Consider the following 97130-nt stretch of genomic DNA (forward strand, 5'->3'; position numbering starts at 1 on the left):
ATAGCTTCGTTCCCATTTACATACCGTAAAACAATCTGTATTCTATCTTCTGCTGTAAATTTGGCCATAAAAAAACCCCCGTAAACGTCAGATTGGTGTCTAACATTTACGGGGCAGTTCACAACGAGTCAGGCTTTTGGTTTTTAAAGTTAGATGAGTATACTAACCTCCTGAAAAAAGAGTTGACCCCGCAGGATCAACCCATTTGCTTTCATTTACTTAATTGTAATCGTATCAGAGTTATAGTTTTCCCCATTGCCAAGCGGATTGTAATTTTTCTCAATGTTCCCTGCTGCATCAACAGCGAAATAATTGATTGTTGCTGTTTTATTAATTTTTATCGTTTCTGCAAATTCACGTGTTCCGCTTAAATTGATTTTCGCTGATTGGAAGGTAGGGCGGCTGCCATCGAGTGTGTAATAAACGGTCGCTGGCTCGCTTGTTTCAATCTTAACCTCAACTGGTCCTGTGTATTTACCGTTTCCAGGTGTAGCTTTTGAGGAAGGCTTCTGATGGTCCTTCGCATAGTTATAAGCTATTTTAATCAAGCCAATCAAACCGTTTGAAAATTCCATTGCCTCTTCATGACCCTCTGCAAACGATGGCTGGAATCCAACCGCTTGCCATCTCTTCGTATCCTTATTCCATAAATCTGCCCCTACTTCGAAATTCCAGGCGTAAATCCCTTTTTCATACCATAGGTAGTCTGCGGAGTTACCTGCAGCTGAGTACAATACATCAGGAATCGGACCTGTACGGCTTGGAAGAATGACCGTTCCACGGTGGTCCTGAATGTCATTTAACATGATATCAGATGCAGCCCAATAGAATGATTCTTCCCCTGCACTCGGACGAGGTAATGTTACACGGTTGGCATTGTAAGCACCAGGTGACCACATGAAGTAGCCGCCATAGCTATGAATATTCATAGCAAACTTAATGTTCGGATTTTTGTCAGCAAGCCAGACAAGGTTTCTAGCTTCAGGTTCGGAGTTTTCTGATGGTCCAGCATAAGTATCACTTCTACAGTTCGTTGTTGAGGCACCGATATAACCGTCAAAAGCTGAGCCGACTGTATGGTTACGGTTAAGGTCAACTCCCCAAGAATTGCGGTATGCGGGATCAGATTCGGTAGGACCACAGTGGTTGGTCATGTTTCTCCGTTGATTGTTGAAATCATAGAAGCTGTAATTGGCGCCGTCAGGGTTTACGGACGGAACAAGGAAGATATCAAGATTATCAACAAGTTTCTTCGTTTCACTATCATGATCGTAGTTTCGAAGCAGTCGCTCAGCTGTTTCTATTGTCACAAGCGGGGTCACCCACTCACGGGCGTGTTCCTGAGCATATCCCAATACCCCAGGCTTGGATCCGTCACGATTCTTACCAATTCGGATCGCTTTGACCGTGAAAGGATCACGGGAAACATCTGCCGGTGCTTTTAAATTGTCAGTTAATTTCGCAGTAACTGGTGAAACAACCCCTGCTCCACTGTTGCCGCGATATGTAGTCGCGGTTACAAGTTGACTTACATTTGCATTTATGACATCAACGACCTGTTTTGCAGTACTTGTAGGATTACCGGCTGCATTGGTAGCTAAATCTACTGAAATCTTTTTACCATCTACAGTTAATTTAAGTGGAGAGTTAGGAGTTCCAGGATTCATAAATTCTACCGATACATCATTACCGCCTTCATGACCCCAAGCTTTTGAGGAAACCACTACTGAAGTATTCGTTGTGCTGCCAATGGTTGCCTGAGCAAGACGTCTGTATCCATTTGATTTGTTAGGCATTTTAATGATTTCTACTAATTTTGGGAACTCTTTTGCTAGTTTTTCAGCACGGTCATATAATTCATTCGGAGCCATATAGTGGTCAACGAAATCGGTGACATAATTTGTTTTTGGCTTTTTAGGCTCTTTTCCTAGCCATTCGGTTACAGCACTCGAAGCTGCCCCACCAAGATTAGATTCAATTTTTACTGATTCAGGGATGGCAGTTACAGGCAGCATTAGATAGTGGTATAAATATTCTCCATAATCAACTAATCTAGAAAGCGTGGCAGACTTTTCTACCCCATTCTCTGTCCAGGTCGCTTTAAGAGCGGTGCTTGCTGTAGCGCCTGCACTCGATTTCACTTCGAGATAAAGGAAAGTATCCGATTGATTGGTAAAATGATTAGCCCTAAGGACTTTAAGAGTATCTTCGGTAGCGGCTAAACTAGCTTGAAGCTGAACAGCTGATTGCCGTTCTGCTACTCTAGCATTCCATTCATTTTCTGTAATTAATGTTTCTTTTACATTGATACCATAATTCTTTAGCATTTCAATTTCAGATGGTGTGACAACTGCATCTACTTCAAGTTGTCCATTGTTTTCCTCAATTCTATGAGTAAGGTCAATTCCAAGTTCAAGTAACTTATCCTTGGCTTTGTCATTCGGCACGACTAGTTGAACAATGGAGACAGATTCTTCCTTAGGTAGTGGTAAGTCTGTTTCATCTGCGTTAGTGGGCATACTGAGGCTGGGGGATAGTACCGAGAAACCGAGTCCGGTTATCGCGGTCATGATCATTAAATTTCTTTTCCACTTTTGTTTTTTCTTCACGTAATAATAGCACCTCCAAAAATATTCAAATTTTGATACAAGTCTATTATAATTTTAATTTTCATAATATTTTGTCATATAATCAAAGGATAATGTCTATTTCGTCCTACAAAAATTTCAGAACTCGAAGAAATAGTAATATAAAAATTAATAGGTTTTTTGTATCTATAAAAAACTATCATGAGCCTCAACTCCCAACCCTACCATTGAAGTAAATTTAGAGAACAAGCCGTAGTCACCTAATAAAGGCGGTGAGAGCAGAGCTAGACTTCACATCTTTCGTCTAGTGAAATGGGTATTTCACTTTAACTGGTTAAAGTGATTCATTTTTGCGGCGCTCCGCCCCTTTTCCACAGAAAAATACTATGATTCTTGAAAGTAAAAACTCAGGTTGGGATGGAGGTAAACAACAAACTTATCCTGTAATATCTTTTAAGAAAAATCTGTTAGTGACATTATTTTTGTTTCAGTAGAATTTTGTCGATTCTTGAGTAATTATGTGTAACAACTAGGGTGTCAGGCACCACTCGTGGACATTTGTGTGCTGTGGGTGGACATTATTTTTTGAGCTATGATGTGTCTGACACCATTTTTTGATAAAATATGCTTGAAGGATGTTTTTAGATATTTCAATCTTTTTTGGCTAGGGAATTTATTATTTATTGCATTGTTTATGAATAGATTAAATGAAGGGGGTGGAATTTTCATGCGTGTTGTCAAAGAGGATGAGTTAAAGTTTTTAAGGCAGGAGCTTCATTACTTGGTTGAAAAACAGGTTATTCCAACTGAAAAGTCCGAAGAGATTCAAGCATTGTATGAAGTAAGGGATAAGCCATCCTTTACGAAGACGCTCCTGTATGTGGGTTCGATATTAATTGGGGCCGGAATTCTTAGCTTCATCGCGAGTAACTGGGGTGAGATTGGAAAACCACTCAAACTTCTTCTTATTCTTGGCATCTTTCTTGGCTGTAATTTTACTGGATTGAAGCTTGAAAGAAATTATCCGAAGACGTCAAAGAGCTTCTATTATCTTGGTGTACTTGTTTTCGGTGCCGGTATTTTTCTAGTTGAACAGATGTTTCATATTGGAGGAAGTATTCAGGAGGCCTTTTTATGGTGGTCGCTTGGTATTCTACCGTTAGCCTTGGTGCTTCGTGATAAATGGATTTTATTGGCGGCAGCAGTTTTTTCACTTATTCACATCTTAGACAGCTCTTATCTTCAAGGAGAAGTCATCCCCTTCTGGATTCTTGTTTGGATCGCCGCGATATATTATTTAAATGAGAAAATCAGTTTTTCAAGAGTAACAGGCTTTGTCAATGGCCTAACATTGCTTGCTTTTATTGGCACTATCATTAGCTATTTTATCTATAGGTTCGAGTATTTCGATTATCCATATGTGCATGGCTTAATCTATTTGGCCATCGGCATTGGTCTTGTCTTTTTGAGAGGAAAAATAAGAGAGGTGTACGTATTTTTAGGATACCTCGTCCATGGAGTTGCCGCTCTTTTGCTATCTTTTGAGGACACATGGCCTGGTCAAGTAGGGTGGATGTATATTGCCTTTTCACTGCTCTATCTCCTCTTTCTTTTTTACTTAATAAAAAAAGGGAGCTTGCTCAGCATCATCATCCTATGTGTGATGATTTTCCGTTTTTACTTGGATATCTCCTTTGCCTTTTTACCAAAATCGTTCGTGTTTATCATTGGAGGAGTCCTCTTGCTCGGCTTTGGTTTTTATTTTGAAAAACAAAGAAGAAGAGGAGAGGAAATTCATGAATAAACGAACAAAACAGTTGATATTGGCCTGTTTAGTGCCAGTGCTCATTCTTTTGGGTATGTGTTTTAATCCTCTTCTTACACTGGTGAAAGGGGAAGAGATTACTCTACAAACAATACCGGTCGACCCATCGGACTTATTTCGGGGTGATTATGTGACTTTACGATATGATGCAGAAGAAGTCCCAAAACAATTGGTGGAACAAGAAGTGCTCGATGAAACAATGGGATGGGGGCGTAATAGAGTGGTATATGTTCTTTTGGAAAAAAAGAACGGAGTCCATACCCCTGTTAAGGTTACTCTTCATAAACCAGAAAAGGGAATATTTCTAAAAGGAAACCTAGACTTTATTGGTACAAATCGGAATGGAAATGAAGTTGCTTTCATCAAGTACAGTCTTGATAAATATTATATCGAGGACAATACCGGAACAGAATGGGAAAAGGCGTCTACCAAAGGTGAAATATGGGCAAAAGCCAAAGTCAACAACGGCTACGCCATCTTGACTGGCATTGAAATGAAAAAATAGCGTGTAATAGAGAAGGTGTCAGGCACCGATCGCGGACAATTGTCCGTGTGGGGCGGACATTGTGCGAAAAAACTTGTGGTGACTGACACCCATGTGCTGAAAAAGGATTGAGCCTTGATAATGCCCAATCCTTTTTTGTCGTTTTAGCCGAATTTATCGATATGGTAACTGCTAATCACTTTTATTCGAATGCTTGTGACATGCAAGGTGTTGAGTAGGCTAGGCATTGGAAGCCTTGTTTTTCGAGGATGGGCTGGCTCATAGAGCTGGCATCGACCATTAATAGACGGTATCCTCTTGAAGCGGCCTCACGAGCACGGATGACGAGCAGCGAACTGTAGAAACCTCGTTTCCTAAATTCAGGTAGTGTGGATCCTCCCCATAGGCTTGCAAATGGAGTGCCTTCGTGAAGGTACATCCAGGCTGCACTGACAACTCTATCCGCGACAAAGGCCCCATAAACATGCAATCCCGATAAATTGTCGTGTAATTCTTTTACCAGCCGTTCGCCTAACTCTTGGTGACTTACATTCCAAATCTCTTCTTCCAGCCGGACGATCTCATATATGCCTTGTTCATCGGTGATTCTTTTAATCTCTGGCTGCACAGGCATGTTCAGCAGTTGTTCACCTTCGGTTAAATCGAATACCATAAGGGCTTCCTGGTCTTCGATGGTAAATCCCCTTGCCTGCAGCTTTTCCTTTAAGCTTTTCGGCTGGTCATAATCGAATACCTTCCATTCGAATGGTTGATTTAAATTAGAAAAATAGCTGATTTGTTCATCGATGACCGCGTCTGCGTTAGATTCATCCATTTGAGAAAAAAGGACGAAACCCGGTTCGCTTGTCGAGGATATCTGTCGAATAACTGTGGCGTTCCTTTCAACGCGATACCCAGGATAGGTAATCTCAATCCGCATATGTTTATTAAAAAGGTCAAGCATCTGTTCTCTGTTCATAAAAGCCTCCTATTCGTTTGCCTTCTCTTAAAGATTCCTGTTATATCCATAATAATATATTTAATAAAAGTGAAGGGGAATTTATATAGTATTTTAAGGGCTATAGATTGGCCTTTGAGAAATTCCTAGTATTTATTGAACAAAAATAGAAAGTAAATCAAATGCCTTTTTGGAAACTCGATTGTATATCATCAAAAAACTTATTGTTAACCAAAATTATTTTATGGTTGACAATTAACCTCTAAACCATTTATTTTATATTTATGACATTTTAATTTACGATGGGAGAATGAAAAGAATGAAGTTAAGGGCACTTGATATAACACTTGTTGGAATGTTCGTAGCGCTTATGACGATTGGGGCAAACATAACAACGATTGCTCCATTTTTGCGTGTAGGCGGAGTTCCGATCACCTTGCAAACCTTTTTTGCTATCTTAGCAGGATTAATTTTGGGGAGTCGATTGGGCGCGATTGCGATGATTGTTTATATGTTATTAGGTATGGTGGGAGCACCAGTCTTTGCAGATTTTTACGGAGGACTCTCAATCATTTTTAGACCGACTTTTGGTTTTATCATTTCGTATATTTTTGCTGCTTTTATCATTGGGAAAGTGGTGGAAAGGAAAAAAACTTTGTCGGCTTTTATCATAGCCTCCTTAATCGGAATGGCCGTCAATTACCTCTTCGGAACAAACTGGATGTATTATGCTTATAAGCTTTGGGCTGATGCACCAGAAGGATTTACCTACAAAATGGCCTGGTTGTGGATGGTTGCTCCGCTGCCAAAGGATATTATCCTATCAGTCCTTGCAGGAATGATGGCCCACCGGCTTGAAAAAACCGTCCTATCAAAAGGACAGTTCAAAAATCTAAAAAGGGTATCCTAATGTGTCAGGCACCAATATTAATCAGTGTCCACCGGAGAAGGACAAATGTATTTTAGTGGTGCCTGACACTTAAGAAATAATTAGCAATAATCTATTAGAAAAGAGTTTTCTAGTTATACCAATTCTTTGGTTATTAGGCCGTTTACCATCGATACTTGGTTTTTTCCACGTTGTTTGGATTGGAGCATTAATTCGTCTGCTTGGATATAGGCTTTTTCAATTGAGGTGAGTTCGTTAATTTTATAGAAATAGAGCCCGAATGATGCTGTATAGAAAATGGAGGTTTTTTCCCCATTGTACTCTACTTCCACGGAATTTTTTTCAACTCCACGTAGGATACTATTAATCAAATCCGCTGTCTCACTAAAATCTCTTTTTCTAAGACAAAGAGTAAATTCCTCACCGCCGCTTCTGAAAAGATAATCATCTTCGCTCAGGTAGCCTTTTAGTGTCGCAGCAAAGTGTTGGATAACTTTATCCCCTACAGCATGATTGTAGCTGTCGTTAATTCTTTTAAATTTATCGATGTCGGCTACGACAATACCGATTTTCTCGCTAGTTTGGTTTAACTCCTCCATTTTTTTATCCATGAAGGTGCGATTAAAGACGCCAGTCAAAAAGTCTGTATAGGCCATTTGCTCGAACTGATCCCGTTCTAGCTTGTTTTGAATACTTTGAGATTTTGAATAAAACGAAAGATTAACAATGTAGTTTAAAATAAATAAGCTGATTATCATTTCCCATTTTCCCTCTTGGAGAAAAAGAAATAATAGACCGTTAGTTATCGCCACTTTCCCATAGTCAAGAAAACTTATATCTTTAAAAATAAAGTGGATTCCCTCTTTAAAGGTTATTGATTCTCCGATAGTACCAAATAATAACACCATAATTGCCCCTGAAATGTAAGAAGAAATACATACTAATATAAAAAGTAGAACCCAATAGCCAAAGGGGAAAGATTGAAAACTCGAATGAAAGTGTTGGAATAGAAAATAGACAAATGAATTAGTTATAACAAAGGTGCCAATATTATAAAAAGTATCGAAGAATTCATTAGGGTCAGCGATTTTCTTCCATTTTCGATAAAAATAAACAGTAAATCGATAAATGGTCTCCAAGATGAACAAGCCCAATGGTCCAGCAAATAAAACAAAGGATAAATCATAGCTAATTCCATATTCAATATTAGTATTGCCATTTTTATAGAATACCCGAAGACGAAAATATAGAGTGGAGAAAAACCAGAATACAATGATGGCCGTTATAAAGCTGGTGTTGTCTGCCAAAATTTCCGATGAAGAAAATGCTATGGCCACAGCAGTAAGAAATAACGATAGTTCGTATAACCTTGATTTCAACATAACATTCAATTCCCTTCCTATAATAGAAATTCTCTCTTGAAGTTAGTTCTATATCGTCTGAATATGATTGTAATAAAGGGTTCTATATAATCTATTGTACAAAATTTCCTGAAGATAACGAATTGTTTTTTTAATAACGGAAAAATTGGCAAAAATTCATAGCCCCCTGAAGGTTTTGGAAGTTCTGCTTCGCCCAAAGCTAAAATGAAACACATGGCTAGTATTGTGTAAATAGTGGTAATGGTGTCAGGCACCGCTCGTGGACAAATGTCTTTTTGTGGTGCCTGACACCTTTTAAACGATTCCCTGCATCTTTTAAATTCAGAATTTTGTGTAAATTAATATCATAAAGGATGTTTAATACTATATAATCGAAGAGAGCTCTTTTCATATTTATAAAGTGAGGTGTTGTTGTTGTTACGTTTTGAAACAATTGCATCGGAGATTCAACTTCCTGCTTTACTGCTCGATGTCCAGGCTTTTGATGATAACTGCAGGGAAATTGCTAGAAAGGCAAACGGGAAACAAATTCGAATCGCCAGCAAATCGATTCGATCAGTTCCCGTTTTGAAAAGAATATTCCAATCAAATCCCATTTTCCAAGGGCTAATGTGTTACAGCCCCAATGAAGCCATTTTTCTAGAAGAAAAGGGCTTTGATGATATTTTGCTAGGATATCCTTGTTGGGATAGGGAGGCGCTTCTTCAAATTGCCTCCCTCAATCACAAGGGGAAGAAAATTATTTGTATGGTCGATTCGCTAGAACATATTGACCACCTTGCTAGGATTGCCTTGGAAGCGGACGGTAAATTTTATCTGTGTATAGATGTTGATATGAGCACAAAGTTCGCAAGCCTGCATTTTGGAGTAAGGCGTTCGCCTCTAAAAAATGAAAAAGAGGTTCTTCAGCTTGCACGGAAAATCAAGGATTCTTCGAGACTACAGCTCCTTGGAATTATGGGGTATGAAGCCCAAATTGCTGGAGTTGGCGACACCGTACCAGCTCAAAAGATAAAAAATAGCCTGATCGCTTACCTGAAAAGGAAATCAATTGCTGAAATCGAACGCAGAAGAATGGAAATCGTTCAGGTGCTTCACAGTGAAGGTTTGGAACTTGAACTTGTGAATGGCGGCGGAACAGGAAGTCTGCATACCACCTCAAAGGAAAATGTCGTCACAGAGGTTACTGTTGGGTCGGGTTTCTATGCGCCGTTGTTGTTTGACTACTATCGAAGTTTCCGCTTCAAGCCGGCCTTATACTTTGCCTTACCTGTAGTAAGAAAGCCTGCCCCTAATATTTATACATGTCTTGGTGGCGGCTATATTGCTTCCGGACCTCCGGGCGAGGACAAAAATCCTCAGCCTGTTTATCCACCTGGTGGCAGGCTGTTACCATTTGAAGGAGCTGGCGAGGTACAAACGCCTGTCTTATTTGAAAAAGAAACGCTGGAAATGGGTGGGGTCATTATTTTCCGGCCTGCAAAGGCTGGCGAAATATGTGAGCGCTTTAAGGAGATCGTTTGTGTGGCTGACCAGCAAGTCATGGATCACTATTTGACCTATCGAGGGGAAGGAGCCTGTTTCCTATGATAAAAACTGTGCAAGGCCGAAGATGGAAAAACTGGGCTCATACTTTTGACAGTGTTCCTGAAAAGCTCCTTTATCCATCATCGATTGACGAAGTTTGCGAGATTGTCACTGAAGCAGCAAAGCTAGGGAAAAAGATTAGAGTGGTAGGAGCTGGGCATTCCTTTACTAGTCTGGTAAAAACAGATAATTGGCTTGTCTCACTTGACCAACTAAGTGGGGTTGAAAAAGTTGATGAACAAGCTGGGACAGCAACAGTTCTCGGTGGTACACGGTTATTTAAGCTAGGTGAAGCGCTTGGAAATATCGGATATGCTCAGGAAAACCTTGGTGATATTAATGTTCAAAGCATTGCTGGAGCTATTTCCACCGGCACCCATGGGACAGGACTGAAATTTGGAAATATCTCAACCCAGGTGCTGGAATTGTCATTGGTTACAGCTTCGGGTGAAGTCCTAGTAATCTCGGAAAAAAGCAATCCTGATTATTTTAAGGCGTGCCTCGTCTCACTTGGGAGTCTCGGGATTATCGTCAAAGTTACCTTGAAAATTACGAAAAGCCCAGTATACGAATATAAAAGTCAAAAGATAGACTACTCGCGCCTTGAAGTACAGCTAGAACAATACATTGAACAAAACCGCCACTTCGAATTCTATCTCTTTCCCTATTCAAATATTGTCCAAATAAAAACGATGAATAATACTGCCAAAAGACCCCAGTCATTGTCATTGCATAACTTTACAAATCTATTACTTGAAAACTATTTATTTTTTATCCTCTCTGAGATTTGCCGCCTTTTTCCGAGGAGTAGTCGCTTTATCAGCATGTTATCTGCAAAAGGTGTGGGAACCACGAAGATTGTAGCGCACAGCTACCAGCTTTTTGCGACGCCAAGACTCGTTCGGTTTAGGGAAATCGAATACAGTATTCCCATTCACCATATGAAAGCAGCGATTCAAGAAATTCGGCAGTGTATCGAATTGGAGAAGTATCGGGTACATTTTCCAATCGAATGCAGGACTGTCAAGGCAGATGACATCTGGCTAAGTCCATCCTATGAAAGGGATTCTGCCTATATTGCTTTCCATATGTACAAGGGGATGCCGTATGAGGAATATTTTTCTGATATGGAAAGGATTATGAGGAAATATGAAGGAAGACCACATTGGGGAAAAATGCACAAACTAACTAAAGAACAACTACTACTCCTTTATCCAAAGCTCCCCGACTTCCTTGCAGTAAGAGAAGAACTAGACCCACATGAACTATTCCTAAATGAATATATGAAAGAATTATTTGGAGAAGGTTGTTAATTAGGGTGTCAAATTAGGGTGTCAGGCACCACTCGTGGACATTTGTCCTCTGGTGGTGGACAAAAAAGGGCGCCATTCTCTATTCGCTAGTGAATGGTGCCTTTGTGCTGTTTTCTTGTTTAACGATATGTGTTTGCAGGTGTTTATGTCTTGTATAGAAGATAGTAGTCATGATGATTGATAGACTTCCGAAAAGGACGCACATGAGCTGCAGGCCAATTAAATCTAATAGAAAGCCGCTTATGAGTAGGACAATTTGAAAGGAAATCCTGTCTAGCATGTTGCGGAAAGAGAAAAACCGCCCATGGAAATCCTTTGGTACCTTCGTTTGAAAAATGGTTGCAGCTGTTGGGAAGAAGCAGCCGACAGAAAATCCAAATAACATAAAAGCTATGATAGTCGTTAACTGAATGCTTGCTAAATAGAGAAGGAGCTGTGAGGCACCAACCATAAAGGAGCATGCAAACAAAATGATGTAAGGAGAGGTTCGGTCGCTGATTCTTTTAATGAAAAAGGCACCAATCATAAACGAGATCCCCTCAGCCGTGTAAATCCAGCCCTTAATAGCTGAACTGTCCTGGAGTTCACTGATGTTGATGACCATAAGATTAAACCCGCCAAGAAATAGAACGGGAATAAGTGTCATAATCAGCGTCATGTAAACAATTGGAAGACCCCTGATAACTGAAAATACATCCTTGAAGCTAGCTTTTTCTTTACTTTTTTTCTTTGTTAGCTTTTCTCCATTTCCTTCATTGAAATTCAAGAACCAGGTTAGGATAAAAAGCCCAATATAGGCCACCAGGGAGCCAACATAGAGCAAGCTGATTGGCAGGATAACCAATAAGACCCCGGCTAGCGCCGTTCCAATAATTCGAGAAAGGGTTGAGACATTCATATGAACACCGTTCAACTGAAGCAAATCCTTATCAGAGACAATTAGTGGTAATGCAGCTTGAAGGGCTGGAAAATAGAAAGCAGCAGAAATCTGAAGCAAGACTAGAAATACGACCATCCACCAAATTGAGCCAGTCGCAATTGCGATGAGCATAAAAATGACACTGACAGCCCGAACAAATCCTGAAATCAGCATAACTGTTTTTTTACTAGTTTGATCTGTAAGCCTGCCCGCATAAGGTCCAACCGCTATTCCCGCTAGCAGTCCCCCAGCTAACAGTAGTGACTTAAAGAAATCTGAAGGTAATTTCTCCTGCATGAATTCCAAATTACCAATAATCCCAAGCCATAGGCCAAGGCCGGCGATAAATTCCCCCGTTAACAAAATCCATACATTTCGGTTTCTCCACATAAGCTGCGCCTCTCGATCTTCAAATTCCTTATCCTTCAAAGATACATTAATAGTCGGAATATTAAAAGAAAAAGGGTGTCAGGCACCATGTGAAAATATTTATTGGAAAAATGACGAAATGGCATTGTTTTTTATTTCCAATTATAATATACTACATTACAACACTAATGTACTATGTATGATGGAGAGGAGGGGAAGGGTTGATCATCAATTTGGACGGGACAAAGCCGATTTATGTACAGATTTCGGAATGGCTAGAGAACGAGATATTGAACGGAAATGTTGAAAGTGATCAAAAGATTTACTCCCAGTATCAGCTTGCAGAGATTTATAATATCAATCCCGCAACGGCGGCAAAGGGGCTGAACATATTGGTAGATGAACAAATTCTTTATAAAAAACGTGGACTAGGAATGTTTGTAACAAGCAATGCCAAAGAAATGATCCTTACCAAACGGAAAAATCAAACCCTAAAACGATTGGTGCAGGAAATTGTGATAGAAGCGGCGCGACTGCAGGTAAGTAAAGAAGAATTAATCGAAATGATCAATGCGGCAGACATAGGGGAGGTAGAGAAATGAGTGTAATCGAGTGTCAGGGACTGACGAAAGCATATGGTGGAGTGAAGGCGTTAAATAATTTTTCCTGCAACATAGAAGAAAATAAAATTACTGGGCTCATTGGCAGGAATGGGGCAGGGAAAACAACGCTGCTCAAAATTATCGCGGGTTTTATGAAAGAAACCTCTGGTGACCTAAAGGTATTTTCAGAAAGTCCTTTTAACAATCTGACAGTTTCAGCTAATGTTGTTTTTATTCACGATCAAATGGATCTCCCTACTGCCTTAAATCTTAAGGAACTGTTAGAGGTGGCAGCCAGCTTTTATCAAAATTGGGATCGCGAACTGGCCAATCGTCTTTTCGATTATTTCTCCTTAAGCCCATTGCAGCATTATGAAGGACTCTCTAAGGGAATGAAAAGTACATTTAATATGATTTTAGGATTGGCTGCCCGAGTTCCATTAACACTTTTTGATGAACCGACCTCGGGGATGGATGCTGCGGTCAGACAGGATTTTTACCGTGCCTTGCTTAAAGACTATCTCGCCCACCCAAGGACCATCATAATTTCAAGCCATCATTTAAATGAGATTGAGGATTTGCTTGAAGACATTCTCCTCATGAAAGATGGGAAAGAACTTCTTCACATGCCAATCGCAGATTTGAAGGAATGGGCAATTGGACTCCAGGGGAAGACTGCCATCGTTGATGAATGGACACAAAACAAGGAACTAATTTTTACAAAAAATATTGGTCCAGACCAGTCGTACGTTGTCGTAAGGAATAATTTCTCAGAAACAGAATGGCAAAGTGCCCGCATTGCCGGAATTGACCTCACTCCAGTTTCTTCAAGTGACCTATGTGTTTACCTAACTAGCAAAACGAAAGGGGGAATCGATGATGTCTTTAACAAAGGTTAGTCTTATAGATATTGTGAAAAAACAGTATGTTTATAAGCTGAAGGCTTACAGTCAGGTATTTATTTCACTTATTTTCATCCAATTACTTGCCGTTTTCTTCTCCTTGAACGGTGTTGGAGGAGGGGGGATTAGCAGTGGAAGTATCCAAATAAACGTGAGCTATTTTTCGGCTGATTTTGTTGTGGCCTTTACGATGCTTTGGGGGTTTATTACAGCAATTGTCATTACGACAAAGACGTATCGAATTGATGACTTCATATTTGTAACCAATCGAGCCAGTAGTAATCTATCCAATATGGTATTTTTATTAATCGCAAGCGTCATTGGTGGAATTACAGCGATGTTATCTACCAATTTAATCAAAGTGATTGTGTATTACTTTAAAAGTGATTTTGCTTTAAAAAGCACGACCGTAATGGATATGCCAATGGAATTCCTTATCGGCATATTCTCGACCATTCTTTATGTCTTTCTATTTTGCGCGTTAGGTTATTTGGTCGGAACGCTTGTGCAGATCAGTAAAGTGTTTGCTGTTTTGTTACCGGCAGCATTTTTAGGGGGATTAATATTTGATGGGCTTAGCGGAAAAACTGGTGTCATCGCAAAGGTATTGGGATTTTACTTTACGGAGTCATCACTAGCCTTATTTATTGTCAAAATAATCATGACGGCAGGATTGCTTTTTATCGGTGCATTTGCATTGTCCAATAGAAGGGAGGTTAGGACATGATGGGGATGATACCACTTCTTATAATTGTAATAATTGTTATTGGTATTTTGGTTTTCTCAACAAGAACTAGGAACAAAATGGTTCATAAGAAGGGGAAATTTTCATACAGTCAGCGCGTTTATTGGCTATTAAGCGGCTATGTGGTTATCTTATTAATCTGTTTAATTTTGAATGCTGTCCAACCCGTTAAAATAATGGACGGTTTGAAAAAGGTGAATACTGCAGATCTTGAACGAGAAAGTTTAAATTTATACGATGCAGCGGTAGAGGGAAGCATTAATCAAGAGGGCAGCAAATTTCTCCGGAAAAAGTGGAATTTCAATTATCAAGGTCAGCAGCTTAATTTAGCTGTCATCCAAGATGAAAATATAGACGCAATGGTCGTCGTGGAAAAGAAAAATAATAATGACGGTAAAATTGAAGCGGAATTTTATCAAACACGATCAAGTTATAATGGAATGGATATAACGGAGCTGGCAAATCTGCCTGGTATGGAACTAGCGGGGGATCAACTCACACTTTTAAATCCAAAGAGAAGTGAAATAAAGTTCTCACAATTTGGAAATACCTTTAACATCAAACAATTTACAGGAGAACCATCCCTCTTTAGCGAACACCATTCTGAATTTAGCGGAGGACAAAGAATCATCTACCTGCGCATCCCGAAAGACTTAGAACTAAACTATCCAGAGAACTTGAACCTTCAATTTGTCGAGTAGGTTGATACACCGTTGGTACTTCTGTTGATGCCTCTGTTGGTGCCTGACACCATTCGTGGACATTTGTCTTCCTGGGGTGGACGTTTTGTTTTGGAACTGTCGAGTAGAGAATTTCTTTTCTACTCGATAGTTGGCGCTGAGGTCTTGGCGGCTAAGGATTTCCGGTTTTGTCGCTAAGAATGGCTGTTAAGTCCAGTTTCTTTTTCTTACTATTAATCTATGAAATGCCAAGCATACTTTTAGGCGATAAAAAATGCAACAACGGAAAGAACGATAGATGTTATCAACATAGCGATAAGCGGCCGCAATGCTTTTGTCCGTAAATCACGTAAACTAACATTCAGGCCAAGGCCGACCATTGCGGAGGTTAGAATAAAGGTTGTCGCCGTTGAAATACCGTCCATTACCACTTTCGAAACCGGAATGGATTTACCTAAACAATAGCTGCCAAACAAGCTCATCAGAATAAATCCAATCAAAAACCAAGGAAATTCAATCTTCGTTTCCTCTTTTTCTCCTGCATTTTTTCGTTTCATCCAATACATAAGAATAAAGCATAATGGGATGAGCAGCAGAACACGTCCTAATTTTGCTAACAAAGCAATCGCTAAACCATCCGGTCCCGCAGGAGCTCCGGCTAAGGCAACATGGGCGATTTCGTGAAGGCTGATCCCGCTCCAAATTCCATAATCAATTGCTGATAACGGAAGAAAAGGACGCAGGATCGTATAGGTAATTGAAAAAATCGTTCCCACGAGGGCGATGATACCTACACCGATGGCAGTATCCTCATCCTTTGCTTTAATGATTGGTGAAACGGCTGCAATCGCTGCCGCACCGCATACCCCTGTTCCGACCCCAAGGAGTAATACTAAAGAGGACTCTGCTTTTAAAAGTTTCCCTAACCAAATGGTTGCTAAAATGGCAAAAGTAATAACACCGATATCACGTGCAAGTAGTCCAAGCCCTTGATGAAGAACAATATCAATGTTTAGCTTTAAGCCATATAAAATAATCGCAAAGCGTAAAAAACGTTTAGCGGAAAATTGAATCCCAGCGCGTATTTTTTCCGGATAACCAAAAAATTGCCGATAAATGACCGCAATCACGATGGCACAAGCTAGCGGTCCAACATGATCAAAGCCAGGGACTTTTGATAAGGCGTAACCGATTGCCGCTATGACAACAGTAAAAGCGATCCCTCCTAACCATAACCCTATGTCAAGCTTTGGTTCAGGCCTTTTTTGCTCCTGGCCTTTTTGTTCTTTCAAAGATAAAACTCTTGCACTTTGGCTCCCCATTTATAACACCTCAGTTTATTTTCTACCTTCAGAATACTCCAGGACCGTGCATAAGAAAAATAAAGATATATAATAGGGATGATAAGTAATTATGTATATATAAAACTAAAAAAAGGAGGGAACTATTATGGACCAACATTTAGAGGTGTTTGTTAAGGTCGTGGAAAAAGAAAATTTTTCTAAAGCAGCGGAGGAGCTGCATATGACACAGCCGGCGGTAAGTCAGTATATCAGAACCTTAGAAGAATCAATTGGTACCAGGCTATTGGAGAGGAGCAATAAGTATGTTCGCCTTAATAAGGCAGGGGAGATTGTCTACCATCATGCAAAAGAAATATTGGCACTATATACAAAAATGCAGTCATTAGTCGACGACCTGACAAATAAGGCGAGTGGGTCGATTGCGATTGGCGCGAGCTACACCTTTGGCGAATATATCCTGCCGCATATTATTGCCAGAATGCAGGAGCAGTACCCACTTATCAGTCCGTCTATCAAGATCCAAAATACAAAAGAAATCATTGAGCTTGTAAAAATGCATCAATTAGATATTGGTATCATTGAAGGATTTATTAACGAGGATATGCTAAATTCAGAAGTAGTTTCCGAAGATAGAATGGTCATCGTTGCTTCTCCCCGTCATCGTCTATTGACCATGAAAAGGGAAAATAGAATTTCTGATTTAGAGGAAGAAAGATGGATACTAAGGGAAGAGGGCTCCGGTACAAGGGAAGCGGCAGAAAATCTTTTTCGTAAGTATGACTTCACCCCGAAAAAAATAATGGAATTCGGGAGTACACAACTAATTAAGGAATCGGTTGAGGCTGGACTTGGGATAAGCTTATTGTCCCGTTGGGCAATAGAAAAGGAATTAACAAATGGCTATATTGGAATGATTCCGGTGGAGGGTCTGCCTTTTAAACGGAACTTTTCCATCCTAACCCATTCACCTTATCAGACGAAAGCCTTGAAAACGTTCATCGAAACACTGCGCTACTATTTAGCAGAGCAAGCTATTTAAGGTTTTATTAAACCAACTGAGATACCTAGTTTAAATGGCTGGGTGTCTCTTTTTCTGTGGAAAAGGGGCGGAGCGCCGCAAAAATGAATCACTTTAACCAGTTAAAGTGAAATACCCATTTCACTAGACGAAAGATGTGAAGTCTAGCTCTGCTCTCACCGCCTTTATTAGGTGACTACGGCTTGTTCTCTAAATTATTTTCAGTGGTAGGGTTGGGAGTTGAGGCTCATGATAGTTTTTTTAGTTCGTATTAATAGTAGAATTATACAAATGATAAAACAATTTGCCGGAAAGATTTTATGTTTTGTCTAGTGACAGCTTGAGAATGTATTATATAATTAAAATGACTGAATATTTTTACAAATAATAAAATAAGATAACCTTGGGAACGGAACTTCTTGTGTAATGAAGGTCGTTGCAGTTACTAGTAAACTGAATTTCCGCTTTTCTGCTCCATGAGATTTATTAACACACATAAAAACGTTCTTAATCTCATTTTTAAGAGGGAGTGTGTAACCATGCAAAAGCAAAAGTTATTGATTAATGGGGAAAGGCTTAAAAAGGAACTGGAACGATTTGCCGACTTTGGTCGGACTGAAAACAATGGGGTTACCCGGTTGTCGTTATCTGAGGAAGATATCAAGGTAAGAAATTACTTCCGTTCTTGCTGCGAGGAATTAGGAATGACAGTCACGGTTGATGATATGGGATGTATGTATGCTACCCTCGATGGACTCGAAAATAAACCTCCTATTCTGATTGGGTCACATTTGGATACGGTAAAAAAAGGTGGCCGCTTTGATGGTGTGCTAGGTGTAGTAACTGGCTTAGAAGTAGTCAGAACCTTGGTGGAAAATAACATTAAGCCGCAAATACCGATTACGATTGTCAATTTTACAAATGAAGAAGGGGCAAGGTTTGAGCCTTCGATGATGGCATCAGGTGTGCTCTCTGGTAAATTTGAAAAATCTATCATGTTAAAAAAGAAAGATTCAGAGGGAATTACCTTTGAGGAAGCCCTCCAAGCCAGCGGGTACGAAGGTGCAGTTGAGAATCGCCTAAAAGAAGCGACCGCCTTTTTAGAGCTACATATTGAACAAGGACCAATCTTAGAAAATGTGGCGCTCACAATTGGCGTTGTAGAATGTGTTGTGGGAATGGCCTGCTTCGAGATTGAAGTAACAGGGGAGTCGGATCATGCCGGTACAACCCCAATGAACATGAGAAAGGATGCTCTGTTTGCCACCAATAATTTAATCAACGAAATCCGCAAACGCTTAGGTGCGTTAGATGAAGAATTAGTCTTCACCATCGGCAGGGTGAATGTGTATCCGAGTATCCATACGGTGATTCCAAACAAGGTAGTCTTTTCACTGGAGGCACGGCATAAGGATCCTGAAATCGTTAGCACCTATAAGGATTTTGTTCAAGGCCTTCCGCATTTAGGAGTCAATGAGGGTTGTGAGGTTAAAGTGACAAAATTATGGGAGCGGGATACCGTTTGGTTTGAACCGGAAATCTGTAATCTCTTAGAACAATCTGCCCAATCGTTGGGGTATTCCAATAAACGAATGGTCAGCGGTGCCGGGCATGATGCTCAATTCATTGCCAGCTACGTCCCAACGGCGATGCTGTTTGTTCCAAGTATTAATGGAAAAAGCCATTGCGAAGAAGAGCTAACGACTTGGGAAGATTGCGAAAAAGGGGTAAATGTTGTGTTAGATACCGTCTTAACGTTGTTATCAAAATAAGGGTTCATTTTTGAAAAAAATAGAAACTGTAGACTTTTTCGCCTGGCGGAAGAGTCTTTTTTTGGTTTTTATACTTTTAAAAGAAAATAAAAGTTTAAAACTACACTTTCGAATTTTGGAAAAAACACATACATTTTACTGCAGAAAGGTGGATGAAAATGGGAAAAAAACTTTTAAGTTTAATAGAATGTCTCCACTTCACTTATGTTCACAAGATAGTAAAAATCAGACAGCTGAAATGTGATTTGCATCACAGAGCAACAAGCACCATAAGCGGTAATAATAAAGGAGAGGAACTTTCTAAATAGAGTGAAAATTAAATAGATTAACAACTTACTAACTTTTAAATTATATGTAGTCCCAGTGAGTAGAAATTAGGGTGAGGGGGAGTTTTATGCATTCAGGTATTAGGGTTCCTAACAGACCCTTGTATTTGTTTTTATTAAAAAATGGACTAATCAGCATCATTGTTTCACTGATCATCGTCCAATCTTTAGTATTCATGCTTCAGGTTGATATTCATTATTTAGACAAATTGCCATTATTTTTTTTCGTCCTCATCATTATCACAGTCTTTTTTATGATTATTTTTATTCAGGAAAGAAAATTACGTTCTAAACAAGAACAAATTCTTGCTGTCATTAAAAATAGTACCCAAAGTATCTTCATTCTCGATAAAAATAAAAATATTATCAGTCTAAATGGTGCCGGGAAAGATTTGCTTAATCTATCAGATAAAGAGATTGTTAATTTTTGTGATATTTGTTCCACTTATCCAGGTGCTGATAAAATTTGCGATGCGTCAAAGTGCTTTTTGATGAACGATCAGGAAAATCCGGTAGAATTTTATATTAAATCTCATAAAGCCCTTATTCCAGTGCAAGCGACCATTTCTTATTACACAACCCCTGAGAATGAAAAAGGGACGGTCATTGGCCTGCAAAAGGTTAGTGAAAAACGAAAAGAGGAACAAAAAAAAATCGAAAAAATGATTACCCATTCTATTTTTCAAGCTCAAGAGAAAGAAAGAAAGCTCATTTCAAGGGAACTACACGATGGAATTGGGCAGTCATTATTCGGAATACTCCTGCAAGCAGATATCATCAAATCTATTCCAGAAAATAAAAACGGAAAAGATTTACAGCTTGAAAAAATTCAGCGAATGATTACTCAAACGATCGAAGATGTCCGAAATTTATCTTCTGAATTACGTCCCTCGACTCTCGATGATCATGGACTTATTGCTACTTTAAAGAACTTTATCCGAGATTTTGGCAACCGGTTTGGGTTGCAAATAAATTTTACCTTTAAAGGGGATAAGGAGCGTCTACCTTCGTCAATTGAAACAGCTTTGTATCGCATTGTCCAAGAAGCTTTGATTAACGCAGCGAAGTATGCAAGTGCAGAGCGGATTGATATTGTCATTGATGTGGATAAACATCTAGACAAAGTCTCACTATCCATAGCGGATTTCGGCAAAGGATTTGAGCTCAATCCATCAAATCGAAACGGGGTGGGGATTTATAGTATGGAAGAGAGAGCCTCTATATTAGGAGGAGATTTTTCGATTGCCTCAGAAATTGGCAAGGGAACACAGATTCAAGTAATTATTCCGATTGGATAAGGTGATAAAGATGAATAAAATTCGGATCTTTTTAGTAGATGATCATGCCGTTGTCCGTGATGGACTTTACTTATTATTGAATACTCAATCAGACATGGTCGTCATTGGGGACGCCGCCGAAGGAAATGAAGCACTGTTAAAAATCCCCAAGGTCAACCCTGATGTGGTCATCATGGACTTAAGTATGCCGAATGGGAGAGATGGGCTGCCAACCACGAGTGAGCTGATTCAAAATTTTCCAGATATAAGGGTTCTTATTTTATCGATGCATGATGACCAAGATTCTTTGTTTAGAGCATTAAAAGCGGGAGCATCTGGTTTTTTGTTGAAATCATCTCTGGGGCAAGAGTTGGTAACGGCTATTCGGCAGGTGTATTCTGGACAGGCATATCTTTATCCAAATGCCCAGAAAAGAGTAATTGAGCATGTATTCCATGATACAGGAGAAGATTACAATGATTCCTTTGATCTTCTAACGGAACGTGAAAAAGAGATTTGTAGTCTGGTGGCAAAAGGTTATACCAATAAAGAAACTGGGGAACTTTTAAATATTAGTCCTAGAACTGTAGAAACACATAAATCTAAAATTATGGAAAAACTAAAACTAACGACACGAAGAGACTTAGTGCAGTTTGCATTAAAAAGAGGTCTTTTAGATAATTAGGTGAACACTATGACAAAGCAAAAAGTAGGATTAAAAGAAATACTGACGTTAAAGCTTCAATTACTTGTATCTGAACTAAATGCAGATTTTTCTGCGATCGCCTTTTATGATCCTCTTAATCTTGAATTCCGCTGGCGTTTAGCCATTGGATCATTAAATAACCGTTATACAAGCATTGTTGTTAGTAGTGGCAAGGGAATTTGCGGACGGACATTAAAAACAAAGCGAGAGTTTGTTATCACAAATTTCCCGGAAGAACTTCAGGATGAGGCTCTTGAGTTTCCAATCTTAATCATAGAAGAACTTAAATCCGCAGTATCAGTGCCGTTGCTTTTTCAATCGCAGCTAATTGGAGTTTTGCTTATCGGTCAAAGGACATGTAGAAACTATGAAGCTATTGAAATAGAATCTATGAAACTTGCCGCAGAAGAGATTCTAAGTGACTATATTCAAGAACGAGAGACAGAACAAACAAGCACTGAAGAAAAAAAGGATACAAAAAAATCTGCCCTTTCCCGCTATTTTGTTGAAGAAAAGTCAAAATGGGGAGGAAAATTGGAAATCATTTTGCTAGATCAACGCATAACCTTGCTATCAATAGAGGCACAACAGAGCCTTATCTCTATATTTACACTTCTTTTTGACCGTGCATTTAGAGCGGAAAACAATTCTAAGGTTAAAGTGATTATCGAACTAAAATCTGAACAGCAATTTGCTGTTCAAATTGAAACCTATCATTACTTGCATCTTTCTGAAGAAGTGTTCTCGTGCCTTGCGGATAAAGTGAGAAAAATCAATGGAAGTATTGAAACGGTTTTTGACAATGAACGAACGATTTTAACCATGAACTTTTTTCTTAGCTTACTTATAAATGACCAGCTTTGGAATACAGCCCCAGAATCACGGAACCGATAATGACTCATATTTTCTTCTTATGACCTATTCACAATGATGGATAGGTCCTTTTGTGTTGAATCAGAATTCCTATCATTCGACTTTGAGAATTGTCTAGCTCCACAAGGAAATCTTCGGCAGCATTAATATCGCACGAAGGAAAAGCGATAGCTTTTTCGAGTAGCGCCTTGTGTACTTAGCACTACTCCCTACGATAAGTCAATATCGGGTCGCTAACGCTCTCCGTGTTGTCTAGCTCCAGCGCCTAGGGGCTCGAGGTCATAAGCACATCCGGCAAGAAGGTTAAAAAGCAACATTCTCGCAGGCTCGTCTTATGCCTGGCTACTTTCGTACGCATATAGGAAGACTAATCTCTGGCTTCGCTACGCTTGCCAGTCGATAAGTCTTCCTATATCGCCCCTAGGTAAGGCGGTTGCGCTTTTCTTATAAGATAAGAAAGATAAAATTTTCGACTTTGAGAATTGTCCAGCTCCAGCGCCCAGCGGCTAGTGTACTTCGCCCTTTTCCCTACGATAAGTCAACATCGGATCGCTATCGCTCTCCGTGTTTCCTTTATCTCAGTCAAAGTGCTCCAGTCCATACGCCGCTTAACGGGCGCTTTCGCTTTTCTTATAAGTGAATAAATTGTGAACATTTGAGTAATCCACGATACCAAAATATGTAGTTTCCCTTACGAAACTGAGGTGTAACCCTGATATTCATCGTTTTTGAAAGCCTTTACAATGAAAGCAATAAAGCAAGAAAAAGAGAGGATGAAGGGAAATGGGGAGAATTAAGCATTGGGACCCGGAAAATAGTCAGAACTGGATATCGGAAGGAAAACATCATGCAAAACGAAATCTGTGGATTTCCATACCATCGCTGTTTTTAGCATTTGTCGTTTGGCAAATATGGTCAGTTGTAGCAGTTAAACTGAATGACGTTGGTTTTAATTTTACCTCAAGCGAACTTTTTACACTTGCCGCACTACCAGGGCTTGTTGGGGCAACACTGAGAATATTTTTTACCTTTATGCCGGGGATATTTGGAGGGAAAAACTGGACGGTAATTAGTACTGCTGCTCTTTTACTACCAGCCCTCGGAATAGGCTTTGCTGTTCAAAACACGGCGACATCTTTTACCACGATGGCCATTTTAGCGGCTCTATGTGGAATTGGCGGAGGAAATTTCTCGTCATCGATGGCAAATATTAGCTTCTTTTTTCCAAAAAAATTAAAAGGTGCTGCTAATGGCTTGAATGCCGGTATTGGTAATCTAGGGGTAAGTGCTGTTCAATTCTTAACTCCGATTGTGATTACAGCGGGAGCTTTTGCTGGAATCGTTGGTTCCTCGCAATTAATGAAGGATGGGAAAGAAGTTTGGATCCAAAATGCTGCCTTTATTTGGGTCATCCCCATTGTGATTGTCACAATCTGTGCCTTTTTCGGAATGGATAATCTCCCGAATACAAAGCAATCGTTTAAGGAACAATCAGTAATTTTTAAAAATAAGCATACTTGGATCATGTCATGGCTGTATACGATGTGTTTCGGTTCTTTTATTGGCTATGCGGCAGCTTTTCCGCTGCTCATTAAATCTGAATTTCCGGAAGTAAATGCCCTTCAGCTAGCATTTTTAGGACCGCTTGTTGGTGCATCGGTCAGGCCGATCGGCGGCTGGATTGCAGATAAGATAGGCGGAGCTAAAATAACGTTTTGGGATATTATCATCATGATTGCGGCAACAGTAGGAGTTATTTATTTCTTAAATGAGAAGAATTTTACCGGATTTTTAATCATGTTTATTATTCTCTTTTTCACAACAGGAATTGCCAATGGTTCTACGTTTAGGATGATTCCGATAATTTTTGAACCGAAGCAGGCTGCACCTGTTCTTGGTTTTACAGCAGCCATTGCTGCATATGGCGCCTTCTTAATTCCAAAGGTATTCAGCTGGTCGATATCGATTTCCAACTCTGCTAATTTAGCACTCTATCTCTTTATCGGGTATTACGTTATAAGTCTTGGAGTTTGCTGGTTCTTCTATTCACGCAAAAATGCAGAAGTGAAGTGCTAGTCCCTTTGTGATGGAGGAATAAGATGTAAAAAATGATTAGGAGTGAAACAGATGGGTAATTTAAAGGCCTTTTTTAAAAGTGGACATTTACCGACATTACTATCATCCTTTCTTTATTTTGATATTAGTTTCATGATCTGGGTAATGTTAGGGGCAACCTCTACATTTATTGTTCAGGATTTTGGATTGTCACCAGCAGAAAAAGGGCTAATGGTTGGGATCCCTATTTTAGGGGGATCCCTGCTCCGGATCCCGATGGGTCTGCTTGCCGATCGCTTTGGCGGAAAGCGAATGGGTATGATCGGAATGATGCTGACGATGCTTCCGCTTTTTTGGGGAATGTGGTTTGGGAATTCATTAACGGAAGTTCAGGCATTTGGATTTCTACTAGGGATAGCAGGTGCAAGCTTTGCTGTTGCTCTGCCTCTTGCAAGCCGTTGGTATCCTCTCGAACATCAAGGTCTGGCGATGGGGATAGCTGGAGCAGGAAATAGTGGCACCGTATTGGCGACTTTGTTTGCCCCTCGAATTGCCCAAGCCTTTGGCTGGCATGGTGTATTCGGTTTTGCACTTATTCCACTATTTGCAGCATTTATCATTTTTGCCATTTTTGCAAAGGACAGTCCCAATACACCTAAGCCTCAAAAGCTTTCACAGTACTTAGGCATTGTAAAAATCAAAGAAACATGGATTTTTAGCTTCTTTTACAGCTTATCGTTTGGCGGTTTTGTTGGTTTAACAAGTTACCTTGCTATCTTCTTTGTCGATCAATATGGAATTAGTAAAGTTACGGCGGGAGACTTTGTTACCATCACCGTCTTTGCCGGAAGTTTTGTTAGACCAATCGGCGGATATATAGCAGATCGGCTTGGAGGTATAAATCTCCTTATTAAATTGTTTACCTTAGCAGCAGCTGTACTTTGTATAATCGGTTTCCTTCCATCCATTTATGTAACTCTCCCTCTGTTTATCATCGCTATGCTTATTTTTGGTATTGCAAACGGAGCGATTTTTCAAGTGATTCCAACAAGATTTCCACGAGAGGTAGGGATTTTTACAGGATTCGTTGGTGCTGCGGGTGGATTGGGTGGTTTCTTTTTGCCAAATATTCTTGGAACCTTTAAGGAAATTACCGGCACATATGCCTTCGGTTTTTGGTGGATTGCCGCCACCTATATTGCTGCTCTCATCATCACTGTTTGGCTGCAACATTCTTGGGAAAAAAGTAACATCAAGGACTCCACTCCTGGTCTAAAAGCAATTTAATAACAACGGCTGGAATGAGGAACTATGCACTGAAAGAAGAAGGGAGATTGAAATGAAAACAAAATCTGGTAACTTCTTAAAAAAGCTTCGTTACTTTAAACCAATTGATACTTTATCAGATGGTTGGAGCCAGCTGACAGCTGGGAATCGAGAATGGGAAAATGTATATCGTCAGCGTTGGTCGCATGATAAGGTTGTCAGAACAACACATGGCGTAAACTGTACAGGATCGTGCAGCTGGAAGGTATTTGTAAAGGAAGGTATTATCACATGGGAAAACCAGCAGACAGATTATCCAAGCTGTGGACCCGATATGCCGGAATTTGAACCTAGGGGTTGTCCTCGTGGGGCAAGCTTTTCCTGGTACGTGTATAGCCCGCTTCGTGTGAAATATCCTTATGTTCGCGGGGTTCTCCTAAAATTATACCGTGAAGCATTGAAGCAGGAAAACGATCCGGTAAAAGCCTGGGCAAGTATAGTAGAAAATCCTGAAAAGGCAAAGGAATATAAATCCGCCCGCGGTAAAGGAGGTTTCATCCGTGCTACAAAGGAAGAGGTCAATGAAATGATTTCCGCTTCGCTTATTTATACCACGAAGAAATTCGGACCTGACCGGATTGCTGGATTTACCCCTATACCAGCGATGTCGATGGTTAGTTATGCAGCGGGTTCCCGCTTTTTATCGATGCTAGGCGCCCCGATGCTTAGCTTCTATGACTGGTATGCTGATCTGCCTCCAGCATCCCCACAAATCTGGGGTGAGCAAACGGATGTCCCGGAGAGCAGCGACTGGTATAACTCCGGGTATATCATGATGTGGGGCTCTAATGTGCCGATGACAAGAACACCTGACGCCCACTTTATGACAGAGGTACGCTATAAAGGAACAAAAGTGGTAACTGTCAGCCCGGACTATGCAGAAAATGTAAAATTTGCGGATGACTGGCTTCCCATCCAACCAGGGGAAGATGCCGCTCTGGCACAGGCGATGACCCATGTTATTTTAAAAGAGTTTTATGTTGACAAGAAGACGGATTACTTTTTTGAATACGCCCAAAAATATACCGATCTTCCTTATTTGATTACGTTAAAACAAAACGGCTCCGCTTATATTTCTGATCGTTTTTTAACCGCAAGTGACTTAGGTATGCCATTTACACATGCAGAATGGAAAACAGCTGTCATCGATCAACAGACAGGAAAAATTGTCATTCCTAACGGTAGTATTGGACATCGCTGGGGGAACAAAGGCCAGTGGAACCTACTGCAACAGGATGAACAGGGAAATCCTTTTGAACCGGAGTTAACCGTTCTTGGTCAGGAAGATCACATTGTTGATATCGACTTCCCGTTTTTTGATCGTGACGAAACACGAACATTTTCACGTCCTGTTCCCGTAAAGAAAGTTGTCAAAGCTTCCGGAGAAGAAATCTATGTGACGACGGTGTTTGATCTTATGCTTGCTCACTATGGGGTGAATCGTGAGGAACTGGGCAAAGGGAAATCATTTAGCTATGAAGACCCCCAGCCATACACACCTGCATGGCAGGAAAAATATACAGGAATAGACAAGAAGTTAGTCGTAAAAATTGCCAGAGAATTTGCCGAAAATGCCGTCGATACAAAGGGACGTTCTATGATTATCATGGGTGCCGGAATTAATCACTGGTTTAACGGTGACACCATTTACCGAAGCATTTTAAATCTTGTGTTATTGACAGGTTCACAAGGAGTTAATGGCGGCGGCTGGGCCCATTACGTCGGCCAAGAAAAATGCCGCGTTCCCGAAGGCTGGGGAACAATTGCCTTTGGCCGTGACTGGTCAATGCCGCCGCGCCTGCAAAATGCCACGTCTTTCTATTATTTTGCCACTGATCAATGGCGCTATGAGGAAACAAAGATGAATGAGCTTGCCTCACCACTTGTAAAAAAGGCAAGATACCGACATTCTGCCGATTACAACGTTCTTGCCGCAAGATTAGGCTGGCTGCCTTCTTATCCGCAATTTAATCGGAACTCTTTAGAGCTGTATGAAGAGGCACAAAAGGCCGGTGCCCAAACAACCGATGCTGCCCTAAAGTATGTGGTCAATGAGTTAAAGACAGGAAAGATGGAGTTTGCGATTGAAGACCCAGATCATCCTGTCAACTTCCCAAGAAACTTATTCGTTTGGCGTTCCAATCTCATTTCAAGCTCGGGAAAAGGACATGAATATTTCTTGAAGCACCTGCTCGGTACCTCTAATGGATTGCTTGGAGAAGAAAATCATTCGCTGAAGCCCGAGGAAATGAAGTGGAGAGCTGAGGGCGCAGAAGGGAAACTAGATCTCCTTGTCTCCATCGATTTCCGGATGGCGGGGAATGCCCTTTATTCCGATATTGTCTTACCTGCCGCAACTTGGTATGAAAAACATGATATTAGCAGTACAGATATGCATCCGTTCGTTCATCCATTCAACCCGGCAATTAACCCACCTTGGGAAGCACAATCGGATTGGGACACTTTTAAAGGAATTGCCAAAACTTTTTCAAAGATGGCTGAAGAGCACTTCCCGAAACCAATAAAGGATCTCGTAACAGTCCCGCTTCAGCATGATACACCTGATGAAATAGCCCAGCCTTTCGGCAAGGTCCTTGATTGGAAAAAAGGAGAAGCTGAAGCCGTGCCGGGTGTCACGATGCCTCGAATGATGTATGTAGACCGTGATTATAAGAAAATTTATGAAAAGTTTATTGCACTTGGGCCGCTTGTGGAGAAGAATCCTGTTGGTGCACACGGAATTTCATTTTCTGTCGCAGACCAATATCAGCAGCTGAAGGATATGAACGGGACAGTCGAAATCGAGGGGATATCTTATGGTATGCCAAGCATTGAGACAGGACGCCAGGCAGCAGAAGCAATGATGACATTATCAAGTGCCACAAACGGGCAAGTGGCGATGAAGGCTTGGGAAGCAGAAGAAGCAAAAACGGGTCTTTCCTTAAAGGATATTGCTGAAGACCAGGCTTCTGTTCACCATACCTTTCAGGACATTTCCATTCAGCCGCGTAAGGTGATTCCAACTCCAGTGTTTACTGGGTCAAATAAAGGGAATAAACGATATTCACCGTTTACGACTAATATTGAAAGATTTGTCCCTTTCAGAACATTAACGGGACGGCAGCATTTTTATCTTGATCATGAAATTATCAGCGAATACGGGGAAAATTTCCCGATTTATAAACCAACATTACCGGAAATGGTTTTTTCCAGCCGTGATAAAAAACCGAAGGAACAGGAGAATGAAATCACCCTTCGCTATTTAACACCACATGGCAAATGGAATATTCATAGTACCTACCAAGATAACTTGACGATGCTAACTCTTTTCCGGGGAGGGCCACATGTATGGATGAGTGAAAAAGATGCGGAACAGGCGGGGATCCAAGATAATGATTGGGTTGAAGTATACAACCGTAATGGTGTAGTAGCGGCAAGGGCTGTAACAAGTCATAAAATGCCAAAAGGAACGTTGTATATGTACCATGCTCAGGATAAACACATTAATACTCCAGGTACGACGATTACCGGTGAACGCGCGGGAACGCATAACAGTCCGACAAAAATCCATGTGAAGCCAACCCAAATTATTGGCGGCTATGCCCAGCTTAGCTATGGGTTTAACTACTATGGTCCAATCGGAAACCAACGTGATATTTACGTGTCCGTACGGAAGATGAAGGAGGTGCCTTGGCTTGAAGATTAAAGCACAAGTATCGATGGTGATGAACTTAGACAAATGTATTGGGTGTCATACCTGCAGTGTTACTTGTAAAAACACATGGACGAACCGCCCGGGAGCGGAGTATATCTGGTTTAATAATGTGGAAACAAAGCCGGGGGTTGGCTATCCGATTGAATGGGAAAATCAGGAGAAGCATAAAGGGGGCTGGGCTTTAAAAAACAATCAGCTCGAATTAAAATCCGGAAGTAAGTTGAGTAAACTTGCTCTTGGAAAAATCTTTCACAATCCTGATCTGCCAACGATTGATGAATATTATGAGCCATGGACCTATGATTATGAAAAATTGTTAAACAGCCCACAGAAGAGACATCAGCCTGTTGCCCGGCCCAAATCACTATTAACCGGGGAAACAATGGAGCTTGAATGGGGACCAAACTGGGAGGATAATCTAGCTGGTGCCCATGTAACAGGACAGAAGGATCCGAATATAAGGAAGCTTGGAGAGGCAATCAAGCTTGAATTTGAACAAGCCTTTATGATGTATATGCCCCGGATTTGTGAGCATTGCTTAAATCCTGGATGTGTCGCCTCCTGTCCTTCAGGTGCAATTTATAAAAGGGATGAAGACGGGATTGTGCTAGTTGACCAAGAGCAGTGCCGCGGCTGGAGATACTGTATGACAGGCTGTCCTTATAAAAAGGTTTATTTTAACTGGGAGACGCAAAAGGCAGAAAAATGTACCTTTTGTTTCCCGAGAATTGAAGCAGGACTACCAACTGTTTGTTCGGAAACATGTACAGGTCGTATCCGTTATATCGGAATCCTTCTTTATGATGCTGACAGGGTGAAAGAAGTGGCATCGACACCTAATGAAAAAGATTTATACAAGGAGCAGCTAAGCTTGTTCCTAGATCCAAATGACCCTGAAGTGATCGAGCAGGCTAAAAAAGACGGCATTTCTGAGGATTGGTTAGAAGCAGCCCGTAAATCGCCTATCTATAAACTGGCGATTAAATATAAAATTGCTCTTCCGCTTCATCCGGAATATCGTACATTACCGATGGTTTGGTATGTTCCCCCGCTTAGTCCATTTACAACCATGTTCGAGGGAAAGGATATAAACAGCACTTTAGAAGAGATGTTTCCTGCTATCAGCCAAATGAGAATCCCACTGGAATACCTGGCCAACATGCTGACAGCCGGAGACACAGACGTCATCAAGCAAGTACTAGAAAAGATGGTCATCATGCGTCATCATATGCGGGCAAAAACATTGGGGAAAAAACCAAATGAACAAATGCTTAAACAGATTGGAATGACAACGGAAGTAATCGAAGAAATGTATCGCTTGCTTGCAATCGCAAAATACGAAGATCGCTTTGTTATTCCTCCTGCTCATAAGGAACACTTCAACAATCTATACGGCGAGCAAGGGTCAATCGGATATAGCTTTGACTGTAATACTTGTAAAGTAGGTGGATATGATGGAGCAAAAGATGAATTCCATGTTCTCAAAAGATGAGGCCGAGGTTAGAGACACATTCAAAATGATTTCCTATCTACTCCAGTATCCAGATAAAAGGTGGATGCAATGGAGAGAACTGGTTGAGGAGGTTGAAGACTTTGAAAATCCTTCAATCAAAAACCCACTTGCCTCTTTTTTGGAAGCAATTGGGGATATTTCACTAGATGATTTGGAACAGGATTATGTAGACTTGTTTGACTTTAACCCAGCGTGCTCCCTTTCGTTAAGCTACTTAAAAACTGGTGAAAACCGGGAACGAGGACAAATTTTAGTAGAGTTAAAGACATTGTATAAAGAATATGGCTTTGAAATGACGGATGAGGAGCTTTCTGATTATTTGCCCGTTGTATTAGAATTTGCCTCGGTTGCCCCGCTTCGAATTTCTAGAAATCTGTTAGGAAGCTTGCGCGAACCGATTGAAAAATTGAAGAATGAGTTAGAAACGTTGAAAAGTCCGTATCTATTTTTGATAACCGGTTGTCTGTCCGGAATGGAATTACTTGAAAAAATCATTTTAGGTAGGAGGGAATAGAAGGTGCTTCAATTTCTTTGGGTTATTTTCCCCTATCTAATGATTACCAATTTTATTGTCGGGCATATTTACCGTTACAATGTGGATCAATTATCATGGACCGCTAAATCTAGTGAGTTTTTGGAGAAAAAGAATTTAAAATGGGGCAGTATGTTATTTCATATTGGGATCTTGTTTGTGTTTGTCGGGCATATCGCCGGTCTTCTTGTTCCTAAATCTCTCCTGGAAAGTCTCGGGGTTAGTGAATCGTTATATCATGTGGGAGCTGTATATGGAGGAGGGCTTGCCGGGATTATTACCTTGATTGGGATTCTCATTTTGTTGAATCGTCGTCTTACAAATAAACGGGTGCGGGTTACCAGTGATACTAGTGACGTGATTACAGTGATCCTCATCTTTCTGATTATCTTGATTGGAATCTATAATACATTAATTGGGAACAGGCTCCATCCCGATTTTGACTATCGAGAAACCATTAGTCCTTGGTTCAGGGGCTTGCTCACTTTTGTGCCGGACCCATCGTTAATGAAAAGCGCACCTATTGGCTTTCAGCTCCATATCTTGGTCTCGTTCTCCCTTATCGGAATATGGCCCTTTACTCGACTTGTGCATGTTTGGAGTGTCCCGCTTACCTATTTCAAACGGCGCTATATCATCTATCGGAAAAGAGCTGGCTAAGGATCCGCTCTTGCCCTAGAAGAATTTCAAGGATGTCTCATTGTCAGACCCCTTTATCACGATATACAGGAAAAGTCCAATTCAACTTTTACTATATATTGTGTTTAGAGCGAGGGGTCAGACTATTTTGAGACATCCTCTTTTTTATTGAAAGTCTGTATTTTACAAAAACTATATTGTAAAACGGGGGATAAAGGTGTAAAATTACACTTATAAATATTGGTAAATATACATACATTTTACTGTGAAAGGGAGGATTAACATGGGAAAAAAACTTTTGCTACTGTTAGTGAATTTCGGTGTAATGCCTTTTGTATTGTCTATCTTTTCTTTTATCATAATGATTACGGGGCTAGATGATATCATCATTGCTGCACTTCTGCCTCTTAGTATTGGCGGTATTCTCGTAGGCTTTTTACTAAATAAGAAGCGGGCTCAGTCCGGCAAATTGACAGGGCTTTTCACACTCTACCTTCTGCCGCTTGCCTATACTGCAGTATTATGGACTGTTTTTATGCTGATCAGCGGCGGGTTTTATGGGGCAAACTCCTGGTTTTACTATAGTATATTTCATCTGGCACTCGCACCCATCTATTTTATCGCCATGTTTAGTGGTGAAGGAAGATTGTTTCTATGGGCACCGTTAGCCTACGAGCTAGCATTTGTCATTGGGGTATTCATTGCAGTCTTAACAAGCAGGGTACGATCAGCTTTTAATAGGAGGCAATTGCTGTCTGTCTTGTCAGTGTTTGTCCTTGCGCTGGGTACGGGTGTTGCTGTTCAGTGGCAGCGCAGTCAAACGGTTTTGCCATCCTATGGTTTTAAATATGGTGGGGGCTACTCTAGTACGGACTTAACCCCGTATGAGGTGACGAATCCAGAAAACAAGCTGCCAAAGCTTACGGAAGCACCGACCTTTACAATCAAAAAACCTAGTGAAATGCCGATTTTAGACGGAGCAGAAGCGGCATTTCCGGTGTACTCAGCCTTTGCGAATGCAGCCTATGAGAATATTGAAAAAGAGAGCGGTGAAGCCGGGAAAATCGTTAGTTTTACCAATACGATTTATGCATATGAACACTTATTAGCGGGGGAAGTAGATATTTACTTTGGTGCCGTGCCATCAAAAGAGCAGCAGGAAATGGCGAAGGAAGCGGGAAAAGAACTGGTTATGACGCCTATTGGCAAGGAAGCCTTCGTCTTTTTTGTCAATCCAAGCAATCAAGTGGATAGCTTAAAAGTTTCTGAGATTAAAGACATCTACTCTGGAAAATTCAAAAATTGGAGCGATGTTGGCGGAAAGAATAAGAAAATTATTGCCTTTCAACGTCCGAAAAATTCTGGAAGCCAAACACTTTTGGAAAAGATTATGGGTGGAACGCCGATTATGAAGCCACTGAAGGAAGATGTACCTGAAGGAATGGGCGGGATTATCGAGCAGGTTGCTGATTATCGGAACTATGACAATTCGATTGGCTTTTCATTCCGCTTCTTTGCAACCGGGATGAAGGCCAATCCAAATATTAAACTACTGGCAATCAATGGAATTGAACCAAATCCGGAAAACATCGCGAGCAGTAAGTATCCATTCACCGCCACCCTATACGCAATAACGCTTAAGGACAACCCAAAACCAACCATTCAACCATTCCTAGAATGGATGCAAGGACCACAAGGGCAAGAAATTGTTGAAAGAATTGGATATATTAAAGCAGTTGAGTAGGGTGTCAGGCACCATCGGTGGACATTTGCCCGCGTGGAGTGGACATGATGTGTTTTTGCCGAAATGAAAAAGCGGGGAGCATCTCTAGTAGTTCTGTTTTGAAGTAGAAAACAAAGAAAAGATACCAAATTCTGTTCCAAAATAACATAGAAACATTATAATTTTATAAGAAATAGCATCAGATTTAAGGTCATTCTAGGAAAAAGTAAATACACTAAACTGTCGGAAAAGGATTCTAAAACATTATATGAAAGCATTACAGACAAAAAGCTCGGTGACTGAACTGAGCTTTTTGTTTGTTATAAATAATAACAACTTTAGCATGGAATTTACTATATAAATTAACGTAAGACCAATGGCTATTGTATACCTACCAATTCCTCGCTGTTTATTTTATTACGTCTTTATTCTATTTTTTAACGATATATGTTTCTCCAAGAATTTCGCTGAGTTCGTAATCGGCGGATGAAAGACCTTTATGGATAAAAGAACTAACTTGATTTTGTTCAAGGTCATACAGTACTTCGATTTCTTTTGAGAACAATAATCCTTCTTTTTCAAGGAGGTTTTTAAGTGAAGGACGTGTTTGTGCTTGTAAAGGTTCAGTTGTTCCTAGTACCTGTTCTAGTCCCTTTAGATAGGATTCCAGTGGACGGGCTCCGACGATTTTGACGCCTTTTTTCTCCTCGTTCACCATGATGATGGTTGGAAAACCGCGCACACCAAGGCTTCTGGCAAGTTCAAAATCTTGATCTAAAAGCTCGTGTCCATCTGAAAGTCCAGATTCTCTGATAACTTGCTCCCCGTCCAGGCCTAATTGATTGACGAGGTTAATCAATACCTGTTCATCCCCAATGTTGTGGTTAAAGGCAAAAACCGCCTCACGAGCACGGCGCAAAAAGGTCATTGCCAGCTGCTCATCCTTTTGCTGAATTATTTTAAACACTCGGGAGGGGGGATAGGATGACTGAACAGGATTATCATGCCATAATGAGCCATCAATTGGCATGCGGGAATGTTCCCCAACTTCTCTCCAATGACCAGCCACATCTGAAGGTCTGCCTATGCCATTCGCTACGTCAGCAAAACCTTCCCAGCTTTGCAGCAATCCACCCATCACCGTATGCAAGTCAAAATAATGTCCATACTGTTCTTCAAATTTGCGCAATACGGGTTCAAGCGCCCAGCAGTGGGAGCAGATTGGGTCTGTTACATAATAAAGAGTAATCTTTTTTTGAAGTAGATTTAAATCAATTGTCTCCATTACATCTTCTCCCGCTTCACCGCACACACCGGTTTCTAAGTCGCAAACCATTTTGTTGTTTGTCATGAAGTTTCCTCTTTTCTTTAAAATTCTTTATAGTCTTGAGCCCATTTCTGAATCGGTTCAAGTGCAGCAGTTAATGTTTTTCCCTTTTCCGTTAATTCATAAGAAATCGTTACAGGAGATCCGGTTATTACATTTTTTTTAATTAATCCAAACTCAACTAGCTCAGATAGTTTGATTGAAAGGGCTCTAGGAGTAATATCTGGAAGGTCACGTTTTATTTCAGAAAAGTGGGCGCTGCCATTTGGACTGATGGATAAATAATGAATGATTAATCCATTCCATTTTTTACCTAGAATTTCGAATGAATATTGAAGATATGGACAAATTTCCAATATATCAACCTCCTTTATATTCTTAAGTATAACAAGTATAAAAAATATATCAAATATAAAAAGTATACTATTGATTTTAAGTAAACCTATCCCTTTTTATTTATTGGCACAAATATTGCATAAAAAATAAGTGTGAGGACCAATAACTAATATTTTCAGGAGGTGCTTTTAAGTGAATAAAATGATTTCAATGGAGGAAGTCTCATCGCTGTTTACAGATGGAATGACCATTATGGCAGGGGGATTTATGGGGGTAGGTACACCACAAGCGCTTGTATCTGCTCTGCTTGAAGCAGACGTAAAGGAAATTACCTTGATTGCAAATGACGCCGCTTTCATAGAAAAAGGCGTAGGGCCTTTGATTGTAAACAAACGGGTGAAGAAAGTAATTGCTTCCCACATCGGAACAAATCCAGAAACAGGCAGGCTATGAGAAATGTAAATTGTATGATATTAAATAGTGGAAATTGAACCACTTACTTAAGCCAAGAGAAACCTTTGATCGAGAATAAATTACTTCGGTGAGTGGAGAGAGAAATTGGTTAATGGCAAAAGTGAAATAGCCTTTAAAGTGAAATCGACACCGGTAACCCACACTGAGTGTCTTTTTTATGAGTTTTAATTTCTATTTTGAAGAGGTGGTTAAAGCATGGTAATATATTTAAAACGCTTTCAAAAGGGATATAATAATATAAAATATAATGAGAGATTTTAATATTTACATGTCACCATTTGGAGGGATTGCTTTGACAGTTGGGGAACTATGCAGAACACTTATCGTTGACGATGAAATGTTAATCAGACAAGGGATAAAGCACTATCTCGATTGGGAGCAGGAAGGATTTTTAATTGTTGGTGAAGCGGCGAATGGTCAAGAAGCTCTTGAATTAATCGAGGCGGTCAATCCACATATTATCATTACTGATATCGTTATGCCTATCATGGATGGGGAAGAATTAACGAGAATTGTGAAGGAAAGATATCCTCAAATTGAGATGATTATCCTTAGTAGTTTTGGTGAATTCGATTATGTACGATCCACCTTTCAAAGTGGTGTCGTTGATTATATATTAAAGCCAAAACTCGATGCAAAAAGCCTATTAAAAGTGTTAAAGAAAGCTGCTAGCAGAATTTCATCGTTTCAAACGATTGACAAGAATTTAGAGGCTTCTCTCTCTACTGGGCAATTGATTAATAAGTTGATTTCAGGGTATGAGGTCAATTATGAAAGGGAGTCAATATCCAAAGATTTTCCTTATAGCCATTATTGTTTATTAGGGATAGATATAAGGAATCATCCATCTAAAGATAGGACTGAATTTTCATTTGCGATTAACGAGAAAGTAGAAGAGACAATATATCTTCACCTAAGCAGGGCTGCTTATTTTTCCTTTACTACTGACAAGAATATCATCGCATACCTTTTTAATGTAGATAGGGATAAAATGACAGAGCTAATAACTCTAACCAAACAATTAGCTGAATCCGTTCCTGGTATTGGATTCGCTTTGACAGAGGAATATGAAGACTTCTGTCAAATAGAAAACATCTACAAAACAAGTTTATTAAAACTACTAGACTATCGATTTTATTTTCCTGACCGACAGTTAATAATGAAGCAGGAACTGCCTAAGCTGCCACCCAAGACCGTCCCCTTTCATTTGGATTGGTTTACAGGTGAATTAAAGCGTAAACACTTTGATTCTGCCTTCAGCTATTTACAGGACCATGTGCTTGCAATATCTAAATGTTATACGATGGATGTCTTTGAATATAAAGCTTTTTTTGGCAACATTATTTTTAATACCACCATTCTCTTAGGTAATATGGAGTGCGATGTCAAAGAATTAGAAAATGCCAAATACACTTATTTTAAGGCGATGGATGAAGCATGTTCAGCCAAAGATGCTGTCGTTCTACTGGAACAATTTATAGAAGAAGCAAATAAATGCATATTCTCTTTGCAAAATCAGCCAGATAATCTAAATATGAAGAAGCTAATGGAATACATTATGGACCATTATGCAGATCCACTTACCCTTACAGAGGTGGCGAAGCATTTTCATTTTAATCCATCCTACTTTTCTACCTATTTTTCAGCTCATAATAAGGAAGGGTTTATTGAATATTTGAATAGAATTCGAATCGAAGAGGCAATTAAACTACTCATAAAGGGGACAGTGTCCATCTCCGAAATCAGCGCAATGGTCGGTTACTCGGATCATAGTTATTTTTGTAAAGTATTTAAAAAAATAAATGGATTGTCTCCTAGCCAATATAGAAGAAAACATAATTTGAGATAAGAGATGGTAGAGAATATGAGATTCATTCCCGATCGTTTTAAACATAATGGCTTGTTTATCGTGATGTTCTTCATTACGGTTATGATGATTATCACGGTTTCCGTCACTATCACGTGGACGACGATTCGCATGTCTGAGCAATTCTTCATTAAAAAATTTAGCATAACGAACTCAAAAGTGATGAATCAAGTAAAAGAAAGTTTTGAGTCACTTAATTACTCAGTTGTCATTGCTTCAAACAATCTCCTTTCAAGCGGAAATATCAGAAGAGTTCTTACAGAGGAGGAATCCAATGCCGAGAAAATGAACTCTTTTTTTTATATGAGTCAACAAATGAAGCACATCAAATCCAATTTGGATGCCTATGAGATTGAAATTGTTGTGGCGGGAAGGAACGGGGTCAACTACGCAACAGAGCGTAATTACTGGCCAATCTCAGATGAAGAGTTGAGGAAAAGTGTCATTACCCGCAATACCCTTGAAGAACCTAAAAGGCTCATGTATCAATATGATCATCGTAACAATCAAATCACTGGTTTGGGGGATGGCAATGTCATTGTTGCGTCAAGGGCGTTAATGGACCGTATTTCAGGAAAGGTATACGGATCTTTGTATTTCGCTATCCAAGAAAGTGAAATTAGAAAATTTTATTCAAGTTATACAAGCCCTGGTAATAATGTTTACGTTTTAGACAAGACTGGAGTTATTGTTTCTAGTAATCAAGGAAAGCTCATCGGAAAAAAAGCAGACAATTTTCTTAGCTATGCTTCTGGAATGAAAAACAATTCACATAAATATATCATTAAAAATTTTATGGGCAAAGAGCAGATTATTTTAATGGAATATCTTCCATCTTTTGATATGTATCTGTTCAACGTCATTGACAAACAGACAGCCATTGGCGATTTAATCAACAAAAAGGAGATTGTTCTCATCTCTATAGGTATTGTTTTGGTTGCACTAGTTATTGTGTTCCTAGCTTCAAGAAGATTGACGAATTCCTTATCGAGGCTGGTAAAGCAAATAGCTAATGCCTCAAAGTATGATTTTCACCAGTATGTTTGTGAAACGGATACTTATGAAACGAGACAAATCGGAAATGCCATTAACTCCATGCTCGATGAGCTGCATGAGTATGTAGATAAACTCGTTTTAGCCCAAAAGCAACAGCGAAATGCAGAACTCGCAGCATTGCAACAGCAAATTAATCCTCACTTCCTTTATAATACCTTGACCTCGATTAAATTCATGGTGCTACAAGGGGGAAAGGAAGATACGGAGGCCACCATAAATGCGTTGATTTCCTTGCTTCAAAATACAATTGGTAATGTCAGTGAAACGGTTTCGGTTAAGCAGGAACTAGATAATTTAAAAAATTACGTCTTCATTAATCAAAAACGATATGGTAACCGAATTAAAGTAAACTATTTTGTTGCTCAGGATTGTGAAGAACATCAAATCCCAAAACTGCTCCTGCAACCATTTATGGAAAATTCATTCTTTCATGGCTTCAATCATAAGCCTGAAGGGTATATTAATGTCCTCGTTTGGCAGGAGGGTGACAATTTGATTTGTGAAGTGGTGGATAACGGGGATGGGATGGAAGGTTCATTAGAAAGTAATCTCCCTCATACAAAGCGAAAACAACAGCTTTTCTCTGGTATTGGTGTAAAGAATGTACATGAGCGCATTCAGCTTATTTATGGTGAACCGTATGGTGTGACGATTTCAAGTAAGCTGGGAGAAGGGACAAAGGTTCGAATCTATCTTCCTATTAAGGAAATATAAAAATTATCATAAAATCTAAAAATAATCCAAATCATCAAAATGGAATCGTGTTCATTTTATAAAAATAGTACAATCCTTTAAAAATATCGTCCTAACAGATAAGTTCAAGCAGGTGCTAACATAATACTTGTAGGCTAGATAGCGCTTACAATATCACATAAAATGTGCTTGGGGGGAATCTCAATGAAAAAAGTATTGGCACTATTTTTAGTAAGTATACTGCTGTTATCTGCTTGTTCTTCCGGATCAAAAGAGAAAGCAAATTCGGGCAATGCAAAAGATACGAAGGAAATAACAGTATGGGCTTGGGACCCGAATTTTAACATTAAAGCAATGAATTTAGCAAAAGAAGCCTATAAGTCTGAAAATCCAGACCTTAAAATTAAAATTGTTGAAAATGCTCAAGCTGATATTGTCCAAAAACTAAACACCAGCTTAAGCTCTGGTACCACTAAAGGGTTACCTAATATTGTTTTAATTGAAGATTATCGTGCACAAAGTTTCTTAAAAGCATATCCGGATATGTTCCAGGAATTAACGGGTTCTTTTAAAGCAGCTGATTTTGCTCCATATAAATTAGCTCCTACGAGCCTTGATGGTAAAAACTATGGACTGCCATTCGATACTGGAGTTACGGGCCTGTATGTTAGAACGGATTATTTGGAAAAGGCAGGCTACAAAGTAGCGGATTTAAAAGATATTGACTGGAAGAAGTATATTGAAATTGGTAAAAAAGTAAAAGAAGCAACAGGTAAACAAATGCTGACTCTAGATCCAAAAGACCTAGGTCTTATTCGGATGATGATTCAGACTAGTGGTTCATGGTATTTGAAGAAAGATGGAGTTACACCTGACATAGCAGGCAATGCGGCTTTAAAGGAAGCATTCAAAACATACAAGGAGATTTTAGATGCAGATTTAGTAAAACCTGTATCTGACTGGAGCCAGTTTGTGGCCGGCTTTAACAGTGGAGATGTTGCCACGGTCCCTACAGGTAACTGGATTACTCCGTCAATAAAGTCTGAAGCATCACAAGCAGGTAAGTGGGCAGTTGTAGCGATGCCAAAACAAACTGGAATTAATGGATCGGTTAACGCCTCTAACCTAGGCGGAAGCTCTTGGTATGTTCTAAACATCCCAGGAAAAGAAAAAGCGATGGATTTCCTTGCGAAAACTTTTGGTTCCAATGTTGATTTTTATCAGACCTTGAATAAGGAAATGGGGGCTATCGGTACTTACAAACCAGCAGCAGAAGGTGAAGCATATAAGGCTGCCGACGAATTCTTTGGAGGCCAGAAAATCATTTCTGATTTCGCAAGCTGGACAGAGCAAATTCCTCAAGTTAACTATGGAATGCATACCTATGCGATTGAGGACATTATAGCTGTAGGAATGCAAGATTACCTTAAAGGTAAAGACATTGATAAGGTGTTAGCAGACGCTCAGAAACAAGCCGAAGAACAAATTAAATAGCCTATTAAGAAAACAACGATGACATCTAATATAAAAACATAAGAAAGTAAGCCTTGGGAATTCGCCGGCTTCTCCTATTCGATTTAACGGAGCTATCTGATGTGTCAGGCGAGTACTTCCAAGGCTCTTTTCTTTTATTAGCAAGATAAGGAGTTGAATGGTGTGATCCCAGCAAAAGCAAACCAGAACCTGCAAACAACAAAATCAGGGCGAAAAATTCGCGTGAAAAACGCTGCCATAGGATGGTCCTTTGTCATAATCGCCACCGTTATGATCTGCTTGTTTTATTTCTATCCTATGGTTCAGGCCCTTATATTATCTTTTCAATCAGGAACTGGCACTAATCTAACCTTTACAGGTATCGATAATTATGCACGTTTATTTAAAGATCCAACGTTCATAACTACAGTAAAAAATACCGTGATTTATCTTGTCATTCAAGTACCAGTGATGATTTTACTGGCCTTGTTTCTTTCTGTTTTATTGAATAATAAAACATTGAAGCTAAAGGGAGTATTTCGAACAGCGATCTTTTTACCATGTGTAACATCTCTGGTTGCCTATTCGGTTATTTTCAAATATTTGTTTGGTCAGGATGGCATTATTAACATTATGTTAATGAAAGTTTCCTTTATTTCGGAACCAATTCAATGGTTAACAGATCCATTTTGGGCGAAAATAGCGATTATTATTGCCATTACATGGCGCTGGACTGGCTATAATATGATCTTCTATTTATCAGCGCTGCAAAACGTGGATGAATCTATTTATGAAGCAGCAAAAATAGATGGTGCTTCGTCTTTTCAGCAATTTTTCAAGATTACAATCCCGATGCTGAAACCAATTATCTTATTTACATCCATTACCTCTACCATCGGTACGCTTCAGTTGTTTGATGAAGTTATGAATATTACGAAGGGTGGACCGGGCAATTCGACAATGACGATTTCCCAGTACATTTACAATCTATCGTTTAAATATACCCCTGACTTTGGCTATGCAGCGACTGTTTCTTATGCCATTGTAATTATGATCATCATCTTCTCTATTATACAGTTCAAAGTAGCAGGTGATAAAAATGAGTAAATTCAAACAAATATTCAGCTATTCCGTCCTTATCCTGGCATCCGTTATCTCTATTTTTCCATTCCTTTGGATGATTGTAAGTTCAACGAATAAGTCAGTCGATGTGACGAAGGGAAGGCTATTGCCTGGAAGTCATTTTATGCAAAACTTAACCAATTTGTTGGATACCGTGGATGTTGTATCTGCTTTAATAAATTCAGCAAAAATTTCGATTATCACAACAGTGGTTGCCATGCTTATCGCCTCTTTGGCTGGTTATGGATTTGAGATTTTCAAAAGCAAGTCCAAGGATATCCTGTTTAACTTCCTGCTGCTTTCGATGATGATTCCATTTGCAGCCTTAATGGTTCCTTTGTTCCGGATGTTTGGATCCATTTCTCAAACGGTTTCGATGATTGGGATCGACACGCTGGCAGCAGTTATTTTACCGACTGTTACTACCGCATTTCTTATTTTTTTCTTTCGACAAAGCACAAAGATGTTTCCGAAGGAAATACTTGAAGCGGGTCGGATTGACGGATTAACTGAGTTAGGTGTTTTCTTCAGAATTTATGTTCCTACGATGAAGACAACCTATGCTGCAGCGGCAATTATAACGTTCATGTCCAGCTGGAACAGCTACTTGTGGCCACTTGTAGTGTTACAGTCTCCGGAGAAACAGACCATTCCACTGCTTATTTCCAATCTCGGTTCCAGTTATTCACCGGACTTTGGAGTTATTATGACAGCGATTGTGATTGCGACACTTCCGGCCGCGCTCCTATTTTTCATAATGCAAAAGCATTTTGTTGCCGGTATGATGGGGTCTGTGAAATAGTGGATCTTTGAAAAACGTAGATAGGAAGTGTAATAGTGATGACAACAATTCCAACAATAAACTGGCTTTCTGATCTTAAAGTGTTTGCAGTTAATCGGTTGCCTGCGCACTCAGACCACCATTATTACGAAACGATGGAGGAGGCAAGGAGTGCTGCTTCAATGAAAATGAGGCACGATTTGAATGGGAATTGGAAATTCAACTATAGTGTGAATCCAGATAGCCGCCCAGATCAATTTTACCAGCTTAATTACAATTGCTCAGGCTGGGAGAATATCTCAGTACCCGGACATATTCAGCTTCAAGGTTTTGGAAAGCCTCAATATGTGAATACGATGTATCCATGGGATGGACACAACGATATCCGTCCACCAGAAATTCCGATGGATTATAATCCGGTTGGAAGCTATGTGAGGATGTTTAACGTGCCTGATCCTATGCAAAATAAGCCCTTGTATATTTCCTTTCAAGGTGTGGAGTCAGCCTTTTATGTCTGGCTAAATGGGGAGTTCATCGGCTATAGCGAGGATTCTTTTACTCCAGCAGAGTTTGAGCTTACGCCTTTTTTAACTGAAGGGGAGAATAAGCTTGCGATTGAGGTCTTTCAGCGTAGTACTGGCAGCTGGCTTGAAGACCAGGATTTCTGGCGCTTCTCTGGTATTTTTCGGGATGTATATCTATTCACAGTACCTGAGATACATGTCTATGATGCCAATGTACGGGCAGAGTTGGATTCCACCTTATCGAAAGGGTCGCTTCAAGTAGACCTAAAGCTTTTGACAGCTGTTTCAGCTCCTACAAAAATAGTAGCTGAGCTTTACGATGCCCACGGTGGCTTGGTCGCGGCAACGGATGCAAGGCATGATGACGAAGGTTGGACACTTTCCATAGATGTGGATGGACCAGAGCTATGGAGTGCGGAAATTCCTTATTTGTATAAACTTTATCTTAAAATTTTCAACCAGTTTGGTAATCTCGTAGAGGTAATCCCGCAAAAGGTTGGCTTCAGACGTTTTGAAATAATAGATAAGATTATGAGATTAAACGGTGAACGCATTGTCTTTAGAGGTGTGAACCGCCACGAATTCAACTGCCGAAGAGGTCGCGCGATTACTAAGGAAGACATGCTGTGGGATATTAAAACGCTGAAGCGTAATAACATTAATGCCGTCCGTACTTCGCACTATCCGAATCAGAGCTATTGGTACGAATTGTGTGACGAATACGGTGTCTATGTTATCGATGAAATGAACCTGGAAACGCATGGGTCTTGGCAAAAGATGGGCGCAGTCGAGCCTTCCTGGAATATTCCCGGGAATAAACCGGAATGGCAAAATATTGTCACGGACAGGGCCATATCAATGTTTGAACGGGATAAAAATCACCCATCCATCCTGATTTGGTCGTGCGGAAATGAATCATATGCAGGTGAAGTGATTCGTAACGTTTCTCGTTATTTTAAGTCGGTCGACCCGAGCCGTCTTGTGCATTATGAGGGCGTATTCCATGCACGTGCTTATAACGACACAAGTGATATGGAAAGCCGAATGTATGCAAAACCTGCAGATATTGAAAAATATTTGAGTGAAAATCCTGACAAGCCATACATTAGCTGCGAGTATATGCACGCGATGGGAAATTCACTTGGTGGGATGTATAAGTACACGGATTTAGAGCAGAAATACCCAATGTATCAAGGCGGCTTCATTTGGGATTATATCGATCAATCGATTATTAAACAGGACCGGTACGGAAAAGAATTCTTAGCCTATGGGGGTGATTTTGACGACCGCCCTACAGATTACGGTTTCTGTACGAATGGCATTGTATATGCAAATCGAGAACTGTCGCCAAAGATGCAGGAAGTAAAGTACTTATATCAAAACCTTAAGCTGGTACCGGATCAGACCGGAGTTACGATTATTAACGATAACCTTTTCACTGATACAACTGATTATGATTTGGAGTACACTCTTTTTCTTGAGGGTGAGGAAATTTATCGGAATTTGGTTCATGTGGTTGTGGCACCGCAGAGTTCTGGACATGTTGAATTTGTGGTGCCAGCGGATATCATGAACGTACCCGGTGAGTATTGTATCCATACCGCTTTTAAACTAAAGGAAAACAAGCTTTGGGCCGATGTAGGGTATGAGATCGCGTTTGGTCAGTTTGTGTTTAAAGTCAACGGGATCCAGGAAGAAGCGGCGGCTACCATTGGAGATTTAAGAGTCGTAGAGGGTGACGTCAATATCGGTGTTCACGGCCGTGATTTCACTATCCTATTCTCGAAGCAGGTGGGAAGTCTAGTTTCGCTGAACTATGCGGGAAGAGAGATGATTGCCCTTCCTCCAGCTCCGTTGTTTTGGAGAGCAACGACCGATAATGATCGAGGCTATTCTCAAGGCTTCCGCTCAGGGATTTGGTATGCAGCCAGCCTTGCACGTCAATGTGTAGGGATTGACCTTGAAGAAGGAGTCGGTCAGGTATGTGTCAGCTTTACTTATAGCTTACCGATGAATACTGATGTCAAGGTGAAGATTAGTTATACCGTTTTTGCTGATGGCAGTGTGCGGGTGAAGTCAGTATATCATGGTGCAACGAATCTCCCGCAAATGCCTATTTTTGCAGTAACCTTTAAGGTTCCAGCTGATTATGATCAATTGGAATGGTATGCGTTAGGTCCGGAGGAGAATTACTCGGACCGCTCCAAGGGAGCAAGGCTTGGGATTTTTAGGAATCAAGTGTCTGACAATGTGTCCGGTTATGTGATGCCGCAAGAATCAGGCAGCCGTACCGGGGTCCGTCGGGTAAATCTGACGAACCGTGAGGGACAGGGGATGAAAATATCATCTGTTACTGAACCAGTAGAGTGCAATCTTTCGCCGTATACGGCTTTTGAATTAGAGAATGCTAATCATCATTACGAGCTTCCAAATGTACATTATACGGTTGTGACCGTTGCCGGCAAGCAGATGGGTGTAGGCGGAGACGATAGCTGGGGCGCACCGGTTCATGATGAACATCTCATTCATGCAGACCAAGAAATGGAATTTGAATTTATGATTCATAGAGTTTAATTATTTTTCAAGTTAAGAGTCTGACATATAGGCTCTTAACTTTGCTTATTTGCAATCAATCATATTTTGGTTAAGGAGTCGATTATGCTTATACATGTTAATCGAGAGAACCAGCAGTTCCATTTAACAAATGGACAAGTGAGTTATATTTTTCACGTGATGAAAAATGGACAATTAGGTCACCTTTACTATGGAAAGGCTTTACGTCATCGGTCTGATTTTTCTCATTTACAAACATATGATGTACCGACAGCTGCAAGCTGTCATGTGTATGTGGACGATCCTGCCTTTTGTTTGGAAACCATACGTCAGGAATACCCGGCGTACGGGAATTCTGATTTCCGTGAGCCTGCGATTAGTGTGAGAAAACCCTTGGATCATCATATCCCCGATTTTAAATATGAAACTTTTAGACTCTTAGAAGGAAAGCCGCATCTTGTTGGAATGCCTGCAACATACACAGAAGAAAATGAAGAAGCTGAAACACTTCAGCTAGTGTTAAAAGATACGTTTCTTCAAGCGGAGTTGATACTAAACTATACGATTTTTCGCGACAAACCAGTCATAACGAGAAGTGCTTCCTTAAAAAACAACGGTACAGATAAGTTGGTCATTGAGAGATTAATGGGGGCATCGCTTGACCTGCCAGATAAGGATTTTATTTTTACCCATTTAGCAGGGGCATGGTCGCGGGAACGGCATGTGAAAGAGAGGAGACTAGAAACGGGTATTCAGTCTATCTCCAGTCTGCGTGGTGCTAGTTCTCATCATCATAATCCGTTTTTAGCTTTAAAGAGACCATATACTACGGAGCATACAGGAGAAGTTTATGGTTTTAATTTCGTTTATAGCAGCAATTTCATTATGCAAGTAGAAGTTGATCATTATGATACGGCAAGACTGATAGTAGGAATTCATCCGTTTGGCTTCAACTGGAATTTAAAGCCGAATGAGGTATTTCAAACACCAGAAGTGGTCATGGTGTATTCAGATCAAGGATTAAATGGAATGAGCCAGGCTTTTCATGATTTATACCGAGATCATTTGATCCCTAGTTATTGGAAGCAGGAAGAGCGCCCGATTTTAATTAATAATTGGGAGGCCACCTATTTTGATTTTAATGAGGAAAAGCTAGTAAACATTGCGAAAACAGCCAGTGAATTAGGGATAGAGCTATTTGTCCTTGATGATGGCTGGTTTGGAAAAAGGAATGATGATACCTCCTCGCTAGGGGATTGGCATGTCGATTTAAATAAGCTTCCGAAGGGTTTAGAAAGCCTAGCCAAGAAAATTTCCGATGTCGGTATGAAATTTGGTCTTTGGTTTGAGCCTGAGATGATAAGTCCTAACAGTGACTTATATCGGGAGCATCCTGATTGGTCAGTTGGTACACTGCATCAGCAAACCCTGGGGAGAAACCAGCTTGTGCTCGATTTCTCAAGACGTGAAATTGTCGACTATCTTTATGAAAAAATGTCAGGCATCATCAAACGAACAGGCCTTTCTTATATTAAGTGGGATATGAATCGGAATATTACCGAGGCTTTTTCACATAAGCTGGATGTCGGTCAGAGAGGTGAGTTTTTCCATCGTTATATTTTAGGAGTTTACAGTTTATATGAACGCTTAACGAGTGAGTTCCCTCATGTTTTGTTTGAATCTTGTGCAGGTGGGGGCGGACGCTTTGACCCAGGAATGATGTACTACGCTCCGCAAGCTTGGACAAGTGATGACACCGATGCGATTGAGCGGCTGAAGATTCAATATGGAACATCCTTCGCCTATCCGGTATATAGCATGGGCTCCCATGTATCAGAGGTTCCAAACCATCAAACATTGCGAACGACGCCATTATCGACAAGGGCAAATACTGCTTATTTTGGAAACTTTGGATATGAGCTGGATCCTCTTAAGCTATCAGAAGTTGAGCGTTTGGAAATTAAAGAGCAGGTTGCTTTTTATAAAAAGCACCGAGGCTTAATACGAGATGGTCAGTTTTATCGTCTGTTAAGTCCTTTTACTGAAAATGAAACGGCTTGGATGGTCGTTAGTTCAGATAAATCGGAAGCATTGGTAGGATGGTATAAGGTTTTGGGGACACCAAACTCTCCGAAACAGCAATCAGTTCGTCTCAGTGGTCTAGATGAAGCGAAAGTGTATAAAGTAGCAGGTCACAAGCTAACGTATTATGGAGATGAACTAATGCAAGTTGGCCTTCAGCTTCCCACCGAATTTAATGGTGTTAATAGCAAAGGTGCTGAGCGTGGAGGCGACTTTCAATCATATGTAGTTTTCTTAGAAAGTAAAGAGAAAGAGTGATTCTAAGAAAAGCGCAAGCGCCCTGGTCAGCGACGTAAGGGCTGGACTGAACCGACTGAGATAAAGGAAACACGGTGAGCGTTAGCGAACCGATGTTGACTTATCATAGGGAGGTGAGGGAAGCACTCTAGTCGCTAGGGCGCTGGAGCTGGACAATTCTCGAAGTCGAAAATTTTATACTTTTCTTATCTTTGAACAAAAGGACGGTTTATCCACCGTCTTTTTGTGTTTTTAGTAAAAACTTTAGTAAAATTATTGAATAGTTTTACTAAAGAGAGTAAAATGTGCTTGAAGATCGTTATTTACTTACAAGATTGATGGTTTGATAAAAGATGAATGGAGGCAATAAATCATGAATTTCACAACGTTAAATAAAACATTTCTGGACTTGTTTCATGTTTTACCTAGACAAGCGTTTTTTGCTCCCGGACGGATTAATTTAATTGGCGAACATACAGATTATAATGGCGGACATGTATTTCCTTGTGCGATAACCTATGGGACCTATGCTGTTGCGAGAAAGCGCGAGGATGGTCTTATCCGTTTGTTCTCAAGTAATTTTCCTGACAAAGGAATTATCGAATTTAACTTAAGACAACTAAATTATGATAAAGAACACAATTGGGCCAATTATCCGAAAGGGATGATTCGGTATATTATCGAGGCAGGATACGAGATTCCAACTGGCTTTGAGTGTGCCATCCATGGAAATATTCCAAATGGCGCCGGTCTTTCCTCCTCAGCTTCGATTGAATTGTTAACTGGCGTCCTTGTTTCTGGTTTGTTTGGATTAGATATTCCACGTCTTGAGTTAATCAAGCTTGGAAAGAAGGTAGAGAATGAATTTATTGGGGTAAACAGTGGCATCATGGACCAATTTGCGATTGGGATGGGAATGAAGGATGCCGGGATATTGTTGGATTGTCAGACACTTACGTTTGAGTACGCACCTATCCACCTTAAAAATCACAAAATTATCATTATGAATACGAACAAACGCCGGGAGTTGGCGGATTCCAAATACAACGAGCGCCGAAGCGAATGTGAGACTGCATTGGCCAAGCTTCAGCAAAGACTCCCAATTGAAGCACTCGGACAGCTCTCAGTAGAAGAATTTGATGAAAATCAATCCTTAATTCCCAATGAAATAGTCCGCAAACGGGCGAAGCATGCAGTTTATGAAAATGTGAGAACACTTAAGGCTTTAGAGGAGCTTAGGGCTGGGAATATAGAGGAGTTTGGACAGTTGATGAACCAATCGCACATTTCTTTAAGAGATGATTATGAAGTGACGGGCCTAGAACTTGATAGTTTGGTAGAAGCTGCTTGGAATCAACCAGGAGTCCTAGGGGCACGCATGACGGGTGCGGGCTTTGGCGGTTGTGCCATCGCAATTGTTGAAAACGAAGCGGTTAACCGCTTTATTGCCAATGTGGGGGCGACCTATCGTGACAAGATTGGCTACGAGGCAGATTTTTACGTTGCCAGCATTGGCGACGGGGCAAAGGAAATTGAAATGGAGGCGTCGGTTTAAATGAGCATTCTTGTTTTAGGCGGTGCGGGTTATATCGGTTCTCACGCAGTATACCAGTTAATTGATCAGGGGTTCGATACAGTGGTGATTGATAATTTACAGACAGGTCACGAGGATGCGATTCACCCACGAGCACGCTTTTATGAAGGCGATATCCGCAGTCGAGCGTTTATGCGCTCTGTTTTTGAACAGGAAAATATTGAAGCAATTTTGCATTTTGCTGCCAACTCACTGGTTAGTGAATCAATGGTCGAGCCGTTAAAGTACTTTGATAACAATGTGTACGGAACGCAAATCGTCCTTGAAATGATGAAGGAATTCGGTGTTAAGCCGATCGTATTCTCTTCCACCGCCGCTGTTTATGGTGAACAGAAGGTCGTGCAGATTACCGAAGAGGCGAACGCACTACCAACGAATACGTATGGTGAAACGAAATTAGCGATGGAAAAAATGATGGCTTGGTGTGATAAGGCATTTGGGATTAAGTACATCTCCCTCCGTTATTTTAACGTGGCATCGGCAAGAAGTGATGGGCAAATTGGTGAAGACCACAATCCGGAAACGCACCTGATTCCGGTGGTTTTGGAAGCGGCCTTAGGAAAAAGACCAGCGGTGACCATCTTTGGGGATGATTATGATACCGCGGACGGTACTTGCATCAGAGATTATGTCCATGTTGAGGACTTGATTGCTGCCCACATCCTTGCCCTCAAGTTTTTGCAAAAGGGCGGAGAAAGTAATATTTTCAATCTTGGCAGCAGTCAAGGGTTCTCGGTAAAAGAAATTGTCGAGACTGCTAGAGCAGTAACAGGAATCGATATTCCAGTGCAAATGGATGAACGGCGTGCCGGGGACCCGAGTACGTTAATTGCTTCCTCGGAAAAAGCAAAGCAGGTGCTGGGCTGGAATCCGATAAGAACGTCGATACATGAAATTATTCAGGATGCCTGGAACTGGCATAAGAATCATCCAAACGGTTATCAGGGGTGAAGCAAATGATTTATCAACTAGTCAAACAATTAGTTAATCAAGCACTTGCCGCTCAATTAATCGAGCGGGAAGATGAAATATACGTACGTAATCAGGTCTTGTCACTGCTGCATCTAGTTGATTTTAAGGAAATGGTAGTTAGTGAGGAAAGCGAAATTCCTGATTTATTAGACCAGATTGTTGAGTATGCCTGCGAGCAGGGCATTATTGAAAATCTTTTTGATGCAAAAGAAATTTTTTCGAGCAAAATCATGAACTGCTTTATCGCGCGACCATCCAACGTAAATCAGCTTTTTTATGAAAAATATCAACAGAATCCTAAAGTAGCAACAGAGTATTTTTATCAATTAAGTAAAAATAGTAACTACATTCAGATGAAGCGGATTCGTAATAATATTGAATATAAGGCCGCGACTGAGTATGGTGAAATTGACATTACGATTAATTTATCAAAACCGGAAAAGGATCCGAGGAGTATCGCGCGTGAACAGGCAGCGGAAAAAACGAATTATCCAAAATGTCTACTGTGTGTTGAGAATGAAGGATATGCCGGGAGAATCGACCACCCGGCCCGTTCGAATCACCGGATGATTCGGTTAAACCTTGTGGAAGAGGCTTGGTATTTGCAATTTTCGCCTTATGTGTATTACAACGAGCATTGTATTGTTTTATTTGAAAAGCATACCGATATGAAGATTAGTCCCACTACTTTTTCGAGGTTAATAGCGTTTGTCGAGCAATTTCCACATTATTTTCTAGGTTCCAATGCAGATATACCGATTGTTGGTGGTTCGATTCTTTCACATGAACATTATCAAGGCGGAAACTATGAATTTGCCATGGCAAAGGCCGATTCTGACTGGACGTTTGCGATGGGTAATTTCCCGCATGTGGAATGTTCGATTGTCAAATGGCCGATGTCAGTTATTCGTCTACGGTCAGAACAAAAAGGTGAGCTTGTGGAAGCAGGGGCTCATATTTTAGCAAAATGGAAAAACTACAGTGATGAAGCTGTCGGGATAATTGCTTGGAATGATGAAACTCCACACAATACGATTACACCGATTGCCCGCAAGCGGGGTGACTTTTTTGAACTCGACCTTGTCCTTCGCAATAACCGGACGAGTGAGGAGCATCCACTAGGAATTTTCCACCCTCACGCGGATGTGCATCATATCAAGAAGGAAAACATTGGCCTGATTGAAGTGATGGGACTGGCCGTATTACCAGCACGTTTAAAGGAAGAACTGGAAGATGTGGAGAATTACATAATTGGCAAAACTGCTGATGTTGCCAATTATCATTTAAGCTGGGCTGAAGAATTAAAAGCACACTATCACTCTGTTGCCGACGAATCAAACGTTGAATCCCTGGTGAGAGAAGAGGTAGGGAAGAAGTTTTTGAAGGCATTAGAGGATGCTGGTGTGTTTAAGCGGGATGAAGCGGGCACTGCCGGGTTCCAGCGGTTTATCCAATCATTATAATCTTGGGGAATGTAGTTAAGGGCTTAGAATTTGTAGAATAGGTCTGAACCAAGTAAGGGTTCTGAAATGATGGAGTGATATATTGATGAAAATACAAGATAGAATATTCGGCATGTATGCGGGTGAGTCCATTACCGAGTATACCCTTGTCAATGATTCAGGCATGACGGTCTCATGCCTGAATTACGGTTGTGTGATTACCAAAATCATCGTCCCCGATCGTGCTGGTACCTTTGAAAATGTTGTCCTTGGTTTTGAGGGCTTTGATGAGTATCTGCAATGGTCGCCGTATTTTGGAGCCGTTGTCGGCCGAGTGGCCGGTAGAATTAAAGGGGCTAGTTTCGAACTAGATGGAAAAGAATACAGACTTGCAGCCAATGAGGCACCCACTCACTTGCATGGCGGTGAGAAGGGTTTTAGCTCAGTGATTTGGAGGACCGAAAAACTAGAGGAAGACAACGCTGTGGGTGTGAAGTTTTTTTACCATAGTTTGGACGGAGAAGAGGGCTACCCAGGTCATTTGGATACGATCGTAACCTACCTACTAACTAATGAAAATGAACTAAGTATGATCTTTGAAGGCAAAACTGATCAAAAAACGTTGGTAAACTTAACTAATCACTCGTATTTTAATTTAAGCGGAAATTTAAAAAGGGATTGTTCAGAGCACAAGCTTCAACTGGATAGCGATCGCTTTTTAGAGCTAGGGCCTGATTTTATTCCCACCGGTAAAATGAGTGATCCAACGAATACCCCATTTGATTTTCAGCGGGCCAGAAGATTAAAGGATGGAATAAATTCCTCGCATTCACAAAATGAGCTCGTCGGACATGGATACGATCACCCACTTATTTTTACAAAAAAGGGTGAAAATACTATCGTTTTAAGTGACGAAGAAAGCGGCCGGATGCTAGAGGTTACCACGAATCAGCCATGTGTGGTCCTTTATACATCTAATCAACTAGAGGGCCCCTTTTCCATATCAGGTGTTCCAGCAAGAAATTATTTAGGTGTGTGTCTGGAAACGCAAGGGCTTCCTGATGCTATTCATCACTCGGCATTTCCAACTGTCATTTTAAACCCAGAGGAAGTATACTATTCCACGACGAAGTATCGTTTTTTTGCCAATAATTGAGGAGAATTGATATGGCTACAATTAAGGATATTGCAAAAATGGCTGGCGTTTCGATTGCTACTGTATCCCGGGTACTGAATTATGACACAACCCTGTCTGTTAGCGATGATACTAAAAAGAGAATTTTTGAATCTGCGGAGAAACTATCCTATAAAAAGAAACCGATACGAAAGCAGGAGGTAGGGAAAATTGCCGTCCTCCAATGGTATACCGAAAAGGAAGAACTGGAAGATTTGTATTACATGTCGATACGGCTAGGGGTAGAAAACCGTTGCCGGCAGCTAGGAATGGACACGGTCAAGTATTTTCAAGACAACTATGAGGATTTGAAGGAAGATGATATTCAGGGGCTTATTGCGATTGGGAAGTTTAGCAGCAAGCAAGTGGAAGATTTAGTGAAGATTACTGAAAATATTGTCTTTGTTGACACTTCTCCGGATGAAGATCGGTTTGATTCGATTGTGATTGACTTTGAAAAATCAACAAGAAAAGTACTCGATTATTTCATTGAAAAAGGCCATAAACAAATCGGCTATATCGGCGGAAGAGAAGGGTTTAAAGACAAAACCTCTATCATAGAAGACCCAAGGGAATTGACATTCAAGGGTTATTTGGCGGAAAAAGGGATATTGACTGAAGCGTTTATGTACCAAGGTGCATTTTCCGTTGATGATGGACATTCCTTGATGAAAAAGGCAATTCAGGAGCATGGTGATAACCTACCAACCGCCATTTTCGCTGGGAATGATTCGATTGCTATAGGTGCACTCAGGGCTTTACAGGAGGAAGGAATTTCTGTTCCAGACCAGGTGAATATCATCGGTGTCAACGATATCAGTGTTTCTAAATACGTCTTTCCTGCTTTAAGCACTGTAAAGGTGTATACCGAACTCATGGGTGAAACTGGCGTAGACACTCTCGTGGAGCGAATCGAAGGCAGAAAAACCGCCAAGAAAATATTCATCGCAACCAAACTCATCATAAGAAATAGCAGCTTTTAATCTAAGATCACCACTTCATTAAAATGTATCCTATGGGTAGGCACTTTAAAAAAGTCTACCTATAGGGTACATTTTCTTGTGTCTGAGTCTTTTTAGTAGAAATCTTTGATAACAGCTATTGTAACGGTAGTATCCAATTTATACTATTGATGAAAAATGTTCATTTATCGATAAAAGATAGCTATTTTGAGCCATTGGAAATAACCTTAAAATTGATTAATTTTTTAGTAGATATTGAGTATAATTTCCATTTATTGAGGAACTTAATTATTGATTCTTGGGTGAAAAATTTTACGGAGGGTGTTATGTGATGCGCATTTTAGGATTCATAGCTTGTCTAGTCTTTTTTTTCGGAGCAATAAATGTTTCAGCTGAAGAACAAAAAGGGAAAGCAAGTTTTGATTACACTAACCCAGAGTTTAGAGCTACTGTTGATATGCTTTCCATGGATGGACATGGTAACGATGACTTGGCTAGCTGTAATGTAAAACAGGGGTACTATGAAGATGTAGCTGAAATGTTTATGAAAGGTATGAAAAAACAGGAAATTCTTGATTACTATGAAAGGGAACTGGGGGTTCATGCCCTACAGGCTCCTCCGGTAAAGGGCTTCAATCTTAGCCTGTGGATTACCCCTTTTGTTTTATTATTTATGGTAGCCATGTTGATTTATTTCTTAATTAAAAGGTGGAAAAAGAATAATGAAATATTTGTAATGGATGAGGTTCTCCCATCTTCGAATGTGGAACATGATATTTACACATCGATTATAGAAGAAGAACGGAAAAAATTCTTATAATCTAAGCCAGAAGAGAGAAATAAAAATAAGTAAAATTTATTCGATATTCATTAATTAAACGAGGACCGGGCGGATGCCTGGTTTTTTTTATATTTGCGTGTATGTATAGAGTAGTGTCCTTCTGTGGTGGACGAATGTCTTTTTGTGGTGCCTGACACCGTTCCCACACCGTTCCCGTTTGCCACCATTTTCACTAAAATGACGTTGTTGAATTTTTGGATGTTACGTATAATGTTTTTATCTGGAATGGTAACGGTTACATATGATGAGGGGTTGGAGAGATTTTATGAGCAGGTTGTCGATCACGGCATATACATTTGGTATTATATTTTTTCTTGTGAGTTGCTCTTTTGCAGGTTTTTATGGATATAAGGTAGTTACCCATCATCTGCCTAAAGAAGAGAAAAAGATAGAAAAGTATAATTATCATTTTATGCTGGTTCCTGAGGAGCTCGATAATGAGTATTGGAGATTGGTTGAGAAAGGGGCAAGGGCAGCCGCTAAAGATTATCATATCATGCTGGAGTATGTTGGGCCGAAGCAAGCCAATATTGAAGATCACTTAAAGACCATTGAAATGTCGGCGGCATCAAAAGTGGACGGAATTATGACACAGGGATTGAGTGATGAACAATTTACGCCGTTAATCAATCGGGTTGTAGAGAAGGGAATCCCTGTTATCACTGTTGATACGGATGCAGCAAACAGCAAGCGTATCGCCTACATTGGTACCGATAATTATTATTCTGGATTCTTAGCCGGAAAGGCTTTGATTGCTGATACAAAAGGACAAGCCAATGTTGCGATTATAACGGGGAGTTTCATTAAGAACCATCAAATACAGAGGGTGAAGGGATTTCGGGATGCCGTAATGGCAGAAAAGGGAATTCAGATCGTCGATGTGGAAGAATCCGAAATTAGTAGGGTGAAAGCCGCCGAAAAAGCATACAAAATCCTGCAAGACCATCCCGAGGTCAACGCCTTTTTTGGGACGAGTGCCCTAGATGGAATTGGGATTGCCCAGGTGGTCGAGAAATATAAAAAACAAGATCAAGTGTACATTGTTGGATTCGACACACTTCCGGAAACGATCAATTACATGCGGAAGGGGACCATCAAGGCAACTGTTGTTCAGGAGCCATTTGAAATGGGATACAAAGCCGTGAAAATGATGATTGATTTAATTGAAGGCCAAAAAGTACCTCCTATCGTCCACACAGATACGCGAATTTTAAGAGTAGGGGATTTACCCGTAAGTAATCAGGACAGATTGGGGGTTAATCGTTGATGTTATTTCGAATCAGATCGAAATTACTTCTTTATTTCATCGTTCTCGTGGTGTTATTAACCTCCGTCGGGCTGGTTTTTTATAACAGCAGTGAAAAACTTGTCATTGAATATGATGATAGCTTTGAACGCTTTTTGTTATTAAATGATATCTCGCAACGAACCAATTTAATTACGGAAAAGCTGCATGCCTATATTTTAGATAAGGACGAATCCTACCTGAAAGACTATCGAAAAGAAAAGGTCAAGATAATCAAGGACCAAAAGCGACTGAATAAAGTCATTAGTACGAATGATATTACTCTTACAAATTATAAAAATATGATTGATAGCTTTCTGGATGCAAGTGATGCGACACTAGGGGCTTTTCAAAAGGATGATATTAATCAATACTCTAATCAATTTAATGAGGTGTTGAAAATCGCGGCTTTTCTTCAAGAAAGCACACTTGCCTTGTTAAATAATAAACTGACAGACTATCAAAAGTTTTATAATCAAATGGAAATGCAAAATCATTATTACAAACTTATGTCGATTTCCCTATTTGCGGCAGCGTTTTTTCTTAGTACCTTATTAGCCTTATGGATTTCTGGCGGGATTACTAAACCAATCAGCCTGTTATCAAGGGCGGCTAAGGAGATTTCCAAAGGGAACTTAGCGGGAGAAGATATTAAAATAACAACAAAAGACGAATTAAAACCATTAACAGAAACCTTCAACCAAATGCGCACGAACCTGAGGCAGCTCGTAACGGAAATTAAGCAGAAATCGGAGTTAGATAAGCTTTTAAAAGAATTGGAGTTAAGGAGCTTACAGAACCAAATCAATCCTCATTTCCTATTTAACACATTGAATACGGTTTCGAAAATGGCCTATTTGGAAGAAGCAGAACAGACATCAAGGTTAATAGAAGCAGTGGCAGCCATCCTCCGCTACAACCTCAGTGATTTTAATAAGGCCTCGACCCTTAGGGAAGAAGTGCGGATTGTGAAAGAGTATTTCTTTATCCAACAAACACGATTTGGAGAGAGGATTCAATTCGCAACAGACATACAGGAGGATTGTTTAGATAGTGAGATTCCCAGTTTAATCCTTCAGCCAATAATTGAAAACGCCTTCATTCATGGGGTGGAATCGTATGAAGAAAATGCGCTGATTCGTTTGCGAATATACCGGCAAAATGACCGGATTCATGTAGAAGTCATTGACAACGGGGCCGGAATGGATGAGACCACTAAGAAAAAATTACTTAATTATGTAGACGGAACGGAACCAACAGAGGGGTACGAAACTGAACAAGGAATAGGTCAATCGATAGGTATAGGAGTGAAGAATGTAATTAGAAGGCTACAGCTTTTTTATCATAGAAACGACATTGTTGAAATCGAATCAGAATTAAATAAGGGAACAAATTTCAGGTTGACGATTCCTGAGACAGTAAAAGGGGGCAATGAGCTTGTTGAAAATTTTAATTGTTGATGATGAGGTCCTTGAACGAAAAGCATTAACCCGAATTATTAACGGCTCTGTGCAAGACGTTTTGGTGATTGGCGAAGCCCCTAACGGAAGAAAAGCAATTGAAATGGCCCAAGAACATCAGCCTGACATTATTTTTATGGATATAAAAATGCCAGGAATTGATGGTGTTCAAGCTGTTAAAGCTATCAAAAAAGTCGGCCTCGGCATTCGCTTTATCATGGTTTCTGCCTTTAACACATTCGAATATGCCAAAGAAGTGATGCAACAGGGAGTCAAGGAATATATCTTAAAACCGAGTAGAAAACAAGATATTCTTGCGGCACTAGAGCGTGTTACAGGTGAAATCTATGAGGAACGTAAACAGAGAGATGAGCAGCGAAGCTTGAAAGAAAACCTCGACCGAGCTGTTTCGATTGCCCAAAAAGAATGGGTTTCATCGTTATTAGTGAACCAAGTTCAGGATATTACCTTTGATGAATGGGGCCAGCTATTAGGGGTAGAAATTACATCCGGCTATATTATGCTGTTTTCCCTTCTACAGGAAGGTAATGCTGAGCCTTCCATAAGTGAAAAACAAAACTGGTACATGTGGCTGAAGGAAGTCCTAAAATCTGTTGTTAAAAAGCACGAAGTCATGATTGGGCCTTTAACAGAATCACAAGCTCCGGTGTTATTCCTTTGCAAAAAGACAACAGAAAAGGTCAATTTTAGAGCAAGTGCACAGGCTATCATTGATAGCATGGTCAGCCTTTTTTATAAGGAATCATTCAACGGGGAATTAAGAATTGGCATTGGTCTCCCCTATAATCATGCCCATGAGCTAAATAAATCCTATCATGAAGCGCTTTTGACCTTAAACGAGCTCATAAAAATGCCAAATCGAAAGTATTTATTTGGCGTCAAGCAGGGAGCTGCAGAAACGCCTTCTCCATCTGGAGTTCTTGAGATGGAAAAAAAATTGTTAGATGCGGTTCGTCAGGGAGATGTTAACCAGGTCTTGTATTATTTTGATTCGTTTGTATCGAATCATGCCGTTAATAAAAATGTACAATCACCTATGGTAAAAAAGTCATTTGATGAATTGTTTATTCTCATTTCCCGGATGCTTCATGAACTGGGTATCAGCTATGAGCGAACACCTGCTATCGAGGAATTGGACGATAGTATGATGATTTTTGAGAAGGGGAGGTCCCATTTGTTGGCGGTCGTTCAGCATGTTCAGGTGTGGCGGAACCAGCACGCAAAGGGTATGCTTCATAAGGCAAAGGAGTATATCGAGGATCATTATGCTGATTCGATTACACTGGAATTGGTGGCGGAATATGTAGAACTTAGTCCGTTTTATTTTAGCAAATTATTTAAAGATCGATTTGGGATGACCTTTATTGATTATTTGACGGAAATAAGAATTAAACATGCTAAAGCGGAAATGGTCGACCAGGGAAAAAGCTTAAAGGAAATATGCTATTCTGTTGGCTACAAAGATCCAAACTATTTTAGTCGTGTGTTTAAAAAGCATACAGGCTTATCACCAACTGAATTTCGCCGGGCAACTGTAAGCTAGTAGGTTGATAACTTAATATACTCCAATAAGACCAAATCGCTTCGCGTTTTGGTCTTATTTTATTCCATTAGCACAATGTATTGTTACATAACAGTTGCAATATAATCTAGAAATTCACAATAATATGCTATTCTTTTGAACTATTGCATGAAATCTTAGCGTGCTAACATAGTTGTAAGGGCTTTCATGATGGCTGAGCGAAGCATGATAGAAGCCGATTATCAAGATCTTTACTAAAAAGTAAAAGGAGAATGATTACATGCTTAAGAAGAAAAAAGGGCTAATTCTATCTTTAACCGTTGCAACTAGTATTTTATTAGCTACAGGCTGCAGCAGTTCCACTGGCGGTACAGATTCTGGAAAAGGTAAAGACGGTGACCTTCCACGCGTTGGTGCAACGATTTACAAATTTGATGATAACTTTATGTCTTACGTTCGTCGTGCCATGCAAACTTCAGCAAAAGATAAAGTTGATCTTATGCTGAATGATTCACAAAATGACCAAGCAAAACAAATTGAGCAAGTCGACACATTAATTGCCAAAGGTGCAAAATCCTTAGCTATCAATCTTGTTGATCCAAAATCGGCTCAAACGATTATCGACAAGGCCAAACCAAAAGGTATTCCCGTTATCTTCTTTAACAAAGAGCCGGATGCAAGTGTTTTAGCAGGCTATGACAAAGCTTACTATGTCGGAACAACTTCATCAGAATCTGGTGTGATCCAAGGTGAGTTAATCGCAAAAGCTTGGGAAGCTAACAAAGATAAATGGGACAAAAACAAAGATGGCAAACTTCAATACGTATTATTAAAAGGTGAGCCGGGACACCCAGATGCTGAAGCTCGTACGAAATTTGCTATCGACACAATCAAAGCAAAAGGTATCCAGGTGGATGAATTAGCATTGGATACTGCAATGTGGGATGCAACAAAAGCAACTGAAAAAATGGATGCTTGGTTAGCGAAATACAGTGACAAAATTGAATTCGTTATTGCCAACAACGATGGAATGGCTTTAGGAGCAATTTCTTCGCTTGAAAAAGCAGGATACTTCTCTGGTGACAAATTCATGCCAGTTGTCGGTGTTGACGCGATTCCAGAAGCTCTTGAAATGATTGAAAAAGGAAAAATGGTTGGTACTGTCTTGAATGACGCGAAAAACCAAGGTAAAGCAACGGTTGAACTTGCGGCAAATGCAGCAAAAGGTAAAGACGTATTAGACGGAACATCGTGGAAGCTTGATGATAAAAAAGCGGTTCGTGTTCCTTACGTGGAAGTAACAAAGGACAACATCCAAGTCGGTAGGGATGCTTATAAATAAGAAAAGTGGAAGCGCCCGTCCGGGGGCTGGAAATTTCCGGCCTCTAGGCGCTCCTCGAACAAAGGAAAAGCTCCTGCTTTTCCTTCGTTCGGGGCATGGCTTCAAGGTTGTACCCCCTTTGGAGCCGGACACCGTTCCAAATGGAAAGAAATTTTCCCATCAATATGAGGCGGTTTATCCATGTCTCATATTTTTTTAAATGGTAAAGCGAGGAGGTTCGCTCATGTCTGAAGCTAGTACAACCAATTTACTTGAAATGCAAAATATAACCAAACGATTTCCTGGTGTTATCGCTCTTAATAATGTTTCACTCAAAGTGAAGGCTGGTTCGGTACACGCCTTAATGGGTGAAAATGGCGCAGGGAAATCGACGTTAATGAAATGCTTGTTTGGTATTTATTCGATGGATGAAGGCAAAATTCTTTTTGAAGGAAAAGAAGTGGCCTTTACTAATTCGAAACAGGCGCTTGAAAACGGTGTTTCCATGGTGCATCAGGAACTGAACCAGGTTAGGCAGCAAAATGTTATGGATAATATTTGGCTGGGCCGTTATCCGAAAAAGAGTATTTTTATCGATGAAAAGAAAATGTATCAGGATACTGTCGCGATTTTTAAAAGTCTTGATATCAACGTGGATCCGCGAAGTAAGGTTAGTACGCTATCCGTTTCAGAAATGCAGATGGTGGAAATTGCTAAGGCAGTCTCTTATGGATCGAAAATTATCGTTATGGATGAACCAACTTCTTCCCTAACTGAGAATGAAGTAGACCATTTGTTCAAAATCATCAGAAGGCTCCAGAGTGAGAATGTAGCGATTATTTACATCTCCCACAAAATGGAGGAAATCCTGAAGATTTCTGACGAAGTGACGATCATGCGTGACGGTCAGTATATTGCGACGAAAAGTTCAAACGAGCTAACGACCGATGAAATCATCAAGCTAATGGTTGGACGTGACTTATCACAGCGATTTCCTGCTAAAGTCAACAAGCCGGAAGATATCATATTAAAAGTATCTGACTTGACGGCCGAGACACAGCCTTCTTTTTCAAATGTGAACTTTGAGCTTAGAAAAGGCGAAATCCTGGGCATTGCTGGCTTGGTTGGTTCAAAACGTACGGAAGTAGTAGAAGCATTATTTGGGATTAGAGCGTTAAAATCAGGAACGATTGAACTGAATGGCAAGGTGATAAAAAATCATTCGCCGCAGCAGGCCATCAAAAACGGCTTTGCGCTTGTTACCGAAGAAAGAAGATCAACGGGTATATTCCCAGATTTAAGTGTTAGTTTTAACTCTATTATTTCTAATATGAAGCAATATAAAACAAAAAGTGGGTTCTTATCTAATCGCAAAGTGGCCGACGATACCCAATGGGTGATTGAATCAATGCAGGTAAAAACACCTTCACAAAAAACGCTGATTGGAAGTCTGTCAGGTGGTAACCAACAGAAGGTTATTATTGGACGCTGGCTGCTGACAACACCGGATATTTTATTGCTTGACGAACCAACAAGGGGAATTGATGTTGGGGCGAAGTTCGAGATATATCAATTAATTAACCAATTAGCAGCGGACGGTAAAGGAATTATTATGATTTCTTCCGAAATGCCTGAACTGTTGGGTGTAACAGACCGAATCTTAGTAATGAGTAACGGAAGAGCAGCTGGAATCGTTGAAACTCGGGAAACATCTCAAGAAGAAATCATGCGATTAGCAGCTTTGTATTAGGAGGAGAGGCAAATGAATACACAGGCATCCAAAAAATCCAATGTTTCAAAATGGCTTGTTGATAATGTTATTTATGTAGTATTAATCCTGCTTGTTGTTGGGATTGTCATTGCTTCCCCAGACTTTTTATCGATGACGAATTTAATAAATATCCTAAGTCAATCATCGTCACGGATTATTATTGCCCTTGGGGTGGCGGGTATCTTAATTACGGCGGGTACTGACCTTTCAGCTGGACGGATGGTTGGACTTGCGGCGGTTATTTCTGCATCACTTTTACAAGCAACCGATTATGCTTATAAAATGTATCCCAATTTGCCAGACTTACCGCTATTTGTTCCGATATTAGTTGCGATGGCGGCAACAGGATTAATTGCTACATTAAATGGTATAGTTGTATCAAAATTACATGTGCCGCCTTTCATTGCCACATTAGGAATGATGATCGGTGTTTATGGTTTAACTTCTATTTACTTTGATCGGCCGCCATATGGTGCACAGCCAATCGGTGGATTAAGCGAAAAATTTACAAATTTTGCCCAACGTGGCATTCCAGTTGGCTCGTATGAAATTCCTTATCTCGTTATATATGCCATTATAACAACTGTTATTATTTGGGTGATTTGGAACAAAACACAGCTTGGTAAGAATATGTATGCGATTGGCGGTAACCCAGAAGCAGCAAAGGTTTCCGGTGTTAACGTTGCAAGAAACATTATTATTATTTACATGATTGCTGGGCTATTATATGGTTTCTCAGGTACCCTTGAAGCTGGTCGTGTCGGCAGTGCGACAAACAATACAGGAAACATGTACGAACTTGATGCCATTGCCGCCTGCGTTGTCGGTGGTGTTTCGTTGTCAGGTGGGATTGGAACTGTACCGGGAGTTGTAACCGGGGTTCTCATTTTTCAAATCATCAACTACGGGCTTGCCTTCCTTGGCGTAAGCCCATATATTCAATATATCGTCAAAGGCCTAATAATCGTCGTCGCAGTAGCCTTCGACATGCGTAAACACGCGAAGAAAAAATAAGATGTTAAAATAGGGTGTCAGGCACCACTCGTGGACATTTGTCCGCGTGGAGAGGACAAGGCGAATATGAGAAACCCCTTTTGGTAGTGGATTATTCATTATCAAAGGGGGTTTTTCTTGATTTGGAAAAATTCGAAAAAATCCATTGATTACCAAAAAATATATGTTATGATTATCGTAACTATAGCGAAATGGAGGTTTTCCCTGTGTATTTTTGCAGATTGCGATTCCAAACTTTGAACCGTTAATTGAATAACGTTCAAGTCTCTGCCTATTGTGCAGAGTAAATGGGATTGGTCTGCCGATTTTTAGGGAAACCTTTATTTTTACGGTATGTAAAAAAGAGGGACCGAGTCTATCCTCTTTTTTGCTGTCTTTAAAAATAAATGATTGATTTGTGAAATGCCTTTTTCACTTCTTTCGTTCTATAGAAAGGGTGTTAGGTATTTTCAACCGGAGCCCACAACCAAGCCAGATAAGGTTTATCCATTATCGGGTATTTTTAGCTATTTTCCATTTACTTTAGCACAGGCAGAAAAGTCTGTGTTTTTTTGTTCTTTTTTAAAGAAAGCTCGCTGAGTGGCGAGCCTTAAGGCGAAGCTTTCCTTTGTGCACTTATGCTTGATAGGAAAGTAATACATTCCTATCGCTAAAAAAGAATGGGGGATATTAACCATGAGAGAAAAACAAAAAGCGCTTTTAGTGGGTGTCAACATCAAGCATCAAGCTGACTTTTCCTATTCAATGAAGGAATTGGAAAATTTGGCTGCGGCTTGTCATATCGAGGCTGTTGCTGAGGTCACGCAAAATTTAAGCCGCATTAATAAAACTCATTATATCGGGACAGGAAAAATCGAAGAAACGCTCCAGCTTCTTGAGCAGACAAATGCTGATTTAGTCATTTTTAATGATGAGTTATCGGCCACGCAAATCCGGAATCTTGAGGAAGAGCTCGGAAGTAAAGTTATGGACCGGACGATGTTGATTTTAGATATATTCGCATCTCGGGCGAAAACGAGAGAGTCACAGCTCCAGGTGGAAGTGGCTCACCTCAAGTATATGCTCCCAAGGATTGTTGGTCAGCGGGAATCGTTAGGACGTCAAGGCGGGGGTGTTGGTTTAAAAAATAGAGGAGCCGGTGAAACCAAATTAGAACTCGATCGTAGAAAAATTGAAGAAAAAATCACTGCTTTGAATAAGGAATTAGAGGTGCTCGTCTCGCAGCGGGAAACACAGCGCAATCAACGCAAGAATAGCGGGGTCCCTCTTGTTTCCTTAGTCGGGTATACGAATGCAGGCAAATCAACAATTATGAATGTGATGCTACGAAGGTCTCATCAATCATTCAACAAACAAGTATTTGAGAAAGACATGTTATTCGCCACCCTTGATACATCCGTTAGAAAAATAAAACTGTCTAATCACCAGCCATTTTTGCTATCTGATACAGTTGGCTTTGTCGATAAACTCCCGCACCATCTCGTTAAAGCCTTCCGGTCGACGCTTGAGGAAGCAGCAACGGCCGATTTACTGATTCACGTCGTAGATTTTTCAAGTCCACATTATCAAAAACTAATCAACGTAACCAATCAAACGTTAAAAGAGATTGGAATTGATAATGTCCCTGTCATTTACGCTTATAATAAAGCGGATTTAGTCGATATGGAAATCCCAACACTGAAGGATGGAAGTCTGTATCTTTCGGCAAAACAAGAGGTCGGAATGAATGAGTTAGCCGCGATGATTAGCGAGCGGATTTTTAAAGATCAAATTCATTGTGATATGCTGATTCCTTTTGAACTGGGCCGGTTAGTTTCCTACCTTAACGAGAATGCTAATGTATTATCGACAAGCTACGATGATCATGGCACAAAGTTAACCGTGGAATGTAATTTGAATGATTTTGAGAAATATCAGCAGTATGTGATTGGCAGCTAAACCATACCGTTGATTTAAAACTTAGCAAGTGTTTGATTTATTGAGTTAAAAACGGAACAAATTTTTAAAGTGATATATACTATAGGTGAGAAAGGAGCGTGGTTATGTTGAAAAAAGGTTTAATTGGAATCGTAATTGTGATTGCTGTAGTTGTTGTTTTTGGCCTGATGCTTATGTCCAGCTATAACAACTTTGTCAGTTCCGAAGAAAATGTGAAACAGTCTTATGCACAGATTGAAAATCAGCTGCAAAGAAGGCTGGATTTAATTCCAAACTTAGTAAATACGGTGAAGGGCTATGCCTCCCATGAAAAAGAAGTAATTACCTCGATTTCTGATGCTCGTGCAAGACTTGCCGGGGCAAAAACGCCAGGAGAAGAGGCAACTGCGAACGCAGATCTATCGAATGCGTTAAGCCGTTTGCTCGTAGTGGTTGAAAATTATCCTAACTTAAAAGCAGATCGCCAGTTTGCTCAATTAATGGATGAGCTTGCCGGTACGGAAAACAGAATCGCTGTAGCTCGAAAAGACTACAATGATCAGGTTGCGCTTTATAACAAAAAAGTAAAGCAATTTCCAGGGGCGATAATAGCAAGAATGGCTGGGTTTAATGAAAAGGAATATTTTAAGGCTGATCCTAAAGCACAGCAAGTTCCACAGGTTGACTTTGGAGGCAATGGGTGATGAACGTGAGACGGGTCTTCAGCTTTCTTCTGGTGTTTTTCACCTTTTTTCTGTGTGCAGCAAATGCACTTGCTGAGGATGTTCAAATTCCTGCTCCGGTGGGAGACATTTATGTTCAAGATTTTGCCCAAGTGTTAAACGAAACTGAGAAAGCGGAGTTAATTAATTTAGGCAGAAACATCGAAGATCAAACAACAGCGCAGGTTGCCGTATTAATAGTCCCAACAATCGGAGACAAAACGATTGAGGAATTTTCAATTGATGCGTTTCGGAAATACGGTATCGGGAGTAAAAAGGAAAACAATGGAGTCTTGCTCGTATTATCGATGAAAGAACGTAAAGCAAGAATTGAAGTAGGATATGGGCTTGAGGGCAGAATTCCCGATGCTAAGGCTGGTCGGATCCTTGATGAATATGCCATTCCTTATCTGAAGAATCAACAACCGGATAAAGCGGTGGTTGAAACCTATAAGGTGCTGGCGAAAGAGGTCCTCGCTGAATATGGTGTAAAGAGTGCCGAGCAGACGCCACCAAAGGAAAAAGGGATTGGGATTCCTTCATGGTTGCTCATCATTATCGTTCTTGTCGTCGTGTTTCTTGACTTTAAGTTCTTCGGCGGAACGCTTACGTATCTTCTCCTATCCATTCTGTCCCGGGGTGGCGGCAGAGGAGGAGGCGGTGGTTCCCGCGGTGGTGGTGGCGGCTCATCAGGTGGCGGTGGTGCAAGCCGGGGCTGGTAAAGCAGGGATTTATCGTGTTAGGCATCGTTAAATAGGTAAATAAGTAGGTAGGATTACAAAGGGTGTCAGGCACCAAAGAAGTGTCCACTGGATATGGACAAATGTATTTCTGTGGTGCCTGACACCTATTTTATTAGCCCCTTGCGTAGACGCAGGGGGCTGGTGCCTTTTCACGAAGAAAATGCTACAGATGCTTCGTACGTCATTGCCCGAATGGTTCCCTTTAGCTTCTCTTCAGAAGGGATAACGTTATATGAATTGCCTGCTTGCACTCATGAATTGTCTCCGGTAAGCGGAGGGTGTGGCGGATAAATTAACTCGATTTGTCCACGGACAGTGCCTGACACCCGATGGTAATAAAATTATACTTTTCTTAATTATATGAATCGAGTATTGTTTTCATAAAGGGGATAAGCCAACTTGGGTGGGGGAACATAGGATGTTTATGCTTAATCTTAGTACACAAAAAAGACTGTTTATTATGTTTTTGGTAGTGGCGTTGATTCCGATGTTAACATTAGGGATTATTGCATATGAACAATCGGCGAAAGTGGTGAATGGAAAGCTATCAAACTATAATCATTTTGCTGGCGAAAAGATTAAAACACAGCTCGATCAAATATTGGAGGATATGTATTATAGCGCTGCTGAAATTCAACAATATTTAGCAGATAGCACATCCGTTAATTTACAGCATCAGGAGCCGCAAACGTATTCCGACTTCAAAGAAGCGAATAATTTAGAGCGGCTTTTGCAGGCTCATAAAAAGTCGAACATCCGCGGGATTTATGTCATTACATCGTCGGACTTTTACTACGGAGATTATGATTTTAATGTGAAACAATTTAAAAAACAGGATATCTGGAAGCGGACCTTTTGGAGTGGAGACTCGGAAATTGGTATTTACCAACCGTCCTATTATAAAAACAATACTTCCCATCATGTTCTTGGTTTAATCGTTCCATTGAAGTTCTCTTACGGTGTATTAAACAATAGTTATCTTTTAATCGAAACGGATATAGACGATTTATTCGATTTAATGAAGGTATTGGAGCAGGATCTCCATTCAAGAATCACGATTCGAAATGAAATAGGTCAACTGCTCTATCATACGAAAAGTGTCGAGGAAAATCGGAAGGACGACATTATTTGGATGGAACACACAAGAATCAATAATTGGGAATTTGAAATTCGCGTACCCCGAGAGGAGTTTTATCAATCTTCTCGAGTGATATTTAAAATGGTTTCGATCGGGATTTTGATTGCCTTTATACTTGCCCTGATGCTTTCCTATGTTTTTTCCAATCAGTTTACAAAAGGAATTTTGAAGTTGAAATTTGCCATTGATGAAGTGAGCCAGGGGATATTTGATGGAAAGTTGTCCGTCCATACAAAGGATGAAATTGGGAAACTTGGCTTGCACTTTAATCGGATGGTGGAAAAAATAAAACAATTAATGGAAGAAGTAAGGGAGAAAGAATCAACAAAGCGAGAAGCGGAAATGAAAGCGATTCATTACCAAATTAACCCGCACTTGCTTTTTAACACGCTGAATACCATTCAGTGGAAAGCTCGATTGGATGGGAATGAAGAGATTGGAAAAATGCTTTTACATTTAACGAAAGTTCTAGAAGGGAACTTAAATTTCAATATAGATTTGATTTCTTTAAAAGAAGAGTTACAGTCGATTCAGCATTTCTTTGCTATTCAAGAATTAAGGTATGGGCCCAACTTTCACGTGTCCTTGAAAATGAACGAGAAGCTTGAACGAGGGTTGATTCCAAGGATGACGTTACAGCCAATGCTCGAAAATATTTTTTTCCATGCTTTTGAGGATGGGACAGGAAATATTGACTTAGAGTTTACTGAGAACAATAGATATTTTCAGCTCGTCATAAAGGATAATGGGAAAGGAATACCCCAGGAAAAGCTAAAAACATTATTTACGAGGCCAAATGAGAAAGTACGGGGTGGAATCGGATTATACAATGTATATCAGAAGTTTTATATCCATTATGGGAAGGACTTTTTGATTAACACTGATTCAGTGGTTGGTAAAGGAACAACCATTTTAATAACTTGGCCAATAAGGTGGGTAGATCAATATGATGAAAATGGCAACCATTAAAGTATTAATTGTCGATGATGATACGATTGTTCGCCGAGGGTTAAGAGCAACAGTCGATTGGGAAAAGTTCGGGATGACCGTGGTCGCGGATGCCCCGAATGGAAAACGGGGTTGGGAGGAATTTTTGAACCATCAACCTGACATTGTCATTACCGATATCGTCATGCCAGAGGAGGGTGGACTAGAGTTTTCACGGAAAGTAAAAGCCCACGCACCCAAAACGAAAATTCTCTTGCTCAGTTGTCATAAGGATTTTGAGTATGCACAAGCAGGATTAAAGCTAGGAGCCTCTGGATATTTATTAAAAACGGTATTTGATGATCAAGAACTAAATCATTTTTTAACTACTTTTCAAAAAGAAATTCTGGAAACGCCGAAAAAAGTGGATACGGTTTTTCCTGGATTCCAGGAATGTTTTCTATTATGGCTTAGCGGGTATAAAAATGACTTCGAACAACGGTTAGAAGAGCTCTTCAGCGATAAATGGAAATGGATGAATGATCCGTATTTTGCCTATTTCGTTCAGAACATGCCTCCATCTGGTCAGGAGATTTTTCATCAGTCAACTAAATTTGTCGCTTTAACATTTGGAACAAATTTGACCTACTTCTTTATTGACGAGTCTTTTCATCAGGAATTTTTAGCCCATTTAACAGAAACAAGCGTGGCACATCCAGACTTAAATTGGATTCATGCAGGTCCGTTATCTGGAAAGGAAGAATGGATGAAATCAGTGAGGGGTTTCCATCATGCCCAACGAAAGGAAGGGCTCTTGCATCATTATCCAATGGTAATTCTCCAAGCAGTGGAGTATATCGTAAGAAATTTATCAAACCCTATGACAGTATCAGACATTGCTGAAGAAGTGGGAATGAGTAGGAGTCACTTAAGTACCTTATTTAAGAAAAAAATGGGTGATAGTGTCCATTCGTTTATCGAAAAGAAACGACTCCAGCTTTCCAAACAGTTATTAAATGGATCCAGCGTGAACATTCAAGAGATTGGTGAGCAGATTGGAATTCAAGATGCCAAATATTTTAGTAAGTGGTTTAAACGGTGTACTGGTTTTCCGCCATCCTATTATCGAATCCAACAAAAAGACGACGATCAGCTAACAAAATGACGATAAAAAATAAAAGTAAGGTAAAAATACACGAAATCTAAAACAAATAGAAGTGTTTAACCGCTTTCATACAAGCTAAAATGAAAGCGGTTAAATTTTTAATAATAAGAAAATTGACGAAAAGAGGGGTCCTATGAAGAAAAAGAAAATGTGGTTTTCGCTGCTTTTAGCAGTAGTTGTCATCATAATGAGTGCATGTAGCTCAAATAATACATCCGGAGATGGGAAAAAGGATGGAAAAACCGTATTACGCTTTGCCACTTGGGATACAGGGGACACATTGAAAATCCAGCAGGATATTGCTAAAGCCTTTGAAAAAGAAAATAAAGATGTAAAAGTGCAGGTTGAGGCTTACGGAGATGGATTTGATCAAAAGATCGCCGCCTCATTCGGAGCAAAAAATCCCCCTGATGTTATGTATATGTGGGACTTTACTACTTATAATCAATCACTTGAACCATTGGACGGATATGTAAAGAAAGATCCTGATATTAAAATGGACGATTTTTATGATGGTTTGTTTAACTATTCAAAAGTGGACGGAAAACTATATGGAATGCCTGCAGGTTTTTCGACCATGGTCGTGTATTACAATAAAAAGCTTTTTGATCAATACCAGATTCCTTATCCAAAAGAAGGTTGGACATGGGATGAATTTAAAGAGACTGCAAAGAAGTTAACGGATAAAAGCAAAAAACAATATGGGTTTGCTGTAACGTCTGAGCCTGATACGTATGATTTACAAGGTTTGGTTTGGAGTAATGGTGGAAGCTTTATCAGTGATGACGGAAAGAAAATTGATGGGGCAATGAATAGTCCTGAAACGGTTGAAGCGATTCAAATGTATGGCGATATGGTGAAAGACGGAATCGCTGTTTCAACGGGTGGCAAAAATCAACAAAGTGCTAGTGCTATTTTCAAAGCCAACAAACTTGGAATGCTAATAAATGGGATTTGGCCAATTCAAGGCTATAAAGATGCAAAAGTTGATTTCGGAACAGCCATGATTCCTTCATTTGGTTCCAAGCCTGTTAAAGGATTAATCTCATCATCGTCAATTTCCATTGCTAAGGATTCAAAGCAAAAGGACTTAGCATGGAAGTTTGTGAAATTTTACTCTTCTGAACAAGCAATCAAGATGAGAACAGCAGATTTGCCTGTCCGTAAGAGTATTGTCGAAGAAACGAAAGTTAACGAAGATCCATTATATAAGCCATTTTATACAATGTTAGAAAATGCCACAAACACACCTGCGTTTTTAATGAATAGAAATTGGAATGAAATAAATCGTAACCTGTCTGCTGCCATTAATGCTGTCATGATTGGACAAGATGGGAAGCCATTGTTTGATAAAGCAGTGAAAGATTCCGAGAAATATTTAGCTAAATAGAAAGGTGTTAGGGCTCTACATTCAATAGTGGTGTAGGGCCTTTAGAAAAATGGCAGGAGGAGGTATTTATGAAATCGGGCTTAAGCGTTAATCTAGCACCTTCATCACTCCAAATTAAGAGGAAAAAACAATGGAGTAAACTTATTCCTTATTTATTTGTCTCACCGTGGATCATTGGTTTTGTCGTATTCACACTTGGACCGTTACTGTTTTCATTTGTTATTAGTTTTTTTGATTGGCCGATTGTGGGAGAGAAGAAATTTATTGGATTTTCCAACTATATCACCATGTTTACTGATGACCCACTGTTTTGGCATTCCTTATGGGTCACTGTGAAGTTTGCTCTTTTTTTTGTTCCATTAAACATTATTCTTGCTTTATTGCTTGCAATTTTATTACACCAAAAGGTAAAGGGAAGCTCCCTGTTCCGAACGTTTTTCTATGTTCCCTCTGTCATTTCCGGTGTTGCTTTAGCGATGATCTGGGGAAGTGTTTTCGATGGAGAATACGGAATATTGAACTACTTACTTTCCTTAATTGGAATTGACGGGCCAGATTGGTTAAATAGTATGAACTGGGCGCTTGTTGCGATGGTCATTGCCAGTTTATGGGGTCAAGGAACCATGATGCTGATCTTTTTAGCAGGATTGAAAAATATTCCCCTAGATTTATACGAGGCAGCGGAAATTGATGGGGCGGGGAAAATTTATCAGTTCTTCAAAATTACTGTGCCATTATTATCACCCACCATTCTTTTTAATTTGATTATGACGATTATCGGTGCGTTTCAAACGCTGACTTTAGCGCTCGTATTAACGGGCGGAGGACCACTTCAGTCGACGTATTTTTATGCGATGTATGTATACGAAAATGCTTTTAAGTATTTCAAAATGGGTTATTCATCTGCAAATGCATGGATTATGTTCCTTATTGTATTAGCCCTAACCATGCTTGTATTCAAATCGTCCAGTATGTGGGTATATTACGAAAATGAAGTGAAAAGTGAAAAATAAAAGAGAAATGGAGGTGCCCATCGAATGAAAGGTAAAAAGAGGTTACAAAAAAGTTTTGTGTATGGCTTGCTAATTGCCCTATCGCTTTTATTTCTCTTGCCATTTTTTTGGATGGTTATGACATCACTAAAAGGGCCAGAAGAGCTTAGTCAATTTCCGCCAAAACTTTTTCCTTCTAAATGGCATTTCGAAAACTTTTCAAAGGCATGGAACAGTCAGCCATTTAATCTTTTCTTAGTTAATAGTTTGATCGTAACGGCGCTTACGACAATTGGACAAATCATTTCCTCTACTCTCGTTGCTTATGGGTTTGCCCGGTTTAAATTTAAAGGGCGTGATTTCCTATTTATTATTTTGCTCGCGACAATGATGATCCCGTGGGATGTAACAATGATTCCACAATATATGGAATTTAATTTATTTGGCTGGATTAATACGTTGAAGGCATTAATCGTTCCTTCGTGGTTCGGTTCCGCCTTTTATATCTTCTTATTGCGTCAATTCATCATGTCGATTCCGAAAGAATTGGATGAAGCGGCAAGAATAGACGGAGCAAATGTGTTCCAAATTTATTATAAAATTTATTTACCATTAGTATGGCCAGTGATTGTTTTAATTGCCGTATTCAATATATTAGGAAGCTGGAATGACTATTTAGGACCATTGATTTTCTTAAATGACCAAAGTAAATATACGTTGACCCTCGGTTTGGCACAATTCAAAGGTGTTCATGATGTAGATACGAATGGGATTATGGCCGTAACTTTCTTAATTAGTATTGTTCCTCTTATATTGTTCTTCTTGGCACAAAAGAAAATTGTCGAAGGTGTGCAAACAACAGGTTTGAAATAATCATAGCGAATGGGTGAATTTAGGTTCATCCATTTAGTTTTATGTTGAGGATTAAAACCCGCATCTTTTTGAAAGGTTGAAACATCTATGATACAGTCATTACCATTTCTATCTTTGCCGTCAGGTGTGAAGCGTTTTTTGGCCACTGAAGCACTGTACGGGCTGAGCATAGGAATGTTTACCTTGATCTTGAATCTTCATTTTATTGAAATGGGTATTTCCGAAAAGCAAATTGGCTTTATCACATCAATGGGGATTTTAGTAATGGGGATTTTTGCGATACCTGTGAGTATCTTGGCTAAAAAAACCGGTCGAAAAAAGCTGCTGGTTTCAGGGATTGCGAGCATTGCCATTGGATGCAGCGTTTTTGCGTTTGCGGAAAGCTTTGTGTTCTTTTTTTTGGCTCAATTTATCGTATCTATTGGTCTGACCCTCGTGGAAACGACGGAAATACAGCTGTTGTTCCATTATAGCCGTTCAAAGAGGGAAGAAACTCAGGCGTACAGCTTTTTATTCGCTGTCTTTACCGCCTTTAACGGTGCGGGAACATTGCTTGGGGGTTTTTTGCCAAATTGGATTGAGCTTTCTGGGAGGGGCTACCACAACACATTAATAGCCACCTCGATTTTATTTCTATTATTAGCATGTGTAAGGGGAGGCCTGCTGCCGTCTGAGAAGCGGAGGGAAACTTTACGTCTGACGGATAGGGAACAGAAAGAGGGAACTAGACCTGAACGGAAGGAGCTTTCTCAAACAAAAGGCAAGCTATCCCGTAAACTGTCGCAAAAATTACTGTTTTTTGCGGTATTCGCCCTAATTACAGGCGGAGCGGTATCCTGCTTGCAGCCTTATTTAAATTTATTTATCAAGTTTCGCTTTGATTTCTCGAATGAGGCTGTGTCAATCCTGCTTGCTTTAAATGGCCTGGCATTGTTTATTGGTTCCGTCTTTTCGCCGGCACTGATAGACCGTTTCGGCACGAAAAAGACGTTTTTCTACATTTATTTTGTAAATATGATTCTCTGTTTTATTTTATTTCTGAACCTTCCAGCCTTTTTCTTTTCGGGCCTTTTACTCATAAGAGGCGGGGTTTTTACGATGCTGACAAACCTGGTTGACAGCTTGTCGATGTCCTCGTTCAAGGATGAAGAACGCGATTTGTATGCCGGGACGAGAGCGGTGTTCCGCAGCATTGGTTCCGCATTCGCAGCCTTCATGATTGGTGCGATCTTAGCTGGTAAAAACTATACGCTTCCATTTTTGCTGGCTAGCTTGCTCCTCCTCCTCGGATATGTTTATTTTGCCTATGTAATCAGACCGAAATTTTTCGAAACGGATCAGGAATTTCGAACAAGTAGTCAAGGTGAGATGACAAATGAATGTTGAAAGAGAAGTGATCTTATGTTTGATATAAAAAAAATCCCCTTCAGTCGTTACGGTTCTTTTATTACGATTTCACCCAATCATCAAAAGGACGGCGATGGTGCGCTTTACATTCGTAACATCCGGAACGGGGATAACGATTTTGGTGCGGTGTTTCGGATTGATCTCATTAGTGAGGGGAAATCTCTGCCCTATAATTCGGTATTAAGTCCGAGCATTCTCCGGCTTGAAGCTGAAGAAGGGTTTGTAGAATTTTGTATAGGAGAAGCTCGTGTTTTACAAATAAGAAGCCAGGGAGTAGGGGTGAGGCTGACGGGTATTACCGGTGCTTATGATTACGCTGTTCCTGTAGAAGAGAAGCGCTGGGAGGTCAATCATTCGCTTCAGGAAATGCGCTATATGCTTACGGCTGTAAAAGGGCGGATTGAAATGGATGCCCCTTTCAACGAACAGCGCTGTGAGAAAATCATTGCTGATTTTCTACCAGAGTCACAGCTTTCGGAAATGGAATGTGTATTGGAAGAGTTTACTACCGTTTATCAAACCCGTTCCTATGCTACTTTTTCAGAAGGACATGAAATCGTTAAAAAAGAATACGAGTCGTGGTATGAGCACACACTTGAGACTCCTAAAGAGTTTACTAGAGGGAAAGAACTGGCTTCCTATATTACGTGGTCCTGCGTCGTTTCTCCTGAAGGAAAACTATCAAGGCCAGCCATGTACATGTCGAAAAACTGGATGACAAACATTTGGAGTTGGGACCACTGCTTCAATGCTATCGCGTTAGCAAAAAATTCTCCAGAACTAGCGTGGGATCAGTTTATGATCTTTTTTGATGCGCAGGATGAGTCGGGAATGCTGCCAGACTTCATCAATAACAGGTTCGCATTATGGAACTTCACGAAACCGCCCATCCATGGCTGGACGCTTAGACGTTTGTGGGAGCAAAACGAATTTGTTACCGTGGATAAATTGCAAGAGGTTTATCAGCCGCTGGTGAAATGGACGAAATGGTGGCTGACATTCCAGGACAGCGACGATGATGGGATTCCGCAATACAATCACGGAAATGACAGCGGCTGGGATAATAGCACGATTTTTCACAAAGGAACTCCTGTTGAAAGTCCGGATCTATCCTCGTTCTTAGTGCTGCAAATGGAAGTATTGTCGGAAATAGCCTGTAAGCTTGGGAAAAAAGATGAGGCAACAAAATGGATGCAGGAATCTCAAGCATTGTTAACGAGAATGATTGACCATTTTTGGAATGGCGAGCGATTTGTCGCTAAACGTTCCGGCACCCATGAGGTCATTGAATCAGATAGTTTAGTAGTATATGTTCCTCTGATTCTCGGAAACAGGCTGCCTGCTGAAATATTGGAGAAATTAGTTGAGGGTATTACGCATAAGGGCTTTTTAACAGAATATGGCCTGGCAACGGAACTCCCGGACAGCCCATATTACCGGGAGGATGGCTATTGGCGGGGGCCGATATGGGCACCAACCACCATGCTGCTCACTGATGGTTTGCTCGAGTCAGGCGAAAAGGAATTAGCCCTTGAGGTTGCCCGTAAATTCTGTTCGATGGCTTCGAAATCAGGCATGGCCGAAAACTATAATGCTCTGACTGGAGAGGGACTACGTGACCCGGCATTTACCTGGACATCCAGTGTATTCCTCATTCTTGGTCAGCTTCTTGTTGCTGAGAACGAGGTAATGATTGAAGAACAAGACAGTCGGCAAGGTCTCTAAGTTACCGAATGAATAAAAACATAACCGATTGCGAGGGTGAATGATGAAAAAATTGAAAAGATGGGAAGACATTCATACAGATGGAATTAACCGCTTGAGTGCCCGTGCTCATTATATCAGCTATCCATCTCGGGTGGCGGCAGAAAAGGAAGAAGCGAGCAATGCTCACTTCTTCAAAAACCTTAATGGAACGTGGAAATTTACTTTCCTCGAAGCACCAGAATATTGGCCAAATGGGTTTTATCAAGATGATTTAGATACAAAGGATTGGGATGATATTACGGTTCCTGGGAACTGGCAGCTGCAGGGTTATGGGAAGATGCATTATTCCGATTTGTGGTATAACTTCCCGATTATCCCGCCTCGTGTACCAACGGAAAACCCAACAGGCATTTATCGTCGTGAGTTTGAGTTAGAGAGAAACCTTGATGGCGAACAATTAATAATTAGTTTTAATGGTGTTGATTCAGCCTATGAAGTGTATGTAAACGGAGAGTTTGCAGGCTATAGTAAAGGCGCCCGTATTCAAGCTGAATTTGATATTACAAGCCTATGTCGCCAAGGTTCAAACACCTTAACTGTCCGTGTGTTCCAGTGGTCGGACGGCACCTATTTAGAAGATCAGGATATGTGGTGGCTAAGTGGGATTTTTCGAGATGTTGAACTCTATACGAGACCGACAGCTGGCCTCTATGATTATACCGTAAACACGGAGCTGGATAGTGACTATCAGAATGCAATACTATCGGTTTCAGTTAAGCTCACAGAGCAGCGCGGACAAACGATTGTTTATGAATTAGTCGCTCCGGACGGCGAGAGAGTTTTTAGCGAGGAAAAACAGGCAGACGAAACTTTTAGCAAATATGTAGCCGCACCATTGAAATGGAGTGCGGAAGAGCCAAATTTATATCATCTTTATATGACAGTTATGGAAGCTGGAAAAATTGTAGAGGTCATTCAACAGTATGTCGGCTTCCGCTCAATCGTTATGGCTGGTGACACCTTTCTTGTAAATGGAGTCGCGATTAAATTGAAGGGTGTAAACCGTCATGACTACAACCCTAAGACGGGGCGTGTGGTGACGAAAGCGGAAATTGAGCGCGATATTAAGACGATGAAGCAAAACAATATTAACGCTATCCGTACAGCTCATTATCCAAACTCTCATTTTCTTTATGATCTTTGTGATCAATACGGGATGTATGTGATAGATGAAACGGATTTAGAATGTCATGGCTTTGAGCTGACAGAAAAATATAATTGGATCAGCGATGATCCTGCCTGGGAAACGGCTTATGTCTCACGTCTTGAACGGATGATTGAGCGAGATAAAAACCATCCATGTATTCTCATGTGGTCGCTTGGAAATGAATCGGCCTTTGGTCATAACCTCCGCGCGATGGCCAAACGAGCGAAGGAAATGGATCCGACCCGTCTTGTTCATTATGAAGGAGATCGCGCGGCAGAGGTAACAGATGTGTACAGCACAATGTATACGTGGCTCGAGCGTCACGACGACCGGCTAACGATGGATAAAATAATTGAAAAAGCAAAAAAGCCACATATTCTTTGTGAGTATGCCCATGCGATGGGAAATGGACCTGGCAATCTAAAAGAATATCAAGATTTATTTTACAAGTATGATAAGCTTCAAGGCGGTTTCATTTGGGAATGGTTTGATCATGGGATCGAAACGGTTTCGGAGGATGGAACTGTGTACTACCGGTATGGCGGAGATTTTGGCGACGATCCTACGAATGGAAACTTCTGTATCGATGGGTTAATGATGCCTGATGGTACACCGTCACCAAGTTTATTTGAATACAAGAAGGTTATTGAGCCGGTTCAAACGGAATGTATTGATTTGGAAAAGGGGATTTTCCGACTTATAAATCGCTATGATTTCCTCTCATTAGATCATTTAGCGTTAACATGTTCATTGTTTGAGGATGACAAACTACTGGAGTCCTTTACGGTTGAACTTCCGAAGCTTGTGGGACGTGAAACAGCAGAGCTTCAGCTGCCAATAGGACAAGATATCGAGAAAGTTAGTGGTGCTAATTATTATTTCGTGTTCTCTTATACACTAAAACAAAATACACCATGGGCTGCAAAAGGTCATGAGTTAGCGAATGCTTCCTTTGTACTCCCGGGTAAAGAGAAATTGCCAAAAGTACATGTTGATGGCGATCTGCAAGTAACAAAAGAAGGTGCCTTGTTAAGTGTTAGTGGCAAGGATTTTACCGTAACCTTTGATTGTGTCAAAGGGGCTATAAAAGAAGTAACCCGTAACGGTAAGATTCAAATTGAGAAGGGGCCGCAGTTCAATTTCTGGCGTGCGCCGATTGATAATGATATGTACTATGTGACTGATTATCGAACAAAATATTTCATGCATTTAGGACATGAGATTGTAGAAGATGTTCGCTACGAGTTGAAAGAGGGAGTGTTTGAATGGCATACAGATGCATTGTACGGCACAACAAACAGCTCTTGGTATTTTCAGCTTCAGTATCATTACAGCATCTATCCTGACGGTGACATTGTCTGTAAGATTGACGGAGTGGCATCAGGCATGAAGGAAAACGCGCCTATAATGGTTCCGCGTCTTGGTCTACACCTGCAATTAAACAAAGATTTTGACCAAACACAGTGGCGCGGCAGAGGCCCCGGAGAAAGCTATGTTGATTCTAAACAAGCGAATCACTTAGGTGTGTACAGAAAAACGGTTGATGAATTGTTCACGAACTATGTGAAACCGCAAGAAAACGGCAACCGTTCCGATTGTGATTGGGTCAGCTTTACGGATCACGATAAGAATGGCCTTATTTTTATCGCCAATGATACGTTTGATTTTAGTGCATCACACTATGAAGTCAGCGATCTTGAACTGGCGAAGCATACTGTTGATTTGAAACCGCGTGACTACGTTGTTTTAAATCTGGATTACAAACAAAATGGTCTCGGCAGCAACTCCTGCGGACAAGACCAACTAGAAAAATACCGTTGTAAATTCGAAGACTTCACCCTATCATTCAGGATTTCGCCATTCAACAGCGAAAAAACAACAGCAGTAGAGCTGGGCCGCGAAAAATAAGGTGTAAAAAAAAGTGTCAGGCACCACTCGTAGACATTTGTGCGCGTGGGGGTGGACAGTTGATTTTGTTAGATGGTGGATGATGTTATTTTCATCGATAGAAAAAAGCGAGGGGCACATTTAAATGCTCTTCGCTTTTTTATGGTTTAGAAACTTAAGACCTAATTTGGAGTTTTTCTATTTTTCGATATAATGTGCGGATGCTAATACCTAGGTCTTTTGCTGCCATTTGTTTTCCATTATGGCTATTACCGTAGTGCTGCAACTTTCGGAGAATTACCTCTCTTTCGGCTTCGACTAGTGCCGGCTCCTCTTCATGCGCTGCTTGTTGAATGTTAAGTCGTTTATTCAAAAGATATGGGGGGAGCGAGTTTATTGTTAAGACGGTTTCAGTTTCTAAATTCATACTATATTCAATTACATTTTCAAGCTCACGTAAATTTCCTGGCCAGTGGTAGGAAGTTAATATATCCATGTACTCTTCAGTAAAGGAATGGATATACTTACCTGTTCGTTCCTGTAATTTTTCCATAAAATTCACTACTAATAATTCTACGTCCTCCATCCGTTCTCTTAATGGTGGAATCGTAATTGGAATGACATTCAATCGATAAAATAAATCGGAGCGAAATAACTTTTCATTCATTAATTCTTCAAACGACTGATTCGTTGCTGCAATCAGACGGACATTGATCTTCTTTGAAGATGTTCCTCCAAGACGCTGAATGATTCCATCCTGCAATACTTTCAATAGTTTTGGCTGTAAATTAATAGGCAAATCAGCGATTTCATCTAAAAATAATGTTCCATTATCCGCTAGTTCGAAATAGCCTTGTTTTCCTTTTCTTCTCGCATTCGTAAAAGCACCTTCTTCATATCCAAATAATTCACTTTCAAATAAATTCTCTGGAATGGTAGCGCAGTTTAATTCGACAAATGCTCCCTTACTGACAAGACTGTGCTGATGGATATACTGAGCTAACAAACTTTTTCCAGTACCAGTTTCCCCTGTAATTAAAACGGAAGAAGTACTATTTCTAATGCTCTTGATTAGGTTTTGGATTTGAATAAATGACTGGCTATTCCCAAAAATGTAGTTTGTGCTTACTTGAGTATTATTTTCATTTACCTTGAAATCGTCAATATCTCGTAAAATTGAAATAATGATTTCTTTCAAACGAGAGAGCCATTCCACATAGTACTCTTTGTTTTCTATAAGTATTTTCTCGTTTTCCTGAGAGAAGCTAACAAATGATAAATAGCCATATTTTTTTCCGTTAATAATCATATCTTGAACAAGCTCCGCTTTAGAAGGGCAGTTATTTATAAAATGACAGCCCTCACACGTATTCATCTTTCCAGGGTGATGTAGAAACGTAATGTGATGCCCATACAATGAATTAAAAAAAGGAACATATACCTTCTTTCCTTTCCGGCGTACATATTCCTCGGTTGCGGCTATTAGTTTTCCTTCGGGATTAAAACAAGCAATATCAACGTGAAGTAGCCTTGAAAAAGCTTGGATAACTTTTGAAATCGAATTGAGTAGCAGCAAATTATAATCCCCCCACTTAATTTGATCGTATCTTATTTCAAAACTGTTACTTAAATTTTATTTTTTCAATTTCGAATAGTCAATTAAATTATTCGAAGTTGTGTAATAATTGACAATTAATGTGTCATTTTTGACACGTTTTCAAGGAAAGATATCAACTATTAGATAAATAATCGTCATCTTTCCTTTATATTTAAATAAGTCATAAAATTGGCACAATAATTGCAAGTGATAGATTGTAAGTTAACAAAAGAGAAAAATAGTAATTTTTTAAAAAAATAAAGAGATATGAAAGGTTGGTGTTTACATTGAATTATGAAGAATTAATAGGAATAAACAATAAAGTTGTTGCGATTACAGGTGCTGCTTCTGGTATTGGTTTAGCAACAGCCGAATTGTTTGCGGAAGCAGGTGCCAATGTAGCGCTGATAGACATTAATGAAGAGCGAGGAAACAGTCTCGCGAACGAGATGAATGACAAGGGCTGGAAAGCAGTATTTTTTAGCTGTGATGTCACTTCATCCATGGATTGTGAAAGAACAGCAAATGAAATAGAAATGGAATTTGGAAGAATCGACGTTTTATTTAATAATGCAGGGGTTATTCGCAGAAAAACAGTCGTTGACCACACGGAAGAGGATTGGGATTTAGTTCTCAATGTTTCGTTAAAAGGTGCCTTTTTATTATCAAAATATATCATCCCCATAATGGCTAAAAACGGCGGAGGGAGTATTGTCAATACAGGCTCCGGTTGGGGGTTAAAAGGTGGAGATGTAGCAGCCTCCTATTGTGCAGCAAAAGCGGGTGTAGTCAATTTAACGAAAGCGATGGCAATCGATCATGGCAAACAGAATATTCGTGTCAATTGCATATGTCCAGGTGACACAGATACACCTTTATTACGAGATGAAGCAAAGCAATTGCAATTTGACGAAGAATCGTTTCTTGCTTCTTCAGCAGTAGGTCGGCCACTTGAAAGGATTGGAACGCCTCGAGATATTGCAAAAGGTGTGTTGTTCCTAGCAAGTGATATGGCGTCTTGGGTCACGGGCACGGTGTTAACAGTAGACGGTGGAGGTTTAGCCTAAAACTAGTTTGGAGGAGAAAAAGTGATGAACAATCAAAAGAAAGCAGCCCATCCATATATTCCGAATACAGTTCCAGAAGTACAGGAGGAAATGTTAAGAGAGATTGGTGCAAAAACGATTGATGAGCTTTTCGATGGAATACCGGAAGAATTGCATTATAAGAAGGATATGAATATTCCAAAGGCATTATCAGAATATGAGCTTAGTAGATATATAGAAGGAATTTTAAATAAAAACATCAATACGAAAGAATACTTAAATTTTTTAGGGGCAGGTTGTTGGAACCATTATGTTCCGGCTGTTTGCGACGAAGTGAATCAGCGGGCAGAATTTTTAACGGCATATGCTGGAGATCCATATGAAGATCATGGCAGATATCAAGCATTATTTGAGTACCAAAGTTTGATGGCGGAATTAGTAGATATGGATGTTGTCAACGTACCTACATTTGATTGGGCACAAGCAGCAGCAACCTCAATACGAATGGCAAGTCGGATTACGGGCCGAAAAGAAGTGCTACTTCCGAAAACTATTTCACCTGACCGTTTGAAAATAATTAAAAATTACTGTTCACCGCAAATTGAATGCGTTTTCATTGACTATGAAGAGGATTCTGGGCAAATCAATTTGAACGATCTTGAAGATAAGTTGTCATCCAATACAGCGGCCGTTTATTTTGAAAACCCTTCCTATTTGGGCTTTATTGAAACAAAGGGTCAAAAGATTAGTAAACTAGCAAAAAGTTTTGAGGCGATAACAATCGTAGGAGTTGATCCGAGTTCCTTAGGTGTACTCGCTCCTCCAAGCCATTATGGAGCTGATATAGTTTGTGGAGATTTACAGCCTCTTGGCATGCATATGAATTATGGCGGAGGTCAGTCCGGATTTATCGCTACACACGATGATCTAACCTTTATCCAAGAATATCCTTCACGGCTTTTTGGGATTGCCCCTACAGTTGTCAAAGGAGAGTACGGTTTCGGAGATGTACTCTACGACCGAACATCTTTCGCGTTAAGAGAGAAAGGGAAAGAATCGGTAGGAACACAAACAGCATTATGGGGAATTACAGCAGGCGTATATCTTTCATTGCTAGGCCCAACGGGAATGTATGAGCTTGGTAAATCAATCATGCAAAAATCACAATATGCAATGGGGCAGCTAGGAAACATTCCGAACGTAGTGGCATCGCGATTCGAATCAACGAATTTCAAAGAGTTCGTAGTGGACTTTTCCCATACAGGGAAATCGGTCAAGGAAGTTAATCAATATCTATTAGACAATGGAATTTTTGGGGGCAAAGACTTATCAGAAGAGTTTCCGGAATTAGGCCAGTGCTCATTATTCTGTATAACAGAAATTCATTCAAAAGAAGATATCGATCGGTTAGTTCGTACCATTCAGGAATGTATCGATTCAATTAGTAGTAAGGAAGAAAGGGATGGTGTACATGCAAAAAATTAATAGGGATCATAAAGTGAGAAATTATCACCAGGCAAAATGGGATGAGCCTATTATTTTTGAACTCCATAAAATCGGTGAACGAGGTGTCACACTTCCCGCTACGGAAGAAGAGATTACCAATAATGTAGGGGATGGAGTTTCTGCCATTCCATTGGAAATGCTTAGAAAAACGAAACCGAATTTACCGGAAATCTCCCAAAATAGAGTGTTACGTCATTATTTACGACTGTCACAAGAAACATTAGGAGCGGCCTTTAACGTAGAAATTGGCCAAGGAACATGTACCATGAAATACTCTCCTAAAATTAATGAAGCATTTGCCTCATCACCGAAAATGTCTGAGCTTCATCCTTTACAAGATGAAAGTACAGTCCAAGGAATGCTAGAAGTCATGTACAAATTGGATTTATGCATGAGAGAGATTTCGGGGATGGACTACTTTACTTTTCAACCAGGAAGCGGAACACAATCATTATTTACGATGGCTTCTATTGTTCGTGCTTATCACGAGGCGAATGGTGAAGGTGAACAGCGGGATGAGATCATAACGACAATTTTTTCCCATCCGTCTCAAGCGGCAACTGCTGCAGTAAAGGGGTATAAAATTATTACGTTATACCCAGATAAAGATGGCTTTCCAGATATTGAGAAGCTAAAAGCTGCCGTTTCCGAAAGAACTGCCGGATTTGTCGTGGCCAATCCAGAAGATACAGGAATCTATAACCCAAGAATTAAGGAGTTTACAAAAATCGTCCATGATGCTGGAGGGATTTGCAATTATGACCAAGCGAATGCCAACGGTTTACTAGGCATCACAAGAGCAAAAGAGGCAGGCTTCGATATGTGCTTCTTTAACCTTCATAAAACATTCTCAACACCGCATGCATGTGGCGGACCTGCAACTGGAGCATTGGGCGTCGTCGACAAGTTAATGGAATTTATGCCAGGACCACTTGTTGAAAAACAAGGTGAGAAATATATTCTGAATGATCGCTTGAAACATAGCATTGGAAAAGTACGTTCCTTTCAAGGTGTTCCCCAAACCGTGCTACGTGCCTATGCTTGGATCAGAGCCCTCGGTGCAGAAGGTCTTAAGGATGTAGCGAGAGTTGCCGTGTTAAATAACAATTATTTATACCATAAAATACTAAATATTCACGGTGCCGATGCTCCTTATATTAAAGGGAAAAGACTTGAGCAGGTTCGGTATAGCTGGGAGAAATTAACAAAGGATACGGGTGTAACTACAGAGGATATTTCCCACCGAATGGCTGATTTTGCCCATCATTATTGGTCCAGTCATCATCCATTTGTAGTACCTGAGCCATTTACGTTGGAGCCGACGGAATCACTTTCAAAAGCTGATTTAGATGAATACATTGCTTCACTAACACATATTGCAAATGAAGCGTACACAAATCCTGAGATCGTCCAAAATGCGCCACATAATAGCACGATTCATCGAGTGGATGAGCAAGATTATTTTGAAAATCCGGAAAAATGGTGCATTACATGGCGGTCATATTTGAAAAAAACGAATAAAACGGAAACCATAAATTCTTAGTTTGGGTCCTGCGGTGTTGCCCATTTATCGCTTTAGAGTGTAATGAACAACTCTCCCGTCAACAGCAGGCATGAACAATCAATATAGCCTACAAAATCTCTAAACCATATGATAGCGCCTATACGAAAAAATTGATCAAAATAGGGGGATTAAGCATGAAAAAGTACATGTCAATAATGATAGCGATACTTCTTTTATTACTAGCTGCCTGCTCAAATAATACAGCCGGAGACCAAGGAAAAACTGGGGATGCAAAACATCCATCTGGAACAATAACCGTTTGGGGCTGGGATGTCGCTGCTTCAACGATGAAAGCAGCAGTAGAGAAGTTTCAGAAACAGTATCCAGATGTAAAAGTGAAAGTGGAGGATTTTAATAGCGGAGACCTTTATGAAAAGTTAACTGTGGGCTTAGCAGCAAGAGGATCAGGTTTACCCGATGTCGTTTTAATGGAGGATGAACGAATTCCGGGATACGTTCACCAATTTCCTACTGGATTTTTACCATTAAACAAGCTTGGATACGATAAGTATAAAGATTCCTTTAACCCAGCTAAGGTCGCAACAGTGCAGAATAAAGACGGAGATTTCATTGCTGCACCATGGGATATTGGTCCAGCAGGAGTGTTCTACCGTGTAGATTACTTTAAAAAAGCAAATGTGGATCCAAATTCTATCAAAACATGGGATGACTACATTGCTGCAGGAAAAAAAATTAAAGAAGCAACTGGTGCTAAGCTGCTGCCAATTGATATCCCGAACTATGATGGTGTTTTCCAGATGATGATGCAGCAGCAAGGCCTTTCTTATTTTGATAAAGACGGGAAACTTGCCTTACAATCCAAAGAAGCTATCCGTGCGATGGAAGTAATTAAAAAGCTGCATGATGCAGATTTAGTCCTAAACAATAAAGGCTGGGATGGAATTGTAACCGCTACTGTAAATGGAAGTGTAGCCACCGTTCCTTATGGTGTCTGGTATGCAGGTTCCATCATGGATCAAGCACCAGATTTAAAGGGAAAATGGGATGTATTTTTTTTACCAAGCTTTGAAGAGGGTGGCTCAAGATTTGCAAACGTAGGGGGTTCATCGTTGTTGATTCCTTCAACAAGCAAAAACCAATCTGCTGCATATGCCTTTGTTGAATTTTTCACAACAGATAAAGACTCCCAATTGTTAGGTTTTGAAAAATATGGACTTTTCCCATCATTGAAGGAAACATATAGCGCACCACAATTTACAGCTAATAGCGAGTACTTTAACAATAGTCCGATTTTCAAAAAATTTGCCGATATTGTCGATCAAGTGCCACAAATTAACGTAAACGAAAACCTTGCAAAGGCCAGTAGCATTATGAGTAATGCCCAAGCAGCCATTTTACTTGAAAATAAATCAGTTGAATCAGCATTAAGAGATGCGCAAAAACAATTAGAAAATGAACTAAAAAAATAGTTTTAAGGTGAGCTGAGAGGTCGAGTTTCAACTCCTCTCAGCTCTATTATCTTTAATCTAGAAAGAGGTGTCCCGGGTGGATCAAACAGAAAAGGTAGTTAGGACCACAACAGACTTTCGAGTCAAAAATAGAAAAAATCTACTAACACCCAAAAATGCTCCTTATTTTTTTATGGGCCCAGCATTTTTATTAATTCTGATTTTTACCGTCTATCCAGTTATCTCTTCGTTTATCCTAAGCTTTCAAGAGGTACGAGGCATAGAGAAATCATTTGTAGGTTTTTCAAATTATTCTCGATTATTTCATGATCCAGTTTTCTATAAATCCCTGTTAAATACCTTTCAAATATTGATTGTCCAAGTGCCAATCATGCTTACTCTTTCGTTATTGATTGCTGCGGGGCTTCATTCTTCAATGTTAAAAGGGAAGGCATTTTTTCGCATCTCTTACTTTATGCCTGCGATCACAGCCCTTGTTGCGGCATCGATTGTTTTTATGATCCTATTAGATGAGCATTTCGGAATTGTCAACTATTTCTTGTCATTCGTCGGTGTTGATTCTATCCCTTGGTTAACTACGCCATTTTGGGCAAAGGTTTCCGTGATAATTGTGATGACATGGAGATGGACAGGATATAATATGGTCATTTTTCTAGCGGGATTACAGAATATCCCATCTGAATTATATGAAGCGGCGAGTATTGATGGAGCGGGTAAAGTAAAACAGTTTTTTTTGATTACGATTCCTCAATTAAAGCCTGTGTTTATTTTTACTGTTGTCATGTCAACCATCGGAACACTTCAGCTATTTGATGAGCCCTTCATTTTGACAAATGGTGGACCAAATAGTGCCACAATGACGATTACGTTATATCTATATGAAACAGGGTTTAAATTTTTTGAATTTGGATATGCATCGGCCATTGCATATGTGCTTGTCCTTATTACGGCAATCATTTCTTGGATTCAAATGAAACTAGTAGGTGATGAAGAATGATAACTTCTAAGAAAATATCGTCCAAAATAGGGATTTATAGTTTGTTGATTGCAGGTGTGATTCTCTCAATTGGACCGTTCTATTGGATGCTCGTTGGTTCTACGCTACCTTCTGGTGAGATTTTTCATATTCCACCTAAGCTCCTTCCCGGAGATCACTTAGCGAAGAACTTTCAATCACTTAATGAGTCTTTAGGGATTGCCAAAATATTTTGGAATTCCCTATTTATTGCCCTAGTGTATACATTTACTTGCACCCTTATTAGTGCTATGGCTGGGTACGCTTTTGCAAAATTCCATTTTAAAGGAAAGAACTTGTTTTTTTTCATTATTCTATGTACGTTAATGATTCCTTCTCAAGTGACACTGATTCCTTTGTTTGAAATGATGGTTTCCTTTAATTGGTTAAATACGTATCAAGCCATCATTTTACCAAGCCTGGCTTCCCCTTTTGCGATTTATTTAATGAGGCAGAATATGAAGGCGGTTCCAGACTCTATTATTGAGGCTTCCAGGGTCGATGGCGCTGGGGAACTAAGAATATTTTTTACGATCATATTGCCGGTTGTAAGACCAGCACTAGCTGCGGTTTCTATTTTTCTATTTATGTCACAGTGGAATAGCTTAATTTGGCCGCTGATTACATTAAATTCAAAAGAAATGTTTACACTGCCTGTGGCATTATCAAGTTTAATTGGAATGGCGAGAATTGACTATGGACAGGTAATGCTAGGAACCACGTTATCTACCATCCCGATAATGCTCTTCTTCCTGCTGCTCCAAAAGCATTTTATTTCAGGGATATTAGGTGGATCTGTAAAGGAATAGAGGTGTGAAAAGATGAAAAACATGAAAAGATGGGAAGACATCCATACAGATGGGATTAACCGCTTGAGTGCCCGCACTCACTATATCAGCTATCCTTCCCGTGAAGTAGCAGACACGGGTGAGGTGAGCAATAGCCACTTTCATCAAAATTTGAACGGCACGTGGAAATTTACGTTTCTAGAAGCCCCTGAATATTGGCCAGATGGGTTTTATCAAGATGATTTAGATACAAAGGATTGGGATGATATTACGGTTCCTGGGAACTGGCAGCTGCAGGGTTATGGGAAGATGCATTATTCCGACCTGTGGTATAACTTCCCGATTATCCCGCCTCGTGTACCAACGGATAACCCAACAGGCATTTATCGCCGTGAGTTTGAGCTCGATCGCAGCCTTGAGGGCGAACAATTAATTATTCGTTTTAATGGAGTTGATTCTGCCTACGAACTGTATGTAAACGGAGAGTTTGCAGGCTATAGTAAAGGCGCGAGGATTCAAGCAGAATTTGATATAACCGGCCTATGCCGTCAAGGTACAAACACCTTGACAGTCCGTGTGTTCCAGTGGTCGGACGGCACCTATTTAGAAGATCAGGATATGTGGTGGCTAAGCGGGATTTTTCGTGATGTTGAACTCTATACGAGACCAACTGCTGGTCTTTATGACTACACCGTGAACACGGAGCTTGATAGTGACTATCAGAATGCAACACTATCGGTTTCGGTTAAGCTGACAGAGCAGCGTAGCCAAACGATTGTTTATGAATTAAACGATCCAGACGGAAAACAAGTTTTTATCGAGGAAAAGCAGGCGGATGAACCTTTTAGCAAAAATGTTGTAGCACCATTGAAATGGAGTGCCGAAGAGCCTTCTTTATATCATTTTTATATGACAGTCAAAGAGGATGATAGAATAATTGAGGTGCTTCACCAGCATGTCGGCTTCCGTTCGATTGTTATCGCAGGTGATACATTCCTTGTCAATGGTGTCGCCATTAAGTTCAAGGGTGTAAACCGTCATGACTACAACCCTAAGACAGGCCGAGTGGTGACGAAAGCGGAAATTGAGCGCGACATCAAAACCATGAAGCAAAACAATATTAACGCGATCCGTACGGCTCATTATCCGAATGCTCACTATCTCTATGACCTATGTGACCAATACGGGATGTACGTCATTGATGAAACGGATCTAGAATGTCATGGCTTTGAATTGACAGGAAAATATGATTGGATTAGTGATGATCCTGCCTGGGAAACGGCTTATGTCTCACGCCTGGAACGGATGATTGAGCGAGATAAAAACCATCCATGTATTCTCATGTGGTCGCTTGGAAATGAATCGGCCTTTGGTCATAACTTCCGCGCGATGGCCAAACGAGCGAAGGAAATGGATCCAACACGTCTTGTTCATTATGAAGGAGATCGTGCGGCAGAGGTAACCGATGTGTACAGTACAATGTATACATGGCTGGAACAACATGGGGACAGGCTGACAATGGATAAAGTGATTGAGAAATCAAAAAAACCGCATATTCTCTGTGAGTATGCACATGCCATGGGAAATGGGCCTGGCAATCTAAAAGAATATCAAGATTTATTTTACAAGTATGATAAGCTTCAAGGCGGATTTATTTGGGAATGGTTTGATCACGGAATCGAAACTGTGGCAGACGACGGCACTGTTTACTATCGTTACGGCGGAGATTTTGGCGATGATCCAACAAACGGAAACTTTTGTATTGATGGGTTAATCATGCCTGATGGTATGCCGTCACCAAGTTTAGCTGAATATAAGAAGGTTATTGAGCCAGTTCAAACAGAATGTATTGATTTGGAGAAGGGGATTTTCCGACTCCATAATCGGTATGATTTCCTTTCATTAGATCATTTAGAGTTAACATGTTCATTGTTTGAGGATGACAAACTACTGGAGTCCTTTACGGTTGAACTTCCTAAGCTTGTGGGTCGTGAAACAGCAGAGCTTCAGCTGCCATTAGGACAAGATATCGAGAAAGTTAGTGGTGCCAACTATTATTTCGGGTTTGCCTATACACTAAAACAAGACACACCATGGGCAGCAAAAGGTCATGAGTTAGCGAATGCTTCCTTTGTACTCCCTGGTAAAGAGAAATTGCCTAAAGTGCATGTAGATGGAGACCTCCAGGTTATTAAAGAGGGCGCACTATTAACAGTTTATGGGACTGATTTCTCCATAACCTTCGATTGTGTCAGAGGAACATTAAAACAAGTAACCCGAAATGGGAAAGTTCAGATTGAGAAGGGGCCGCAGTTCCATTTCTGGCGTGCGCCGATTGATAATGATATGTACTATGTGACGGATTATCGAACCAAATATTTCATGCATTTAGGACATGAAATTGTCGAAGATGTTCAATACGAGTTGAAAGACGGAGTGTTTGAATGGCATACAGATGCATTGTACGGGACGACAAACAGTTCTTGGTATTATCAACTTCAATATCATTACAGCATCTATCCTGACGGTGACATTGTCTGTAAGATTGACGGAGTGGCATCAGGCATGAAGGAAAATGCACCGGTCATGATACCGCGGTTAGGTTTGCAACTTCAGCTAAATAATGATTTTGTCCAAACTGAATGGCGTGGCAGAGGCCCCGGAGAAAGCTATGGTGATTCTAAACAAGCGAATCACTTAGGTGTATACAGAAAAACGGTTGATGATTTGTTCACGAACTATGTGAAACCGCAAGAAAATGGCAACCGTTCCGATTGTGACTGGGTCAGCTTCACCGACAATGATACAAATGGCCTTATTTTTATCACCAATGATACGTTTGATTTTAGTGCATCACACTATGAAGTCAGTGATCTAGAACAAGCGAAGCATACTGTTGATTTGAAACCGCGGGACTACATTGTCTTAAATATTGATTACAAGCAAAATGGTCTCGGCAGCAACTCCTGTGGACAGGACCAACTAGAAAAATACCGATGTAAATTTGAAGACTTCGCCCTTTCATTCCGGATTTCGCCATTCAACAGCAAAAAAACAACTGCAGTAGAGCTTGGCCGCGAAAAATAAGGTGTCAGGCACCACTCGTGGACATTTGTCTGCTTGTGGAGGACGGTGTGCGAATGGTGTCAGGCACCAAGAAAAGTTGGCAGGTAACTAGGTTCTGCCAACTTTTTTCTTTTCTTGTTCCGTGGTGTACAAAGGTTCACCGCAATTTGTCGATTTCAAATAAGTGAGAAGTTAATGGATAGATCCGGCAGAATTAATGCTATAATTTTTAAAAAAAGGTGTGAATTGTCAATGTGTTTAATATTGTTTGCCTATCAAGTACATCCAGTATATAAACTCATCGTGGCTGCAAACAGAGATGAATTTTATCAAAGGCCGACTGCACCGGTACATTATTGGGAAGACAATCCTGAAATCCTTGCCGGACGGGATTTGGAAAAAATGGGCACTTGGATGGGAGTTACCACCGTAGGACGTTTCGCAGCGCTGACTAATTATCGAGATCCCAAAGAGTTAACAGATGGGAAACGGTCTCGCGGAGAGTTGGTAGCAGAAGCCCTGAAATACAAGGGTAATGTAAAAGACTATATGCACAGTCTTGCCGAAAACAATGAGGTTTATCTTGGTTATAACTTACTTGCGGGCGATGCAAATGAGCTATTTTATTATTCGAATATTGGCCAAGTGCTGCAAAAGATTGAGCCAGGTATCTATGGTATCAGCAACCATTTGTTAAATACCGAATGGCCAAAAGTGAAAATAGGCAGGGGAGAAATGTCGCAAATCATCACCGAAAAACAGGGGGATTTGGCAGGAAAACTTTTGGGGCTGCTCCAGAATTCTGATTCTGCCCCGGACGGACTTCTCCCAAGTACAGGCGTTTCACTAGAATGGGAGAGAATGCTCTCACCCCTGTTCATCAAAAGTGAGCATTACGGTACTAGAAGCTCGACCGTTTTATTAATGTCGGAAAGAGAGATCCAATACGAGGAACACGTCTTTTCGAAGGATGGTGTACATAATCAGAAATACACGATAAAACTATGAGCATCATCCCATAGAAAAATGAATCAAACGTTTGAAAAAATGTAGTCAAAAGAAAAACTCCTCGAATATCAAGGAGTTTCGTCGTCTGATTTTTATTCTTCTAACATCCCCAGCAGCCTTTTTTTCCTCCAATGTGTATAAAAAATAAGGCAGCCGATCAGGAAGATGAAAATAAAATACATACTATATTTAGAAAGATACGTCCCAACAATCATCCAGTTCCCACCAAGCACTCTTCCTAGAGTAATAAAAGTAAAACACCAGGTTACTGCCCCTGAATAGGCAAATAGGGCAAACCTACGAAAGGAGTAGCCATTAATACCAGCAAGATAGGCGGTGATGTGCCGAACTCCGGGAATAAAAAAGCCGATAAATAAGAGAAAAGGTCCAAATTTCATAAACAGTTTTCTAGTTCTATTCACTCTTTCTTCCGTAATATGTAATTTTGGACCAAGCTTTATCAAAAATGGTAGTCCTAATTTTACCCCTAAGATATAACTTAAGGAAATACCCCCACAAGCCCCAACCATTGCACATAACAACGAAGGCAGGTAAGACATTTTACTATCAAAAACATTATATCCTACATAAGTTAGCAGAACCTCATCTGGGATCGGGAGACCAATAATACCTCCAACCAATGAAATGATAATTCCAAAATAGCCATAGTGTTCAATTAAATGATTCAAATGCTGCATAATATCAACACATCCTAGGATTAACATTAACACCAGAGCCAGCTTACCGCCTTTATTTTCTACCAAAAAATAAAAATAATGTAATATTTTCTTGGTTTCTTACACCGTTTTTAATCCTACCGAATTGTTTAACCTTGGATTGAATATAGTAGGATAAATGATTTTGTTTTTAGGGGGGAGTCTGCGTGCCGATTGAGTGGAATGAAAAGGAACAAGTATTTCATCTATATAGTGGCAGAATGAGTTATATCATTCAGATTGTCCATGGAAAATATCCTGCGCATTTATACTGGGGCAAGCGGGTTCGGGTGCAACAGCCATCTTCTATCCTGACCTTTAAGGGCAGGGCATTTTCTCCGACTACGGAACCGACCGACCCCAAGTTTTCCCTTGATACATTGCCACAGGAATATCCGGCGTATGGAAACGGGGATTTCAGATCACCTGCCTATCAGCTTTGTTCCCCAGATGGGTCAACAATTACGGAATTTGTTTTTGATTCCCATGAGATTTTTCAAGGGAAACGCCCGCTTAATGGGTTGCCTTCCGCCTATGTCGATGATGATTCTGAGGCGGATACATTAGTTATCACACTGGTTGATTCACTGCTTGGGGTTGGGATGAATCTCAGTTATACGGTCTACCGTGACCTTGATGTTATCACCAGATCTGTTTCCATTGAGCACCTTGGCAGTCATGAAGTGGAATTACATAAATGTATGAGTATGTCGGTCGATTTCCACCAATCGGATTGGGACTGGCTCCATCTACATGGAACATGGGGGAGGGAACGTCATATTGAACGGCGGCCCTTGCACCACGGGATTCAAACCATTTCTTCAGCTAGGGGGGCAAGCAGCCATCAGCATAATCCTTTTGTAGCCTTACTTTCGAAGAATGCGAACGAAGACAATGGCGATGTTTATGGAATTAGTTTAGTTTACAGTGGGAATTTTCAAGCTGACCTTGAAGTAGACCCTTTTCAAACAACAAGGCTCGCAATCGGGATCAATCCGTTTGATTTTACCTGGTTGTTAAAGCCGGGAGAAACGTTTCAAACTCCAGAGGCCTTAATGGTCTATTCTTCTGATGGCCTCGGTGGGATGTCCAGAACGTATCATCAATTACTTCGAACCAGGGTTTGTCGTGGTGTTTATCGTGACAAAACGCGTCCGATTCTCTTCAATAGTTGGGAAGCTACCTATTTTCATTTTACTGAAAAAAAGCTAAAGGATATTGCTGTGGCCGGAAAAGAACTAGGAATTGAGCTGTTCGTCTTGGATGATGGCTGGTTTGGTCGTCGTGACAATGATAAAAGCTCATTAGGTGATTGGGTGGTAAATAAGAAAAAACTGCCTAATGGGCTAAAGGGCATAGCTGATTATATTGGGACAAAAGGGATGCAGTTTGGGTTGTGGGTCGAGCCGGAAATGGTTTCTCCGGATAGTGAATTGTACTGCAACCATCCTGATTGGTGTCTGCATGTGCCGGGACGCAAGCGGACGCTGTCTAGAAATCAATTAGTCCTTGATCTAAGCAGGGAAGATGTAGGGAATTACTTAATTGATACCCTAACGAAGGTTTTTAAGAGTGCTCCGATTTCGTATGTGAAATGGGACATGAACCGAAATATGACGGAAGTTGGTTCGGCCCGGCTGCCTCCTGAAAGGCAAAGGGAAACAGCACACCGCTATATGCTTGGCCTATACCGGATTTTAGAAAAACTAACTGAACGATTTCCAGATATTTTGTTTGAAAGCTGCTCGGGTGGTGGCGGCCGTTTTGATCCGGGTATGCTGTATTACATGCCGCAAACCTGGACGAGTGATGATACCGATGCGGTCGAAAGGTTAAAAATTCAATACGGAACAAGTCTTGTTTACCCAGCCATTACGATGGGGGCCCATGTCTCAGATGTGCCGAACCACCAGGTGGGCAGGACAACCTCGCTTTTAATGAGATGCCATGTGGCAATGGCGGCAAATTTGGGTTTTGAATTAAAAATCGATCAGCTGAGCAGTGAGGAGAAAACACTAGTCGCCACGCAAATCCAAAAGTATCAACAAATCAAAGATGTGGTCTGTTTTGGTGACCAATTCAGGCTGTTAAGCCCATTTGAAGGAATGGATACAGCGTTGATGTATGTGACTCCAGATCAGGAAAAAGCGGTTGTATTTTATTACAAAACACTGGCCACTCCGAATCCTCCCTTTTTTCGGCTAAAATTGCGCGGACTAAAGTCAGGGGAGATGTATAGAGTAAACGATGATGATAAGGTTTTTTTTGGAGATGAGCTTATGCAAATAGGCTTAAGTTTGCCATTAATTAAAAAGGATTTCACCTCTTATCTTTTTCAAATCCAAAGGTTAAAAAAGTAATTTTGATGAATACGTCAAAACCTCCGTAGAAGGAGGTTTTTTGGATAGATATTTCTTTAGAACACTTACGATTTTGGATGATTGAAACATCAGCGGGGCTCTGACTGCCGGCATTTCAGGACTAAACATGAAGATTTGTGTTAAACTAACCCAAGACTTGTATCTAAATTCACAATAATAATGGAGTGTTTATATGAGTAATGCTAAAGGAAAAAGCGGAACAGGCAGAGGAACAGGCAAAAAGGGCTGGAATCGTTGGCAAGCAGGTGCTAACAGAGCAAAGAGCGCCAAACCATATGTAAGCAAAGGGGTTAAAAAAGCTGTAAATGCAAAAACCACCAGCAACAATAAAAATGACACATCCGAAATGTAGCAACCTAGTTTTGAAATATCACAGTTAGTGGGTTATGCTAAATTATAACAATTGAATACTATTGCATATTGGTTTTTTTGCATACGATTGCAAAAAATGAAAAGGGAATCATGTGAGAATCATGAACGGTCCGGCCGCTGTAATTGGAGAGCAACCTTCTATCTATGTCACTGAGTTTAAACTTGGGAAGGCAGAAGGAAGCAATGACCCAAAAGTCAGGAGACCTGCCAAAATGTATTTGTGGAACCTTCCGGGAAAAGGCGATGCTTAGTTGGTGTACATATATTGGTGTTTTCTGTAAATCCGTATATTTAAAATAAACAAAGCCTTGATTTTCTTAATGGAGGATCAAGGCTTTTTGTATGGAAAAGGGGCGGAGCGCCGCAAAAGCGAATTAGTTTATCCAATTCAAGTGAAATAAATACATTTTTCACTTCGAATTAGGTGAAGTTCTGCTCTGCTCACACCGCCTTTATTAAGTTAGCTTGGTTTTTAGAACGAATTGTATTTCCATGGTAGATGGTGGCGTGTAACGCCATTTACGTTTTCTGTGGAAAAGGGGCGGAGCGCCGCAAAAATGAATCACTTTAACCAGTTAAAGTGAAATACCCATTTCACTAGACGAAAGATGTGAAGTCTAGCTCTGCTCTCACCGCCTTT

At 40.3% G+C, this 97130-nt stretch carries 71 protein-coding genes, 1 pseudogene and 1 riboswitch; of the genes and pseudogenes, 63 read left to right on the top strand and 9 right to left on the bottom strand.

Annotated features, from left to right (window positions below; genetic code table 11):
• Positions 1-215: 215 nt before the first annotated feature.
• Positions 216-2609 (bottom strand): M14 family metallopeptidase, encoded by a 2394-nt coding sequence (locus M5A78_RS14880; RefSeq protein ID WP_248736067.1) that lies wholly within the window; start codon positions 2607-2609, stop codon positions 216-218.
• 706 nt (positions 2610-3315) lie between these two features.
• Here M5A78_RS14880 and M5A78_RS14885 point away from each other — a divergent pair.
• Positions 3316-4392, top strand: coding sequence for a DUF2157 domain-containing protein (locus M5A78_RS14885; protein WP_248736068.1), 1077 nt, complete (start codon positions 3316-3318; stop codon positions 4390-4392).
• Complete coding sequence (locus tag M5A78_RS14890; RefSeq protein WP_248736069.1) at positions 4385-4918, top strand: GDYXXLXY domain-containing protein; 534 nt, start codon at positions 4385-4387, stop codon at positions 4916-4918. Before M5A78_RS14885 ends, M5A78_RS14890 begins: the two co-directional genes overlap by 8 nt.
• A 181-nt stretch (positions 4919-5099) precedes the next feature.
• On the opposite strand, the gene M5A78_RS14895 is transcribed toward M5A78_RS14890, so the two are convergent.
• Entirely contained in the window at positions 5100-5876 is a 777-nt protein-coding gene (locus tag M5A78_RS14895; protein ID WP_248736070.1) for a GNAT family N-acetyltransferase, read from the bottom strand.
• Positions 5877-6165: 289 nt separating this feature from the next.
• Here M5A78_RS14895 and M5A78_RS14900 point away from each other — a divergent pair, with 289 nt between their 5' ends.
• Positions 6166-6765 carry a biotin transporter BioY gene (locus tag M5A78_RS14900; protein ID WP_248736071.1) on the top strand — a complete coding sequence of 200 codons (600 nt, stop codon included), beginning with the start codon at positions 6166-6168 and terminating at the stop codon, positions 6763-6765.
• 113 nt (positions 6766-6878) lie between these two features.
• On the opposite strand, the gene M5A78_RS14905 is transcribed toward M5A78_RS14900, so the two are convergent.
• Complete coding sequence (locus M5A78_RS14905; RefSeq protein ID WP_248736072.1) at positions 6879-8126, bottom strand: GGDEF domain-containing protein; 1248 nt, start codon at positions 8124-8126, stop codon at positions 6879-6881.
• Positions 8127-8540: 414 nt separating this feature from the next.
• Between M5A78_RS14905 and M5A78_RS14910 the strand changes: the two genes are divergently transcribed.
• Both M5A78_RS14910 and M5A78_RS14915 read left to right on the top strand, forming a co-directional pair.
• Entirely contained in the window at positions 8541-9716 is a 1176-nt protein-coding gene (locus tag M5A78_RS14910) for an amino acid deaminase/aldolase (protein ID WP_248736073.1), read from the top strand.
• Positions 9716-11026 carry a D-arabinono-1,4-lactone oxidase gene (locus M5A78_RS14915; RefSeq protein ID WP_248736130.1) on the top strand — a complete coding sequence of 437 codons (1311 nt, stop codon included), beginning with the start codon at positions 9716-9718 and terminating at the stop codon, positions 11024-11026. The genes M5A78_RS14910 and M5A78_RS14915 overlap by 1 nt, the downstream gene beginning before the upstream one ends.
• Positions 11027-11105: 79 nt before the next feature.
• Here M5A78_RS14915 and M5A78_RS14920 read toward each other — a convergent pair whose 3' ends face one another.
• Entirely contained in the window at positions 11106-12335 is a 1230-nt protein-coding gene (locus M5A78_RS14920) for an MFS transporter (protein ID WP_248736074.1), read from the bottom strand.
• Positions 12336-12535: 200 nt separating this feature from the next.
• Between M5A78_RS14920 and M5A78_RS14925 the strand changes: the two genes are divergently transcribed.
• The 4 genes from M5A78_RS14925 to M5A78_RS14940 are packed head-to-tail and all read left to right on the top strand — an operon-like array spanning position 12536 to position 15264.
• A complete protein-coding gene (locus M5A78_RS14925; RefSeq protein ID WP_248736075.1) occupies positions 12536-12916 on the top strand; it encodes a GntR family transcriptional regulator in 381 nt (126 codons plus the stop codon).
• Positions 12913-13815, top strand: coding sequence for an ABC transporter ATP-binding protein (locus tag M5A78_RS14930; RefSeq protein WP_248736076.1), 903 nt, complete (start codon positions 12913-12915; stop codon positions 13813-13815). Before M5A78_RS14925 ends, M5A78_RS14930 begins: the two co-directional genes overlap by 4 nt.
• Positions 13793-14545 (top strand): hypothetical protein, encoded by a 753-nt coding sequence (locus M5A78_RS14935; RefSeq protein WP_248736077.1) that lies wholly within the window; start codon positions 13793-13795, stop codon positions 14543-14545. Before M5A78_RS14930 ends, M5A78_RS14935 begins: the two co-directional genes overlap by 23 nt.
• Positions 14542-15264, top strand: coding sequence for a hypothetical protein (locus M5A78_RS14940; RefSeq protein ID WP_248736078.1), 723 nt, complete (start codon positions 14542-14544; stop codon positions 15262-15264). Before M5A78_RS14935 ends, M5A78_RS14940 begins: the two co-directional genes overlap by 4 nt.
• Before the next feature lie 239 nt (positions 15265-15503).
• On the opposite strand, the gene M5A78_RS14945 is transcribed toward M5A78_RS14940, so the two are convergent.
• On the bottom strand, positions 15504-16565 hold the full coding sequence (locus M5A78_RS14945; RefSeq protein ID WP_248736079.1) for a YeiH family protein: 1062 nt from the start codon (positions 16563-16565) through the stop codon (positions 15504-15506).
• A gap of 127 nt (positions 16566-16692) precedes the next feature.
• On the opposite strand from M5A78_RS14945, the gene M5A78_RS14950 reads away from it, so the two are divergent.
• The 12 genes from M5A78_RS14950 (at position 16693) to M5A78_RS15005 (ending at position 34043) form a co-directional block, all read left to right on the top strand.
• Positions 16693-17586 (top strand): LysR family transcriptional regulator, encoded by an 894-nt coding sequence (locus M5A78_RS14950; RefSeq protein WP_248736080.1) that lies wholly within the window; start codon positions 16693-16695, stop codon positions 17584-17586.
• Between the two features lie 518 nt (positions 17587-18104).
• Positions 18105-19337 carry a Zn-dependent hydrolase gene (locus M5A78_RS14955; protein WP_248736081.1) on the top strand — a complete coding sequence of 411 codons (1233 nt, stop codon included), beginning with the start codon at positions 18105-18107 and terminating at the stop codon, positions 19335-19337.
• A 394-nt stretch (positions 19338-19731) separates the two neighbouring features.
• Positions 19732-20961 carry a sensor histidine kinase gene (locus M5A78_RS14960; RefSeq protein WP_248736082.1) on the top strand — a complete coding sequence of 410 codons (1230 nt, stop codon included), beginning with the start codon at positions 19732-19734 and terminating at the stop codon, positions 20959-20961.
• Between the two features lie 10 nt (positions 20962-20971).
• The gene (locus tag M5A78_RS14965) at positions 20972-21625 is read left to right on the top strand and encodes a response regulator transcription factor (protein ID WP_248736083.1); all 654 of its coding nucleotides are present in this window, start codon (positions 20972-20974) and stop codon (positions 21623-21625) included.
• A gap of 9 nt (positions 21626-21634) precedes the next feature.
• The gene (locus M5A78_RS14970) at positions 21635-22540 is read left to right on the top strand and encodes a GAF domain-containing protein (RefSeq protein WP_248736084.1); all 906 of its coding nucleotides are present in this window, start codon (positions 21635-21637) and stop codon (positions 22538-22540) included.
• A gap of 762 nt (positions 22541-23302) precedes the next feature.
• Positions 23303-24595 (top strand): NarK family nitrate/nitrite MFS transporter, encoded by a 1293-nt coding sequence (locus tag M5A78_RS14975; protein WP_248736085.1) that lies wholly within the window; start codon positions 23303-23305, stop codon positions 24593-24595.
• A gap of 51 nt (positions 24596-24646) precedes the next feature.
• Positions 24647-25861 carry a nitrate/nitrite transporter gene (locus tag M5A78_RS14980; protein ID WP_248736086.1) on the top strand — a complete coding sequence of 405 codons (1215 nt, stop codon included), beginning with the start codon at positions 24647-24649 and terminating at the stop codon, positions 25859-25861.
• A gap of 52 nt (positions 25862-25913) precedes the next feature.
• Complete coding sequence (locus M5A78_RS14985; RefSeq protein ID WP_248736087.1) at positions 25914-29606, top strand: nitrate reductase subunit alpha; 3693 nt, start codon at positions 25914-25916, stop codon at positions 29604-29606.
• Complete coding sequence (gene narH / locus M5A78_RS14990; RefSeq protein WP_248736088.1) at positions 29596-31107, top strand: nitrate reductase subunit beta; 1512 nt, start codon at positions 29596-29598, stop codon at positions 31105-31107. Before M5A78_RS14985 ends, narH begins: the two co-directional genes overlap by 11 nt.
• Positions 31067-31642, top strand: a complete 576-nt coding sequence (gene narJ / locus M5A78_RS14995; RefSeq protein WP_248736089.1) for a nitrate reductase molybdenum cofactor assembly chaperone — start codon at positions 31067-31069, stop codon at positions 31640-31642. Before narH ends, narJ begins: the two co-directional genes overlap by 41 nt.
• Before the next feature lie 3 nt (positions 31643-31645).
• On the top strand, positions 31646-32320 hold the full coding sequence (narI, locus tag M5A78_RS15000) for a respiratory nitrate reductase subunit gamma (RefSeq protein ID WP_264760462.1): 675 nt from the start codon (positions 31646-31648) through the stop codon (positions 32318-32320).
• A gap of 262 nt (positions 32321-32582) precedes the next feature.
• Positions 32583-34043, top strand: coding sequence for a substrate-binding domain-containing protein (locus M5A78_RS15005; RefSeq protein ID WP_248736090.1), 1461 nt, complete (start codon positions 32583-32585; stop codon positions 34041-34043).
• Positions 34044-34452: 409 nt separating this feature from the next.
• Here M5A78_RS15005 and M5A78_RS15010 read toward each other — a convergent pair whose 3' ends face one another.
• Both M5A78_RS15010 and M5A78_RS15015 read right to left on the bottom strand, forming a co-directional pair.
• Positions 34453-35373: a DsbA family protein gene (locus tag M5A78_RS15010; protein ID WP_248736091.1), complete on the bottom strand. Its 921-nt coding sequence runs from the start codon at positions 35371-35373 to the stop codon at positions 34453-34455.
• Between the two features lie 17 nt (positions 35374-35390).
• Positions 35391-35705, bottom strand: coding sequence for a winged helix-turn-helix transcriptional regulator (locus tag M5A78_RS15015; RefSeq protein ID WP_248736092.1), 315 nt, complete (start codon positions 35703-35705; stop codon positions 35391-35393).
• A gap of 181 nt (positions 35706-35886) precedes the next feature.
• Between M5A78_RS15015 and M5A78_RS15020 the strand changes: the two are divergent.
• The 32 genes and pseudogenes from M5A78_RS15020 to ebgA (M5A78_RS15175) form a co-directional block, all read left to right on the top strand.
• A pseudogene (locus M5A78_RS15020) lies at positions 35887-36132 on the top strand (CoA-transferase); the annotation flags it as partial.
• 319 nt (positions 36133-36451) lie between these two features.
• Positions 36452-38008 (top strand): response regulator transcription factor, encoded by a 1557-nt coding sequence (locus tag M5A78_RS15025; RefSeq protein WP_319942301.1) that lies wholly within the window; start codon positions 36452-36454, stop codon positions 38006-38008.
• A gap of 15 nt (positions 38009-38023) precedes the next feature.
• Complete coding sequence (locus M5A78_RS15030; RefSeq protein WP_248736094.1) at positions 38024-39796, top strand: sensor histidine kinase; 1773 nt, start codon at positions 38024-38026, stop codon at positions 39794-39796.
• Positions 39797-39979: 183 nt separating this feature from the next.
• Complete coding sequence (locus M5A78_RS15035; RefSeq protein ID WP_248736095.1) at positions 39980-41269, top strand: ABC transporter substrate-binding protein; 1290 nt, start codon at positions 39980-39982, stop codon at positions 41267-41269.
• Between the two features lie 189 nt (positions 41270-41458).
• Positions 41459-42355: a carbohydrate ABC transporter permease gene (locus M5A78_RS15040; protein ID WP_248736133.1), complete on the top strand. Its 897-nt coding sequence runs from the start codon at positions 41459-41461 to the stop codon at positions 42353-42355.
• Positions 42348-43172, top strand: coding sequence for a carbohydrate ABC transporter permease (locus M5A78_RS15045; protein ID WP_248736096.1), 825 nt, complete (start codon positions 42348-42350; stop codon positions 43170-43172). Before M5A78_RS15040 ends, M5A78_RS15045 begins: the two co-directional genes overlap by 8 nt.
• Positions 43173-43210: 38 nt before the next feature.
• Positions 43211-46249 carry a glycoside hydrolase family 2 TIM barrel-domain containing protein gene (locus M5A78_RS15050; protein WP_248736134.1) on the top strand — a complete coding sequence of 1013 codons (3039 nt, stop codon included), beginning with the start codon at positions 43211-43213 and terminating at the stop codon, positions 46247-46249.
• A gap of 84 nt (positions 46250-46333) precedes the next feature.
• Positions 46334-48568 carry an alpha-galactosidase gene (locus tag M5A78_RS15055; RefSeq protein WP_248736097.1) on the top strand — a complete coding sequence of 745 codons (2235 nt, stop codon included), beginning with the start codon at positions 46334-46336 and terminating at the stop codon, positions 48566-48568.
• Positions 48569-48920: 352 nt separating this feature from the next.
• On the top strand, positions 48921-50102 hold the full coding sequence (locus tag M5A78_RS15060; protein ID WP_248736098.1) for a galactokinase: 1182 nt from the start codon (positions 48921-48923) through the stop codon (positions 50100-50102).
• Complete coding sequence (gene galE, locus M5A78_RS15065; RefSeq protein ID WP_248736099.1) at positions 50103-51092, top strand: UDP-glucose 4-epimerase GalE; 990 nt, start codon at positions 50103-50105, stop codon at positions 51090-51092. It begins immediately after the preceding gene.
• A 5-nt stretch (positions 51093-51097) separates the two neighbouring features.
• Positions 51098-52576 (top strand): UDP-glucose--hexose-1-phosphate uridylyltransferase, encoded by a 1479-nt coding sequence (galT, locus tag M5A78_RS15070; protein WP_248736100.1) that lies wholly within the window; start codon positions 51098-51100, stop codon positions 52574-52576.
• A gap of 85 nt (positions 52577-52661) precedes the next feature.
• The gene (locus M5A78_RS15075; RefSeq protein ID WP_248736101.1) at positions 52662-53711 is read left to right on the top strand and encodes an aldose epimerase family protein; all 1050 of its coding nucleotides are present in this window, start codon (positions 52662-52664) and stop codon (positions 53709-53711) included.
• Positions 53712-53722: 11 nt separating this feature from the next.
• Positions 53723-54712, top strand: a complete 990-nt coding sequence (locus M5A78_RS15080; RefSeq protein WP_248736102.1) for a LacI family DNA-binding transcriptional regulator — start codon at positions 53723-53725, stop codon at positions 54710-54712.
• A gap of 310 nt (positions 54713-55022) precedes the next feature.
• Positions 55023-55511 carry a cytochrome c-type biogenesis protein CcmH gene (locus M5A78_RS15085; RefSeq protein WP_248736135.1) on the top strand — a complete coding sequence of 163 codons (489 nt, stop codon included), beginning with the start codon at positions 55023-55025 and terminating at the stop codon, positions 55509-55511.
• Positions 55512-55797: 286 nt separating this feature from the next.
• Positions 55798-56799 (top strand): sugar-binding protein, encoded by a 1002-nt coding sequence (locus M5A78_RS15090; protein ID WP_248736103.1) that lies wholly within the window; start codon positions 55798-55800, stop codon positions 56797-56799.
• Positions 56799-58277: a sensor histidine kinase gene (locus tag M5A78_RS15095; RefSeq protein ID WP_248736136.1), complete on the top strand. Its 1479-nt coding sequence runs from the start codon at positions 56799-56801 to the stop codon at positions 58275-58277. Before M5A78_RS15090 ends, M5A78_RS15095 begins: the two co-directional genes overlap by 1 nt.
• Positions 58249-59841, top strand: a complete 1593-nt coding sequence (locus M5A78_RS15100; protein ID WP_248736104.1) for a response regulator — start codon at positions 58249-58251, stop codon at positions 59839-59841. Before M5A78_RS15095 ends, M5A78_RS15100 begins: the two co-directional genes overlap by 29 nt.
• 259 nt (positions 59842-60100) lie before the next feature.
• A complete protein-coding gene (mglB, locus tag M5A78_RS15105; RefSeq protein WP_248736105.1) occupies positions 60101-61162 on the top strand; it encodes a galactose/glucose ABC transporter substrate-binding protein MglB in 1062 nt (353 codons plus the stop codon).
• 223 nt (positions 61163-61385) lie between these two features.
• On the top strand, positions 61386-62891 hold the full coding sequence (mglA, locus tag M5A78_RS15110) for a galactose/methyl galactoside ABC transporter ATP-binding protein MglA (RefSeq protein WP_248736106.1): 1506 nt from the start codon (positions 61386-61388) through the stop codon (positions 62889-62891).
• A 12-nt stretch (positions 62892-62903) separates the two neighbouring features.
• Complete coding sequence (gene mglC, locus M5A78_RS15115; protein ID WP_248736107.1) at positions 62904-63926, top strand: galactose/methyl galactoside ABC transporter permease MglC; 1023 nt, start codon at positions 62904-62906, stop codon at positions 63924-63926.
• Between the two features lie 675 nt (positions 63927-64601).
• Complete coding sequence (gene hflX / locus M5A78_RS15120; protein WP_248736108.1) at positions 64602-65864, top strand: GTPase HflX; 1263 nt, start codon at positions 64602-64604, stop codon at positions 65862-65864.
• 104 nt (positions 65865-65968) lie between these two features.
• Positions 65969-66547: a LemA family protein gene (locus M5A78_RS15125; RefSeq protein ID WP_406603705.1), complete on the top strand. Its 579-nt coding sequence runs from the start codon at positions 65969-65971 to the stop codon at positions 66545-66547.
• Complete coding sequence (locus tag M5A78_RS15130; protein ID WP_248736109.1) at positions 66547-67287, top strand: TPM domain-containing protein; 741 nt, start codon at positions 66547-66549, stop codon at positions 67285-67287. Before M5A78_RS15125 ends, M5A78_RS15130 begins: the two co-directional genes overlap by 1 nt.
• Positions 67288-67449: 162 nt before the next feature.
• Positions 67450-67599, top strand: coding sequence for a hypothetical protein (locus M5A78_RS15135; protein WP_248736110.1), 150 nt, complete (start codon positions 67450-67452; stop codon positions 67597-67599).
• Between the two features lie 127 nt (positions 67600-67726).
• A complete protein-coding gene (locus M5A78_RS15140) occupies positions 67727-69415 on the top strand; it encodes a sensor histidine kinase (protein ID WP_248736111.1) in 1689 nt (562 codons plus the stop codon).
• A complete protein-coding gene (locus tag M5A78_RS15145; RefSeq protein WP_248736112.1) occupies positions 69393-70538 on the top strand; it encodes a response regulator transcription factor in 1146 nt (381 codons plus the stop codon). The genes M5A78_RS15140 and M5A78_RS15145 overlap by 23 nt, the downstream gene beginning before the upstream one ends.
• 133 nt (positions 70539-70671) lie before the next feature.
• On the top strand, positions 70672-71928 hold the full coding sequence (locus M5A78_RS15150; RefSeq protein ID WP_248736113.1) for an ABC transporter substrate-binding protein: 1257 nt from the start codon (positions 70672-70674) through the stop codon (positions 71926-71928).
• A 68-nt stretch (positions 71929-71996) separates the two neighbouring features.
• Positions 71997-72941: a carbohydrate ABC transporter permease gene (locus M5A78_RS15155; RefSeq protein ID WP_248736114.1), complete on the top strand. Its 945-nt coding sequence runs from the start codon at positions 71997-71999 to the stop codon at positions 72939-72941.
• 24 nt (positions 72942-72965) lie between these two features.
• Positions 72966-73793 (top strand): carbohydrate ABC transporter permease, encoded by an 828-nt coding sequence (locus M5A78_RS15160; protein ID WP_248736115.1) that lies wholly within the window; start codon positions 72966-72968, stop codon positions 73791-73793.
• Between the two features lie 87 nt (positions 73794-73880).
• Positions 73881-75179 carry an MFS transporter gene (locus M5A78_RS15165; RefSeq protein ID WP_248736116.1) on the top strand — a complete coding sequence of 433 codons (1299 nt, stop codon included), beginning with the start codon at positions 73881-73883 and terminating at the stop codon, positions 75177-75179.
• A gap of 15 nt (positions 75180-75194) precedes the next feature.
• The gene (locus M5A78_RS15170) at positions 75195-76925 is read left to right on the top strand and encodes an amylo-alpha-1,6-glucosidase (protein ID WP_248736117.1); all 1731 of its coding nucleotides are present in this window, start codon (positions 75195-75197) and stop codon (positions 76923-76925) included.
• A 40-nt stretch (positions 76926-76965) separates the two neighbouring features.
• Positions 76966-80022 (top strand): beta-galactosidase subunit alpha, encoded by a 3057-nt coding sequence (gene ebgA, locus M5A78_RS15175; RefSeq protein WP_248736118.1) that lies wholly within the window; start codon positions 76966-76968, stop codon positions 80020-80022.
• A 154-nt stretch (positions 80023-80176) separates the two neighbouring features.
• On the opposite strand, the gene M5A78_RS15180 is transcribed toward ebgA (M5A78_RS15175), so the two are convergent.
• Complete coding sequence (locus tag M5A78_RS15180; RefSeq protein WP_248736119.1) at positions 80177-81577, bottom strand: sigma-54 interaction domain-containing protein; 1401 nt, start codon at positions 81575-81577, stop codon at positions 80177-80179.
• Positions 81578-81885: 308 nt separating this feature from the next.
• Here M5A78_RS15180 and M5A78_RS15185 point away from each other — a divergent pair, with 308 nt between their 5' ends.
• From M5A78_RS15185 to M5A78_RS15220, 8 genes are all read left to right on the top strand, one after another.
• Positions 81886-82665: an SDR family NAD(P)-dependent oxidoreductase gene (locus M5A78_RS15185; protein ID WP_248736120.1), complete on the top strand. Its 780-nt coding sequence runs from the start codon at positions 81886-81888 to the stop codon at positions 82663-82665.
• A 24-nt stretch (positions 82666-82689) separates the two neighbouring features.
• Entirely contained in the window at positions 82690-84129 is a 1440-nt protein-coding gene (gene gcvPA / locus M5A78_RS15190) for an aminomethyl-transferring glycine dehydrogenase subunit GcvPA (RefSeq protein WP_248736121.1), read from the top strand.
• The gene (gcvPB, locus tag M5A78_RS15195; RefSeq protein WP_248736122.1) at positions 84116-85693 is read left to right on the top strand and encodes an aminomethyl-transferring glycine dehydrogenase subunit GcvPB; all 1578 of its coding nucleotides are present in this window, start codon (positions 84116-84118) and stop codon (positions 85691-85693) included. The genes gcvPA and gcvPB overlap by 14 nt, the downstream gene beginning before the upstream one ends.
• 155 nt (positions 85694-85848) lie before the next feature.
• A complete protein-coding gene (locus M5A78_RS15200) occupies positions 85849-87144 on the top strand; it encodes an ABC transporter substrate-binding protein (protein WP_248736123.1) in 1296 nt (431 codons plus the stop codon).
• A 172-nt stretch (positions 87145-87316) separates the two neighbouring features.
• On the top strand, positions 87317-88141 hold the full coding sequence (locus tag M5A78_RS15205) for a carbohydrate ABC transporter permease (protein WP_248736138.1): 825 nt from the start codon (positions 87317-87319) through the stop codon (positions 88139-88141).
• Positions 88138-88968, top strand: a complete 831-nt coding sequence (locus M5A78_RS15210) for a carbohydrate ABC transporter permease (protein ID WP_248736124.1) — start codon at positions 88138-88140, stop codon at positions 88966-88968. Before M5A78_RS15205 ends, M5A78_RS15210 begins: the two co-directional genes overlap by 4 nt.
• A 12-nt stretch (positions 88969-88980) precedes the next feature.
• Positions 88981-92034, top strand: a complete 3054-nt coding sequence (ebgA, locus tag M5A78_RS15215; protein WP_248736125.1) for a beta-galactosidase subunit alpha — start codon at positions 88981-88983, stop codon at positions 92032-92034.
• A gap of 231 nt (positions 92035-92265) precedes the next feature.
• Positions 92266-93021, top strand: a complete 756-nt coding sequence (locus M5A78_RS15220; protein ID WP_248736126.1) for an NRDE family protein — start codon at positions 92266-92268, stop codon at positions 93019-93021.
• Between the two features lie 92 nt (positions 93022-93113).
• Here M5A78_RS15220 and M5A78_RS15225 read toward each other — a convergent pair whose 3' ends face one another.
• A complete protein-coding gene (locus M5A78_RS15225; protein WP_248736127.1) occupies positions 93114-93719 on the bottom strand; it encodes a DedA family protein in 606 nt (201 codons plus the stop codon).
• 185 nt (positions 93720-93904) lie between these two features.
• On the opposite strand from M5A78_RS15225, the gene M5A78_RS15230 reads away from it, so the two are divergent.
• Together M5A78_RS15230 and M5A78_RS15235 are read left to right on the top strand one after the other, a co-directional pair.
• Positions 93905-96097 (top strand): alpha-galactosidase, encoded by a 2193-nt coding sequence (locus M5A78_RS15230; RefSeq protein WP_248736128.1) that lies wholly within the window; start codon positions 93905-93907, stop codon positions 96095-96097.
• Positions 96098-96290: 193 nt separating this feature from the next.
• Entirely contained in the window at positions 96291-96470 is a 180-nt protein-coding gene (locus tag M5A78_RS15235; protein WP_248736129.1) for a DUF3934 family protein, read from the top strand.
• Positions 96471-96522: 52 nt separating this feature from the next.
• A riboswitch (cobalamin riboswitch) is annotated at positions 96523-96716 on the top strand.
• Positions 96717-97130 lie beyond the last annotated feature (414 nt).

Origin of the sequence: Neobacillus rhizosphaerae (genome assembly GCF_937468385.1) — a bacterium.
In the GTDB taxonomy this organism is placed as follows: Bacteria; Bacillota; Bacilli; order Bacillales; family Cytobacillaceae; genus Neobacillus; species Neobacillus rhizosphaerae.

Coding starts and splice junctions, on each gene's coding strand:
- M5A78_RS14885 (WP_248736068.1), top strand. CDS start 3,316: ATGCGTGTTGTCAAAGAGGATGAGTTAAAGTTTTTAAGGCAGGAGCTT.
- M5A78_RS14890 (WP_248736069.1), top strand. CDS start 4,385: ATGAATAAACGAACAAAACAGTTGATATTGGCCTGTTTAGTGCCAGTG.
- M5A78_RS14895 (WP_248736070.1), bottom strand. CDS start 5,876: ATGAACAGAGAACAGATGCTTGACCTTTTTAATAAACATATGCGGATT.
- M5A78_RS14900 (WP_248736071.1), top strand. CDS start 6,166: ATGAAAAGAATGAAGTTAAGGGCACTTGATATAACACTTGTTGGAATG.
- M5A78_RS14905 (WP_248736072.1), bottom strand. CDS start 8,126: ATGTTGAAATCAAGGTTATACGAACTATCGTTATTTCTTACTGCTGTG.
- M5A78_RS14920 (WP_248736074.1), bottom strand. CDS start 12,335: ATGTGGAGAAACCGAAATGTATGGATTTTGTTAACGGGGGAATTTATC.
- M5A78_RS14930 (WP_248736076.1), top strand. CDS start 12,913: ATGAGTGTAATCGAGTGTCAGGGACTGACGAAAGCATATGGTGGAGTG.
- M5A78_RS14935 (WP_248736077.1), top strand. CDS start 13,793: ATGATGTCTTTAACAAAGGTTAGTCTTATAGATATTGTGAAAAAACAG.
- M5A78_RS14940 (WP_248736078.1), top strand. CDS start 14,542: ATGATGGGGATGATACCACTTCTTATAATTGTAATAATTGTTATTGGT.
- M5A78_RS14945 (WP_248736079.1), bottom strand. CDS start 16,565: ATGGGGAGCCAAAGTGCAAGAGTTTTATCTTTGAAAGAACAAAAAGGC.
- M5A78_RS14950 (WP_248736080.1), top strand. CDS start 16,693: ATGGACCAACATTTAGAGGTGTTTGTTAAGGTCGTGGAAAAAGAAAAT.
- M5A78_RS14955 (WP_248736081.1), top strand. CDS start 18,105: ATGCAAAAGCAAAAGTTATTGATTAATGGGGAAAGGCTTAAAAAGGAA.
- M5A78_RS14960 (WP_248736082.1), top strand. CDS start 19,732: ATGCATTCAGGTATTAGGGTTCCTAACAGACCCTTGTATTTGTTTTTA.
- M5A78_RS14965 (WP_248736083.1), top strand. CDS start 20,972: ATGAATAAAATTCGGATCTTTTTAGTAGATGATCATGCCGTTGTCCGT.
- M5A78_RS14970 (WP_248736084.1), top strand. CDS start 21,635: ATGACAAAGCAAAAAGTAGGATTAAAAGAAATACTGACGTTAAAGCTT.
- M5A78_RS14975 (WP_248736085.1), top strand. CDS start 23,303: ATGGGGAGAATTAAGCATTGGGACCCGGAAAATAGTCAGAACTGGATA.
- M5A78_RS14980 (WP_248736086.1), top strand. CDS start 24,647: ATGGGTAATTTAAAGGCCTTTTTTAAAAGTGGACATTTACCGACATTA.
- M5A78_RS14985 (WP_248736087.1), top strand. CDS start 25,914: ATGAAAACAAAATCTGGTAACTTCTTAAAAAAGCTTCGTTACTTTAAA.
- narJ (WP_248736089.1), top strand. CDS start 31,067: ATGATGGAGCAAAAGATGAATTCCATGTTCTCAAAAGATGAGGCCGAG.
- M5A78_RS15005 (WP_248736090.1), top strand. CDS start 32,583: ATGGGAAAAAAACTTTTGCTACTGTTAGTGAATTTCGGTGTAATGCCT.
- M5A78_RS15010 (WP_248736091.1), bottom strand. CDS start 35,373: ATGACAAACAACAAAATGGTTTGCGACTTAGAAACCGGTGTGTGCGGT.
- M5A78_RS15030 (WP_248736094.1), top strand. CDS start 38,024: ATGAGATTCATTCCCGATCGTTTTAAACATAATGGCTTGTTTATCGTG.
- M5A78_RS15035 (WP_248736095.1), top strand. CDS start 39,980: ATGAAAAAAGTATTGGCACTATTTTTAGTAAGTATACTGCTGTTATCT.
- M5A78_RS15045 (WP_248736096.1), top strand. CDS start 42,348: ATGAGTAAATTCAAACAAATATTCAGCTATTCCGTCCTTATCCTGGCA.
- M5A78_RS15050 (WP_248736134.1), top strand. CDS start 43,211: ATGACAACAATTCCAACAATAAACTGGCTTTCTGATCTTAAAGTGTTT.
- M5A78_RS15055 (WP_248736097.1), top strand. CDS start 46,334: ATGCTTATACATGTTAATCGAGAGAACCAGCAGTTCCATTTAACAAAT.
- M5A78_RS15060 (WP_248736098.1), top strand. CDS start 48,921: ATGAATTTCACAACGTTAAATAAAACATTTCTGGACTTGTTTCATGTT.
- galE (WP_248736099.1), top strand. CDS start 50,103: ATGAGCATTCTTGTTTTAGGCGGTGCGGGTTATATCGGTTCTCACGCA.
- galT (WP_248736100.1), top strand. CDS start 51,098: ATGATTTATCAACTAGTCAAACAATTAGTTAATCAAGCACTTGCCGCT.
- M5A78_RS15075 (WP_248736101.1), top strand. CDS start 52,662: ATGAAAATACAAGATAGAATATTCGGCATGTATGCGGGTGAGTCCATT.
- M5A78_RS15080 (WP_248736102.1), top strand. CDS start 53,723: ATGGCTACAATTAAGGATATTGCAAAAATGGCTGGCGTTTCGATTGCT.
- M5A78_RS15085 (WP_248736135.1), top strand. CDS start 55,023: ATGCGCATTTTAGGATTCATAGCTTGTCTAGTCTTTTTTTTCGGAGCA.
- M5A78_RS15090 (WP_248736103.1), top strand. CDS start 55,798: ATGAGCAGGTTGTCGATCACGGCATATACATTTGGTATTATATTTTTT.
- M5A78_RS15095 (WP_248736136.1), top strand. CDS start 56,799: ATGTTATTTCGAATCAGATCGAAATTACTTCTTTATTTCATCGTTCTC.
- M5A78_RS15100 (WP_248736104.1), top strand. CDS start 58,249: ATGAGCTTGTTGAAAATTTTAATTGTTGATGATGAGGTCCTTGAACGA.
- mglB (WP_248736105.1), top strand. CDS start 60,101: ATGCTTAAGAAGAAAAAAGGGCTAATTCTATCTTTAACCGTTGCAACT.
- mglA (WP_248736106.1), top strand. CDS start 61,386: ATGTCTGAAGCTAGTACAACCAATTTACTTGAAATGCAAAATATAACC.
- mglC (WP_248736107.1), top strand. CDS start 62,904: ATGAATACACAGGCATCCAAAAAATCCAATGTTTCAAAATGGCTTGTT.
- hflX (WP_248736108.1), top strand. CDS start 64,602: ATGAGAGAAAAACAAAAAGCGCTTTTAGTGGGTGTCAACATCAAGCAT.
- M5A78_RS15125 (WP_406603705.1), top strand. CDS start 65,969: ATGTTGAAAAAAGGTTTAATTGGAATCGTAATTGTGATTGCTGTAGTT.
- M5A78_RS15130 (WP_248736109.1), top strand. CDS start 66,547: ATGAACGTGAGACGGGTCTTCAGCTTTCTTCTGGTGTTTTTCACCTTT.
- M5A78_RS15140 (WP_248736111.1), top strand. CDS start 67,727: ATGTTTATGCTTAATCTTAGTACACAAAAAAGACTGTTTATTATGTTT.
- M5A78_RS15145 (WP_248736112.1), top strand. CDS start 69,393: ATGATGAAAATGGCAACCATTAAAGTATTAATTGTCGATGATGATACG.
- M5A78_RS15150 (WP_248736113.1), top strand. CDS start 70,672: ATGAAGAAAAAGAAAATGTGGTTTTCGCTGCTTTTAGCAGTAGTTGTC.
- M5A78_RS15155 (WP_248736114.1), top strand. CDS start 71,997: ATGAAATCGGGCTTAAGCGTTAATCTAGCACCTTCATCACTCCAAATT.
- M5A78_RS15160 (WP_248736115.1), top strand. CDS start 72,966: ATGAAAGGTAAAAAGAGGTTACAAAAAAGTTTTGTGTATGGCTTGCTA.
- M5A78_RS15165 (WP_248736116.1), top strand. CDS start 73,881: ATGATACAGTCATTACCATTTCTATCTTTGCCGTCAGGTGTGAAGCGT.
- M5A78_RS15170 (WP_248736117.1), top strand. CDS start 75,195: ATGTTTGATATAAAAAAAATCCCCTTCAGTCGTTACGGTTCTTTTATT.
- ebgA (WP_248736118.1), top strand. CDS start 76,966: ATGATGAAAAAATTGAAAAGATGGGAAGACATTCATACAGATGGAATT.
- gcvPA (WP_248736121.1), top strand. CDS start 82,690: ATGAACAATCAAAAGAAAGCAGCCCATCCATATATTCCGAATACAGTT.
- gcvPB (WP_248736122.1), top strand. CDS start 84,116: ATGCAAAAAATTAATAGGGATCATAAAGTGAGAAATTATCACCAGGCA.
- M5A78_RS15200 (WP_248736123.1), top strand. CDS start 85,849: ATGAAAAAGTACATGTCAATAATGATAGCGATACTTCTTTTATTACTA.
- M5A78_RS15205 (WP_248736138.1), top strand. CDS start 87,317: ATGGGCCCAGCATTTTTATTAATTCTGATTTTTACCGTCTATCCAGTT.
- M5A78_RS15210 (WP_248736124.1), top strand. CDS start 88,138: ATGATAACTTCTAAGAAAATATCGTCCAAAATAGGGATTTATAGTTTG.
- ebgA (WP_248736125.1), top strand. CDS start 88,981: ATGAAAAACATGAAAAGATGGGAAGACATCCATACAGATGGGATTAAC.
- M5A78_RS15220 (WP_248736126.1), top strand. CDS start 92,266: ATGTGTTTAATATTGTTTGCCTATCAAGTACATCCAGTATATAAACTC.
- M5A78_RS15225 (WP_248736127.1), bottom strand. CDS start 93,719: ATGCAGCATTTGAATCATTTAATTGAACACTATGGCTATTTTGGAATT.
- M5A78_RS15235 (WP_248736129.1), top strand. CDS start 96,291: ATGAGTAATGCTAAAGGAAAAAGCGGAACAGGCAGAGGAACAGGCAAA.